Genomic DNA, 115,343 nt, shown 5'->3' on the forward strand with positions numbered 1-115,343 from the left:
GCTGCTCGTGACCGAACTGCGCACGGCCGCGCCCGACAAGCTCTGGCTGAGCGGTGCGTACCACCGGGAGATGCTCGCCGTGCACTTCACCTGGCGCAACCTGCCTGAGGAGGTCCGGGCGGTGCTGCCCGCGATCGAGGATGCGCTCGCCCCTTCGGTGCCCGCCCGCACTGGGGCAAGCTCAACCTCCTGACGGCCGAGCGCATCGCCGAGGTCGTGCCGCGGCTGGCCGACGCGCGGGACCTCTTCGAGGAGTTGGACCCGGCCGGCACCTTCTCGAACGCGCACCTGGAGCGCATCGGGGTCCGTCTGCCCCGGTAGCGGGTGCCGATGGCTCGTTTGCCAGCGCGGTGCGCTGACGTGAGCGCGGGCGATCGGGTGCCAGCGCGGTGCGCTGGCGCGAGTGCTGGGGAACCGGCGTGGGCGCGGGGCACACGCGTGGGCGCGGGTCTCCGGAGACCCGCGCCCACGCGTCAGACCCGCGGTGACGTCAGCGCACCGCGCTGGCGCAACCCGGGAGGTCAGTCCTCGACTCGGATGCCGAACTGCTCGGCGAGCATGGCCGCGAGCTCACCGACCTGGAACGGGGTCATCGTCGCGCCCCGCAGATGCTCGATGCCCGCGATGCGACGCAGCTCGAGCGTCCGGAGGTCGACGTCGGTGAGCCTCGCCCGCGTGACGTCGAGACTGTTGAGGGTGCAGTCGACGAACCGGACCCGGGTGGCCGTCGCATCGGCGAGGTCGAGTTCGTCGATCGTGCAGTCCTCGAAGAGGACGTCCTGCAGCACAGCACCTCGCAGGTTGACGAACCCGAGCTTGCACCCGGTGACCCGCACGGACTGCCAGTTCGCGTCGTAGCAGTCGGCGGAACCGACCCGTGACCCCTCCAACTCGACGTCGCGCAGCCGAATCCGAGGGGCGAGGAGGATGGGCGCGTCCCACCGCTCGAGCCGGGTGTCGAGGAAGGACGCCGCCCGGAAGTCGGTCTGGTCGGCTCGAATGCCCGCGAGCAAGGACTCGGAAATCGTGATGCCCGAGAGGTCACGGTGCGACAGGTCGAGGTCGGCGAACCGCAGGCCTTCGACGCTGTCGTGCGCGTCGAGGGCGCGCTCGTCGCCGTCGGTCAATCCGATGAGACGGACGGGGTCGAGCCGTGGTGCTGTCGTTCCAGTGCGTTTCGCCATGCCGTGTTCTCCCGATGCCCGTGCGTGATGGGGTGATCCGGCCAGCCTAGGGGCGGCCGCCGACGGGCTTCCGAGCCACCGCTCAGCTCGCTGCGAACCGACCGGGGAGGAACGGCAGGAGCGGAGCGCGGTAGACGAGCGACGTGTCGACGCCGGCGGTCAAGGTGGTCCGGGCTGCGCCGTACCGCCAGACCCGGTTGTAGAGGAAGACCTCGAAGGAGACGTCCGTCCCGCCGACCTGCCAGCTCCCCGTGCCCCACTGCGCCGGCTGGCCGCGACCGTCGAACACCACCGTCGGACGCTGGAAGGCGCCGTACCAGGGACGTCGGAGTGTCACTTCGACGCGATGCTGCGTCGGCGACGGGTCCTGGGTGGCTTCGCTGCTCATCGGCCCAGCCTAGGGCGAGCGGCGGCGTTCCCGTGGTGCCGGTGCCGGCGGGATGGGCTTCGCCGCGATGACGTCGGCCTCGGCGATCACGACCGGTCCGCGCTTGGTCTCGACCGTGCAGCCCGTTTCCGACCGCTCGACGAGCTCGCCGAGGGCGTCGGTCGCACCCGCCTCAGCGCTCTCGGGCAGTGCGAAGCGCACGACGACCCGCGAACCGAGCGGTGCCTCCCGGAGGAAGCGGACGGCCGCCGGACCGATCATGGCCGGGTCCTCGACCACGACCGCGAGTCGCAGCTCACCAGGAGCTCGGGCGGTAGTCCTTGAGGAAGACGCCGAACAGGTTCTCGCCGGCCTCGCCGCGGACGATCGGGTCGTACACCCGTGCCGCGCCGTCGACGAGGTCGAGCGGGGCGTGGAAGCCCTCCTCCGCCAGCCGCACCTTGGTCGGGTGCGGGCGCTCGTCGGTGATCCAGCCGGTGTCGACGCTCGTCATCAGGATGCCGTCGGTCTCGAACATCTCCCGCGCGCTCGTCCGGGTGAGCATGTTCAGCGCGGCCTTCGCCATGTTCGTGTGCGGGTGGCCTGGACCCTTGTACCCACGACCGAAGACACCCTCCATCGCGGAGACGTTGACCACGTAGGTGCGCGGGAAGTCGGATGCCGCCATCGAGGCGCGCAACCGGCTGATGAGGATGAACGGGGCGGTCGCGTTCGCCAGCTGGACCTCGAGCATCTCGATGGGCTCGACCTGGTCGACGTTCTGCACCCAGCTGTTGCTGTGGTCGACGTCGGGCACGAGTCCGCCGGCGTCGATCGCGGTGCCGGCGGCGAGGCGTTCGAGCGACGACGACCCGGCCGTCATGGCCGCCTCGGTGAGCGCATCGGCCTTGGCGGCCGCAGCAGCGAGGATCGGGTGGGCGGACACCGACGCCGCGAGCGACAGCGGGTGTGCGTCGTTCGTGTGGCCGAAGGTGACGAGCTCGGGCAGTGGGCCGTCGGGCAGCGGGGCGAGCTCCGCGTCGACGAGCGGCTGGTACGCGCCCTTCGTGCGGCGGACCGTCTGCGCGGCGTTGTTGATGAGGATGTCGAGCGGACCCTGCTCGGCCACGGAATCCGCGAGGGCGATGACCTGGGCCGGGTCGCGGAGGTCGATGCCGACCACGCGCAGGCGGTGCAGCCACTCGGCGCTGTCGGGGAGCGCGCTGAAGCGGCGGACGGCGTCGCGTGGGAACCGCGTTGTGATGGTGGTGTGGGCGCCGTCGCGTAGGAGCCGCAGCGCGATGTACATGCCGATCTTCGCGCGACCGCCGGTGAGGAGGGCGCGCTTGCCGGTGAGGTCGGTGCGGGCGTCGCGCTTCGCGTGGCTCATCGCCGCGCACTGCGGGCAGAGCTGGTGGTAGAAGGCGTCGACCGTCGTGTACGGCTGCTTGCAGATGTAGCAGTTGCGCGGCACCAGCAGTTCGCCGGCGGTCGGAGCCGTCGTGGTGGTGGCGAGCGGGATGCCCCGCGTCTCGTCGTCGATGCGGTCGGGGGCGCCCGTCGCGGTGGCGGCGATCACGGCGCGGTCGGCGTCGGCGATCCGGGCCCGGCGGTCGAGTCGGCGCTCCTTCTTGACCGCCTTGAACATCTTGGCGGTGGCACGGCGCACCTGGAGGTAGTCGGGGTGCTCCTCGTCCATCGTCGCCATCGTCTGGAGGACGCGCAGCGTGACCTCGAGATCGGTGGGATCGATGCCCGCGTCGTCGCCGGGAGCGTGGTTCGCAGGCTCGTCGTGGGGGAGAGAGGTCATTGCTTCATTCTACGAGCCGCCGGACGTGCCTCGGGCGGTGCTGTGGTCAGCGCGGGGCGCTGGACCGACCGCGACCCACAGGCGTGAGCGTGCCCCTCCGGAGGGGCGCGCTCACGCCTGAGACCCGCGCTCGCGTCAGCGCACCGCGCTGGCCCGAGGGAAGGGTGTCCGTCGTGCGTGAGACCATGGGGCGATGACTCCCAAGCCCGCACCACTGGTCGACGTGGCCGACCTCGTCCGGCTCGTCGGGCGGGTGGCGTTCGACCGCGGCCGGGTCTACGCGAGGGACGGTCGGGTCACCGCCGCCGACTGGGACCCCGACAAGCGTCGGCTCCACGGGATCGTCGAAGGCTCCACCGACGTCCCGTACGCCTGCATCATCGACCTCGGCGACGACACCGGCGGGTTCGCACGGATCGAAGGCAGCGCGTGCTCCTGCCCCCTCCGCGGTGACTGCAAGCACATCGTCGCCACCCTGCTGCACAGCAACGCGGCCCACCTCCGGGCCGAAGGTCGCTCGGACCGGTGGGTGGCCCCACAACGGCCGCCTTCGGGGAAGGAGGCGGCCTGGCGTTCCGACCGGCGTTGGACCGCGCCCATCAACGACCCCGCGCTCGACGAACCGGCCGAGCACCAGCCGATGTACGCCCTCGACGAGCTCGACGACCTCCCCGCCTCCTGGCGTCCGGAGGCGGAACGGCGAGCAGCACGGTGGACCCCGAGTCCGCAGGCGCCGCTGGCACCTCCTAGCTGGCGGAACCGCCTCGACTCCCTCGCCGGCGATGCCGGTCGCGCCACGGCACCGACGGCCATGGGGCTCCAGTTCGAGGTCCGTGAGAGCATCCCGCGCACCGCCGAACGCTGGCGCGGACCGACCTCCCGCACGGCCGACGGCCCGCCCGAGCCGCGGCACCCCCGCCGGATCGCCGTCCGACCCGTCGTCAAGAAGGCCGGCGGCGGGTTCGTGAAGTCGACGATCTCGTGGACCTCGTTCACGCACCAGGGCCACCGGCTGTCGCTCGATCCGGCGCACCAGCAGTGGTTCACGCAGTTCCAGGCGCTCCTGCGTGCCACCCGTCCGCCGGCCGGCGCCTACGCCGGTGCCGGCGACTCGGACTGGCTCGTCCTCGACGACTTCGGCAGCCCCGTCCTCTGGCATCTCTTCGAGGAGGCGACCCAACTCGGAATCGAACTCGTCGGCACGCGCAAGGGCACGGTCACCCTCGGCACCGCAGCCGCCATCCGGCTGGACGCCGCGCACGACGACGAGGGCGTGGTCCTCCGATCCGTCGTGACGATCGACGGCACCGACGTCGACGCGGCCACGAGCGGAGCCCTGGGCGACCACGGGCTCTACCACTACACGCTCGAACCCCAGCAGGCGATCGTGCTCGCGCCCCTCGCCGAACCGCTGACGGACGAGGCCCGCGGACTCCTCGGGCCAGGCGAGCCCGTCGTCGTCCCCGAAGCCGAGGTGGCGGAGTTCCTCGAGCACTACGTCCCACGACTCCGCCGCAGCATCTCGCTGAGTTCGACGGACGGCACCGTGGCCCTGCCCGAGATCGTGCCGCCCGTCCTCGTCCTCACAGCCTCGTTCGAGCCGAAGCAGACGCTGCGCCTCGCCTGGTTCTGGCAGTACGCGCCGGCGCAGCGCGTGCCGATCGGTGGCGGCACCCCGGCGCTCGCTGCAGGACGACCGCTCGTGTCGACGGTGCCCCACGGCGTGCCGACCGACGCCGCCACCGGAGGTCCCGCTGCGGAGGTCCTCCGCGACGAACGCGCGGAGCGGGCCATCCTCGACCGGGTCGGTGCCGCCATCGCCGCCGCAGCGGAACCGGAACGCCGGGCGCTCGCCGCCGGCTCGTTCGACGAGCTGACCACCCCGGGCGTCTGGCCGCCCAGGCCGCAGGTCCTGACGGAGTTCGACGCGGCACTCGTCACCGAGCGCACCCTGCCCGTCCTCGAATCGCTCGACGACGTCCTCGTCGAGGTGTCCGGCGACCGCCCCGAGTACCGGGAGCTCACGGGCACGCCCCACATCTCGGTCACCACGGTGGAGACGGAGCAACGCGACTGGTTCGACCTCGGGATCGTCATCCACATCGGCGAGTACAGCGTCCCCTTCGAGCCCCTCTTCAAGGCCCTCTCGAAGGGGCGCACGAAGTTGCTCATGGTCGACCACACCTACCTCTCGCTCGAGCACCCCGCCTTCGACCGCCTGCGCGAGCTGCTCACCGAGGCGGCCGCGCTCAAGGAGTGGGAGACGAAGCCGAGCATCAGCCGTTACCAGGCGAGCCTCTGGGCCGACTTCGAAGACCTCGCCGACGAGACCGAGCAGGCCGTCTCCTGGCGCGAGGCCGCAGCCGGACTCAACGCGATCGAAGCGGTCCCCGACACCCCGCTGCCGTCGGGACTCCACGCCGACCTCCGGCCCTACCAGGTCGAGGGCTTCCGCTGGCTCGCGTTCCTCTGGCAGCACGGACTCGGCGGCATCCTGGCCGACGACATGGGCCTCGGCAAGACGCTGCAGACCCTCGCCCTCGTCGCCCACGCGCGCGAGACCACCGGGACCACGGCACCACCGTTCCTCGTGGTCGCCCCGACATCGGTCGTCTCCAACTGGGTCGCCGAGGCCACGCGCTTCGTGCCCGACCTCGTCGTCCGCAGCATCGCGACCACGCAGGCGAAGGGGAGCGCGTCGATCGCGGACCTCGCGGCGGGCGCCGACATCGTGGTCACGAGCTATGCGCTGTTCCGGCTCGATGCACCGGCGTACCAGGCGGTCGAGTGGTCGGCGCTCATCCTCGACGAGGCGCAGTTCGTGAAGAACCACCGCGCCAAGCTGCACGAGTGCGCGGTCGACCTCCGGGCACCGTTCAAGCTCGCGATCACCGGCACGCCCATCGAGAACACGCTCATGGAGCTGTGGTCGCTGCTGTCGATCGTCGCGCCGGGGCTGTTCGCGTCGGCGCCGCGCTTCACCGAGCACTACGTCAAGCCGATCGGCAAGGGTCTCGACTCGAGTCGGCTGCAGACCCTGCGCCGACGCATCCGTCCGTTGCTCATGCGCCGGACGAAGGAGATGGTCGCGCCCGAACTGCCGCCGAAGCAGGAACAGGTGCTGCGCATCGAGCTCGCACCGGCCCACCGCAAGCTCTACGACCTCGTCCTCCAGCGCGAACGGCAGAAACTCCTCGGACTCGTCGACGACCTCGACCGCAACCGGTTCATCGTGTTCCGCTCGCTCACGCTCCTCCGCATGCTCAGCCTCGACGCGAGTCTCATCGACGCCGAGGAGCACGCGGGCATCCCCTCGAGCAAGCTCGACGCACTCCTCGAACAGCTCGACGACGTCGTCGCCGAGGGGCACCGGGCGCTCATCTTCAGCCAGTTCACGAGCTTCCTCGGCACCGCAGCTCGTCGGCTCGAGGAGCAGGGCATCGCGTACGAGTACCTCGACGGGTCCACCCGTCGTCGGGGTGAGGTCATCGACCGCTTCCGCACCGGTGACGCGCCCGTGTTCCTCATCAGCCTGAAGGCCGGCGGGTTCGGCCTCAACCTGACCGAGGCGGACTACGTCTTCCTGCTCGACCCGTGGTGGAACCCGGCCGCAGAGGCGCAGGCCATCGACCGGACGCACCGCATCGGCCAGACGGAGAACGTCATGGTCTACCGGCTGGTCGCCGCCGACACGATCGAGGAGAAGGTGATGGCGCTCCAAGCGAAGAAGTCGGAGCTTTTCGCCGCGGTCCTCGACGACGATGCGGTGTTCAGTCAGGCGCTCACCGCGGAGGACATCCGAGGCCTGCTCGAATAGTATCCCGGCGCCCACGACAGCCGTCGGGGTGGGGCCGGCCGAGCGACCGATAGCCTGATCGCTATGGAACTCGGGGTGTATGCGGTCGTCGGCATCGCGGTGATCGTCGCCGTCGCGGCCTTCTCCCGCAAGCTCGGTGTCGCCGCGCCGATCATCCTCGTGATCGTCGGTGTCGGGCGCTCCTACCTCCCGGGCGTCCCGGAGATCGAGGTCGAACCGGAACTCGTGCTCGACGTCGTCCTGCCGCCGATCCTCTACGCCGCCGCGATCAGCGTCCCGATCATGGACTTCCGCCGCAACCTCGCCACCATCACGAGTCTGTCGGTCGTGCTCGTCATCGTCACCGCGTTCGGTGCCGGGTTTCTCCTCTTCAGCCTGCTGCCTGACCTCAACCTGGCCGCCGCCATCGCCCTCGGCGCGATCATCAGCCCGCCCGACGCGGTCGCTGCGACCTCCATCGGACGCCGTCTCGGCCTCCCGCCCCGCCTCCTGACCGTGCTCGAGGGCGAGGGGCTCGTGAACGACGCGACTGCGCTCGTGCTCCTCCGATCGGCGAGCGCTGCGGCGGCCGGCGGCATGCTCACGCCGTGGGCGACGGTCGGCGACTTCGTCTACGCGGTCGTCCTGGCGATCATCGTCGGCTTCATCGCCGGGTACGTCACCGTCTGGCTGCGGTCGAAGCTCAACGACTCCGTCCTCGACACTGCGATCTCCATCGCCGTCCCGTTCGTGGCGTTCATGCCGACCGAGGCGCTCGGTGGGTCCGGCGTGCTGGCCGTCGTCATCGCCGGCCTGTACACGGGGCACGCGAGCTCGGCCGCGTTCTCGGCACAGGCGCGGATCAGCGACCGCATCAACTGGCGGACCATCCAGTTCCTGCTCGAGAACGCCGTGTTCCTCCTCATCGGACTCGAGATCCGCACCCTCATCGGCGCCGTCGACGCCGAGATCCTGTCCGTCGAGGAGTCCATCGGGATCGGTCTGGTCGCGACGGCCGCGCTCATCGCGCTGCGGTTCCTGTGGGTGGGGCCGCTGGTGCTCGGGCTCCGTGCACGAGAACGCTGGGCTGAGCGGCAGACCCTGCAACGGTGGCTGTCGATGGGGTACTCGGAACGGTTCCCGAGACAGAACCGCCGATGGCATCGACGGCGGCGGCGGGAGCGCGCCTACGAGCGGCAGCGCGCCGACCTCGAGCAGTTGCGGTTGGAGCAGATCGACTGGCGAGGCGGCGTCATCCTCAGCTGGTCGGGCATGCGCGGCGTCGTGACGCTCGCAGCCGCACAGTCACTGCCGCAGAGCACCCCGTACCGCGAACAGCTCGTCCTCATCGCCTTCACGGTCGCCGTCGTGACGCTCGTCGTCCAGGGCGGCACGCTGCCGTGGCTCATCCGGCTGCTCAAGGTGCAGGGGATCGACGAGTCCGAGGACCGTCGACAGCTCGCGACCTTGCTCGACGAGATCAGCTACGCGGGCATCAGCGTGCTGGAGGACCCGGCCTCGGCGGTCGGCATCGAGGAGGAGATCGACCCCGATCTGCTCGAACGCGTCAGACAGTCGACGTTCCTGCGGGCGGAAGCCGCCTGGGAACGCTCGCGCGAGTCGGTCTCGCCGAGTGAGACGCACGCCGAGACACCGCACCGGCTCTACCGCCAGCTGCGCCTCGCCGTCGTGCAGGCCGAGCGCGAGCGGCTCCTCGACGCCCGGGCGCGCGGTGCGTACCCGTCGCGCATCCTCGCCGAGGCGCAGACGATGCTCGACATCGAGGAGACGCGCCTGCGGCCGCCTCGCGCCGACCACTAGCCCGACCCCCCACCCCGGTTCCCTAACTCAGGACTCCCGTGGTGTGTCGCCGCCCGTCCGCGAGCGTAGAGCGCGACACGCCGAGGCGTTCCTGAGTTAGGGAATGAAGCAGGATGTGGGTGGGGTCAGGAACTCCCGCCGGGGTTGGTGATGTTCGCGACGCGCTCCGCCTCGCGCTCGGCCGCAGCGTCGCGTTCGGTCTCCGAACCGGGGTTCGTGATGTCGGCCTCGCCGCTCGCCGCGGGGTCGTCGGCGGCGACGTGCGGGCCGGGGTTCGTCGTAGACGCCACGCGCTCGGCTGCCGCGTCGTCGACGGCCTCGTCGTGCGGGCCCGGGTTGTTGATGTCGGCGTTCTGGTCACTCATGGGGTGCTCCTTCCGAGATCCGCCTGGGCGGTCTCCGTCTCGCGCATCGTCGCGCTGATCCGCTCTCACGGTAGGTCCGTGGGCGGGTGGCTGCAAGGGGTGGCGCCGGCCGATCAGTCGCGGGCGGCGAAGGCGTTGACCCCGGTGAGTTCGGCGGAGAGCGCCCAGAGTCGGGCCGCCTCCTCCGGATCGGTCGCGTGGTCGGCGACACCGGAGGCCGGGGAGACCGCGGTCTCGGCCGGGCCGGCGATGTCGCAGTCCTCGCAGAACACCCCGCCGAGGCCGTCGAGCGACGGCGAGGTCGCGGCCCACACCTCGGTGGCGGCACCCTGCTCGGGCGACTTGAACCCCGAGACGAGGAGGTTGCCGTCGGCGTCGACCCAGCCGAGGGCCATCATCTCCTCGCGCGGCAGGTGCCGCTGGAGCGGCGTGAGGATGCCACCGGGGTGGACGGAGAACGCGCGGACGCCCTCCTCGGCGCCGAGCGTGTCGAGCTGGAGCGCGAAGAGCGCGTTGGCGGTCTTCGCCTGCCCGTAGGCCTCCCACTTGTCGTAGCCGTGCTCGAACTGGACGTCGTCCCAGCGGATCCCTGAGCGCTTGTGGCCGCTGGAAGACAGCGCGACCACCCGCGACGAGCCGCCCTTGACGATGGCGGGCCAGAGGCGGTTGACGAGGGCGAAGTGGCCGAGGTGGTTCGTCGCGAACTGGAGTTCCCAGCCGGGACCGACACGCGTCTCGGGAGCCGCCATGACCCCGGCGTTCGTGATGACGAGGTCGATGCCCCGACCCGTGGCGAGGAAGCGGTCGGCGAACGCCTCGACGCTCGCGAGGTCGGCCAGGTCGAGTTCGTCGACCTCCACGCCGTCGATGCCGGCGAGCTCCTCGCGAGCGGTCTCCGGGCGTCGGGCGGGGACGATGACGTGGGCGCCCGCGCCGACCAGAGCGCGGACGGCCTCGCGGCCGATACCGGAGTACCCGCCGGTGACGATGGCGAGCTTGCCGGTGAGGTCGATGCCCTCGAGCACCTCCGCCGCGGTGCTCGAGTGGCCGAAGCCGGAACCGATGGGGTGCTGCGGGGTGCGCGTGGGATTGGTCATGCCCTCACGCTACGACTCCGGCGTGGGCGGCGGAACCGGAAGGACCTGGGAAGATGTGCAGCCGTCGTCAGCCCGTGGCCGCCGCCGCCCGCACCACCCGGTGTCAGCGGGTGGACAGCACGCGCACGGAGGGGAGCGGGTGGCCGTGCAGCAGCGCACGGAGCTCCTGCAGGCGACGGCGCACGCCCCACATCGTGACCTTCTTGAGCGACTCGGAGACGATGCCGCCGCTCATCTTCGACTCGCCAGACACCCGCTCGGTGAAGACGATGGGCGTCTCGACGACCCGGAGCCCGCGCTGCAGCGCCCGCCAGAGGAGGTCGACCTGGAAGCAGTACCCCTGCGACGCGACGTCGGCGAGGTCGATGCGACGTAGTGCCTCGCTGCGGAACGCGCGGAACCCGCCGGTCGCGTCGGCGACACCGATCCCGAGGGCGAGTCGCGTGTAGAGGTTGCCGCCGCGACTCAGCGCGAGCCGGTGCGCGGGCCAGTTCTCGACGATGCCACCCGGGACCCAGCGCGAGCCGAGCGCGAGGTCGTGGTCGTCGAGGAGTCCGATCAGGCGGGGCAGGTCCTCGGGGTGGTGGGAGCCGTCCGCGTCCATCTCGACGATGACCTCGTAGCCGCGCGCGAGCGCCCAGGCGAAGCCCGCGAGGTACGCCCCGCCGAGCCCGTCCTTCACGGCCCGGTGGAACACGTGCACCTGCGGGTGCTGCGCTGCGAGCTGCTCGGCGAGGAACCCGGTGCCGTCGGGGGACGAGTCGTCGACGACGAGGATGTCGACCCCGGGGACGGCGAGTGTGCGGTTCACGATCGGTTGCAGGTTGTCGAGTTCGTTGTAGGTGGGGATGACGACGAGTGAGCGGTTCACGTCGGTTCCTTTCGGGTCGTTGGGAGTGGTTCGGAGCGGGGCGGCCCCTCGACGGGAGCGAGGGGTGGGGGCGGCGAGGAGCGGCGCTACGGGGTCGTGCCGACCAGCGACGCGAAGACCACGTAGTTGTTCGCGTAGGTGTTCGCGGCGTCGTCGAACGGTCCGTTGCAGGTGATGAGCCGGAGCTGCGCGTCGGGCGTCGGCCCGTAGACCTCCTCGGTGGGGAAGGTCTTCTTCTCGACGTCGATGGCGCGGTCCACGGCGTAGGTGGCGGTCGAGCCGTCGGACATCGTGACCGTGACCTGGTCGCCCGCCACGAGCTGTTTGAGGTGGACGAACACCGCCTCACGGAGGGTCGTGTCGAGGTGACCGGCGATGACCGCGGGCCCCACCTGGCCGGGCAGGACGCCGGCGCGGTACCACCCGGCGTCCTCCCACTCGACGGGCGGCAGGAGGACACCGGACGCATCGCGTTCGAGCGGTTCGACCGCCGCGTCGACACCGATCGACGGGATCTGCACCCGGCTCACGCTCAGCGCGCTGACATCGGCGGCCGGCGCCTGGGCGACCGGGTCCTGCTTCGCGCCGGCGGCGCCACGGTCAGTCGCCTCCGATGAGGTGATGGGCCCGTCGGCGGCGTTCGGCGAGGTCGGCGTCTGCCCGGCGTGCGTCGTGGCGCAGCCCGAGAGGGCGAGCGCCGTGAGGAGTGCTCCGGCCGCGGCGAGCGTGCCGATCGTCCGGCGGTGTGCGCGGATCATGAGGTGGCTCCTTCGGTGAGCGGCGGGCACCCGTCCAGCTCACCGGTCGTGAGCATCATGGGCGCGAGGGCTGCCCAGGCGGCGCCGAAATAGCTCGGCACCTCCTGCGCGAGTTCGTCGGCGGCTCGGAGATCGTCCGCCGACTCCGGCAGGTTGCCCACCGCGGCACGCGCGGCCGCTCGGGCTTGGAGGGCGAGCGGGTGCACGTCCGAGGTCAGCGGAGATCCGCCGAGGTCGGTCTCCGCCCGCAGCTCCTTCGACCGCGCGAGGGTCGAGGCGAGGCGGGCGGCGGTCGCCCGGTCGGCGGTGTCGCAGGACTCGGCGTAGCGGATCGGGAGTCGGGCCGCGTCGTAGCCGTAGCGGACGCTCTGCCCGGTCCCTGCCGCGCCAGGCATGGCGTCGACGGAGCCGTCGGCGTGCACCTGGGCCCAGTCCGGCGGAAGCGGGCTCTCGTCGAGCAGGGTGGTCGTGACCGCTGCGGAACCCGCCTGCAGCTCGGCCCACCGCGGGTCACCCGTCGCCGCACCCAGCACCGAGAAGGCGACGGGGGAGGCATAGGACGGGTTGTACGCGTAGGGCTCGGTCGCTGCGGCCCAGACGCCGGGCAGCAGGATCCTCCCCGCGGCGGTCTCGGCGGTCATGCGGTCCGCGATCACGCCGGCGAGCGTGACGCCGGCCTCGGTGAACCGCGGCTCGTCGAAGCGGGTGCCGGCGATGACGAGCGCGCGGGCGGCGTCGAGGTCCGCATCGCTGGCGGGTTCGTCGTCGACGACCTCGCCGTCGCTCCACTGCCAGGCGAGCAGCCCGTCGGGGCGCTGCAGGTGTTGCTCGGTCCAGTCCCAGATCTCGGTGAAGGACTGCTCGTCCCCGACACCGGCCGCGACGAGCAGTCCGTAGGCCTGCCCTTCGCTGACCGTGTCGTCACCCTGGTCCCGGCGCACGACGCGGCCGTCGTCGACCCAGTCGGCGAGGAACGCGTCTGCGGCCTCGGTGGTCGTCCGGTCCGTGACCGTCGAGGTCGGGCCAGGCTGTCCGTCGGCGTCGGCGGAGCCGGGTGACGCCGCGGTCGGGCCGTGGAGGAGGTTCGCCGGGAACCCGGTCGCCAGCGAGGCGATCACGGCGGTCGCGGTGACCGCGGCGACCGCGGTCGCGGCGATGCCGATCGTCTTCTTGGCGCTCATGGTCAGCTCGCCGCCGTCCCGAGGTCGCGCACGAGCCGGGCGAGCTTCGCGTCGAGGTCGTCGAGGACGGACCCGAGCGTCGACGACTCCTTGGCGAGTCCACCGCCACCGGTCTCCACCGGACCCTCGGGAGCGTCGCCGGCCGCTGAGCTGTCGAGGACGGGCATGAGGGTGACGCCACCTGCGGCGTTGTCGAGCACGAAGAGTGTGCTCACCGTGCCGGGCGCGAGGTTCACCGAGGCCTCGGCCGCCTGCTTGCCGCCGGTCAGCTTGAGATCCCACGGGCCGGCTGGGACGCTCGCGTAATCGGTCGCCGTTCCGGTGGTGGCGCCCTTCGCGATCGGCATGCCGGTCGAGGTGCTGACGTCGACGCTCTTGACGTCGGTCGATGCCTGGATCAGTCGGATGCGCGCCGCACCCTCGGTCGGACCGGTGAGGTCGTCCTCGAACACCTTCGTCTGCAGGTCCTTGTTGGGACCGTAGGCCGCGACGGTGGCCGCTTCCCCTGCCGTGATGGTCACGTTGGTGCTGATGACCGGCTTCGTGCTGTCGGGCGACCCGGCGGGCACCATCGACACCACATAGGTGCCGGCGGCCAGGTCTGTGTAGGGGGAGACCTGGCCGTAGGCGACGTCGTCGAGTTCGAACACGGTCGCGCCGCCGGAGAGCGCCGACAGCTTCACGTCGACGGTCTTGGTGTCGGCCGAGAGGTGGCCGACGCGGATCCAGCCGGAGCCTGCGGCATCGGTGGTGGCCGCGCTCGCGGCGGTGGTGCCGAAGCCGATGAGTGCTGCCGTCGCGACGGCAGCGAGGCCGCTGAAGGCGAGTCGCCTCGTGGTGGTGGTTCGCATGGTGGAACTCCTGTTCTTCGGGTGGTTCGGGGGGTCGGATGGTTCGGGCGTCCGGCCCGAGCCGGTGCTCGGGAAGCCGGTCAGCGGACGACGTCGGGTTCGACGACGGAGTAGGTGACGCGGACGCCGGCCGCGGTCTCATCGACCCGATCAGCGGCGTAGTCGCCCTGGATCGAGCGGATGGAGTCGGCCAGACGGCCGTCGCCCGCCTCGGTGCCGGTGCGGAGCACCATGGTCCGGCGCACGTCCCCCGTCTCGCCGTCGAGCACCGGGGTGCTCTCGAGCCGGACCGGCGTCGTGGCGAGCACCTGTCCGAGGGCGAGCAGGGCGCGGGAGTCGAGCTGGCCGTCGCTGAGGGTCTGCGCGGCCTCCGCCGAGACGCTGAGCGAGGGGTTCAGCAGGAGCTGCGCGCCGAGCGCCGCCCGAGCCGCCGTGCGTCCGGCAGCCTGCTCGGCTGCCGCGTCGAGACCGTCGGCGTCGATGCGGCGGACCTCGACGGCCTGCGTCCCGGAGCCGAAGGTCGCGACGAGCTCGGAGTTGTCGATCGCACCCTTCACCTCGGGGAAGGTGGTCGGGAAGGTCCGCATCGAGTCGGTCGTGACGATGTAGTCGGCGTCGCGCCAGCCGTTGGGCGACTGGGCCTGGACGGCGGAGTCGGTGTCCATCTTGTAGTACCAGATGACGTTGTCGCGATCGAAGCCGCTCTCGACGAGGTCGACCCACATCGCGTCGTCGACGATCACGCGGGACTCCTTCGGCACATTGGTCTGGACCCACTGCTGGGCCTGCCGGACCGGCTTGTCGAGGTCGGCGAGGAGGAAGCCGCGGAGCTGGGTCGCCGTGTTCGGGACGGCGACGACGGCTGCTGTGAGCACGGCGGCGATCCAGACGGCTCCGGCCGCACGTCCGCCGAGGAGACGACGGCGCGGTGCACCGGCCTCGACGGTCGAGCGGCGACGGAACCGGCGGATGGCCGCGCCGGTCACACCCATGATGAGGATCGTCATGAACGGCAGCAGCATGATGACGTACGGCACCGGCAGGTAGCCGCCCGGACGCAGCATGAACAGGCCGAGGAAGACGGTCATCGCGGCGATGACCCGCAGCCGCGAGATGAAGAGTCCGGCGACGGCGGCCACCGCGCCGGTGACGAGGAGTGCCGCGTCCAACTGCCACCACATGCCGAGGGTCTTCGCCGACAGGCTCTCCGGGTCGAACAGCGATCCGCTCGCGACGCGGGATCCGAGCTGGAAGAAGACGCCGCCGAGGAGGCTCACCCGGTCAGGGCCGGGGATGAGCTCGCCCTTGATGGCGGCGAAGAGCACGTACGTGAAGCCGATGACGACGACGATCGTCGCGGCGACCGGCAGCGTGTACCGGCGGGTCTCCTTCCGAGCCGCGCGCCACATGGTCCAGGCGAGGAAGGGCAGGGCGAGCAGGAAGGTCTCTTTGCTCAGCACGGCGATGCCGAACGCGGCGGCGGAACCCGCGAAGCCGACGAGCTGGTGCTTGCGGCTCGTCGCGAGGATGAAGGCACCGAGGAGCCAGGGCACCGCGACGTTGTCGAGGTAGACGGTGCGGTGGAACTGGACCGCGAGCGGCGAGATCGCGAACACGAGTGCGGCGACGGCGGCCATGGCCCGGCTGAGGTGCAGGCGGCGGGCGAGGACCCACACGAGCACGACGGCGATGAGCGTCGCGACCAGCATGGCCTCACGTGCCGCGACCACGGCGATGTCGTAGCGGTCGAACGCACCGGTCAGCCCCGTGTAGGCCGCGATCTGCAGCCACCCGAGCGGCGGGTGGTCGTACCAGTAGGTGTAGTGGGCGAGTTCGCCGAGCTTCAGCACGCTCCACGCCTGGGCGGTGTAGGTGCCCTCGTCGTCGATGCGCTGCGGGGATCCGCCCAGGTTCATGGCCTGCACGACGGCGGCGATGGCGAGCACGGGCAGGAGGAAGGCCAGGGTGCGACCGTGGCGCGACAGCCAGCGTCGCACGACGCCGGGGCCTCTTTGCGTCGGTGGCCCTGAGGCGAGCCAGCCGAGGCGGTCGCTCTCCAGGTGGAGCTCTGGTCGGCCGGCGGCCGCCGGTCGTTCGAGGATGCCGGTCATCGGGTTGCTCCGTTCTGGAGGACGAGCTCGGGTGCGCGGTCGGGCAGGTCGACGGAGACGGGAGCGGCCTCGGTGGCCTCGGCGACCTCCTCGCTGCGGTGGGCGCCGGTGTGCTCCGTCTTCTCCCAGGAGTGGTCGCCCTTCCACTCGCGGAAGACGGAGCGGACGGCGGCCAGGCCGAGGAAGATCTGGTACGGGAAGGTGCCGAGGATCAGCCGGGCGTAGTCGCGGAGGCGGACCTTCTGGCCGTAGAGGCGGCCGAACTCACCGAGCCCGGAGGCCTCCACCGCGAGGGTGACGATCGTCGGTGCGAGCGGGATGAAGGTGAGGAGCGCGATCGGTGCGGGCACCTTCGCGAACAGCACCAGCAGGACCGAGACGGGGATGAGGAGACCGGTCGCCGCCTGGAGGAACGGCATCGACAGCAGGTAGCGGGCGAACATGCGCTGACGGAACGTCGGCAGCTTGCGCCACTCGCCCTTCTTCAGCACCTGCAGGAAGCCCTGGTTCCAGCGCGTGCGCTGCTTGTAGAGCGACTGCAGGGTGCCTGGCGTCTCCTCGCGGGTGACGACCTCCGGGCTGTACGCGACGACGACCGTCGCGCCGGCGCTCGAGAGTCGGACGCCGAGCTCGCAGTCCTCGGCGAGGCAGCCGTCGTCCCAGCCCTCCGACCAGTCGAGCCAGGTCTTCTTCACGAACACCGTGTTGCCGCCGAGCGGGATGAAGCGGGAGTTCGCGTGGAAGTGCAGGCGCGACCGGAACCAGAAGTAGTACTCGAGCACGTTCCGGAGCGACCACCAGCTCGACTGGAAGTTCATGAGCTGCACGCCGCCCTGGACGACGTCGGCGCCGCTCTCGGTAAAGCGGGAGTCCACGAGCGTGAGCAGGCGCGGATGCACCTCGTCCTCGGCGTCGAACACGCCCACGACGTCGCCACGGGCGATCTGCAGCGCCCGGTTGAGGGCCTTCGGCTTGTTCTTCGGGACGCTGTCGTCGACGACGACCTTGATGAGGTCGGGGTGCCGTGCGGCGGCCTCGCGGACGACGCGTTCGGTCCCCGGGTCGTCGTGGCCCACGATCGCGATGATCTCGAAGTCGGGGTGGTCCTGTTCGGCGAGGCGGTCGAGGGTCTGGCCCATGACCTCCTCCTCGTGCCGACCCGGGACGAGCAGGGTGAAGGAGTGCTTGGCGGGCAGCGGGACCGCGGCGAACCCGGTGTTCTTCAGGTGGCCGGTCGACCGCCAGGCGTGGAGCATCCAGTAGAGGGTGGTGACGGCGATGATCGTCAGTGCGGCGGCGAACAGCAGCATGGTGCCGTAGCCGAGCCACTCACCGATGCTCCAGGAGCCGGGGTCGGCCGCCGACGCCGGGTCCACCAGGGTGCCGCGGTTCGGCAGCGGTTCCGTGGGTGCCGCGGGCTGCGGGGTCAGCAGGGGGCTGGGCTCGTCCGCGGCGGCGAACGGGCGGGATGGGATGAGCGCGAGCGCTCCGAGCAGCGGTGCGAGTGCGGGTGCCATCAGGACAGGCCTCCAGAGGTCGGCAGTGCGTGGGTCGGTGCGGATCGACGAGGGTCGTGGTGCGCGGTGCGGCGGCGGGTGCCGGTGCGGCCGGGCTCGAGACGGGCGCTTCCTGCGTCGTCGTGCTCCGACGGCGAGCGGCCGCCGATTCGGCGGGCCGGAACACGACGAACCGATAGGCGAGGAAGCGGAACACCATGCCGAGGACGAGTCCGACGCCGTTGCCCGCGATGTTGTCGGCGAGGGGCGTGGTGTAGCCGAGGACGTAGTGCGAGACGAAGAGACACCCCGCGGCGATCCCGAGGCCGAGGACGTTCATGAGGGCGAAGAGGGCGCCCTCCTTCCACACCGCGCGGCGGTGCTCGGTCCGGAACGTCAGCGCCCGGTTGCCGAGCCACGCGACGATCGTGGCGACGGCCACGGAGATCACCTTCGCGCCGATCGGCTTGTCGTCGAGCACGGTGAACCGGAGGAGGTTGTACACGCCGACGTCCACGACGAACGCGGTGCCACCGACCAGGCCGAAGGTGACCAGCTGGGAGACGAGCTTGGGGAGACGCAACGGCTGGCGTGCACGGCGGGGACGCGTTCCCGGAGCGACGGATCGTTCGAGGACGGACGGCTGGCTCGGGTGCACGACGGAAGATTCGGGCTTCACGGTCATGCACGCCGTTCGGGGGCGGCGCCGACCGCGGTTTGGTCGGCGGCGACACCGCCCAGGGCTTTGCCAGGTTCACGAAACAGGGCCGAAATCCCTTGATTTTCCGCGGAAGTTGACGTATTCGCGAGGCTGTGGGGGACAACACCGCGGCCCCCTCAACTGGGCCGCCGCCCGCTCGTCAACCGGCACGACGGCGATCCCTCGGTCGCCTACGATGGGGGCAACGCCCGGTGTGCTCGGGCGTCGTGATGCCCTGATTCGAGGGTGCGCGAGACGACCGGCACAGAGGGAGACATCTGGTGGGAAAGCTGATCTACGGGAGTTCATCGCGTGAACTCGAACTCGACGACCGGATGCTCGCGCACGTGAAGTCGATCGCGGTCATGAAGCTGCGGCGCAACGAGTCCTTCACGATCTCCTGGCCGCGCTCGCTCGAGACCGGTGGCGGACGCGTGACGATCTGGGTGCACCCGTCGATCTCGTTGCAGTTCGAGTTCGACCAGGAGCAGCGTCCGGAGCTCAACCGCAGCTGGCTCGAGTCGATGATGCAGGACGCCAACAAGACCGGCGACCTCGCCATCGGCCGTGAGGTCCCCGACATCGACCAGCGGGCGCGCCCGACCAACGTCAGCGAGCCCCGCCCCGGAAGTCCTCCGCGTGAGCGACCGGGTGATCGTCCTCACCGGCGCCAGCGACGGCATCGGTGCCGCGGCCGCGAAGGCGTTGACGGACGCGGGCGAGCAGGTCGTGGTGGTCGGGCGGTCACCGGAGAAGACGGCGGCCGTCGCGCAGCGGATCGGGGCTGCCTCGTTCATCTCCGACTTCGCCGAACTGGCGCAGGTGCGGCTCCTCGCCGAACAGCTCCTTGAGCAGTACCCGCGGATCGACGTCCTCGCCAACAACGCCGGCGGCATCTTCGGCGCCGACCGCCGGGTCACGGCCGACGGCCACGAGCAGACGTTCCAGATCAACTACCTGGCACCCGCGCTCCTCACCCACCTCCTGCTCGACCGCCTCGTCGAGTCCGAGGCGACGGTCATCAACACCTCGAGCGTCGCCAACCGCCTGTTCGGGAAGCTCGACCTCGACGACCTCGACGCCGAACGCTCCTATTCGCCCACGCGCGCCTACGGCAACGCGAAGCTGGCGCAGATCCTCTTCACGAAGGAACTCGACCGCCGGTACGGCCCGCGCGGCCTGTCCGCGGCGGCGTTCCACCCGGGCGTCATCTCGACGAACTTCTCCAGCTCGCCCGACGGCGCGATGCGGTTCCTCTATGCGAACCCGCTCGGGCGTCGCCTGCTGAACACCCCCGAGGAGGGCGCCGACACACTTTTCTGGCTGGCCGAGAGTCAGCCTGGCCTCGACTGGACCTCGGGCGGCTACTTCGTGAAGCGGAAACCGGCACGCACGAACAAGCTCGCCGCCGACGTCGCCCTCGCCCGCGGGCTCTGGGAACGGACCGAGGAGCTGCTCGCCGAGCACCGCTGAGCCGTCCCGCCGGTCCGTCTCAGCGGCTCTCACGCCACCCGGCCTGGGGGACGGGAGCCTAGGCTGGTGGGATGCGATGGAACGAATGGACGACGGCGCTCGTGGTCGCCGGAGTCCTCGCGCTCGCCGCGCTGCTGATGCTCCTGGTCCTCGGACCTGAGGCCCCGGTCGTGTGGGGGCTCGTCTCCGGGGTGCTGCTCGCCCTCGTCGTCGGTGCCATGGCGTTCGTCAAGCGCGAGCGCTGACCCCGTCCACTCGCTGCCCTTCGACAGGCTCAGGGACCGGACAGGGGTGGCCCGTCTGCGCCCTTCGTCAGGGACAGCCCGCTCACTGAGCCCCCTCCCGGTCACTGAGCTTGTCGAAGTGCCCACGACGAACCGCCCGGTCCGATCCTGTCCAGGCCTGGGCGAGTCTGTCTCTGGTGCGCGAGGATGGACCAATGACGACGAAGCGCATCCTGTTCATCGGCGGCAGCGGCATCATCTCCTCGGCGTCGGTCGCCAGAGCGGTGTCGCTCGGCCATGACGTCACCGTCCTGAACCGCGGCCTGTCCCACGTCCGCCCCCTTCCCGAGGAGGTCGAACTCCTTCGCGCGGACGTGCGCGACACCGACGCGGTGACCGAGACGCTCGGCTCGCGCGAGTTCGACGTCGTGGCGCAGTTCACCGCGTTCACGCCGCCGCAGGTGCAGGCGGACATCGACCGCTTCGCCGGTCGGATCGGCCAGTACGTGTTCATCAGTTCCGCATCCGCGTACCAGAAGCCGCCGCAGCGCCTGCCCGTGGTCGAGTCGACGCCGCTCCGGAACCCGTTCTCCCAGTACGCGCGCGACAAGATCTCCTGCGAGGACGTCCTCGTCCACGCCTACCGTGAGCAGGGGTTCCCGGCGACGATCGTGCGCCCGTCGCACACCTACGACCGGACGCTCATCCCCACGATGGGGCGGCGCACCGACCTCGACCGCATGCGCACGGGCAAGCCGGTGGTCGTGCACGGCGACGGGACGACCCTCTGGACCATCACCCACACCGAGGACTTCGCGGTCGGGTTCGTCGGCCTGCTGGGTCGTCGCGACGTGCTCGGGGAGGCCTTCCACATCACGGGCGACCACGCACCGAGCTGGAACGACATCACCCGGTGGATCGCGGAGGCGGCCGGCGTGGAGGCCGACATCGTGCACGTGCCGTCCGACGTCATCGCGGAGATCCACCCGCCCCTCGGGCCGACGCTCCTCGGCGACAAGGCGTTCCCGATGGTCTTCGACAACACCCGCATCCGCAGTCTCGTCCCGGAGTTCCGGCCCGCCATCCCGTTCTGGGACGGCGCGGCGGAGATGGTCGCGTTCCACGACGCGAACCCGCACTGGCAGCCGGCCGAGCCGGAGCTCGACGCGGCCTTCGACCGGATGGTCGCCGCCGTCGGTCGCTGAGCTCAGGGACCGACGGCGGCGGTCACGCCCTTCGACACTTCGACAGGCTCAGTGCGGCGCAGCTCAGGAACCGGCGGGGGTGGCCTCCGCGGCCCGGAGGTCCTTCCGGAGGATCTTCCCCGACGCCGACTTCGGGATGGCGTCGACGAACGCCACGCGCCGGATCTTCTTGTGCGGGGCGACCCGCTCCGTGACCCACGCCATGAGCGCCTCGGCGGTGACGTCCTGGCCCGGTTGTAGGACCACGAACGCCTTCGGCACCTCCTGGCCCTCATCGTCGAGCACCCCGATGACGGCCGCGTCGGCGATCGCCTGGTGGCCGAGCAGCAGCGCCTCGAGCTCCGCCGGGGCCACCTGGTAGCCGTGGTACTTGATGAGCTCCTTCAACCGCTCGATGATCCGCACGGTGCCGTCACCGCGTACGGTCGCGATGTCGCCGGTGTGGAGGAAGCCGTCGGCCTCGAGGGTCTCGCGGGTGGCCTCCTCGTTGCCGAGGTACCCGAGCATGACGTTCGGGCCGGCGCAGAGCAGCTCGCCCGCCGCGCTCTCCTCGTCCGAGCCCTCGGCCGGGTAGTCCACTTCGGCGCCGGTCTCCGGATCGACGATCCGGCACTGCATGTTCGGGAGCGTCGTGCCGACGCTGTCGAGGGACGCCCCCTCGGCCTGGAACGCGATCGCGTGGCTGACCGGGCTGAGCTCGGTCATGCCGTAGCCCTGTCGCATCCGACAGCCGAGACGCTCCTCGACCGCCCGCCCGAGCGTCGCGTCCAACGGCGCGGCACCGGAGAAGATCGTGTGGACGCTCGAGAGGTCGAACTCGTCGACGAGCGGGTGCTTCGCCAGCGCCACCGCGATCGGTGGGGCGATGAACACGTAGCTGCAGCGGAGGTCCTGGATGATCCGGAGGAACTCAGCCAGGTCGAACCGCGGCATGGTCACCAGCGAGGCGCGCCGCGACAGGGCGAGGTTGAGCAGCACCGTCATGCCGTAGATGTGGAAGAACGGCAGAACCGCGAGGATCCGGTCGTCGGCGACCATGCCGAGCTGGGGGATGGACTGCTGCACGTTCGCGACGAGGTTCCGGTGCGAGAGCATCACGCCCTTCGGCCGGCCCGTCGTGCCGGAGGAGTAGGGCAGCACCGCCACATGCGTGCCCGGGTCGAACGAGACGTCCGGCGCGGGGAGGCGGCGCATGAGGAGGTCGCTCAGCGACGCGTGCCCCTCCGCGCCGTCGAGGACGACGACGCGGTCGGAGGGGATGCCGCAGGCGCTCGCCGCCGCCCAGGCCTGGGGGAGCAGCGGGGAGACGGTGAACAGCATCGTCGCACCGGCGTCGCGCAGCTGCGCCTCGATCTCCTCGGCGTTGTACAGGCCGTTCACCGTCGTCGCCGTCGCACCCGCGCGCAGGATGCCGTGGAACACGGTGGCGAAGGCGGGGACGTTCGGCGCGTGGAGGGCCACGACGTCGCCGACCCCGATGCCGGCCGCCGCGAGGGCGCCGGCCAGGGCGTTGATCTGGCCGATGAGCTGTCGATAGCTCGTCTCGGCGCCGGTCGTGCCGTCGCGGAGGGCGATGCGGTCGAGGTCGCTCGGGGCGATGCCGCCGAACAGGGTGTCGTAGACGCTCAGGTCGGGGATCTCGACGTCGGGATGCGGGCTGGTGAACACGAGTGATCTCCTTCGAACACCGGTGATGGTGGAGTGAGTCTATCCACGCCGGGTGCTCGTTAGGCTGAACCCGTGAACGCGTCCCGCCCCATCCTCGGTCTCCTGCTCGACGTCGACGGCCCCATCGCCAGTCCGATCACTCGGACGATCAACCTCCCGAGCATCGCGCAGGACCTCGCGACGCTTGCGAACGCCGGGGTCCCGATCGCCTTCAACACCGGGCGGAGCGACGCGTTCCTCCGCGAGGTGGTCGTCCCACCGCTCCTGGCCGCCGGGCTCGCGGACGACGTCCGGCTCTACGGCATCTGCGAGAAGGGCGCCGTGTGGTTCGGGTTCTCGGCGGCGGGCGTCGATGAGCTGAGCCTCGATCAGGACGTCGCGATGCCGGAGGGCTACGGCGACGTCATCGAGCGCCTTGTCGACGAACGGTACGCCGAGACGGTCTTCTTCGACCACACCAAGCGCGCGATGGTCTCGGTCGAGCAGCACGTCGAGGTGCCGGCAGCGGACTACGCGGTCGTGCGGAAGCACTTCGACGACGACGCCCGAGCCGAGCTCGCCCGGCGCGGGTTCGGGGTCGAGCACGCGCCCGGTCGCTACCCGGACGACGCCGGCCTCGTGCAGTACCGCATCGATCCCACGATCATCTCCACCGACATCGAGTCGGTCCGGCTCGGCAAGGACCTCGGCGCCGAGCGCGCGCTCGAACTCCTCGAGGCCGACGGCGGTGCGCTCCCGCTCGCCTGGCGCACCGTCGGCGACTCGCGGAGCGACTACGCGATGGCCGACTGGTTGTTCGAGCACGGGTTCGAGGTCGCGCATGTGGACGTCCGCCCTGCCGACGGCGTGCCCGAGAAGCCCTACCCGGTGCTGACCCACCCGACGCTCATCCACGATGAAGCGGGCGCGGCCTTCCTGGCCCGCTGGGTCGCCATGGTGCAGGGGACCGCGACCGACGACACCGACGTGAGCTGACGATGGCCGGCGAGGAGGGGCGTCCGACGGGCCGCCGTCGACCCGGTCCGACGACGGAGCGCGGGCTCGACCGCGTCGTGAACTTCAGCGACGCCGTCGTCGCCATCGCGATCACGCTGATCATCCTCCCGCTCGTCGACCTCGCGCAGGAGGACGACGGCGGTCCCGTGGCCGTGTTCCTCGGCGACAACTGGACCGGGCTTGCCGCAGCGGCCCTGAGCTTCGTCGTCATCGCCAACTTCTGGCGCGACCACCACCGCCTGTTCGAGCGCACCGCCAAGTACTCGACGCGGCTCGTGACCTTGAACTTCCTCTGGCTCGCCGGGATCGTGTTCCTGCCGCTGCCGACGGTGCTCCTCTTCGACGGGACGGGTGACGACCGCGGCGCCCCCACGCTCTACATCGCGACGATGCTCGTGTCGATGGTCGCGGTGCGACTCCAGCAGGTGGTCGTCGAGCGGGACGGGCTGCTCAGCGACGAAGCGGCCGCCGCGCCGCGCCAGCCGTGGGTGCTCGTGTGGTTCCCGATCGGCCTGATGCTGCTCGCCGGTGTGCTGGCCGCGACGGTGCCGGGGCTCGGCGCCCAGGCGCTGTACCTCCTGCTGCTGTCGCTCCCGATCGGGTGGATCGGAGGCCGGCGGCACCGGGTCGCCCCTTCGACAAGCTCAGGGACCGGGGAGCCTTCCGGTCCCTGAGCTTGTCGAAGGGTGGGGTGAGTCGGGTGGGGCTGCACTTCGACAAGCTCAGTGACCGATGATGATGGCTCTCGGAGACCGGTGGTGGTGGTGGTGGTGGCTCTCGGGGACCGGTGACCTTCTGGTTCGTGAGCGTGTTTCGGTCCCTGAGCTTGTCGAAGGGTGGGGTGAGTCCGGTGGGGCTGCACTTCGACAGGCTCAGTGACCGGTGGTGGTGGCTTTCGGGGACCGGTGGCTTTCTGGTTCGTGAGCGTGTTTCGGTCCCTGAGCTTGTCGAAGGGTGGGGTGAGTCCGGTGGTGCTGCACTTCGACAGGCTCAGTGACCGGTGGTGGTGGCTCTCAGTGACCGGTGGTGGTGGCTCAGTGACCGGTGGTGATGGTGGCTCCGGGACCGGAAGCTTGCCTGCGGGTCAGGTCTGGCAGTGGGGACACCAGTAGGTGTCGCGGAGCGCGGTGGGGTCGGCGCCGAGCTTGCCCCGCTGGATCCGGGTGCCGCAGCGCAGGCAGCGTTGACCGTCGCGTGAGTACACCCAGGTCTTCCGTCCGGGCCTCGTGTCGCCCGTCGTGACCCGGTTGCGGCGGTCGCGGTTGGCGTTGATGAGCCGGTAGCCGAGCCGCACGGCACCCGGCAGGTCGACCTCGGCGGTGGGCCTCGTCGGGAGGACGCCGCGGATGAAGCATAGCTCGTTGACATACTCGTTGCCGAGTCCGGCGAGGTTGCGCTGGTCGAGCAGCGCGACGTGGATCTCGCGGCCGTCGGCCTCAAGGTTGTGGATGGCACGCTCCTCGTCCCAGTCCGGGCCGAGGAGGTCGGGACCGAGCCAGCCGAAGCGCTCCTCGTCCTCGCGGGACGGGAACACCTCGACGAGGCCGAGTTCGAACCCGACCGTCACCCAGTGCTGCGTCGACACGATCGCGCGGGCCTTCCACGCCGGCCGACGCCAGTGCTCGCCCGGCTGGTAGACGTGCCACAGCCCCTCCATCTTGAGGTGCGTGTGGAGGGTGTGGTCGCCGATGTGGTGCAGGAGGTGCTTGCCGCGGGGGATGACGTCGTGGACGACGTCGCCCCGGAGGTCGACGGTCGCGAAGGCGGGCACGCGGAGGTCGAAGCCGGTGACGACCTCGCCGGCGAGCGCCTGCCGCAACCGGTGCGCGGCTTGGAAGACCGTGTCACCCTCTGGCATGAACCGCTCCGTCCGTTCCGGCTACGGTGCCACCGGCAGGGTGTCCGGCGCAACCCGTGGCGGAACGGCCGCGCGCCGGTTCACCCACGCCGCAGCCGCAATCCACGGGGCGTCTCGACGAATCCGGCGTCGCGCAGGGCGTATCCCGTCGGGGTGCCGAGCACGAACGCGCCGTTGACCTGCTCGATGCCGAGCTTCTCGATGCGACCGGCCCGCACCGTGGACGCCAGGGAACGCGCCCCGGCACGGAGCTGGTCGTCGTCCTCCGAGAACACGAGCGCCGTCTTGCCACCGCGTTCCAGGTAGTAGACCGGTGCTCCGTCGACGAGGACGACGAGCGCACCCGCCTTCCGCCCCGGCCGGTGCTTCACCCCGGTGACCTCCTGGCCCGGCCACCCGAGGGCGGCGCCGTAGGGGTTCGCCGGGTCGGTCGCGGCGAGGGTGACGGCGTCGAGTGGTGGTTCGTCGTCGGTCCGGATGAACCCGCGCAGGCGGTCGACGGTGCCGGAGGACGCGAACTGCGCCCCGCCGAGACGCTCCACGAAGTACCCGCGACGGCAGCGACCGTTCTCCTCGAACTGCTTCAGCACGCGGTAGGCGAGCGCGAAGCCGCCCGTCACGCCCTCCGCGACGACGGAGCCGCGCGTCACGACGCCGTAGCGTTCGAGCAGGGTCTCGCCCGTGGCGACGGCACGGATGGTGGCGTCCTGCTCGGCCAGCGGCAGGATCGACCATCGGCCGCCGAGGGTCTGGCTCGCCCGCGTCGACATCGAGGGGCGCTGCAGGTTGCGTCCGCGGTACAGCTTCGAGCGCGGGGTCTGCCGTTGCACCCGGTGCGCCGAGTTCCCCGAGCCGGAACCCACCAGCGTGCGGAGCGGTGAGAAGGTGTCGTTGGTGACGAGCCCGGCCCACACGAGCTCCCAGAGGGCGTCGACGAGGAGCTTGTCGTCCGTCGACCCGACCGACTCGGCGAGCTGCCGGAAGAAGTACGCGCCGCCGCCGCCGAGCGTCGCGAGCAGTTCGGTCTGCAGGGCGTCGGGGGTATGTGGCGTCGGAGCGAGGGGCAGCGTGAGGGGTGCCGTGTCGGCGAGGTGGAGCGCGACCCAGCCGTCGTTGCCGGGGATCGAACCGCTGCCCGACCACACGACCTCGCCCGTCGCGGTGAGTTCGTCGAGCATCGCGGGACTGTACTCGGCGACGCGCGAGGGCAGGATCAGCGACTCCCAGGCCGAGGCGGGGATGGGCGCGCCCGCGAGCTGGTCGATGACCGTCGCGACGCCGTCGACACCGCGGAGCGTCCCGCCGAGGTGCTGCCACACCGGCAGGAACCGGGCGAACGCCTGCTGCTCGACCGGCTCGACCTCGTGCCGCAGCGCGGCGAGCGACCGGATGCGGAGCTTGCGGAGGACGCCGGCGTCGCACCACTCCGTCGCATCGGTGGGGCTGCGGTCGGTGTCGTCGCCCTCGCCCACCTGCTGCCGGCCGGCGGGGAGGAACTCGCCCTTGACCACGCGGCCGGCGTCGGCCAGCCGGGCGAGCGTGTGCTGGACCACCGCGGTCCCGAGACCGAAGCGCCTGGCCGTCTGCCCGGTCGTGAACGGCCCGTGCGTGCGCGCGTGGCGTGCGAGGAGGTCGCCCAATGGGTCGGCGACCGGCTCGGTGAACGCGACCGGCACGCCGATGGGCAGCGGGGTGCCGAGGGCGTCGCGGAGTCGACCGGCGTCCTCGATCGCGGCGAAGCGCTCCTCCCCGGCGATCGGGACGCGGATGACGCGCTTCGAGCGTTCGAGTTCGGCGACGGCCGCCGCTGAGCGAGCCGGATCGGGGGACCAGCCTTGCGGGTCGTCGCCGCGACTCGCCTCGCCGTCGGTGGAGACGGTGACACCGTCGAAGGTCGTCCGGGCCGCGATCTCGTCGATGGTCAGCGGGCCGAGCATCCGCAGTGCGTCGGCGACGCCTTCGACCCCCTTGAGTCGACGCTCGGGGTCGAGACGCTGCAGCTCGAGCGCGGTCTGCTCGATGACGCCCGGGTCGAGGAGTTCGCGAAGTTCGACACGGCCGAGGAGCTCGCCGAGCATGGTGCTGTCGACCGCGAGCGCGGCGGCCCGGCGCTCGGCCAACGGGCTGTCGCCCTCGTACATGAACGCGCCGACGTAGCCGAACAGGAGCGAACGGGCGTAGGGCGACGGCTGATCCGTCGTGGTCTCGACGATGCGGATCGCGCGCGACTGCAGCTCGCGGGCGAGGTGGTCGAGGGCCGGGAGGTCGTAGACGTCCTGCAGACACTCGCGGAGCGTCTCGAGGATGATCGGGAACGTCGGGTACTGCTTCGCGACCTCGAGGAGCTGCGCCGAGCGCTGGCGCTGCTGCCAGAGCGGCGAGCGTTTCTGCGGCGAGTAGTTCGGGAGCAGCAGGGCACGGGCGGCGCACTCGCGGAACCGTGAGGCGAACAGCGCCGAGCCGCCGACCTCCTGCGTGACGAGGGCGTCGAGCTCCTCCGGCTCGAAGACGAAGAGTTCGGCTCCCGGTGGCTCGCTCTCGGTGTCGGGCAGGCGGACGATGATGCCGTCGTCGCTCGCGACCGCCGAGCCGTCGACCCCGAGGCGCTCTTGCACCCGGGCGCCGACCGCCAGTGCCCAGGGGGCGTGCACACGGAGTCCATAGGGGGAGTGGAGGATGACCCGCCAGTCGCCGAGTTCGTCGCGCGAGCGTTCGACGACGAGGGTCGTGTCGTTGGGGACGACGCCCGTCGCCTCGCGCTGCTCGCGGACGTAGGCGACGAGGTTGCTGATGGCACGCTCGTCGAGGCCGGCTGCTTCGAGACGCGGGGTGGAGCCGGTGCCGGTGGTGTCGAGCTCGCGCACGAAGGCGCCGATGGCGCGACCGAGCTCGGCCGGGCGACCGATGCCGTCGCCTTTCCAGAACGGCAGTCGCCCCGGCTGGCCGAACGCCGGGGTCACGAGCACGCGGTCGTGGGTGATCTCCTGGATGCGCCAGCTCGTGGCGCCGAGGGCGAAGACGTCGCCGACGCGGGACTCGTAGACCATCTCCTCGTCGAGCTCACCGACGCGCGCGCCGGCGCCCGACTCGCCGACCATGAACACGCCGAAGAGCCCGCGGTCGGGGATGGTGCCGCCGCTCGTGACGGCGAGGCGCTGCGCTCCCGGCCGACCGGTCAAGACCCCGGCGTCGCGATCCCAGACGATCCGCGGGCGTAGCTCCGCGAAGGCGTCCGAGGGGTAGCGTCCGGCCAGGAGGTCGAGCGTCGCCTCGAAGGCCGAGCGGGGCAGGGAGGCGAACGGGGCACTGCGCTTGACCGTCTCGAACCAGTCCTCCACACCGAGTTCGTCGAGCGCGACCGCCGCGACCGTCTGCTGCGCGAGGATGTCGAGCGGGTTCGAGGGGACCTCGATCGCCTCGATGAGCCCGGCCTCCATCCGCTCGGTCGCGACCATGGTGCTGATGAGGTCGGCGCGGTGCTTCGGGAACAGGACGCCTCGGGAGACCTCGCCCACCTGGTGGCCGGCGCGGCCGACCCGCTGCAGGCCACTCGCGACGCTCGGCGGGGACTCCACCTGGATGACGAGGTCGACCTCGCCCATGTCGATGCCGAGCTCGAGGCTCGAGGTCGCGACCACGCAGCGCAGGCGGCCGGACTTGAGGTCCTCCTCGATGCCCGCGCGCTGCTCCTTGGAGACGGACCCGTGGTGGGCGCGTGCGAGGAGGGGGATGTCGTCGTCGCTCTCCTCGGTTGCCGGCCGGGCGGCTGCGGCCGCGACGCTCGTCGAGCCTCGGGTCTGGCCGCTCTGGGCCATGAGCTGCGCCGGTGGACGCCCGGCTCCCGGCGTCGTGAGGGTGGCGTCGCTGAGTCGGGCCTCGTTGATCTCGTTGAGCCGGGCCGTGAGCCGCTCCGCCAGCCGACGGGAGTTGGCGAACACGATGGTGGAGCGGTGCGCGAGCACGCGGTCGACGATCGCCTCCTCGACGTGCGGCCAGATGCTGCCGACGCGGTCTTCGCCGCCGCCGTCGCTGTTCGGGGTGTACCCCGTGAACCCGCCACCGCTGCCGTCGTCGTCGGCCTCGCCGGGCGTCCGCATGCCGGCGTCGGGGTCGGTCATATCGTCGACCGGGACGACCACGTGCAGGTCGAAGGTCTTCGCGGCCGGCGGAGCCACGATCTCGACCGGTGCGCGGCCTCCGAGGAACCGCGCGACCTCCTCGGCGGGGCGCACCGTGGCGGAGAGCCCGATGCGCTGCACCGGCTTCTCGAGCATGGCGTCGAGCCGCTCGAGCGACACCGCGAGGTGCGCGCCGCGCTTCGTCGAGGCGACGGCGTGGATCTCGTCGATGATGACGGTGTCGACCGTGCGGAGGGTCTCCCGTGCCGCGCTCGTGAGCATGAGGAAGAGCGACTCGGGGGTGGTGATGAGGATGTCCGGTGGCTCTTTGGCCATCGCCCGGCGGTCGGCGGACGGGGTGTCGCCCGAGCGGACGCCGACACTGATGGTGGGTGGCTCGGTGCCGAGGCGGCGCGCCGCCTGGGCGATGCCGACGAGCGGGGTGCGGAGGTTGCGCTCGACGTCGACGCCGAGGGCCTTCAGCGGCGAGATGTAGAGGACGCGGGTGCCGCGGGAGCGCTCGCGCTGGGCGGCGGCGGCCTCCGCTTCGTCGGCCTCGAGCCCGGTGAGCGGGACGCCGGTGCGCGGCCGCACGGCGTGCTCGGCGATAGCCTCGGAGAGCAGCCGGTCGATCGACCAGAGGAACGCGGACAGGGTCTTGCCCGAACCGGTCGGCGCGACGACGAGGGCGTTGGCGCCGCGGGAGATCGCATCCCAGGCACCCGCCTGCGCCGGCGTGGGCGCGACGAACGCCCCCTCGAACCAGTCGCGCGTCGCGGGGGAGAAGCGCTCGAGCACCTCGGTCATGGGTTCCATCATCCTGCACCCCACCGACACCGCGACCGGCGTCGCGCGCGGCCGCGTGGCCCCGTATGATCCCGCCGCGGGTCGGGCGCGGTGTCCGGTAGAACCGCCGCCCACCTGGATCGCCGCTCGGCTCCATACGGTATGAAGGAGCTATGAGCGTTCGTACCCCTGATCCCAACCCGGAACCCGATCTCCCCGGCAATTCCAATCCGGGCTGGCTGTCGGACGTCGAACTCGAGGAGATCCGCCGCCGGCTCCCGCTGCTGTACGTGGAAGCCGTGCCGGTCCGCGTCGACGGCTTCGGTGTCGTCACCGAGGTGGGCGTCCTGCTCCGGGCCACCGCGCTCGGCGAGATGACGCGCACGCTCGTCTCCGGTCGCGTCATGTACGGCGAGACGATCCGCGACGCGCTCTTCCGTCACCTGGAGAAGGACCTCGGTCCGATGGCGTTCCCGCTGCTCCCCGCGTCGCCCGTGCCGTTCCAGGTGGCCGAGTACTTCCCGTTGCCCGGATTGTCGCCGTATTCCGACGACCGCCAGCACGCCGTCGCGCTGGCGTACGTCGTCCCGGTGACCGGCACCTGCGAACCCCGCCAGGACGCGCTCGAACTCACGTGGATGACGCCCGAGGCGGCGTCCTCCGACGCGATCGCCGCCGAGATGGAGGGAGGCCGCGGCACGCTCCTCCGAGCGGCCCTCGCCTCCGTCGGCCGCCTGCGCTAGCCCTTCGACAGGCTCAGGGACCGGGGAGCGGCTCAGGGACCGGGGGGCAGGGTCAGGGACCGGCCATTCGACCAGCTCAAGGACCGGCGTGCGTCAGCGGGTGTAGCGGACCTCGTCGATCATCTCGCCGAGGAACGGCTCGGTCTTGGCCCCGCCGTCGAGGACGAACCCGTTGCGCTGGTAGAAGCGGTGCGCACGCGGGTTGTCCGCGGCGACCCACAGGAACGACGGCTGGCCGTCGGGGATGGCGGCGTCGAACAGCTGCTGACCGATCCCGGTGCCGTGCCACGCGTCGAGCAGGTAGATGAAGTAGAGCTCGCGCTCGCGGGGTGCGTCCTCCTCGCGGGCCGGACCTGAACCGGAGAACCCGACGATCTCGCCGTCGACGAGGGCCGCGAAGTGCGTGTACTCGGGGCCCTGTGCCGCCCAGTGGGTCCAGAGCTCGGCCATGCGACGCGGCGACAGCTTCGCGAGCGTCGCAGCGCTGATGAGGTGGTCGTAGGTCTCGTGCCAGGACGTGGCGTGGACGCGTCCCAGCGACTCGGCATCGACGTCGCGGACGGGGCGGACGACTGCGTTGACGTTCATGGTGGAACCGTATCCCGAGCGCCCCCGTGTCGCGAAATCGAGCGGCTCCGCGAACGGCGAAGCGCCGCCCACCCTGCGGTGGACGGCGCTTCGTTCGAGCGGTTCGCTGCTAGTTGCCGCTGGACGCGCGACGGTTGGTCCGGGGACGCGAGGACTCGGCGGGAGCGCCCGAGTTCGCGGCGTAGCCGGTGCTGTAGTGCGTACGGCTGCCACCGGTTGCGGCACCGGCACCCGCACGGGCGCCGCCCGAGCGACCGGCGCCGGAGCGCTGTCCGCCCTGACCGCCGTTGCCGCCTGCGGGACGACCGCCACGACGACCGCCGCCGCCCTGGCCGCCCTCGCGAGGAGCGCTGTCGCGGCTTGCGCCGGCACGGGCGCCGTCGCGGTCGCGGTGACCGTTGCCGAGGCCGTTGCCGTCGCGGGCTGCGCGCTTACGCTGCGCGTTGGCACCCTGCGAGCGACCACCGCCGCCACCACCCTGCTGCTGCACGGCCGCACGCGGCGCGGGCTTCACGTAGGCGGCGACGTCGCCGATGAGCTCGAGGACCGCCGGGGAGGTCGCGGTGACCGCCTGCGGGGTGACGTTGATCTCGGCCTTGCGGAGGAGCTTCTTGAGGTCCTCCATCTGGCCGGGGATCGCGAGGGTGACGACGTCACCGGCGCTGCCCGCACGAGCCGTGCGGCCCGAGCGGTGCAGGTACGCCTTGTGCTCGGTCGGCGGGTCGACGTGGATGACGAGCTCGACGTCGTCGACGTGCACGCCACGGGCGGCGACGTCGGTGGCGACGAGGACCTTGGCGGTCCCGGCGCTGAAGGCCGCGAGGTTGCGGTCGCGGGCCACCTGCGAGAGGTTGCCGTGCAGGTCGACCGCGGGGATGCCGGAGTCGGTGAGCTGCTTCGCGAGCTTCTTGGCGTGGTGCTTCGTGCGCATGAAGAGGATGCGACGGCCGCTGCCGGAGGCGAGGGCCTGGATGAGGTCCTTCTTCGACTCGACCGAGGGGGTCGTGAAGACGTGGTGGGTCATCGCGGCGACGGGCGAGTTCGCCTCGTCGACGGAGTGGAGCACCTCGTTCTGCAGGAACTTGCGGACGAGCTTGTCCACGCCGTTGTCGAGCGTCGCAGAGAACAGCAGACGCTGCCCGCCGCGAGGCGTCTTGTCGAGGATGCGCGTGACGACCGGCAGGAAGCCGAGGTCGGCCATGTGGTCGGCTTCGTCGAGGACGGTGATCTCCACGGCGTCGAGGTTCACGAAGCCCTGCTTCATGAGGTCCTCGAGGCGGCCGGGGCAGGCGATGACGATGTCGACGCCGGCGCGGAGCGCCTCTTCCTGACGCTTCTGCGAAACGCCGCCGAAGATCGTGGTGGTCTTCAGCGAGTAGGCGTCGGCCAGCGGCTGCATGACCGCGGCGATCTGCGTGGCGAGCTCGCGCGTCGGTGCGAGGACGAGTCCGAGCGGGCGACCCGGGCGGCGCTTGCCACCGGCGAGCGCGCCGCCGAGACGGGCGACCATCGGGATGCTGAAGGCCAGGGTCTTGCCGGAGCCGGTCTTGCCGCGGCCGAGGACGTCGCGTCCGCCGAGGGTGTCGGGGAGCGTGTCGATCTGGATGGGGAACGCGCTCGTCTTGCCGTCCTTCGCGAGGGAGGCGACGAGCGGTGCCGGGACGCCGAGGGCGTCGAAGGTGATGGTTGCTTCGGTCATGGGTGTGTGTCTCTTTCAGGCACGGCCACGAGCTTCGATGACGGCTGCCGGCGCACTCATGTGCGGTAGCGGGCACTGCCGGGATGACCACGCACGTGATGACTCACGTGGATGGTACGGCGTGCTTCCGTCGGCGTCGTCGCTGGTGGGAGGTGGCGAAGGCGCAGGTCGCGCATCCGTTCGCCGTATGAAGTGTCATCGACCCTGGCATGCACCGCTGGGTGCCGTGCAGGGGAGAGAGGGAGCGTTCTACGACGCAAGCGAGTACCGCACCGGAGGGTGCGATCGCACGCAAGTTCCTCCAGCGTAGCGCATCCGGCGAGGAGTCTGCTGGGAGTGGCGCGTTACGGCTGTGTTTCCATCTCCTGGAATCGGTCGTCGGCGCTTGACAGTCCGCTGGAACAGGTGAGTAATGTGTCACCCACCACAAACCCGGACCCGTGTACTGTGTCACACGGTACAGAAAGGCCTGTCGCCCATGAGCTTCGACGAAGACGCCCGAGCAGCGAGCACCGCGGTGCACGCGGGAGGCCGGTACGCCGCCGTCGCACCGATCGCAGGAGTCCGCATCCCACTGGGCGCCCGTCAGGTCCGTCTCGGAGACGGAGAACTCGGCCGGTGGCAGGAACGCAATCGTCGAGCGACGGTTCCGCACTCCATCGAGCAGCTCCGCCTCGCCGGCAACCTCGACAACCTCGCCCGGATCGCCGACCCGGGGGACGGCACGTCACGCTTCCGCGGGCGCTACCCGTTCCTCGACACGGACGTCTTCAAGACCCTCGAAGGCCTCGCCTACCTGCTCGCCGAGGAGACGGTGGCGGGCGACGTCCGCGACTTCTACGAGGAGGCCGTCGGTGTCATCGAAGCCGCGCAGCGCGAGGACGGGTACCTCAACTCGTACTTCCAGGCTCCGGAGATCGAGAAGGAACCCTGGGAGGACCTCGCCTGGGGTCACGAGCTGTACAACCTCGGTCACCTCATCCAGGCGGCGATCGCCGCGAAGCGTCGTCTCGGCGACGACCGTCTGCTGATCGTCGCCCGGGCGTTCGCCGACCTCGCCGTCGAACGGTTCGGACCGGACGGCGACCCGCAGGTGTGCGGGCACCCTGAGGTCGAGATGGCCCTGGTGGAGCTCTTCCGCGAGACCGGCGTGCGGTCCTACCTCGAGCTCGCGAGCGCGTTCATCGACCGACGCGGCCACGGCACGGTCGAGCTCCGGGTCTTCCCCGCCGAGTACTTCCAGGACTCGGCCCCACTGCGCGACCTCGACTCCGTGACCGGACACGCCGTCCGCATGGCGTACCTGGCTGCCGGAGCGACCGACGTCGCCCTCGAACGAGGCGACCAGGAACTGCTCGCGTCGCTGCAGCGGCTCTGGGACGACATGGTGGAGACGAAGCTCTACCTCACGGGCGGCCTCGGGAGTCGACACTCCGACGAGGCGATCGGCGACCGCTACGAGTTGCCGTCCGAACGCTCCTATAGCGAGACGTGCGCCGCGATCGCCGTGATGCAGTGGGGCTGGCGCCTGTACCTCGCGACCGGGTCGGCGGCCGTCCTCGACACCGTCGAGACCGTCCTCTACAACGCGTACGCCGCCGGCCTCTCCGCGGACGGCATGGCCTTCTTCTACGACAACCCGCTGCAGCGTCGCCCCGACCACCTGCAGCGATCGGGGGCGGAGGCGGACGGCGAACTTCTCAGGCGGAGCTGGTTCGGCTGTCCGTGCTGCCCGCCGAACATCGTGCGCTGGACCGCAGAGCTGCAGGATCACCTCGCGACGTCGACCCCCGCCGGTGTCGAAATCGTCCACCTCACCGCGGCGTCGATCACGACCGAGCGGCTCTCCCTCACCGTCGACACCGCGTATCCGTGGGACGGAGCGGTCACCGTGACGGTGGACACCGCCGCCGACGACGAGGTCGAGCTCGCGATCCGCATCCCCGCGTGGGTCGTGGGCGGCTCCATCCGCGTGGGCGGATCGACCACGCCGCTCGAACCCGTCGACGGGTGGATCCGTGTCCGGCGCTGGTGGCGTGCGGGCGACACCGTGGAGCTCGACCTCCCGATGCCCGTCCGGGCGCACGGCGCGCACCCCTCCGTGGACGCCCTCCGCGGCTCGATCGCCTTCGTCCGCGGACCGATCGTCTCCTGCGCCGAGCAGCAGGACACGATGGCGGACCTCGACCTCCTGCGGTTCTCCGGAGCCGACGCGGATCGCGCGGTCGTCGAGCACCGTCGGATCCTGGAGCGGGAGGGGATCGACGCCGTCGCGCTCCTCGTCCCGGCGACCGTCGACGCCCCCGCTCCGGCCGTGCTCTACCCGGTCCTCTCCGGTGCGCCCGACGCCGAGCCGGCCGCGGCACCGCTCGCCGACACCGAGACGGCAGCCTCGCTGACACAGACCACCGCGACCCTCATCCCCTACGCCCTCTGGGGCAACCGCGAACCGGGCGCCATGCGCGTCTGGTTCCGCACCCGCTGACCTCCTCCCGTCCCTCGACCCCGCTCCACCCTCTCCACCCGCGGGCGACCCGCCCGATCGACACGAAAGCAGAGCGTCATGAAGCAACGATTCTCCATCCCCGCCCTCGCGGCGGCGGCCGTCCTCCTCCTCGCGGGGTGTACCTCCGCGGGTTCGGGCTCGGGAGGTGACGGACCGTCCAGCACACCGGTGAAGGGCGGCACCGTCGACGTCCTCCTGAACGCGGACTTCTCGCACCTCGACCCGGTTCAGGGCTTCGACGGCGGCGTGAACAACTTCTACCGCCTCATCTACCGCACGTTGACGACGCAGTCCACGGGCGAGGGCGCCAAGGGCACCGAGATGGTGCCCGACCTCGCGACCGACCTCGGCACGGTGAGCGACGACGGCCTCCAGTGGACGTTCACGCTCAAGGACGACCTGAAGTTCGAGGACGGCACGCCGATCACGAGCAAGGACGTGAAGTTCGGCGTCGAGCGCTCCTTCGACCCGGCCATCGCCGTCGGATCGCCCTACGCCCGACTCACCATCGCCGGCACGGACTCGTACGAGGGCCCGTACATCACGGGTGACCTGCCGTCCATCCAGACGCCGGACGACCAGACCATCGTCTTCACGCTCAAGGAGCCGTTCGCCGACTTCGCGAGCGTCGTCGGGCAGAACAGCTTCACGCCCTTCCCCGCCGACACCGAGCGGGTGACGACGACGAGCCTCGACAAGATGCCGATCGCCTCCGGCCCCTACAAGGTCGACAGCTACGAGCGCGGTTCGCAGCTGAAGCTCGTCCGCAACGACTCGTGGGACCCGAAGACGGACGACGTCCGCAAGGCCTACCCGGACGGCTTCGACTTCACCTTCGGCCTCGACGCCTCGACCATCGACGAGCGCATGATCGCCGGCCAGGGTGACGACGCGAACGCGATCGCCGGGTCCGTCCAGGCGGCCTCCATCTCCCGGATCCAGACGCCGGCACTCAAGGCACGGACCATCGCCGGTCTCCAGGGCTGCACCACGTACATGGGCCTGAACACGACCAAGCCGAACATGGACAACCCGCTGGTCCGCCAGGCCATCGCCTACGCCATCGACCGCGAGTCGGTGAAGGACGCGTCGGGCGGATCGCAGCTCGCGGACATCGCGACCACCATGCTGCCGCCCACCGTCGCCGGTCACACCGAGTTCGACCTCTACCCGAGCAAGGACAACGCAGGCGACCCGGAGAAGGCCAAGGAACTCCTCGCCGAGGCGGGCCTGCCCGACGGCTTCTCCTTCACGCTCGACATCCGCAGCCAGCCCAAGATGCAGGCGCAGGCCGAGGCGGTGCAGCAGGCGCTCGCGAAGGCCGGCATCACGGTGAACTTCAACCTCATCGACACCTCGACCTACTACGAGGTCATTGGCACGACGTCGCAGCAGAACGACGCAGCCATCACCGGTTGGTGCCCGGACTGGGCCTCGGGCTCGACCTTCCTGCCGCCGCTCTTCGACGGCTCGCAGATCTTCCCGAAGGGCAACTCGAACATCGCGCAGCTGAACGACCCCGCCGTCAACGAGCGCATCGCCGAGATCCGCGCGATGACCGACACCGACGAGGCCAACGCCGCTTGGGGCGCGCTCGACGAGCAGATCCAGAAGCTCGTGCCGACGGTGCCGCTGCTGTTCGAGAAGACGGTCATGGTCGTCGGAGCCAACGTCGCCGGTGCGTACTCGCACGCCGGGTACTCCGGTGGCATCGACTACGTGTCCGTCGGCCTGTCCTCGGCCGGCAAGTAGTCGGAAAGCCGGTAGCCGCAGATGTCGTCGTCCGTTCCCAGTGAGCTGACCACCGTCGCCGAGGAGGTGGGTGCGCCGGTCGGTGCGCCCACCCCCGCGCGGCGGGTGATCGCCACCCTCCGTTCCAGCCCACCGGTGCTGCTCAGCGTCGCGTTCATCGTGCTCGTCGTGCTGCTCGCGATCCTCGCCCCGCTGATCACCGCGATCAGCGGCTGGGGTCCGTACACCTTCGACAAGTCGGCGGTGGACTCCGACCTCGGCGGCGTGCCGATCGGCAACCTCGGCGGGATCTCCGCCGAGCACTGGTTCGGGGTCGAACCCGGGAACGGACGCGACATCTTCGCGCGCATCGCCTTCGGTGCGCAGGTGTCGCTGTCGATCGCCGTCTCGGCGACCATCGTCACCACCGTGCTCGGCGTCGTGCTCGGCATGCTCGCCGGCTTCTGCGGCGGGTGGGTCGACCAGGTCGTCTCGCGCGTCATGGACTTCCTCATGGCGTTCCCGTCGCTCATCTTCATGATCGCGCTCCTGTCGGCCCTCCCCGCCGGCAACCGACCGGTCCTGCTCGTCGTCGTGCTGAGCCTCTTCGGCTGGCCGTACACCGCCCGGGTGGTGCGCGGTCAGGCGATGTCGCTGCGGACGAGCGAGTTCGTCGAATCGGCGCGTGCTTCGGGCGCCGGGGGCATCCGCATCGTCTTCCGCGAGATCCTGCCGAACCTCCGCGGCACCATCATCGTCCTGGCCACCCTCGCCGTTCCCGGTTACATCGGCACGGAGGCGGGCCTCTCCTTCCTCGGCGTCGGCGTCACCCCGCCCACGCCGAGCTGGGGCCAGATGATCGCGACCGCGGTCGGCTGGTACGCGGTCGACCCGATGTACTTCCTGATCCCCGGCACCTTCCTGTTCCTCACGGTGCTGTCCTTCACCGTGCTCGGCGACCGCCTGCGCAAGGCCCTCGACTCGGGAGACGCCGCCTCATGACCCTCTACCTCCTGCGCCGGATCGCGTCGGCGATCGGCATCCTGCTGCTCATCAGCCTCTTCACCTACGTCATCTTCTTCCTGCTGTCGCCCGATCCGGCGGTGCAGATCTGCGGCAAGACCTGCACCCCCGACCGCATCGACCAGATCCGGGCGCAGCTCGGGCTCGACCAGCCGTTCTGGCAGCAGTACCTCGAGTTCATCCGGGGGATCGTCATGGGCCGGAGCTACGGGGAGGGCGCCTCGGCGGTCTCCTGCGCGGCGCCGTGCCTCGGCTTCAGCTTCCAGACCAACGAGTCCGTCATGGACATGATCACCGCGCGCTTCCCCGTGACCGCGACGGTCGCGATCGGTGCGGCGGTCCTCTGGCTGCTCGTCGGCGTCAGCGGTGGCCTGCTCAGCGCCGTCAAGCAGGGGACCGGCTGGGACCGTGGGGCGATGATGGTCGCGCTCGCCGGCATCAGCCTGCCGAACTACTTCCTCGCGCTCCTCCTGCAGTACGTCCTCGTGGTGCAACTGCAGATCCTGCCGTTCCCGCAGGCCGTGCCGTTCGCCGAGGACCCGGTCCGGTGGTTCCAGAACTACCTCATGCCGTGGATCGTGCTCGCCCTCGGCTACGCGTCGATGTACGCGAGGCTCGTCCGGGCGAACGTCATCGACACCCTCGGTGAGAACTTCATGCGGACCGCCCGGGCGAAGGGCCTGCCCGCGCCCCTCATCCTGCGCCGCCACGCGCTGCGGCCCGCGCTCACGCCCGTCGTCACACTCTTCGGCATGGACTTCGCGGGCCTCCTCGGAGGCGCCCTCATCACCGAGACGGTGTTCGGACTGAACGGCGTCGGCAAGCTCGCCGCCGACTCGATCGCGAAGAACGACCAGCCCGTCATCATGGGCGTCACCCTCCTGGCCGCGTTCTTCGTGGTCATCGGCAACGTCGTGGTCGACGTCGTGTACACGTTCCTCGACCCGAGAGTGAGAGTGAAGAGCGCATGAGCCCCACCGTCACCAGGACCATCTCCCTGCCCGTCCCCGGGGCGGCGCTGCTCGAGGTCGACGACCTCACGGTCACCTTCCCGACCACCTCCGGCGACGTCGACGTGGTGCGCAAGGCGTCGTTCGCGGTCCAGCACGGCCAGACCCTCGGCATCGTGGGCGAGTCCGGCTCCGGCAAGTCCATGACCTCGCTCGCGATCATGGGACTGCTCCCGAACGGCGGGCGCACGACCGGCAGCGTCCGACTGAGCGGACACGAGCTCGTCGGTCGGAGCGACCGCGAGATGCGTCGCGTGCGCGGCGACCGGATCGCGATGGTCTTCCAGGACCCGCTCTCCTCGCTCAACCCGTACTACACCGTCGGGCTGCAGATCGAGGAGGCGTACCGCGCCCATCGCGGCGGTTCCCGGAAGGCCGCCAGGGCCGTCACGATCGAGGCCCTCGAACGGGTCCGCATCGCCGACGCCTCCCGACGCGTCGACCACTACCCGCACCAGTTCTCGGGCGGCATGCGGCAGCGCATCATGATCGCCATGGCGCTCTGCCTGGAACCCGACCTGCTCATCGCGGACGAACCGACGACGGCGCTCGACGTCACCGTCCAGGCGCAGATCCTCGACCTGCTCTCCGAACTGCAACGGGAGACCGGTGCCGGCATGATCTTCATCACCCACGACCTCGCCGTCGTCAGTCAGGTCGCCGACGACGTGCTCGTCATGCGCGGCGGCGACTCCGTCGAGATGGGCACGGCCGAGCAGATCTTCTCCCGGCCACAGGCGGCCTACACCCGCGCGCTGCTCGACGCCCTCCCGCGGATCGACGACCCGTTCACCGAGCGCCCGACGGCACCCGCCACGACCGAGGAGGGACGGGCATGAACGACGCACCAGTGCTCCTGCAGGCCACCGGGCTCACGAAGGACTTCACCACCAAGGGTGACGGGGCGTTCCGCGCCCGCACCACCCAGTTCCGCGCCGTCGACGACGTCGGGTTCACCGTCCGCTCGGGCGAGACGCTCGGCATCGTCGGGGAGTCGGGCAGCGGCAAGTCGACGACCGCACGGATGATCGCGAAGCTCATCGAACCGACCGCCGGCACGATCACCTTCGACGGTGAGGACGTCACCACGGCGCGTGGGCCGGCGCTCGCCGCGTTCCGGACGAAGGTGCAGGTCGTCTTCCAGGACCCGTTCTCCTCCCTCAACCCGAGGCACACCGTCGAGCGCATCGTGTCGGCGCCGCTCGACTACCAGGGCATCACCCCGAAGCAGGGCAAGCGCGCCCTCGTGCGCGACCTCCTCGACCGCGTCGGCCTGAACCCCGACCACCTCCAGCGCTACCCGCGGCAGTTCTCCGGCGGCCAGGCCCAGCGCATCGGGATCGCCCGGGCGCTCGCCGTCTCCCCGAAGCTCGTGATCTGCGACGAGGCGGTGTCGGCGCTCGACGTGTCGGTGCAGGCACGCATCATCGACCTGCTGCGCGACCTGCAGGCCGAGCGTGGCCTGAGCTACCTGTTCATCGCGCACGACCTCGCCGTCGTGCGGCAGATCGCCCACGACGTCGCCGTCATGCACCGGGGCAAGGTGGTCGAGCAGGGTGACCGCGAAGCGATCTTCGACCACCCGCAGGACGAGTACACGAAGACCCTGCTCGCCGCCGTGCCCACGATCGACCCGAGCTGGGAGGCCGCGCGTGCCACCATGCTCGAACAGAAGCGGACGCACGGATCGTCCGCCGGAAGGACAGAGGCATGACCCACCGCACCACCACCTCCCTGCTGCCCGGGATCCACGTCACCGACCACACCGTCGACGTCCCGCTCGACTGGCGGCGGCCCGACGACGGCCGCACGATCAGCCTGTTCGCCCGCGAACTCGTCGACCCCCTGCGTCGCGACGAGCAGCTCCCGGTCCTCGTGTTCCTCCAGGGCGGACCGGGCGGCAAAGGCCCGCGTCCGGTGTCCAGGGACGGCTGGATCGCCGAGGCCCTCCGCACCTTCCGGCTCGTGCTGCTCGACCAGCGCGGCACCGGCCGGAGCACCAGGATCGACGGGCGGTCCATCGCGGCCGTCGGTGACCCTGCAGCACAGGCCGAGTACCTGGAACGCTTCCGGGCCGACTCGATCGTCGACGACGCCGAGTACCTGCGCCGCACCGTCTTCGGGGGCCGTCGCTGGTCGACGCTCGGTCAGAGCTACGGTGGCTTCCTCACCCTGACCTACCTCTCCCGAGCCCCGGAGGGACTGGCCGCCTGTTACGTCACCGGCGGTCTGGCCGGCATCCACCCGTCGGCGGCGGAGGTGTACCGCCGCACCTATCCACGTACCGAGCGCAAGAACCGGGCGTTCGCCGAGCGGTACCCGCAGGACGTCGACACCGTCGCGCGGATCGCCGACCGACTCGCCGCCGAGGAGGTGCTCCTGCCGGACGGCGACCGACTCACCGTGCGGCGCTTCCAGAACCTCGGGATCGACTTCGGGATGAAGCCCGGCTACGAGCGCCTCCACTGGCTGCTCGACGAGGCGTTCGACAGCGGCGACCGCCTGAGCGACACCTTCCTGGCGCAGGTCTGGGGGAGGACGTCCTACGTCGACAACCCCTCTTCATCGCCCTGCAGGAGAGCATCTACGGCGCGGCCGGCGCGGGGGCGACCGCGTGGGCGGCGCAGGCCGAGCGCGATGCACGCCCGGCGTTCGCCGAGACGGCCAGGCCGCTGCTGTTCACGGGCGAGATGGTCTACCCCTGGATGTTCGAGGAGATCCGCTCGCTCCGGCCCTTCCAGGGTGCGGTGGAGCGACTGGCGGCCAAGACCGACTGGGACCCGCTGTACGACCCCGCTGTCCTGGAGGCGAGCACGGTGCCGCTCGCCGCGGCCGTGTACTTCGACGACATGTACGTGGACGCGCAGCTGCAGTTGGAGACGGTCGACGCCGTCGGCGGGGCGACCGCGTGGGTCACGAACGAGTACGAGCACGACGGGATCCAGGACGCCGCCGTGGTGCGCCGCCTGTTCTCGATGGTGGACGAGCGCGGCGGCCGTCGCGCGGATGAGGAGCAGGCATGACCGACACGCAGCAGCAGGCACCCGAGCAGACGGCGGGCCACGCGCCGGCCACCACTGAGGCACCAGCCACGTCCATGCCGCGCCCGGCGAACCCGGACCCGAAGCTGCCCCGCCTGGCCGAGGTGCCGGCGTTCCGCGAGTTCCTCGGCACCGGCTGGGGCACCCCCGACCGCACGCCGCCGGTCGAGCCCGGGATCGCCGCGGCCGCAGCCGAGCACCGTCGTCGGCTGAGCGAGGCCTTCGTCGGGCGGACGCTCGTCGTCGCCGCCGGTCGCGCGCCCGTCCGGGCCAACGACTCGAACTACGACTTCCGCCCCGACAGTGACTTCTTCTGGCTCACCGGCTGCTCCGCCGAGGACGCGGTCCTCGTGCTGCGTCCGATCGGTGCCGGTCACGACGCGACGTTGTACATCCCGGCACCGGCACACCCGGGCGAGACCGGCTTCTTCGCCGACGCCAACCACGGCGAACTCTGGGTCGGTTCGGCGCCGGGGCCGGCCGACTGGTCGGCGGTCCTCGACCTCCGCGTCGAGGTGCTCGCCGCGCTGCCCGACGCGCTCCGAGGCGTCGACCGACCGCTTCTCGCGGGGACCCTGACCTCGCGGCACCGCGCGCTCGAGCCGCTGACGGTCGCGCCGGAACTCGGACGCGTGCTCTCGGAACTGCGCATGATCAAGGACGACTGGGAGATCGCGGAGCTGCGACGAGCGGTCGACGCGACCGTCGGTGGGTTCTCCGCCGTGATCCGTGAGCTGCCGACGGCCGTCGCCGGGGGCGGTGAGCGCTGGCTGCAGGGGACCTTCGACCGGCACGCCCGCACCACGGGGAACGGCCCCGGCTACTCGACCATCGTCGGGAGCGGCGCGCACGCACCCACGCTCCACTGGGTGCGCTGCGACGGCCCGGTCCGCCCTGAGGACGCGATCCTGCTCGACATGGGCGTGGAGACGCGTGCGTTCTACACGGCCGACGTCACCCGCACCTTCCCCGTCTCGGGCACCTTCAGCCCGGAGCAGCGTCTCGTCCACGACCTCGTCGAGGCGTCCCACCGCGCCGGGATGGCCGCCGTCCGTCCGGGCCGCGACTTCACCGACTTCCACCACGCGGCCATGGAGGTCATCGCGCAGGGACTCCACGACTGGGGCCTCCTGCCGGTGTCCGTCGACGAGGCTCTGAGCCCGGTCGGGCAACAGCACCGGCGGTACCTCGTGTGCGGCATCGGTCACCACCTCGGCCTCGACGTGCATGACTGCGCCAAGTCCTCCTACGAGGCCTACCAGGGCGGCTCGATGGCGCCCGGCATGGTGCTCACGGTCGAGCCGGGGCTGTACTTCCACGCCTTCGACGAGACGGTTCCACCGGAACTGCGCGGCATCGGCGTCCGGCTCGAGGACGACCTGCTCGTGACGGCCGACGGCGCCGAGGTGCTGTCGGATGCGCTGCCCATCGACGCGTCGGGCATCGAAGCGTGGATGCGCGCCCAGTAACCTGAGCGGACCGTGGTGGGAGACGAAGGATGGGAGTCGCGATGAGCATGTCGGCGATCCGACCGGCCGAGGAACGGCTGAGCCTGCGGGCGCAGGTGGAGCGGGCGGTGTCCGCGGCGATCATCTCGGGCGAGCTCGCGCCGGGGACGATGATCTCGGTACCGACGCTGGCGGTGCAGTTCAACGTCTCGGCGACCCCGGTCCGCGAAGCGATGCTCGATCTCGAGAAGCGCGACTTCGTGGAGGCGGTCCGGAACAAGGGGTTCCGCGTCACGGTCGTCAGCGAGGCCTCGCTCCGCAACACGGCGCAGATCCGCCAGCTCCTCGAGCCGCCCGCGATGGCGGACCTGGCGGAGGTCTTCGATCACGGGTCGCTGCCCGAGCTCCGGCAGCAGGCTGACGACATCGTGGCCGGTGCCCGGGACGGCGACCTGACCCGGTACCTCGAAGCCGACCAGGCGTTCCACCTCGCGCTCACCGCGAAACTCGGCAACCCGCTGCTCGTCGAGCTCGTCGCGGACCTCCGTGGACGTACCCGGCTCGTGGGACTGGCCGCCATGCTCGATTCGCAGCAGCTCGACCGCTCGGCCGTGGAGCACCACGAGCTCCTCGACGCCCTCGAGCGGGGTGACGGGGTCGCCGCTCGCGAGCTCATGCACCGACACATCGGGCACACCACCGGCTGGTGGGCCGGCAAGCCCGAATCCGACGCCGAGTAGCCCCTGGCGTGCGTGCGCGGGCCTTGACCAGGATCCGCGATCATGCATGCTTGCCTGTTCAGTGAATGTGTGACACATTACTGAAAGCCCTTCCCCGCACCGACCGAGAGGACCGCCCGTGACCCGCATCGTCATCGTCGGCGCCGGCATCGTCGGTGCGGCCTGCGCGCGCATCCTCGCCCGCCGCGGCGCCGAGGTCGTCGTGCTCGACCGTTCGGCGGCCGCCGGCGGCACGAGCGGCTCGGGGAGGGGAACCTCCTCGTCTCCGACAAGGGGCCCGGCCCCGAACTCGACCTCGCCCGGTACGCCTCACGCCTCTGGCCCGTCGTCACCGCCGAACTCGCGGCCGAACTGGGACCGACCTTCCCGAGCATCGAGTTCGAGCGCAAGGGCGGCATCGTGGTCGCCACCACCGAAGCCGGCGCGCAGCCCCTGCTCGACTTCGCCGCCGCCCAGCGCGCCGCCGGTGTCGACGCCAGACCCCTCACCGAGGACGAGCTGGTCGCGGCGGAGCCGTCGATCACCCGCTCGTCCACGGCGGCCGTCCACTATCCCGAAGACGCACAGGTCCAGCCCGTCATCGCCACGGAGGCCCTGCTCGCCTCGGCCCGGCGTGCGGGCGCTGTCGTGCGCACCGGCGTCACCGTGACGGGCGGCGTCCGGAGTGCGACCGGTCGCCTCACGGGTGTCCGGACCTCCGTGGGCGACGTCTCGGGCGACGCGGTCCTCGTCTGCGCCGGACCGTGGTCGGCCGAACTCGGCGACCTGCTCGGGGCACCCGTTCCGGTCCGTCCCCGACGCGGCATGGTCCTCGTCACCACCCGCATGCCGCACCGCGTGCACCACAAGGTCTACGACGGCGACTACTTCGGAGCGACGCAGTCGAGCGACGCCTCGCTCCAGACCTCGAGCGTCGTCGAGTCGACCGCCGCGGGCACCGTGCTCATCGGATCGAGCCGGCAGCAGATCGGGTTCGACGCACGCCTCGACGTCGACGTGCTCCGCGAGGTCGCGGCGAAGTCGCTGCGCCTCTTCCCGTTCCTCCGTGACGCCTCGGTCATGCGCAGCTACGGCGGCTTCCGGCCGTACATGCCCGACCACCTGCCGGTCATCGGCCCCGACCACCGTGTCGACGGCCTGTGGCACGCGACGGGCCACGAGGGCGCCGGCATCGGACTGGCCCTCGCGACGGCCGAGCTCATCGCCGCCCGCCTGCTCGGTGGATCCACCGACCTCGACGCCGCCCCGTTCCAACTCGACCGCCCGGGCCTCGCCCCGCACCTGCGCGTCGACCGGCCGGCGGAGGTGGCCTGATGGTCTCGAGACGACTGCCCGCGTCGAGCGACCGGATCGTGCCAGGCACGGAGGACGCGCTGCGCGTCGACCTCGACGGGACGCCCGTCGACGGGCTCCGTGGCCAGACGATCGCCGGTGTCCTGTTGGGTTCCGGCGTCCTCGCCTGGCGCCGCACGAGCGGGTCCGGGAACCCACGCGGCGTCTTCTGCGGCATCGGGGTCTGCTTCGACTGCATCGTCACGGTGAACGGCCAGCGGGACGTCCGTGCCTGCCAACGTCGCGCCGCGGACGGCGACCGCATCGAGACGCAGCACGACGCCCTTCCGGAGCCCACGACGGAGAACGACCCGTTCGGGGACCAGGCATGAGCGCCCGGCAGCGCGAGGTCGTCGTCGTCGGTGCAGGTCCCGCCGGCCTCCAGGCCGCACTCGCCGCCCGGGCCCTCGGCGCCGGCGTCACGCTGCTCGACGCCTCGGACGAGCTCGGCGGTCAGTACTGGCGGCATCTGCCGGCCAGTCGGCCGTCTGCGGCCGAGGCCTCGCTGCACCACGGGTTCGAGCGCTTCGTCGCCATGCGCGCGGCGCTCGACGCCGACGACGGCTGCACGGTGATCACCGAGGCGCAGGTGTGGGCGATCGACGTCGACCGCGCCGCCGCCGACCGAGGGGCCGACGACACCTCCGGGGCGACCGGCTTGCGCCTGCACGTCCTCGTCGGACCGCCGGACGGCACCGACCGCACGCCCATCACCCTCCGACCGGACGCGCTCGTCCTCGCGACCGGCGCGCACGACCGCACCCTGCCGTTCCCCGGCTGGGACCTCCCCGGCGTGTTCTCTGCCGGTGCCGCCCAGGCCCTCGCGAAGGGCGAGCGGGTCGCCGTCGGTCGGCGGGTCGTCGTCGCCGGCGCCGGACCGTTCCTGCTGCCGGTGGCCGCGTCCTTGACCGCGACCGGATCACGCGTCCTCGGGGTCTACGAGGCCACGACCGTCGGCGGGCTCGCCAGGGGCTGGCTCCCCAAGCCCTGGCAGCTGCTCGGCGTGACCGGGAAGGCCGGCGAGCTGCTCGGTTACGTCGGCGGCCACCTGCGCCACCGGATCCCGTACCGCGTCGGTCACGCCGTGGTCGCCGCGCACGGCACCGACCGGGTCGAGCGGGTGACCATCGCCGCCGTCGACGCCGACTGGTCGCCGATCCCCAGGACCGAGCGCACGATCGAAGCGGACGCCGTCTGCGTCAGCCACGGGTTCACCCCGCGGCTCGAACTGCCCGTCGCGGTCGGCTGCGCGCTCACCGAAGCCCGGTTCGTCCAGGTCGACGCCGAGCAGCGCACGAGCGTCTCGACCGTCTTCGCGGCGGGGGAGATCACCGGGATCGGGGGCGTCGACGCCGCGCTCGCCGAGGGCGCGATCGCGGGACACGCCGCGGCCGGCGGACTTCCCGGCGCCTCCGGGATCCGTGCCGCCGTGAGCCGACGCGACACGTTCCTCGCCTTCGCCGACCGGCTCGAACGCGCCCACGGCATCCGCGCCGGCTGGAGCGACTGCTCGACGACGACACCACCATCTGTCGCTGCGAGGAGGTCGACTACGGCTCCCTGCGCACGACGGCGACCGCCACCTGCGCGACCGGCCTGCGCTCGCTCAAACTCAGCACGCGTGCCGGGCTCGGGATCTGCCAGGGCCGCATGTGCGGTCGCACCGTCGAGGAGCTCCTCCACCGCGTCTCCTCCGAATCCGGCGGCAGCGGCCTCATCGACGGCGTCTCGAGTGACCGCCGGCCCATCGCCTCCCCGCTGCGCATCGGCGAACTCGCCGCGCAGGCACCGGGACACCCTCCCCACGAACCGCCGTCGACCCCGACGGCCGAACACCCAGGATGACCGACCGGTCTCCGCACCACTCCCTCGGAAAGGAACCACCCATGGCCAAGCAGTTCGACCTCGGCGGCGTCATCGTCGCGACCACCCTCGCGTTCAAGGAGGACGCCTCGGCGCCCGCCGGCCTCGCCGTCGACTACGACCGCTTCGCCGAGCACTGCAACTGGCTCATCGAGAACGGTTGCCGCGGCGTCGGCCCGAACGGCTCGCTCGGTGAGTACTCGTCGCTGACGGACGCCGAGCGTCGCAAGGTCATCCAGGTCGCGGTCGACACCGTCGGCGACCGCGGCCTCGTCGTCGCCGGAGTGCACGGCGTCGGCTGGCACCAGGCCCAGCAGTGGGCCGAGTACGCGAAGGAGGACGGCGCTGACGGGGTCCTGCTCCTGCCGCCCACCATCTACCGGGCGAACGACGACGAGGTCATCGAGCACTACAGTCGCGTGGACGAGGTCGGCCTGCCGATCATGGCCTACAACAACCCCATCGACACCAAGGTCGACCTCACGCCCGACCTGCTCGTCGAACTCGCCAAGCTCGAGCACGTCGTCGCGGTGAAGGAGTTCTCGGCCGACATCCGTCGGGTGCTCGAGATCCAGGACAAGACCGACCTCGACGTCATCGCGGGGGCGGACGACCTCCTCTTCGAGTCCCTCGTCGCCGGCGCGGTCGGCTGGTTCGCCGGCTACCCGAACGCCTTCCCGCGCGAGGCCGTCGAGCTCTACACGCTCGTCACCTCGGGTCGCGTCGACGAGGCCCGCACCCTCTACCGCGAGCTCGTGCCCGTCTTCGGGTGGGACTCGAAGACGGAGTTCGTGCAGGCCATCAAGCTGTCGATCGACATCGCCGGCGAGAGCTACGGTGGTCCGACGCGTCCGCCGCGCGGTCCGCTCAACGCGCTCCAGACGGAGCAGGTCACGACGCAGACGCGTCGCGCGCTCGACTACCTCGCCGCGCGCTGAGCCTGACGGCCGACGCGACACCCCGACCACGACCACCAGTCCTGAGAGGCACACCATGAAGTCCTCCCGCATGATCAGTGCGGTCGACTCGCACACCGAGGGCATGCCGACCCGCGTCGTCACCGGCGGGGTCGGCGTGATCCCTGGCGCGACCATGAACGAGAAGCGCCTGCACTTCATGGAGCACCTCGACGACCTGCGGCTCTTCCTCATGAACGAGCCTCGCGGTCACGCGGCGATGAGCGGGGCGATCCTGCAGCCGTCCACGCGTGCGGACTGCGACTGGGGCGTCGTGTACATCGAGGTGTCCGGCTGCCTGCCGATGTGCGGGCACGGCACCATCGGGGTCGCGACGGTGCTCGTGGAGACCGGCATGGTGGAGGTGGTCGAGCCGGTCACGACGATCCGGCTCGACACCCCCGCCGGACTCGTGATCGCGCGCGTCGACGTCAGCGATGGGCACGCCGACCGCGTGACGATCGAGAACGTCCCGAGCTACGTCGACCGCCTCGACGCCACGATCGAGGTGCCGGGGCTCGGCACCGTGCCGTACAGCCTCGCGTTCGGCGGCAACTTCTACGCGATGGTCGACCTCGACGACGTCGGCCTGCCCTTCGACCGCGACCGTCAGCAGGACATCCTCGACGCGGGGCTGCGCATCATGGCGGCGATCAACGAGCAGGCGCCGCCCGTGCACCCCGAGATCGCCGGGCTCGACCACTGCCACCACGTCGAGTTCATCGCGCCGGGATCCGACGCCGTGCTGTCCCGGCACGCGATGGCCATCTTCCCGGGGTGGTTCGACCGCTCGCCCTGTGGCACGGGCACCTCGGCGCGCATGGCCGAGCTCTGGGCCCGCGGTGAGCTGCCGCTCGACCAGGACTTCGTCAACGAGTCCTTCATCGGCAGCCGGTTCACCGGCCGGCTGATCGCCGAGACGACGGTCGCGGGCCGGCCGGCCGTCATCCCGACCATCTCCGGTCGGGCCTGGGTCACCGGTATCGGCTCCTACCTGCTCGACCCCGCCGATCCGTTCCCGACCGGCTTCCAGTTCTGAACCACACCACGATCCCGGAGGATCACATGACGACCACGCCAGCCCCCGACGCCACCATCGCTGAGACCACCCCCGAGCAGCTCGATGAGGTCCTCCGTCGGGCTGCCGTTGCGGCACCCGCGTGGGCCGCGACGCCGGCGGACGCCCGTGCGCGAGCGCTCGTCGCCGTCGCCGACGCCCTGCAGGCCCACGCGGACGAGCTCGTCCCCGTCGGCATGCAGGAGACGGGTCTCGCCGAGGCCCGGCTCCGCGGCGAGCTCCTCCGCACCGCCGTGCAGCTGCGGCTCTTCGCGGAGACGATCGTCGACGGCTCCTACCTCGACGTCCGGATCGACGAGGCCGACCCGGACTTCGCGCTCGGAGCGCGCCCGGAACTCCGCCGCGTCCTCGTGCCGCTCGGCCCGGTCGTGAACTTCGCGGCGAGCAACTTCCCGTTCGCCTTCTCCGTCGCCGGTGGTGACACCGCGTCGATCCTCGCGGCCGGATGCCCGGTGATCCTCAAGGTGCACGACGGTCACCCACGGCTCTCGCTCGCGACGGCGGCCGTCGTCGAGGCCGCGCTCCGGGCATCCGGGGCTCCTGACGGTGTCTTCCAGACGATCATCGGCCAGGAGGCCGGCGTCGTCGCGCTGCAGGACGAGCGCGTCCGGGCCGGCTCCTTCACGGGCTCCCTCCGGGCCGGTCGGATCCTCGCCGACCTCGCGGCGGCACGCCCCGTCCCGATCCCGTTCTTCGGCGAGCTCGGCAGCGTCAACCCCGTGTTCGTGACGCAGACCGCCCTCGACGAGTCCGCAACGGCCATCGCGACGGGATTCGTCACGAGTGTCGCGGGCTCGGCGGGTCAGCTGTGCACGAAGCCCGGCTTCGTCTACCTGCCGGACGGCGCGGGGCTCGACGAGTCGATCCGCGAGGCTGCTGCCGCGGTTCCCGAGCACCGACTCCTGAACGCCCGCATCACGGCCGGGTACGAGGCGAGGCGAGACACCATCCTCGGCACCGACGGCGTGCGGCTCATCGCCGAGGGTTCGCTGCGGGTCGACGAGGACGGCGACGGCTGGGCGACCCCCACGATCGTCGCGGTCTCACTGGACGCGCTGCGGGCCGGTCGGGACGCCCTGCTCGACGAGGCGTTCGGTCCGTTGTCGATCCTCGTCGAGGTCCCGGCCGACACGGCGTTCGCACCGCTCGTGCCGGAGTTCTGCGAGGGCAACCTGACGGCCACCCTGCACGCCGGTGCCGACGAGACGAGCGACGACCTCGTGGAGCTCGTCCAGCAGCTCTCGGCGCACGCCGGCCGGGTGCTGTTCGGCGGTTGGCCCACCGGCGTCGCGGTCACGCCCGCCATGCAGCACGGCGGACCGTGGCCGGCGACGACGAACGACTCGAGCACCTCGGTGGGGACGGCCGCGATCACCCGTTTCCTGCGGCCGGTCGCGTTCCAGAACATGCCGGACCGGTTCCTGCCGGAGGTGCTGCGATCGTCGGCCACGGGTGTCCCGCGCACGGTCGCGCCCGCGGGCGAGTCGACGCACTGGGGCGAGGCGGCTCAGCGCTGAGGCACGGCTGGCCGGGCCTCCGGACGGCGAGGCGTCAGATGGCGCCCTCGACCGTCGCGCCGACCTCGTCGTCCTCCTCGTCGCCGGGGAGTGGCGGGTCGTAGGCCCAGCTCGGCGCGAGCGCCTTGATGCGGGCACCGCGCCACTGCCACGTCGCCCACAGCGGGTACCAGTAGAGCGGGGCGATCGCGCCGGTGATCACGAGTCGGTCGCGGTACAGGGTCTTCGTCGGGTCGTGCTTGTCGCGGGCGACGGCCATCTGGTGGTCCCACCCGGCGAGCTTGCTGAGCGGCCCGCTGACCGGGTCGCCCTGGTCGTGGAGGATGCGGGTGCCGTCGCGGCGCTCGATGAACTCGAGGTCGATGATCTGGTCGCCGACCGGGATCGCGCCGGCGGCCTTCACGCGGACGCGGTGCGCTCCCGGCTCCCAGATGGTGGGGAACCCGTCGGCGTCGAGCGCCTCGAGTCCCATGACGGGGCTGTAGAGCTCCCGCAGGACGGCCGGGGAGCGGAGTGCCCGCCAGGCGACGTCGACATCACAGTCCAGGACGAGTTTCAGCATCACGCGCATGCCTCAGTGTCGCATGTGCGGCTCGGCGGCTGCAGGGGGTGCGCCGGTAGGGAAGACTGTGCCTATGGCGATCCGGTACTGGCTGGGCGTGATCCAGCGGGATCACGTCGTCCTCGGCGTCCGGCAGGGCTTCGTGCAGATCAACCACGGGCAGCGCGGCGGTCTTGACCAGATGCGCGAGTCCGACGGCTTCGTGTACTACTCGCCGCGGGTCAGCACCCCGGACGGCGAGCCGCTCAAGGCGTTCACCGCGATCGGGCGGGTCTCCGACGACACCGTCTACCAGGCGGCCGTGCCGCGACCGGACGGCGCCGATTGGCGACCATGGCGGCGGAGTGTCGACTGGTACCCGGACGCGGTCGAGGCGCCCATCCGTCCGATGCTCGCGCTCCTCGACTTCACGAGCTTCACCCGGAACTGGGGTGTCCAGCTCCGCCGGGGGTTCCTTGAGCTCAGTCGCCACGACTTCGAGCTCATCAGGAACGAGATGCGCCCGCCCCACCCCGACGACCGTCGTTTCCCCACCGCCTCCCGCTGACCCCCTGCCCGTGCGCCAGCGCGGTGCGCTGACGTCACCGCGGGTCTCGCGCGTGAGCGCGCCCCTCCAGAGGCCCGCGCTCACGTCCGATGACCCGCGCTCGCGTCAGCGCACCGCGCTGGCGACCACCCCCACGGAGGTCTTCGGACGCAACACTCGTGGGGTGGGTGGGTGCGCCTGGATACGATGAACGGGTGAGTACCGCAGCCGCCACACCGCCGCCCGTCCACCCGCCGTTCGCCCAGACCAAGTACCAGGTCAGGTTCGACTGGGGCGTGGCAGGAGCCGGGCGGGTCGAGGCGGCGGACGTCGCGGTCGTCGTGGACGTGCTCCACGCGACGACCTCCGTCGAGCGGCGCGTGAGCGGCGGGGAGACCGTCGCCGTCACCGAACTGGACGACCGCGGGGAGACGGCGCAGATCGCCACGCTCCTCGCCGACACGGGTGCGACCGTCGTCGCCGGGTGCCTGCGCAACCGGTCGGCGGTCGCGGACTGGATCATCGCGAAGCAGGCCGAACTCGGTCGGCGCACGAGCATCGTCGTCATCGCGGTCGGCGAACTCGACGACACGGCCGAGACCCGGTTCGCCGTCGAGGACCTCTTCGGGGCCGGTGCCGTGATCGAGGCGCTGGGGCTCCGCGGTATCGACTTCACCTCTCCGGAGGCCGCCGCCGCTGCCGCCGCGTACGAGGGTCTGCGGAATGGCGTCGGGCACCTGCTGTCCGCGTCCGCCACCGCCCAGCAGCTCGCGCAGGCAGGTGCCACGCAGCACGTCCAGGCGGCACGCGAGGTCGACGTGTCAAGCGTCGTCCCGGTCCTGGACGGAGCCGTGTTCCGGGCGTAGTCTCGGCGCATGCGCGCACTCCTCGGAACCACCGTCCTCGCCGAAGCCCCCGAATCGGAGCTCATCAAGATCGAGGGCAACTGGTACTTCCCGCCGTCGAGCCTCAACCGCGAACGCTTCGTCGAGACCGACACCCAGTACCACTGCCCGTGGAAGGGCGACGCCCAGTACTGGGGCGTCACCGACGGCGGCGAGGTCAAGCCCGATGTGGCCTGGTCGTACCCGACCCCGTATCCGACCGCGTTCGACCGCGTCGGCAAGGACTTCTCCGGCTACGTCGCCTTCGGGAACGAGGTCGAGGTCGTCGACTGATGGCCGACTGGGGCGACCGCCCGCAGCCGCCTGAGCGCGGTGGGGAGCGCGAGACGATCGAGGGGTTCCTCGATCTGCAGCGCGCGAGCATCGTCTGGAAGGCACGCGGACTCACCGACGAGCTCGCGGCCAAACGCCTGCTGCCGAGCATCACGACGGTCTCGGGCGTCATCCGACACCTCGCCGATGTCGAGCGCAGCTGGTTCCGCGAGGACATGGACGGGCAGTCGGATGTCCCGGCACGGTGGACCGACGACGACCCCGACGGCGAATGGCGCGTCACGGCCGACGACAGCCTGGCCGAGATCATCGCCGACTACGAGGCGGCCTGCGCGGAGTCCCGCGAGGTGGCGTCGCGGTATCGGCTCGACGATGTCTGCCTCGGCAACGACCAGCGGTTCACGCTGCGGTGGATCGAGCTCCACATGATCGAGGAGACGGCCCGGCATCTCGGGCACATCGACGTCCTCCGCGAACAGCTCGACGGCCGCACGGGCGAGTAGCGCCGCGGCCGTCGAGCGTGCGGAGCGTCAGGCTCCCACGAGTGCTGCGCGGTCGCGCCCCCGCGAGACGCGGACGACCACGGTGACGACGGCGACCACGACCGCGACGATCAGCGCCGTGACCCCGGCTTCGGTCGAGAGCAGTTCGCCGGTGAATCGGCCCACGGCCACCCACGCGAGCCCCCAGCAGAGCGACAGCATGGGGGCGATCCGTCCACGGCCGACGACCGCGAGCAGGATCCCGACGGCTCCGGCGACCGCGAGGACGATGATCGCCCAGACACCGGCGGCCGGGCCGTCCGCGCTCCCGATCCCGGATCCGACGAGCGCAGCGGTGATGTTCGCCGCCGTCGCGACGCACACCCACCCGAGGTAGAGGCCCATCGTGCCGTCGGTGATGATCGCGTCGGTCACGCCGGACGGCCTGGTCCGGAGCACGATCACGAAGATGCGGGCCAGGACACCCAGGAGAGCGATGATCACGAACACGCTGAGGATCAGGAAGCCCGCCTGCACCACGAGGATCCACGCCGCGTTCAGCAGGAGGCTCGCCACGACCCAGTAGCCGAGACGACGGTGGCGTTCACGGGTCGTCTGCGAGGGCACGAACTGCCAGACCGCGTAGGCGACGAGCCCGAGGTAGATGACGCTCCAGATGGAGAACGCGGGCCCGTCCGGTGCGATCGGCGTCGACGAGGCGCTCAACGCGCCGTTCGCCGCGTTCTGGACCTGCGTACCCCCGGCGGCTCCCGACCCGATGTAGGAGCCGATGATCGCGAGGACCGTGCTGACGGCGACGGCGATCTGCCGGACGCGGTCCGCGGTGGTGGGTGAATCGGTGCCGGTCATGACGCATGCCTCCAGAATTGTGCAGCTAGCTGATCAATTCAGCGTACGTCATCGTGGAGCACCTCGCGGGGGCTTGCGCCGGTGCCGTCGAACAGCCTGCTCAGAGGAGCTTGCGCAGCGTCCGCAGGTTGCGCGTGGTGACGTGCGGCTTGAACCGGGCCTTCGAGGACTCCTTCGCGAAGGCGGTGTCGGTGCTCGACCCCTTCGGGACCTCCCAGTAGAGGACGCCGTCGCCGGATGCGACGCGGTCGGGCTGCTCCACGGCCTCCGTCGAGAACGCGAGCAGGGCGTCGAGTGAGGCCTGCTCGGAGGAGAACATGACGTACGGCTGGACGTGCTCGGCCTCCGGCCAGGGGTAGGCCTCGATGACGTCGGCGAGTGCGTGCTGATGCGTGAGCACGATCCATGCCTCGTATCCGAAGGCCTCCGCGAGCGACCGTTCGATGCGCCGCTTCAGTGCACCGCGCGCGTGGTCCTCGGCGTCTCCAGGCTGGTGCTCGGGGTCGTCGAACACGACGTTGCCGCTCGCCAGGACGGTGCGGACTCCCGTGAACCCGGCCGATCGGAACACCTCGGCGAGGTCGGCGGAGGGGATCGTGACGCCGCCGACGTTGACCCCGCGCAGGAGCGCGATCCAGCTGTCGGCGGGAACCGCGCCGCCGGTCATGACCCGATGCCTGGCTCGGGAGGAGTGGAGCCGTCGAACGCGGCGGCCCGACGCCGCATGGCCGGCGTGACCTCCCGGTGCACCCAGCTGAGGAGGAAGCGCTCGTCCCAGGAACGCGAGCACTTGCCGCAGGAGGTCGCCCGGCTCGGGCGCCGGTGCCGGTAGAGGACATGGCCCGAGGGGCAGGTGCCGACCCACGGGGCGAGTTCGTCAGCCGTCTGGCCCTCGTGGAGCCGCGAGCCCTCGTAGCCGATCTCCTCGGCGACCTTGCGCCACTTGGGTCCGTGCCCGGCGCGCGCTCCTGCGAGGGCGTGCGCGACCTCGTGGAGGAGGATCTGGTGGATCTCGTCGTCGTCGTAGCGTGCCGCGAGATAGCGCGAGACGGTGATCCGCTTCGTCGTGAAGTTGCACAGGCCGGCGCGTCGCTTGGCGTTGTCGAAACCGAAGGTCCAGACCGTCGGGTCGAGGTGCAGCACGATGAGCGCCTGTGCCCACGCCGTGACCCGACTGAGTTCTGCCATGCCTGGATGGTACTCCCGGCGACCGACACCGGACCGCAGGCGCGGGATGACCCACAGGTGTGGCGGTGGACCCTCAGCGGGCCGCGAGCGGGGCGAGGGGGAGTTCGACGATCCGGTCGTCCTCGGACCCGGGCGAACCGCGGCCGTCGGTGTTGTTCGTGAGGATCCAGGCGGTCCCCGGCGGGCCGGCCACGACGTCGCGGATCCGTCCGAGCTCGCCGACGAGGTAGGGCACCGCGTCGATCACGCCCACGAGCGCGCTGCTCCCCGCCGGGACGTGCACGCCGTCGGTGATGCCGTACAGGCGCTCGCCGCGGAGCGAGGCCATGAAGATCGTGTCGTCGATGATCGCGAGACCGCTCGGGCTCGCGTCCTCCGTGGCCCACTGCGCGACCGGGTCGATCATGCCCTGGACTCCGGCGACGCCCTCGGCGACCGGCCAGCCGTAGTCGCCACCGGGGGTGATCCGGTTGAGCTCGTCCCAGGTGTTCTGCCCGAACTCGCTCGCCCACAGGCCGCCGTCGCGATCCCACGCGATGCCCTGCGGGTTGCGATGGCCGAGGGAGTAGACGGGCGATCCCGGGAAGGGGTTGTCGCCCGGTACCGCGCCGTCGTGTGTGAGCCGCAGGATCTTCCCGCCGAGGCTGTCCACGTCCTGAGCCAGGCTGCGGTCACCGGCGTCACCCGCGGTGGCGTAGAGCATGCCGTCCGGTCCGAACGCGATGCGTCCGCCGTTGTGGTTCCCGGCCCGGGGGATGCCGACGAGGATCTCCTCGACGCCGCCGAGCGCGTACGAGCCGGCCGCTCCCGTGAGCGGGAACCGCACGATGCGGTTGTCGGACGACGTCGTCAGGTAGGCGTAGAGCCAGGTGTGATCGTCGCCGGACTGCTCCGGGGTGAGGACGGCGAGCCCGAGCAGCCCGCCCTCGCCTCCCGCGGCCACCCCGGGGACCACGCCGACCTGCCGCACCGCGCCGCCGCTGACGACCTCGAGGACGTCGCCCGCGTCGCGCTGGCTCACCAGCGTGCTGCCCGAGGCGAGTCGGACCATCGACCAGGGCGCGTCGAGGCCGCCGACGACCGTGGTGGCCTCACCGGTCGGGGCGACCGGTCCGGTGGGAACCGCGGATGTGGGCGTCGACGCGGACGCGCTCGGCGCGGGGGAGGGCGAGAGGGAGGCCGTACCCGGTGATCGTGGCTCCCCGTCAATGCAGGCCACGAGCGCCAGGGCGGTGGCGGCGAGCAGGGTGGTGAGCGAGGCGGGCGCGCGCAGGCCCCGTCGTCGCGGCGTCTGCGTGGTGGCCATGGTCAGCCCTTCGTCTGGAAGATGCCCTGGGCGGGGTTCGGGGAGGGGACGGCGGTCGTGTCCGTGACGACCTGTGCCCCCGCGATGAAGGCGCGCAGCTCGGCGCCCGCCACCGCCTTGGCTGGGTGGGGTCCGGCCGCGAGGAGCCTCGGCAGGAAGTCGAGTGGGAGGGCGGTGTTCGATCCGACCAGGACGACGTTGCCGAAGCGGCGGCCTTTGAGGATCTGCGTCTCCGCGAGGGCGGCGACGTGCGACACGGAGTCGGCGAGCGTCGCGGCCTGTCCGCGGGCGAACGCGAGTCCGCGGCCGTCGGCGACGTTCACGACGATGACGCCGGTCGGCGACAGCAGCTCGACCGCCGAGGCGTAGAACTCCGTGCTGGTGACATGGGCCGGCGTGTTGGCGCCGCTGAAGATGTCGACGACGACGAGGTCGACGGTGCCGCGGAGGCCTGGCGGCAGCTTCGCGACGATCTCGCGGGCGTCGCCGTAGCGGACGCGGATCTGGGCGCGCTTCGACCAGGGGAGGTGCTCGCGCACGAGATCGATGAGTTCGCGCTCGAGCTCGACGACCTGTTGCCGCGAGCCCGGCCGCGTCGCCTCCACGTAGCGGGGGAGGGTGAGCGCGCCGGCGCCGAGGTGCACCGCCGTGATCGGCTGACCGGGGTCGGCGATCTCGTCGATGATGTGACCGATCCGCTGGATGTACTCGAAGAAGAGCTCCTCGGGCTGATCGAGGTTGACGTGCGACTGCGGCGTGCCGTCGACCACCAACTGATAGGTGCCCGGCACGAAGCGGTCGGCCTCGATCCTGGCCAGGTATCCGCTGACGCCGAGTCGTACCTGTGCCTCGTCCATACCCCCACCCTAGACTTTCCCGCAGTGGCGGGAGGCGGAGCGGAAGGGGTGCGGCCGTGGCGCAGGTGGACCTCAACAGCGACCTCGGCGAGGTCTGGCGCGGTGTGCCGACCGCCGACGACGACGCCATGTTCGCCCTGATCACGAGCGCGAACATCGCGTGCGGCTTCCACGCCGGGGACGACGCGTCCATGCGCGACGCCGTCCGCCGCTCGACGGCCCACGGGGTGTCGCTCGGCGCCCACCCGTCCTACCGGGACGAGGCGGGCTTCGGTCGACGCGACCAGGACGTACCGGCCGAGGTGCTCGAGGCCGAGGTCTTGGAGCAGCTCCGCGCCCTGCAGCGCGCGGTCGACGAGGTCGGCGAAGCCGACGGGACCGGCGTGGCGCTCGCCTACGTGAAGCCGCACGGTGCCCTCTACAACCGGATCGCGCTCGACCGGGTGCAGGCGAGCGCGGTCGTCCGGGCGGTGGTCACGGCCTCCGAGGAGCTCGGGCGACCACTTCCCGTGCTCGGTCTGCCCGGCTCCGTGATCGAACGCGAGACCCTCGCCGCCGGGCTCCGCTTCGTCGCTGAGGCCTTCGTCGACCGCGGCTACCGCCCCGACGGTTCGCTCGTCCCGCGTGACGCCCCCGGGGCGTTGGTCACCGATGAGACGGAGGCCGTCCGCCGGGCCGTCTCCCTCGTCCTCGATCGACGCATCAGCAGCGTCGACGATGACGACGTCGAACTCGACGCGGTCTCGCTCTGCGTGCACGGCGACACCCCCGGGGCCGTGTCGCTCGCCACGGCGGTCAGAGCCGCCCTGTTGGACGTCGGCGTCGAACTGGTCGCGCCGTGGTGACCCCGGACACCTCCACCGGACCCGTGCTCCGGGCGATGGGGGAGGAGGCCGTACTCCTCGAACTCGCATCGCTCGAGGACGTCCTGCTCGTGCACCGGGCGCTCGCCGCCTCACGCCCGGCAGGGCTGGTCGACCTCGTCCCCGCCGCCCGGACGGTGCTCGCCGTGACTGATGCGCGGGGCCCGGCGCTCGCCGCGGTGGGGGCCTGGCTGCTCGCGACCGCGGAACGGGCGCTCGCACCCGGCGCGGGAGGCTCGACGGGCGCTGTCGCAGAGGAGGTGGGGCGGCCGGACACCCTCATCCACGTCCGCTACGACGGCCAGGAGCTCGCCGAGACCGCGGCGCTGCTCGGCATGGACGCCGACGGTCTCATCGCCTGGCACACCGGTCGCCTGTGGACCGTCGCCTTCAGCGGCTTCGCGCCGGGGTTCGCCTACCTCGTGCCGGAGCGGGAGGACGAGGCGATCGGCCCGCCGATCGAGATCCCGCGCCTGAGCGTGCCGCGGACGACCGTCCCCGCCGGTTCGGTGGCGCTCGCCGGGACGTTCAGCGGCGTCTACCCGCGAGCCTCCCCGGGCGGGTGGCGCATCATCGGGACGACCGACGCCGTGCTGTGGGACGACGTAGCGGATCCACCAGCCCTCCTCGTCCCCGGCGGTCGGGTCCGCTTCGTGCAGGTCCCCGCATGATGGGCGGGACGCTGCTCGTCGAGGCGGCTGGACCGGCGACCACCGTCCAGGACCTGGGTCGACCGGGCGCCGCGGCCCTCGGGGTCAGCCCGTCGGGCGCGCTCGACCGCGGCGCCCTGCGCCTCGCCAACCGTCTCGTCGGCAACCCGGAGGGCCGTGCGGCGCTCGAGGTCGTCCTGGGCCCGTTCGTGGCCGTCCCCGACGTCGACCTCTGGATCGCCGTGACGGGCGCGTGGGGTGCGATCACCGTCGACGGCCGAGCGGTCGACGGACACCACGCCGTCCGCGTGGCGGCCGGTTCCCGGCTCGAGCTCGGCGCGGCGACCCACGGGCTCCGGTACGTCCTCGCCGTCCGCGGCGGCTTCGACGGACCGCAGCTCCTCGGCTCCCGGTCGACCGACACCCTGGCCGGCCTCGGTCCGGCACCGGTCGTCGGGGGCGATCGACTCGTCGTCCTCCCCACCCCGCGCCGCCGCATCCCTCCGCTCGACATCGCCCCGTGGACGCGGCCGGGCGCCGGGGAACGGCTCGTACGGGTCTCGCCGGGACCCCGCCGGGACTGGTTCGACGCCGCCTCCTTGCAGCGTCTCGTCGAGCAGTCGTGGAGCGTGACGGCCGACGCCGATCGCATCGGGATGCGCCTCGACGGGACGCCGCTCGAGCGACTCGATCACGGTCGTGAACTGCCGAGTGAGGGCATGGTCGCCGGGGCGGTCCAGGTGCCGCCGAGCGGTCTGCCGACGATCCTGTCGGCCGACCACCCCGTCACCGGCGGGTATCCGGTCATCGCGGTCGTGCGTGCCGCGGACCGCGACCTCCTGGCGCAACTCCGGCCCGGTCAGCGCCTGCGGTTCAGCACGGGGTGACGGGAACACCGGGGGCGACGCGGCGGTTATACCGGAAAGTCGAAAACTCGTCAAGGAAAGAGTAGACACGCCGGATATTCCGGCATATAGTTGTTCTTTGCGCTCCCAGAATCTCTATGCCTTCATATTGCGGTCGGCTGGTGTGCGGGTCCAACCCGCCACATGTTCTCTTTCTGGTGAGTAACTCCACTGACGACCAGTAACTCGGCCCCCAACAGGCCTCCGGAGGTTATCCCCTTGGCTGCTGCGCGCAACGCAACCACCAACTCACCCAAGAACGGCCGCGGAGCATCCCGCCTCTCGTTCGCGAAGATCACCGACACGCTCACGGTTCCAGACCTCCTGGCTCTGCAGACCGAGAGCTTCGACTGGCTGGTCGGCAACGACGTGTGGAAGGCACGCGTCGAAGAAGCCACCCAGGCCGGCCGACAGGACCTGCCCACGAAGAGCGGCCTCGACGAGATCTTCGAGGAGATCTCGCCCATCGAGGACCTCGGCGAGACGATGCAGCTCTCCTTCGCCAACCCGTACCTCGAGCCCGAGAAGTACTCCATCGACGAGTGCAAGGAACGCGGCAAGACGTACGCGGCTCCGCTCTACGTCGAGGCCGAGTTCATGAACCACCTCACCGGTGAGATCAAGACCCAGACGGTCTTCATGGGCGACTTCCCGCTCATGACCGAGCGCGGTACCTTCATCATCAACGGCACCGAGCGTGTCGTCGTCTCGCAGCTCGTCCGCAGCCCGGGCGTGTACTTCGAGTCGGCTCAGGAGAAGACCTCCGACAAGGACATCTTCTCCGCTCGCGTCATCCCGAGCCGCGGTGCCTGGCTCGAGTTCGAGATCGACAAGCGCGACCAGGTCGGCGTCCGCATCGACCGCAAGCGCAAGCAGTCCGTCACCGTGTTCCTCAAGGCGCTCGGCATGACGAGCGAGGAGATCCTCGAGGAGTTCAAGGGCTACGAGTCCATCGAGCTCACCCTCGAGAAGGACACGATCCTCACCAAGGAGGACGCGCTCCGCGACATCTACCGCAAGCTCCGTCCGGGCGAGCAGGTCGCAGCCGAGGCCGCGCGTGCACTCCTCGACAACTTCTACTTCAACTCGAAGCGCTACGACCTCGCGAAGGTCGGCCGGTACAAGATCAACAACAAGCTCGGTCTCGACAAGCCGCTCAGTGACTCCGTCCTGACGACCGACGACATCGTCGCCACGATCAAGTACCTCGTCGCCCTCCACCGCGGCACGGCCACCCTCCCGGGTGTCCGCAACGGCAAGCCCGTCGACCTCCGTCTCGACACGGACGACATCGACAACTTCGGCAACCGTCGCATCCGCGCCGTCGGCGAGCTCATCCAGAACCAGGTCCGCACCGGTCTGTCCCGCATGGAGCGCGTCGTCCGCGAGCGCATGACCACGCAGGACATCGAGGCCATCACGCCGCAGACCCTGATCAACGTGCGCCCCGTCGTCGCCGCGATCAAGGAGTTCTTCGGGACCTCGCAGCTGTCGCAGTTCATGGACCAGAACAACCCGCTCGCGGGTCTGACCCACAAGCGTCGCCTCTCGGCGCTCGGCCCCGGTGGTCTGTCGCGTGAGCGTGCAGGCGTCGAGGTGCGAGACGTCCACCCGTCGCACTACGGCCGCATGTGCCCGATCGAGACCCCGGAAGGCCCGAACATCGGCCTCATCGGTTCGCTCGCATCGTTCGCGCGGATCAACTCGTTCGGTTTCATCGAGACCCCGTACCGTCGCGTCGTCGACGGCCGGGTCACCGAGGACATCGACTACCTGACCGCGATGGAAGAGGACAACTACATCGTCGCGCAGGCCAACGCTCCGCTGAAGAGCGACGGCCACTTCCAGGAGGACCGCGTCCTCGCCCGGAAGAAGGGCGGCGAGGTCGACCTCATCCCGTCCGAGGAGATCGGCTACATGGACGTCTCCCCGCGCCAGATGGTGTCGGTCGCGACCTCCCTCATCCCGTTCCTCGAGCACGACGACGCGAACCGCGCACTCATGGGTGCCAACATGCAGCGTCAGGCCGTCCCGCTCCTCATGTCGGACTCGCCGCTCGTCGGTACCGGTATGGAGGGCTACGCAGCCATCGACGCGGGTGACGTCGTCACCGCCGACAAGGCCGGCGTCGTCCAGGAGGTGTCGGCCGAGTCCGTCACCATCCAGCTCGACGAGGGTGGCACGCAGACCTACTACCTGCGCAAGTTCGACCGCTCCAACCAGGGCACGAGCTACAACAACCGCGTCATCGTCTCCGAGGGTGCACGCATCGAGGCCGGCGAGGTCATCGCCGACGGCCCCGCCACGGAGAACGGCGAGCTCGCGCTCGGCAAGAACCTCCTCGTCGCCTTCATGACGTGGGAGGGTCACAACTTCGAGGACGCGATCATCCTCAGCCAGAACCTGGTGAAGGACGACGTCCTCTCCTCGATCCACATCGAGGAGTACGAGGTCGACGCCCGCGACACCAAGCTCGGCAAGGAGGAGATCACCCGTGATCTTCCGAACGTCAGCCCGGAGCTGCTCAAGGACCTCGACGAGCGCGGCATCATCCGCATCGGTGCCGAGGTCCGCCCCGGCGACATCCTCGTCGGCAAGGTCACGCCGAAGGGTGAGACCGAGCTCTCCGCCGAGGAGCGCCTGCTCCGCGCCATCTTCAATGAGAAGAGCCGCGAAGTCCGCGACACCTCGCTGAAGGTTCCCCACGGTGAAGCCGGCACGATCATCGCCGTCAAGGTGTTCGACGCACAGGACGGCGACGACGAGCTCGGCTCGGGCGTCAACCAGCGTGTGGTCGTCTACATCGCCCAGAAGCGCAAGATCACCGAGGGCGACAAGCTCGCCGGCCGTCACGGCAACAAGGGTGTCATCGCGAAGATCCTGCCCGTCGAGGACATGCCGTTCCTCGAAGACGGCACGCCGGTCGACGTCATCCTCAACCCGCTCGGTATCCCCGGTCGAATGAACTTCGGTCAGGTCCTCGAGATCCACCTGGGGTGGATCGCGAAGCAGGGCTGGAACGTCGAGGGCAAGCCCAGCTGGGCCAAGAAGCTCCCGGCTGCCGCGCACTCGGCCGAGCCGAACACCAAGGTCGCGACCCCGGTGTTCGACGGCGCCTCCGAGGAGGAGATCGCCGGTCTGCTCGACTCGACCAACGTCACCCGCGACGGCGACCGCCTCATCGGTTCCTCCGGAAAGGCCCGTCTGTTCGACGGCCGCTCCGGCGAGCCGTTCCCGGCACCGGTCTCGGTCGGCTACATGTACATCCTCAAGCTGCACCACCTCGTGGACGACAAGATCCACGCGCGTTCGACGGGTCCGTACTCGATGATCACGCAGCAGCCGCTCGGTGGTAAGGCTCAGTTCGGTGGACAGCGCTTCGGTGAGATGGAGGTCTGGGCCCTCGAGGCCTATGGAGCCGCGTACGCGCTCCAGGAGCTCCTGACCATCAAGTCCGACGACATCCTCGGCCGCGTCAAGGTGTACGAGGCCATCGTCAAGGGCGAGAACATCCAGGAGCCGGGTATCCCCGAGAGCTTCAAGGTGCTCATCAAGGAGATGCAGTCGCTGTGCTTGAACGTCGAGGTCCTCTCGGCCGACGGCACCGCGGTGAGCCTGCGCGACACCGACGACGACGCGTTCCGCGCCGCCGAGGAGCTCGGGATCAACATTTCCTCCAGGTTCGAGTCGTCGTCCATCGACGAGATCTAAGCCTGACCACTGTAGAGACTGACGAAACCTTTCATAGGAGATACATTGCTCGACGTCACAACTTTTGACGAGCTTCGCATTGGTCTGGCCACCGCAGACGACATCCGTGCCTGGTCGCACGGAGAGGTCAAGAAGCCCGAGACCATCAACTACCGCACCCTCAAGCCCGAGAAGGACGGTCTGTTCGGTGAGCAGATCTTCGGTCCTTCCCGCGACTGGGAGTGCGCCTGCGGCAAGTACAAGCGGGTCCGCTTCAAGGGCATCGTGTGCGAGCGCTGCGGTGTCGAGGTCACGAAGTCGTCGGTGCGCCGTGAGCGCATGGGCCACATCGAACTCGCCGCCCCGGTCACGCACATCTGGTACTTCAAAGGTGTCCCCTCGCGCCTCGGCTACCTGCTGGACATGGCGCCTAAGGACCTCGAGAAGGTCATCTACTTCGCGGCCTACATGGTCATCGATGTGGACGAGGACGCACGTCACCAGGACATGCCCGGCCTTGAGAACGAGCTCCGTCTCGAGATCAAGACGCTCGGCGACCAGCGCGACTCGCGCATCGCAGACCGCCTGAAGAAGCTCGAGGACGACCTCGTCGCCCTCGAGGAGGAAGGCGCCAAGAGCGAGCAGAAGCGTCGCACCAAGGACGCCGCCGAGAAGGAGATGAGCCAGACCCGCAAGTCCTACGACGAGCAGATCGCTCACCTCGAGCGCGTCTGGGAGGACTTCCGCAACCTCAAGGTCGGCGACCTCAAGCCCGAGGACTCCGTGTTCCACGAGCTGCAGGACCGCTTCGGCCTGTACTTCGAGGCCTACATGGGTGCCGAGGCGGTCAAGAAGCGCCTGCTGTCCTTCGACCTCGCAGCCGAGTCCGAGCTGCTCCACCACCAGATCGCGGAGGGCAAGGGTCAGAAGAAGATCCGCGCCATCAAGCGTCTGCGCGTGGTCAACTCGTTCCTCATCACCGGCAACTCGCCGGCCGCGATGGTGCTCGACGTGGTCCCGGTCATCCCGCCGGAGCTCCGCCCGATGGTGCAGCTCGACGGTGGCCGCTTCGCGACCTCCGACCTCAACGACCTCTACCGTCGTGTGATCAACCGCAACAACCGTCTGCGTCGTCTGCTCGACCTCGGGGCTCCCGAGATCATCGTCAACAACGAGAAGCGGATGCTGCAGGAGGCCGTCGACGCACTGTTCGACAACGGTCGTCGTGGTCGCCCCGTCACCGGTACCGGCAACCGTGCCCTGAAGTCCCTCAGCGACATGCTGAAGGGAAGCAGGGTCGATTCCGCCAGAACCTGCTCGGCAAGCGCGTCGACTACTCGGGCCGTTCGGTCATCATCGTCGGCCCGCAGCTGAAGCTGCACCAGTGTGGTCTGCCCAAGCAGATGGCGCTGGAGCTCTTCAAGCCGTTCGTCATCAAGCGCCTGATCGACCTGAGCCACGCTCAGAACATCAAGGCCGCGAAGCGCATGGTCGAGCGCAGCCGTCCCGAGGTCTGGGACGTGCTGGAGGAGATCATCCGCGAGCGTCCCGTGCTGCTGAACCGTGCGCCAACGCTGCACCGTCTCGGCATCCAGGCGTTCGAGCCTCAGCTCGTCGAGGGCAAGGCCATCCAGCTGCACCCGCTCGTCTGCGCCGCGTTCAACGCGGACTTCGACGGCGACCAGATGGCTGTCCACCTCCCGCTCTCCGTCGAGGCCCAGGCCGAGGCGCGCATCCTGATGCTCGCGTCGAACAACATCCTGAAGCCGTCCGACGGCCGTCCGGTCACCCTGCCCACGCAGGACATGATCATCGGTCTCCACCACCTGACCACCCTCAAGGAGGGTGTCGAGGGTGAGGGCCGTGCCTTCTCGTCCGTCGCCGAGGCCATCCTCGCGAAGGACCAGGGCTCGCTCGACCTCAACGCCAAGGTGCGCATCCGTCTGACCGACGTGACGTTTGCCGAGGGCACGGGTCCCGAGGGCTACGAGGGCTCGGGTGTCGCACTCGTCGAGACGACCCTCGGTCGCGCACTCTTCAACGAGGCGCTGCCGGCGGACTACCCCTACGTGGAAGACGTGGCGGACAAGGGCAAGCTGTCCTCGATCGTCAACGACCTCGCGGAGCGGTACCCGAAGACGGTCGTCGCCGCCACGCTCGACAACATCAAGGACGCCGGTTTCCACTGGGCGACGCGTTCCGGTGTGACCGTTGCGCTCAGCGACGTCCTGACCCCGCCGAACAAGCGCGAGATCGTGCAGGGCTACGAGAAGCAGGCCGCCAAGGTCCAGAGCCAGTTCGACAAGGGTCTGACCACGGATGCCGAGCGTCGTCAGGAGCTCATCAAGATCTGGACGGAGGCCACCGAGAAGGTCGCCGAGGCCATGCGCGCGAACTTCCCGGCGGACAACACCATCAACCGCATGGTGTCGTCGGGTGCTCGTGGTAACTGGCTGCAGATCCGCAACATCGCGGGTATGCGAGGCCTGGTGAACAACCCGAAGGGTGAGATCATCCCTCGCCCGATCATCTCCTCCTACCGTGAGGGCCTGTCGGTCGCGGAGTACTTCATCGCGACCCACGGTGCTCGTAAGGGTCTGGCCGACACGGCGCTCCGTACCGCCGACTCGGGATACCTCACGCGTCGTCTCGTCGACGTCTCGCAGGATGTCATCATCCGCGAAGACGACTGCGGCACGACCAAGGGTCTCGAGCTCGCGATCGCGAACGCCGACAGCTCCGGTGAGCTCGTGCGCGACCCGAACGTGGAGAACTCCGTGTTCGCCCGTTCGCTGGCCGCTGCCGCGGTCAACCCGAAGGGTGAGGTCGTCGCCGAGGCCGGCGAGGACGTCGGTGACGTGCTCATCGACAAGCTCGTCTCCGCGGGTGTCGAGAACATCAAGGTGCGCTCGGTCCTGACCTGCGAGTCGACCGTCGGTGTGTGTGCAGCCTGCTACGGCCGCTCGCTCGCCACGGGCAAGCTCGTCGACATCGGCGAGGCCGTCGGCATCATCGCGGCCCAGTCGATCGGTGAGCCCGGTACCCAGCTGACGATGCGTACCTTCCACACGGGTGGTTCGGCATCGGCGGACGACATCACGCAGGGTCTGCCCCGCGTGCAGGAGCTGTTCGAGGCTCGTACCCCCAAGGGTGCGACCCCGATCGCCGAGGCCGCCGGTCGCATCACGATCGACGAGAACGACAAGGCTCGCAAGGTCATCCTGACGCCCGACAACGGCGACGAGCCGGTCGTCTACCCGGTGCTGAAGCGTGCGGTCCTCCTCGTCGAGGACGGACAGCACGTCGAGCTCGGTCAGAAGATCCACGTCGGTGCGGTCGACCCCAAGGAGGTCCTGCGCGTGCAGGGTGTCCGCGAGGTCCAGAAGCACCTCGTCGGTGGCGTCCAGGGCGTGTACCGCTCGCAGGGTGTCCCGATCCACGACAAGCACATCGAGGTCATCGTGCGCCAGATGCTGCGGAAGGTGACCGTCGTCGACCACGGCGACACCGACCTGCTGCCTGGTGAGCTCGTCGACCGCCTGCGCTACGCCGAGCTCAACCGCTCGGCCGTGTCGGAGGGTCGTCGCACCGCATCGGCTCGCCAGGAGGTCATGGGTATCACCAAGGCGTCCCTCGCGACCGAGTCGTGGCTGTCGGCCGCTTCCTTCCAGGAGACCACGCGTGTCCTCACGCAGGCCGCCATGGAAGGCAAGAGCGACCCGCTGGTCGGCCTCAAGGAGAACGTCATCATCGGTAAGCTCATCCCGGCCGGTACCGGCCTGGCGCGCTACCGCAACGTGACGGTCGAGGCAACCGAGGAGGCGAAGGCGGAGCGTTACCCGAACCGCATCTTCGGTGAGGACGGCGCGTTCAACGAGTCCGACCTGAGCTTCGTCGACTTCGACAGCTTCAGCTCCGACGACTTCACCCCCGGTAACTACAACTAGGGCTGAACGACTCACCCGGAGGGCCCGTCCCGATCGTTTCTCGATCGGGACGGGCCCTCCGTCGTTCGTTCGCCCATTCCTGGGCGAGCGAATGCCCGTTCGCCCAGGAATGGGCGAACGAATCGGGTACCGGTGAGTTGTGTGGCGGGTCTCCGCACGACATGCTGGTCCGATGAGTGATCAGCCCGAGCAGCCCACCGGCCAGTTCCAGCCGCTGGAGCCGGACGCGACCCCGGTGCAGCCAGACGTCCGCTACGGTGCTCCAGCACCCAAGCGGAAGCGCAATCCGGTCGTCATCGGCCTGAGTGTGCTCGCCGGCGTGCTGGCGATCGCACTCGTCGTGGTCGTCGGGCTCCTGGTCGTCGGTCCAGGCGGCACCCCCGCCGCCGACTCGACCCGTACACCGAGTGCGACGGCGACCGCCGGCTCCACTCCTGCTCCGACCACGACGGACGCCGCAGAGACGCCGGCCGCTCCGGCGCGTCCGACCGAGTGCACGCAGCTCTTCCCCGACGGCTACATCGAGTCACTCACCGCTGACGGCTTCCTGGAGTTGAATCCAGCCTGGGCGCAGCCGACGTTGTCCGAGAGTTTCGGGTCGAACGACGAGGCGCTGGTGGCCTTGCTCACCCCGACGGACCGACTCACGTGCGATCTCAACAAGGCCAGCGGCGCCGGCGAGGTCTTCATCCTGACGAACGTGGCCTGGGTGGAGGCGGATGTCCAAGCGGCGGCGATCGCGCGGATGAACGAGGCCGGCTTCACCTGCTCTGAGGAGACGGGTGGAACCATGTGCTTCACCGAGCGTGACGACCCCTCGGGGAACACCACCGGTGAGCGCCACTTCCTCCGCGACGGCACCTGGGTCGCTACCCGCTGGGCGAACGTCGCCATCACGGGGTGGACGCAGACCATCGTCTCGACGCTCTTCCCCGCCTGAGGGTTACCGGCCGTTCGAATCCGGGTCGCCTCCCGCTCCGGCTGCGGTGCCGAGACCGCGGATCCGTGTGCGAAGTGTGGCGAGGTCGACTCCAGCCAGGACGGTCCAGAAGCACGCCGCTACCGCCGGGAGGAACGCCGTCCCGCGTCCGGCGGCGAGGCCGCTGATCGCGAGCGCGGCACTCGCCGCGGCGAGGCACAGTATGAGGGCGAAGCGGAGGCGCGGGCGGCTCCCGCCGAACCGGGTCCACCAGCTGCGCGCGTCCGCCCGTTCCAACCGTTCCGACAACTCCTGCAGCCGGGTCTCCAGCCGACTCGACGGAGCGGAGTGCCACGCCTCGGCGAGCAGATCGCGCGTGTTCGCCGGGTGGAGGAGACGCACGTTCGGCAGGTCCAGTACTGATGCACGCGGGGCGACGGCGAGGGCGAGCTCCACGGGCAGCCCGAGGATGTCGGCCAGCTCGTGCGCGGTCGATGACCTCGACGGGAGACGCATCAGGATGCGCAGGCGCTCGGACCGGCTCGGGTCGAGATGGAACCGGTCGGCCCACTCCTGCGGCGACGACCACTCGCCGACGAGGTGCTCGAGCTCGTCCGTGACCGTCTGCTCGGTGATCAGGAGCTGGTCCGGACGGCTCGGATCGACGAGTCGCCAGCCGGGCGTCCAGGAGAATACCAGGGGGCGCCTGCGGAAGGTCGTCCGGGCGATGAGCTGATCCTCGAAGCGGGTCAGGGTCAGCTCGGCACCGCCCCAGATCCCCGTCGAAAAGCAGGCCGCGGGATCGCCTACAGGGAACACCACCGACCGGCAGTCCTCGGCCGTGGCCGTGGCGAGCGTGATGGACCGCTGGGTCGCCTCGAAACGCAGAGCGGAGGTCTCCGCGGGAGCCGTCCAGGCGATGGCGTGCACAGCGGGTTCAGTGAACGGATCGAGCTCTTCCAAGCTGAACTCCGGCGCGATCGAACGCAGGTGGGCGGAGAATTGGCCCGGCTCGGTCTTGACGAAGGAGAGGTCTGGGCCGGCGTCGTCCGCGAGAGCGAGCACCCTCCCGGTGTCGCACACCGGTACCCGGAGCACAACGTGAGACCCCGCTGTCAGCGGTGCCGAGATGGCCGCGGGGATCCGCAGCTCCAAGCAGTGTGCGGCCAGCGCATCGACGTGCTCGGCGAAGACGGGCGGTAGGAGATAGAGCCCCCAAGCGTCGGGGAGGGCGATCCGCGCTGGCTCGGGTGGCATGTCTCGCAGCGTAGCGCGCGAACGACCTGCGGCGCGTTGACGACAGATGGCGGAGCGGTGGCTAGGCGATGCTCCAGTAGTACACGGAGGCGCCGGGGTGGAGGACGGTGATCGCCTCGTCGACGGTGCGGTAGTCGGTGTCGTCGGTGTGCCCGGCGTAGTACACCTGGGTGCCGGCGTCCGTGGTCTCGACCTTGGACACGATGCCCGTGTGGTCGCGGTCGCCGCTGTTGTCCCAGTCGAACTGCACGATGTCGCCGACCTTCACCTGGTCGCGCTGGGTGTCGTCCAGGGCGGTGGCGAGCTCGGGGTGCTCCTCGACGTAGTTCATGAAGAACGTCGAGCTGACCCAGGCCTTCGAGAAGTCGAAGTCGTCGCCGGTCCCTTCTGCCCACCAGTCCTCGTCCATCGTCCACCCGCGTTCCAGGAGACTCTGGCTGGCGAAGTTCGCGCAGTCGGTGTCGACCAGAGAGCCGTATTCAGCCAGGTTGTAGTCGTTCCAATGCGTGAACACGTAGGCCATCTGAGCGTCGACGGGGCTCGTGATGTCGTAGCTGTAGCTCAACGCGTCGCCGTCGACCCGGAGTTCGTCCGCGTACACGGCGATGCCGACGTCGGCGGGGGAGAAGCCGGTGGCGGCCGGCACTGCGACGGTCACCTCGGTGCTCGTCGCCGACAGGATCCGGGCTTCCTGCTCACCGAACACGACGCGGGTCACGCCGTCCACGTCGACTCCGCTCACGGTGAGGGTGCTGCCACCCGCGACGGAACCGGTCGTGGCTGAGATCGCGGTGACCGCCGTGGCGTTGACCGTGGAGGCCGGGACCGTGGACGTCGTCTCCTCCACGGCCTGCGCGGCCGGTGCGGAGGCGGTCGTGTCGCCCTGCTGCAGCGCGATCGGGGTGATGACCGCGGCGGCGAGCAGGAGGGCGGCTCCCGCAGCGGTCCCGGCGACCACGCGTCGCCCGCGCAGGGGGAGGGCGCGGTAGCCGGAGGAGAGCCGCCTGAACGGGGAACGGGCGTCGGCGTGACGGTCGTGGGGAAGTTGCTCTGGCATGGGGCCTTTCCGGGGGATGCGCCGTGGGGGATCGGCGTCGCGGGATCGGCAGTGATCCGACAGATGTCTGTTAGGACTCCCACCCAACCGCGCGGAGCTGAGGAGACCGTTTCCTCCGGATATGAATCAGACCTGAATCGGGTCGACGGGAGTGCGCGAGTCCCGGCGAGGTTGCCGGGCATCCGTGCCCCGGCTTGCTACCGTGGCGAGCGGAGTGCCGTGAGGGCGCTCCTGAACTGGCTTCCGCCGAAGGAGTACGCGATGAGCACCCAGAACCCCGAGCCCGGATCGCCGACCGACCCGAGCACTCCGGCGGCTGCCCAGACCGCGTCTGGCTCCGCGCGTCCCACGACCGCGTCCGAGCAGCCTGTGGCCGAGCGACCCGTGGCCGAGCGGGACATCCTCTCCGAGGACACCGTGCAGCAGGACACCATCAGCACGGCGGACGGCGTCGGGGCGGACCCGGTCGTCGACGACCGTCGGGTCGCCGACCGCGCCGACACGGCCTCGGACGCCGGTGTGCGCGAGACGCGTCCGTACCAACCGCACACGCCGCAGCGCGCGTACTCGAACATCGACTTCGACGACGACGACACCTCCGGTACCCCGACGTCGACGTCGACCTCCCGACAGGCCGACACCGGTGCCCACCCGTACCCCGCCGCGGCCTACGAGCCGGTCGCCCGCTCCGGCGCGACCGAGACCGCCACCGCCGCGGAGACCGAGCAGCAGCAGGCCTTCCCGCTGTACGTCCAGGCGCCGTCGGAGCCGGAGGTCCGCGGCAACCGTGGCTTCGGCATCCTCATCGGTCTCCTCGGCACCATCATCTTCGCCGGCCTCTACGCGGCCGCCGTCGCGGGCCTCCAGCTGGTGCTGGAAGGCGACGGTACGTTCGTCGAGAACCTTATCCAGATCGCCACCAGCTGGCCGTTCCTCATGGCCGCCGCAGGCTTCTTCCTGGCCTGGGTCGTGACCGCGACCATCGTGAACCGTTCCGGCTGGGTGCACTGGGTGCTCGGCGGCTTCATCATCGGCCTGGTCGTCTTCCTCGCGTGGGTCGGCGGGTTCCTGATCCAGGAGCGCGCTTGGACGCTCAGCATCGACGAGATCCTCGCCGAGGTCACCGGCGTCGCCTTCACCTTCGGGCCGGTCCTCGCCTTCGTCGTCGCCCGCGAGATCCCCGTCTGGCTCGGTGGCTGGATCGCCGCCCGCGGCCGCAAGGTGCGCGAGGCGAACCTCGAGGCCCGTGCCGAGTACGAGCGCGTCCTCGAAGCCGGACCGACGACCGCCCGCTGAGCATGACCGGTGACGCGGACGGAGCACGCGGTCCCTGGTGGATCGCCCCGTTCGCGGCGGTCACCTACGTGGCGCTCGTCGTCTGCGCGTTCGGGTTCATCAGCCTGCTGGCGGACCTCGACGTCGTGACCGACCGGGATGCCGGCCCGCTGACCGGTCCGCTCATGGTCGTGGTCGCCACGATCGTGGTCCTCTGGGCGATCATCCGTGAGACGCGCCGCACACCGCTGCGCGTCTCGGTCGGCTCCGCGGTCCTCGCGGGGCTCCTCGCCTGGCTCGCGTACGGCGTGAGCGGCGGCGTGTTCGACGCGATCGCGAGCCGGGACGGAGCGGACGCCGCCGCCTTCGCCGTGACGACACTGACCGGGCCGTTCTCGGTCACCGTCGGGGTGCTGGCGCTCGTCATCGTGCTCGCAGCCGCCGCCGTCGCCACGTCGTCCACGGGGCGGCGCCCGACGCCGCGCTGGCCGTGGGAGCACGACGGACGGTGAGCCGCCCTGACGTCCACCCGGACGCTCGCCGAGGTGCACCGCTCCTCCCTCCCCACGAGGGCGACGGCGTAGGCGATAATCGATCCGTTACCGTCGTCGGCCGACGACGCTTGGGGAGGAACCACCGATGAGATCACCCGACCTGACCGACACCGGTCTGGATCTCGACCTCGCGGGGACCGCTGACGACGTCGTCGCGCTCGTCCAACGTGCGGTCGCCGCCTCCGGTGAGGACGCGCAGCAGACGAGGCATTACGTCGCGATCGACGGTGGGACCAGCGCGGACATCCGCCTGCGGGTCGTCTCGGTCGACGACCCGGCTCCGCTGCTCGCGTTCGCGATCACGACCGCCCCGTCCGCACGGGGAACGGCCGCGGCGACGTTCATCATGCAGCACGGCGTCCAGAAGCGTCGACGTCAACGCTCGTTGCTCGGGCAGGAGCCGTTCCTGGCCTTCCTGCGCGCGGTCGCCGAGCTGGCGACCGAGTCCGACCCCGACGCGTCCGCCACCCTGCGGGTGCACGGCACCCGGACCGTCCTCGCTCCTCGTCCGGCAGCGGCGCCGGGCAGCGCAGAAGCGTCTCCTGCAGGTGCACCCGCATACGCCCCAGTCACGGACGGTTCGGTCGTTCCGGGCTGGGCTCCAGCGACGCCCGGTGCACCGGCGCCGACACCGTCCTCTGATGTCTCGACCCCGACGTCCGCCGAACCGGCTCCGGTCTTCGAGGCTCCGGCTGCCCAGGTGCCGGCTCCTGAGCGTGCCGTTCCCGAGACTCCAGCCCCCGCGGCTCCGGCTCCCGCAGCTCCGGCTCCCGAACCGACGTGGGCTCCCGCGGGCTCCGCACCCGACGTGACGCCGGTCGTCGTCGAGCCCCCCGCCGCCGCCCCGCAGTTCCGGGAGCCGCCGGTCGCGCCCGCTCAGACGCGCGCTCCGGCCGCATCGACGTCCTCCGTCCCACCCGAGCTGCAGATCACCGTTCCACCAGGGTTGATCGCCGGCGCGCCGGCATCCCCGGTTGCGCCGGAGCCGAATGCACCGGCGCCGGCCCGGCCGGTGGCGGAGGCCCTGATCCCGACGCCGGAAGCGGACCTCGGCGCCACCGTCGTCTCGGCGTCGCTGCGGGCCGGGGACTTCGCGCTGGAGCTCCCCGACGGCGAGCGCATCCCGCTCCGCGGGCCGATCCTGCTCGGACGCAACCCTGCGGCGCGGCCGGAACAGCCTGACGCCGAGCTGCGCTCGCTCGTCGACCCGCGCATGTCCGTCTCGAAGACGCACACGGTCGTCGTACCCGGACGACGGTCGCTCCGCGTGACCGACCTGCACTCCACGAACGGCACGACGATCACGGACGCGTCCGGCGCCGTCACCGTCTGCCAGCCAGGCGAGGCCTACGTCGTGGAAGCCGGATCGACCATCGGGATCGGCGAGTTCCCGATCCGCGTCGTCGTCGGCTGAGAACGCCGTCGGGCATGGGGAGTGCTCCCCATCGTCGCGCCCCGTGCTCTCGGATACGCTGGTGGCCGGCGGGGCGAAACCCGCTGTCGGTGACTCTCAGACGGTCGCCGGTTCCGTGACGACCCAAGGGGAACTATGGCCGGGGATCAGCTCAGAGTCGACGTCGACACCATTCGGACGATCGCGTCCGGACTGGAGACGAGCGGTTACGCCCTCCCGACCGAGGTGGCCGTCGACATGAGTGGAAGCTCCAGCTCGACCGTCTCAGGCGCCGCCGAGAGTTTCGCCATGTGGGCGACCGTGCAGACGATGCTCGCGTCGGGTCAGATCACGAACGCCGCGCAGATCGCCAGGGACGCCGCGGCCACGTGGCAGGAGACCGAGGCACTGATGGCAGAAGGAGCCAACTGATGGGGAACTGGACGAGGGAGGATCCGGGACTCTTCGATGCCGGATCGCTCGGAACGGCCGCGACCGGCCTGCAGACCGTGGAGACGGCCCTCGGCGAGGCTCGGACGGCCGCGACCAACGCGCAAGCGGGTGTGACGCCCGACGTCTGGGGCGGGGATGCTTCGACCACGTGGATCGCTTCGCTCGACACCCCGGCCGCGACGATCGATGCGGTCACCACCGCCCTGAGCGCAGCTCGGACGGCCATCGGCGCGTATTCCGAGACCGTATCCGGAATCGCCACGCGTGCGACGTCGGTGAAGCAGACCATGTTCGAGTCGAACCAGGTCATCAACCGCCAATACGCGGACCCCGCAGGTGGCCCGACTCCGGAGCAGGCGCAGCACCGCCAGCTGCAGGAGCAGGCGGCGATGGGCGACCTCACGCTGGCCCGCAACGCGCTCGAGGGGTTGGCCGATGAGCGCACCCTGGCTGACAGCACTCTGGTGCTCGCATTGACCCCACCGAACGCGACCGCCTGGGAGGCACAGCGTCAGGCACTCGCCGCCATCGGTATCACCGACTCCGGCTCGCTGACGCCGACCGCAGTGGCACAGGCGATGGCCGAGCTCGGGAACCAGATCGCCTCCGGCGACTATTCCGAGGCGGACGTCTCGAACCTGCAGACGCTCTACGACCTGTACGGCAAGAACCCGCAGGTGATGGCGCAGATGAACCTCGCCATGGGCGGCGAGAACGTCGTCAGCCTCATCGACGAGCTGGGCCGCGGCGCGTTCGACGGCAGCATCCCGGCCGCAGCGGCTCTCGCGTTGGCGCAGAGCGTGCGTGGCGGCCTGTCGGTCGGCTCGGAACGATGGTCTCCGCTGACGGGGCAGAGTTTCGCCGAGGAGATGATGGCGAACGCCAGCACGGGCGTCGGCGGCGACCCCGCGGCGATCGGCTTCCTGTTCGGCGACCCGACGAACGCCCCGATCGGTGTCACCACCACGCTCGCGCTCGCCGACATGATCGATCAGGAGGAGCGCGGGAACTACCACATCTGGCAGGACGGCTCCCCGATGCCCGGCGGCACGACGCTGGCCTTGCTCGAGGAGGAGCAGACGGGTCTCTCAGGGCTTCGCGTCGTCGACCTGGCCGGTCGTGTCCTCGACACGCTGGGTCAGTACCCGGACGAGGCGCTCGAGTGGCTGACGAGCACTGAGGCGGACGGCGTCACGGGTGAAGGGACGCTCGGCGAGAACCGGGTCGACTACTGGTACGGCGAGCGCGACTGGTCGACATATGACCAGTTCGAGGGCCCGGCCGGCCTCTGGGCAGGCGCCCAGAACGCCACCGGCGGGCCGGCGGACGGGAGCGGCGCATACTCTCCGGAAGTCTGGGGGCGTGCCGCGACGTTGACCCATGACGTGATGAACGCGCTGGCCGGCAACGACCAGTTCATCACCGAGAACGTGAGCGAGATCGCGTCGGTCAAGATGGTCGCGGCCCTGACACCGCAGATCCCCGGCTTCGTGGAGGATCCGCTGAACGCCGAGGGCGACGACGGCGGCTCGACGCTGGTGTCGCAAGTGTTCGGCGCGGGGGATCCGAGAGAATACGCCCGCGTCTCGAAGTCGGTCCTCGCCGAGATCTTCGGCGCGGTCGGTGACCACGCCGCCGGTGCGGAGGCGCTGCGGGACGTGGTGTCGAACTACCAGGTCGCGCTCACAGAGGCCGCTTCGGCGGAGAACGCGTCCGTGCCCGGCCTCACGCAGCGTGTCGTCGTCCTCCAAGGCTTGCTCGACGGCGCGGCGGACGGCGCTGCGCTCGGCGAGGCGACCCGCCAGGACGAGGCCATCGAGGCGGCACTCGGGATGCTCTCCGACGCCATCGGTCTCATCCCCGTGCCCGGACTCGGCGGTGCTGCGGACATCGCCCAGGGTTACGTGCTCGGACAGTTGATCGGTGCCGCCGAGGCACACGACGTCGCCGCGTTCGCCGACAATCACGCGACCCTGGCCGAGGAACTCGGTGGGGAGGCGGCCGACAACCGGATGGCGGTCCGCATCATGGTCTCTCAGATCGTGTGGGAATCGCAGCGCCCGGAAGGTGTGCCCGACCCGACCGGGCTCGACGCGGAGGCGCTCGAGGACTGGTTCACCACGAACGAGACGAAGCTCGACGCAGCGCTCGACTCGCAGGACGGCGGATTCACCGCGGACACCTTCGCCAGCCGCTACCGCGACGCCTATCGCGGCGCCGGCGGAGCGGAGGACCCGGAGTGACGATCCGGATGCGGTTGATCGCTGTCGGCGGACTCACCGCCGCCCTCATCGCCCTGACCGGGTGCACGCCGACGGCGCCATCCACCTCCGGACAACCGTTCCCGGATGTCGTCTGGGCTGACGGAGAGCCTTCGGGCGAGTTCGAACAGGATGCGTGGGTGCAGGCGGCCCGGTCGGCGCTGACCGCGCTCGCAGTGGCACAGAACCGCAACGACTTCGAACTGCCGGAGCTGGTCGAGTCGACGACGTACCAGGTGCGCTCGGCGGCCTGGCGAGGAGCGCGCGATCGTGTCGAGTCCGGCGAGCGGACCGACGTGCATCCCGGACCGCAGCCGCTGGAACCGCAGAGCGTCGAGGTGTCGGCGGACGGTCGACGTGCGAGCGTCCAGGCATGCGTCGCGCTCGACTGGTCGTCGCCCCAGGGCACTCCTCCGGAATCCTTCGACACGGCCGGAGCGGAGTACCGCCTCGAGCGCACCGAGGACGGCCGGACCGTCCTCGACGCCATCGTCGGCTTGCCGAACCTCGACTGCGCGACTGCTGATCCCGCCGTCGGGCTGTTCGATCCGGCCCCGAAGGAGTCTTCGGTGACGGATGTCGATCAGATCGTCCGACCACAGACCGACTGACCTGGTCGGACGTCGGACACGGCGCACGCCGGATCCTGGCTCGCTCCGTCGTCGCTAGGCTGATCGAGGTCGCGTCGAGCGGCCCGCACTTCCAAGGGGATCCTGCATGCGCATCAAGCTGACGTTGACCAGGCCGTCCGGGTCGTCCGCCGACATCGTCGTGACGACGGACGCGGCGGCGAGCATCGCCGAGGTCGCGTCGACCATTGCACGCGTCGACCCGCAGGGGCCCGACTCCGCGAACGCCGACTTCACGCTGCACGCCCGCCTGCCGGGCTCGACCGAGACCCTCCCGCTCCCGCCGGAGGCTCCCATCGGTGAGGCCTGGGTCGGTTCGGGTGCCGTCATCGAGCTCGCCGACGCGGGGGTCTACTACTCCGCGGCGCGCACCGGCCAGGCGCCCGCCGTCGCCGTCGTGCGGGTCCTCTCCGGCGACGACGCGGGCCGTGAGTTCACCCTGCCGGCCGGCAGCTGGACCCTCGGTCGCGAGGCGAGCTGCGACATCGTCCTCGACGATCCGCTCGTCTCGAAGCGGCACGCACGCCTCGAGGTCGGCGGCGAGATCGAACTCGTCGACCTCGGCGCGGCCAACGGCATCGTCGTCGACGGCGGCATCGTGCCACGACTCAAGGTCGTCGAGCCGGAGCGCGTGCTCATCGGCGACACCGAGGTCGAGATCGGTTTCGCCGGGACCGTCGGTCGCGCGGGCGTCGTCCCGAAGGCCGGACCGGTGTACTTCAACCGGTCGCCGCGGGTCGAACAGCGCTACGCGGGGGAGACCTTCCCCGCCCCCGAGCCGCCGACCGAGCGCGAGAACCAGCCGTTCCCGCTCCTCGGCATGCTCACGCCGATGCTCCTCGGCGGCGCGATGTACTTCTTCACGCGGAACCCGCTGTCGCTCATCTTCATCGCGATGACGCCGCTCATGCTCATCGGCAACTACTTTACGGGTCGCGGGCGCAACAAGCGGAAGCTCAAGCAGCAGATCAAGATCTTCGACGAGCGCCTCGAGTCCCTCGGCAAGCAGCTCGCGGCTGAGCGGGAGATCGAGCACGACGTCCGCATGCGCGAGGCACCGTCCACCTCGGAGGCGCTCAAGCACGCGCTCACGCGTGGGCCACTGCTGTGGACCAGGCGCCCGGAGCACTGGTCCTTCCTGAACCTCCGGCTCGGCGTCGGCACCATGCCCTCGCGCAACGAGGTCTCGGCGAAGGCACGCGACAGCTTCCTGCCGGAGTTCCAGGAGCGACTCGAGAAGCTCAAAGACCAGTACGCGACGGTTGCCGACGTGCCGATCATCGACAACCTCTACGACGCCGGCGCGCTCGGTATCGCCGGTTCACCGCAGACCGCCGGGGAGCGGTGAACGGCATCCTCGTCCAGCTCACCGCCCTCCACTCGCCGGCCGAGGTCGTCGTCTCGGCGATCGTCTCGCCCGCGTGGTCGAACGCCCTCTCCTGGGTCAAGTGGCTCCCGCACGCGTCGTCGCCCAACAGCCCGCTCGACGTCGGTCACCTCGCCGACAGCGTGTCGAGCGGCAACCTCCTGCTGGCCGCGATCGAGGAACTCGTCCAGACCCGCCTGCAGGCGGCCCGGGCCGGCGACGCCCGACGCGGCGCCATCTCCGAGAAGCAAGCGGCGCAGGAGCGTGGCGCGGAGATCGGGACGAAGAGCTCGAACGACACCGGCACGAAGTCCCCGATCCCCGCCATCGTCCTGCTCATCTCCGACGACGTCGGCGTCGACCGCGCACGCCTCGTCCAGCTCGCCGAGATCGCGGCGGACGCGGGGTCTTCCCGATCTGGATCGCCGACGACGTCGTCTCGCTCCCCGCCGCCTGCCGCACGTTCCTGCAGGTCCCGGAGGCCGGGGCCGGCGTGGACGCACCGGCGACGGTCGGCATGGTCCGCCTCGGCTACTCCGTCGATGACGCGCGCCCGGAGTTCGTCGACCCGGTGACAGCCCTCGACTACGCGCGCCGCATGGCGTCCGTGATCGACGCCGGTGCCCTCGTCGAGGACTCGAGCGACCTCCCGCGGTCGGTGTCGATGGTGACGCTGCTCGGGCCGGAGCTCACGACCTCGAGCGACGCCGTTGTCGACCGCTGGCGGCAGAACTCCTCGATCCACGACCGCACGCCCGGGCTGCCGCCGAAGCCCCGCCGGGCCGGCCAGCTGCGCGCGACCGTCGGATCGGGCGGTGTCGACGCCATGCACCTCGACCTCCGCGCACAGGGCCCCCACGCCCTCGTCGGCGGGACGACGGGTGCCGGTAAGAGCGAGTTCCTGCAGGCCTGGGTGCTCGGGATGGCGGCCGAGTACAGCCCCGACCGCGTCTCGTTCCTCTTCGTCGACTACAAGGGCGGCTCCGCCTTCGCGGACTGCGTGACGCTCCCGCACTGCGTCGGACTCGTCACCGACCTCAGCCCGCACCTCGTCCGGCGGGCGCTCACGAGCCTCCGCGCCGAGCTGCACTTCCGCGAGCACCTGCTCAACCGGAAGAAGGCCAAGGACCTCCTTGAGCTCGAGAAGCGCGGCGACCCGGACTCACCACCCGCCCTCGTCCTCGTCATCGACGAGTTCGCGGCCCTCGTCGGCGAGGTCCCGGAGTTCGTCGACGGTGTCGTCGACATCGCCCAGCGCGGTCGCTCGCTCGGGATCCACCTCATCATGGCGACCCAGCGGCCCGCCGGTGTCATCAAGGACAACCTGCGCGCGAACACCAACCTCCGCGTCGCGCTGCGCATGGCCGACGAGTCCGACAGCCAGGACGTGGTCGGCGTCAAGGACGCGGCGCACTTCGACCCGGGTGTCCCCGGCCGCGGCATCGCGAAGACCGGCCCCGGCCGCCTGAGCATCTTCCAGTCCGGCTACGCGGGCGGGTGGACGAGCGACGAGCCCAAGCGCTCCGACATCGAGGTCCGGGAGCTGCGGTTCGGCGGCGAGACGCGCTGGGAGGAGCCCCGCGCGGCCGACGCCGAGGAGGAACGCGACCTCGGCCCCACCGACCAGCAGCGGCTCGTCGCGAGCATCATCGCCGCAGCCGACCGGGCATCCATCCCGGCGCCGCGACGGCCCTGGCTCGACGAGCTCGCGCCCGTCTACGACCTCAGCAAGCTCCGCCAGCGGTCCGACGCCGAACTGCTCATCGGTGTCGCCGACCTCCCGGACTCGCAGGAGCAGCGCCCGGTCTACTTCCGGCCGGACGTCGACGGCCACATCGCCGTGTTCGGCACCGGCGGATCGGGCAAGAGCACCGTCCTGCGCACCCTCGCCACGGCGGCGGGCATCACGCCGCGTGGCGGTCCGGTCGAGGTGTACGGCCTCGACTTCGGCGCGGGCAGCCTCCGCATGCTGGAGGCCTTGCCGCACGTCGGCTCGATCATCCCCGGCGACGACCAGGAGCGCGTCATCCGACTGCTCCGCCGGATCAAGGAGATCATCGACGAGCGCAGCGTCCGGTACGCCGAGGCGAACGCGTCCTCCATCACCGACTACCGCCGCGTCTCGGGTCGCAACGACGAGCGCCGCATCCTGTTGCTCGTCGACGGCTTCCAGTCCTTCCGGCAGGAGTACGAGACGACGCTCGGCCTGTCCTCCTGGTACACGCTGTTCCAGCAGCTCATCACCGACGGCCGGCAGCTCGGCGTGAACATCGCGTTCTCGGCCGACCGCCCGGGCTCCGTCCCGACGAACATCAGCTCCGGTGTGCAGCGACGCGTGGTGCTGCGCCTCGCGGACGAGACCGGCTACCAGCTCCTCGGCGTGCCGAAGGACATCCTCGGCCCGGAGTCGCCCGCCGGCCGGGCGATCGTCGACGGTCTCGAGGTCCAGGTCGCGATCCTCGGTGGGTCGCCGGTGCTCTCGGACCAGTCGGTGGCCACCGTCCGGCTCGCAGAGGCGATGTCGCGCGCCGGAGCCACGATCACGGCCCCGCCGATCGGCGCGCTGCCGAAGGAGATCGAGGCGCGCGAGCTGCCCGATCGGGTCGGCGACCGCCCCGTGCTCGGCATCGGCGACGCCGACCTCGCACCGATCGGGTTCGACCCCTCCGGCGCGTTCCTCGTCGGCGGCCCTCCCGGCAGCGGTCGGACGAACGCCGTCGCCTCCCTCGTCGGCGCCATGCGTCGCTTCGATCCTGCGACGCGCTTCGTCTACTTCGGCTCCAAGCGCTCGGAGCTGCTGCGAGAGCTGCGCTTCGACGAGTCGGCCGTCACCCCCGAGACGATCGCCGAGCAGGCGAAGGCGCTGTCCGCGGCGATCGCGGGGGAGACGGTCACCGGCCGGACGGTCGTCGTCATCGAGACGCTGTCGGACTACCTCAACGGCATCGCCGACCCGCCGCTCGTGGAGCTCATCAAGGCCATCAAGCGTAGCGACCACCTCGTGATCGCCGAGAACGAGGTGTCGGGTTGGTCGTCGTCCTGGCCGCTCATGGGCGAGATCAAGAGCGCCAGGCGGGGCATCCTGTTGCAGCCGGAGCAGATGGAGGGCGACCTCGTCCTCCGGACGACCTTCCCGAGGCTCGCGCGCAAGGACTTCCCGCAGGGGCGCGGGATCTACGCGAACCGCGGTGCACTGTCGCGCGTGCAGCTGCCGATCGCGCCCGAGTTCCCCGTCGCCTGAGCGGCGTCGTCCCCGGATGGGGACTGCATGGGGAGTGCTCCCCATGTGCTCCCGCGAGGCGTTGTGGTTACATGATGAAGGCACCGACGGTGCCGGTGACCACAACGAAGGAGCAAGACTCATGGCCAACATCAACGTCAACTACAGCGAGATCAAGCAGGCCGCCGTCAACCTGACGACGGGTAAGGGCGAGGTCGAGACCACGCTCAACCGCCTCCAGACCCTCATCAACAACCTCGTGTCCTCCGGGTTCCAGACCGACACCGCGTCCGGCACCTTCAACGAGACCTACACGGCCTTCACGCAGAGCGCGACGGTCACGATCCAGCACCTCGACAAGCTGTCGGGCTACCTCAACAACGCCGTGACCACGCTCGAGCAGACCGACGCAGCGCTCGCTGCCGGCGCCGGCCAGTAGTCACCACCGTCGGCTTCGCTCTGCGCGCCCTCCCGACCAGGTGTCGGTGAGGGCGCGCGGGTTTTCCGGCGAAGGCGACCCACGGCGACAGCGACGCAGCACCACGCGACGAGGAGCGAGCAGTGTACGGCGACACCCAACAGATCCGCCTCCGCGCGACGGAGCTGCGAACCCTCGCGACCGAGGTCCGTAGCCGTGCCGGAGACCTCCGCTCGGCCGCCGAGCTCGCGTGGACCTCCACCGCGGCGGAGACCTTCATCGAGCAGCTCGGCACCCGGGCGGTCTCGCTCGAGAACTCGGCGACGCAGCTCGACGACGCGGCCGACAAGCTCGACGCGCACGCGACCGCCGTCGAGCACGTGAAGCAGCTCATCGAGGACGCAGCCCGTTGGGTGGGCGACCGCTGGAACGACGCCGTGAACCTCGTCTCCGGCGCGGTCGAGACCGTGAAGGACGGCGCCGCGAAGGTCTTCGAGTTCTTCGGCCAGGAGGTCCCGGACTTCCTCGTGCACCAGGCCAAGGACATCGTCGCCTCCACGCCATCGCTGCCGACACCCGGTGACCGCAGCTGGCTGGACCTTGCCGACCTCTACCGCAGCCGAGGATGGACCCCCTGATGCCCATGACCCGTACCCGCCCGGCTCCGGCGGCGGCAGCCTTCCTGCTGACCGCGGACGAACTCCACGTCCTGGAGCACCGCACCCCGCACATCGTGCTGCCGCCCGCCTTCCACACCGAATGGGGTTCGGACGTGTCGCCCGCCGAAGTCCGTGAGCGCGAGCAGCGAGCCGTCGCGCGGCTCCGGGAGCGGCGACTCCTCGCCCGCGGCGACGACAGCCTCCCGGACGACCTCACCGCTGACGTCGATCCCGATTTCGCCGCCTTCCTGTCGATGCCGCAGTTCGCGACGGCGGCCGTCGACGCCTCCTGCTGGACCCTCGACCGGACGGCGATCCAGTCCGTCTCCGTGATCGGCGCGCACGCCCTGGCGCTGCTGCGGACGCAGCGGGTCGACCACTCGGACGCGTCCGTCGCCGAGCACGGCACGGCCGCGCGCGACGAGGACGCCGTCGAGATCCGCGCCTTCGACACCGCCGGGCTGGCCCAGCAACTCCTGCGACCCCTCTCCGCGCTCCACGACGTCCCCGACGCGCGGGGCCGTTCGACCGACGTGGTCGTCCTCCCGCTCGCGGACGCCGAGGCGCTCGTCCTCGCGCTCCGCCAGGACCGACCCGACGTCGTCGGCGCGGTCGTCGAACAGCTCCACAGCCCGCAGGCCGCAGTGCTCCTCGGCGGTGTCGCGCAGCGGATCGACGGCGGCTTCCGGCTCGACGCGCTCTCCCGGAGCGGGGAGCCCATGAGACGGTGGACGGACACGTGGCTCCGTGGTGCCGAGGGCTGGGTCGCCGTGTCGGTCGACACTCCGGATGTCGAAGCGGCGGGTATGGACCCGTCCACCGTCGCCGAGGGGACCCGGGTCTCGCTCCGGGCCGTCCGTCGCGCGGACATCGTCGCCGAGGTGTTGGCGATCGCCGCGACCATCCAGGGAGCACGGGCATGAGCGGCATCACGGTCTCCGGCGGAGCCGGCGGCGTCGGCGCGAGGCTCGACGACATGCGACTGCAGGCGCAGCAGCTCGCCACGTTGTCGACCGAGCTGATCGGGCGTTCGGGCACGGCCGCTGCGAAGGCGGTCGACGGCGACCTGCTCGAGTCCATGATCCTGTCGCCGGTGACGGGGGCGGCCGCGGAAGGCGCCATCGTCCTCGCCTCCGGTTCCCTCCTCCTCGTGGCGACCGAGACCGGCGTCTCCGCCGTCTTCCTCGAGGGCGCCGTGGTCGCCTACGAGACCGCCGATCAGCTGATCGCCGCGGCGACCGTCGCCCTCCACAACGGGGTCGCCTTCGTCATCGGCGTCCTCGCGGTGCCGGTCGGCCTCGTCGCAGCGGCGGGCGTGGCGGTGGTGGGCGGGGCGTGGATGCTCACCGTGGCAGGCGTCAACATCGTAGTCGAGGGTGTCGACTCGCTCGTCGAGGGCGCCCAGCAGACGCTGGACCAGATCGGCGACAACCCCTGGCTGCTGCTCTCGCCGGCCGGCGTCGCGGGACTGTTCACCGCCAACTCGATCTCCGCCTACTCGCCGCAAGAGGTCGTCGACCGGACGGCGGCGACCTACGCCGACGCGCTGTCGCGGCTGCAGGAGCTCGCCCCGGTCGCGGCCCAGGCCGCCAACGAATGGTTGGGCGACAACGCGTGGATCGAGGACATCCTCACGGACGGTGCCCCAGGTCTGCTGGCCGGCCTCACCTTCCTCCCCGGGTTGTTGCCCGGCTTCAACGGACTCATGTCGGTCGTCACCGGCCAGGGCTGGCCGCCGCTCACCTATGAGCAGGCGATCGACGCCATCGCCACCGGTGGCGGCCGGTTCGGCCTCTTCGACGACGGGCAGGGCGGCCTCGCCATGGATCCCGACGACCCTCACAGCCGCTCGCCATGCCTCGGGACCGAACCGTCACCGACCTCGGTGACCTCCTCCAGGGTTCGGCGGACATCGACAAGGGTGAGGAGGAGCTCAGCAATATCCGCGTGATCCAGTCGGCCGGACCGCCGCCGAGCTGGATCGTGCAGATCCCGAGCACGCAGGTCTGGGATCCGCACGGTGGCGCGATCTCGAACGACCTCACCTCGGACATCGCTGCCATGCAGGGTGAACAGACGGCGCTCGGCCAGGCGGTGAAGGACGCGATGGCCGCCGCCGGCATCTCGCCGACGGACCCGGTGATGCTCGAGGGCTTCAGCCTCGGCGGGATCACGGCCGGGTCGCTGGCCTCGGACCCGGACTTCGGCTACAACGTGACGCACCTCGTCACGGCGGGTTCGCCGATCGCACGCTTCGACATCCCCGACGACGTGCAGGTCCTCTCGATGGAGTTCAACGAGGATCCGGTCGCCCGGCTCGATGGACAGGGGAACCCGGACTCGGCCAACTGGACGACGGTCCAGGGTGACGCCCCGCGACTGGGCGGCGTCAACCCGGAACAGCAGGATCCGGGGATCGCGAGTGCCCACAACGCGCAGCGGTACGAGATGATGGCGGACGAGACGTCGTCGTCGGGAGACCCGAGCGTCGACGCCTACCTGGACTCGGCGAGCGGCTTCTTCAGCGGTGATCAACAGGTGACCGACTACAGTCCGACGCGGAGATGATCGACCACGGCCCGACACCGGGTCGCCCGTCCACAGCCCGTTCCCGATCGTGAGGCCTTCCATGCGCATCAGCACCATCGTCCGATCCGGCGCCGTGTCGGTCGTCCTGTTGGGGCTCCTCACCGCCTGCGGGACCGCAGCGCCGACGGCGCAACGCACCCCGGCCCGCACCCCGGACCGGACACTTGCCGCCGTCGAGGAAGCGATCGCCGAGATCCCGGGGCCGGCTTCCGGGCCGCCCGCGCCTGGGACGGCACGACGGCGTACGTCACCGCGACGCTCTCGGCGACCGACGCCTTCACCGGCGACCCCGGTGCCCTCGTGGACTACTCCCTCGCGCAGCTCGCTTCCCAGGACGAGGTCGATCGCGGACGCTTCGTGCGATTCGCCTTCGACACGCCCGGACAGACCGTCGAGTCGACGATCGCCATCCTCGCGACGCTGGACATCGCCTCCGAGCAGTACGCCGGTGGCGATTCCGTGGAGCTCTCGAGCGCTGACCTCGACGCGAGGTACGGAAGCTGGCCGGGCGAGGTACCGACCCTTCCCGCCGCGTTGGGCGGTGCGGGATGACGACGATCGAGACCGCGCGGTCCACGCACACCCTGCGCAGCGAGGGCCGGACCGACACCGGGCTGGTCCGACGCCTGAACGAGGACGCGTTCTACGCCGGCGCGCCCGCCTTCGTGGTCGCGGACGGCATGGGCGGGCACGAACGCGGCGAGGTCGCGAGCCGTGAGGTCGCGGCGGCGCTCGAACGCGGCATACCGATCGGCATGCCGACGACGACCGAGGCGGTCGTGACCACGATCGTCACCGCCAACGCGGTCATCCGCAGCATCCCCACACCGAACGGGGTCATCGGCACGACCGTCGCGGGCCTCGCGCTCGTGGCGCTGTCGCCGCAGACCGACCTCCACTGGATGGTGTTCAACGTGGGGGACTCACGGGTCTACACCTGGGCCGACGGCGCACTCCGTCGGATCACCGTCGACCACTCGGCCGTCCAGGAACTCGTCGACGCCGGTTCCATCACGGAGGAGGAGGCGCGCGAACACCCCGACCGCAACATTGTGACGAAGGCGATCGGCGTCGAGGCCGGCATCGACCCGGACGTCTGGCTCCTCCCCGTCGCCGGGCGGCAGCGGTTCCTCCTCTGCTCCGACGGGCTCACCGGCGAGCTGTCCGACGAGCGGATCGCCGAGGTCCTGTCCCAGGGCTTCGAGGGAGCCGCAGACCGCCTCGTGGAGCTCGCACTGGCCGCCGGCGGACGGGACAACGTGACCGCGCTCGTCGTCGACGTCGTGTCGACCTCGCTGATGTCCAGCGGCCCCGGCTACGATGACGCGGGTGGTCTCGGGTATCTTGAAGAGACGATGCCGCGAGGCTAGAGGAGTGGCCGTGTACTCGTACGAAATGGAACCGGCCGAGGTCCGCCGTTGGCTCGCTGTGGCGGGGCCCGGCAGACTGGTGCTGGTCGACGCCCAGGGCGACGACACCGCCGCTGCCGCATTCGCCGCGGACCTCCCGGGCGACGCCTCGCTGTCGCTGATCGTCGACCGCCTCGCGGCCGGCGGTCTCTCGAACACGCCCGCGTTCGCCGCGGCCGTCTGGGACGAATCGGGCGCGACGGTCATCGTGCGCGGGCTCGCGGCGGCCGTCGTGACGAGCGCCGCCGGGACCGAGACGGTCCTGGGCGCCCGCGCGACCACCTGGGTCGAGGAACACCACGCCGACGCGGTGAGCGTCACGCTCCGGAGCGACCAGCCGAACCCGTCCGGCGTGCGCCTCCCGCTCGGGTCGGGAGCCGTCTGGACGACCTCCATCACGGCGACCCTCGACGAGGAGGCCACGGCTTCGCTCGCCACTCCGACCAGTGACGAGCGCTGGCCGACCGAGTCGTCCACGAGCGCACCGACCGCGGCGGAGCAGCTCGCGGCCCCGCCCGTCCCGGCCCCCGCCGAGCCCGCGGCATCCGCGGCGACCTCGGACGACGCGGGTGACGAGACGGACGGCGATGAGGCGACCCCGGTGGCGCACGTCGAGCCCGTTCAGCCGCTCCACATCGTGCCGTCCGTCTCCGACACCCAGTTCTTCCACGACGAGGACGACCCGGACGAGACTTCGACGACCCCGGAGGAGCCCGTCGACGAGGGCTACGACTTCCTGTTCGGCCAGACCGTGCTCCGTCCGGTCGGTGCAGCGGCGGTCGACGAGGCCGGCGACGCCGAACGTGCGGCGGCCGAGGCGTCGGCGCACCAGCAAGCGGCTGCCACCGCCGTCGCCGCGCCGGAACCCGCAGCAGCCGGACCATCGGACCTCGGCGACCACGACGGCCACACGATCCTGGCCGAGGATCTCGCCGCGCTGCGTGCGCGTCGCGCGGCCGAGACCCCGCCCGCACGGTCGTCCACTCCGTCGGCCACGCCGCTCACCTACCTCGAGCTCCCCGGCGGCACTCGCCAGTCGCTCGCCTCGCCCGTCGTCCTCGGCCGGGCGCCGAGCGTCTCGCAGGTCCCGGCGTCCGTCGTCCCGACGCTCGTCACGCTCACGGGAGACGACATCTCGCGGAGTCACGTGCGCGTCGCGGTCGAGGGCGGCACGGTCGTCGTCACCGACCTCCACTCGCGGAACGGCACGCAGGTCGTCCTGCCCGGTCAGGCACCGCAGTCCTTGCGACCAGGGGAGCCGACGCCGGTGATCGTCGGGACCGTCATCGACCTCGGCGGCGGCGTCGCGCTGCGCGTCCGAGAGGGCTGACGTGCGCCGTTCACCCTCGCAACCGCCGGCCATCCCCGGGCTGCGGTTCGAACGACAGCTCGGAGCCGGTGGGTTCTCCGACGTCTTCCTGTACGAGCAGCAGCTGCCGAGGCGTCAAGTCGCCGTCAAGGTGCTCCTCGCCGAGCACCTCAGCGAGCAGACCCGCGAGGCCTTCGTCGCCGAGGCGAACCTCATGGCGCAGCTCTCCGCGCACCCCTACATCGTCACGATCTACACGGCGGACGTCGCTCCGGACGGACGACCGTACCTCGCGATGGAGTACTGCGCGGGGCCGAGTCTCGCCGAGCAGGCGAAGCTGCGGCGGTTCGCCGTCGCCGATGCACTGCGCACCGGCGTCCGCCTGGCCAGTGCGGTGGCGACCGCCCACGCGGCCGGCATCCTCCACCGCGACATCAAACCGGCCAACGTGCTCACCAACGCGTACGGCTGGCCGGCGCTGACCGACTTCGGCATCTCGCAGGCCGTCGAACTCGAGGTTCCGACGACCGCCGGCCCCGGGCGCCCTGGCGACGTCGGTTCCACCGGTGCCTCGGGCACGCAGACGGTCGGTCTCTCCATCCCTGGTCGCCGCCTGAGATGTTCGAGGACGAGCCGCATCCGGATGTCCGGTCCGACGTGTTCTCCCTGGCCGCGACGGTCTACACGCTGCTCGCCGGACGGACGCCGTTCGAGATCCCCGGGCAGTCGAACGGCGCGGCCGACCTCATCAGCCGGATCGAGCGCGGGACCGTCACCCCGCTCGGGCGCGACGACGCGCCTGCGTCCCTCGTCGCGACGCTGCAGAAGGGTCTCGCGAAGGATCGCGCCAACCGCTTCGAGAGCGCCGTCGACTTCGCGCGTGCGCTGCAGCGGGTCGAGATGGAGCTGGCCTACGCGCCGACGCCCATCGACATCCCGAACCTCGTGCAGCCGCAGTCGCAGACCCCCCGACCGGACACGTCCAGCAGTGCGTCGGACGAGACTCGCGTCCGGCAGGTCCCGACGGTCGAGGCCCAGCCCCGACCCGGCGTGCCGAGCGTGCAGCCGTCGATCGGCGACGAGACGGTCGTGCGCTCGGCCGGGCCGCTCGTCCAACCGATCCAGCCATCGGCCCCGATCACCGTCGGAGCGGCCTCGGTGCCCTCCGAGACGATCCGCCGCGACCGCCTCGAGACCGCGGCTGCGGTTCCCACGGAGGACCCCGATGCCGATGCGGCCGGACGAGCCAGACGCCGCCGACTGACCCGCCTCCTCGTCGCGGGTGGCGTCGCGGTGCTCGCGGTCGGCGGGATCGCGGCCGGGATCATCTGGCAGGGAGCGGCCGCCGACCCGAAGCCGACGGCCGCCGCGACCGGGGCGCCGATCCAACTGAGCGACGTCCCCTCGCCGAAGGCGTTCGGCGTGAACATCAGCGAGGACGGCAGCGTCGTGACGTTCATCTGGGACAACCCGGACCCGCAGGACGGCGACACGTACATCTACCAGGTGACGAGCAGCGGCAAGAACTCGCCGAAGGTACCGACCTCGACGTACGCGGTCGATCTGAAGCCGAGCGCTCCGGGTGCGCAACTGTGCATCGAGGTGGTGATCGTCCGAGGCGGCGTCACCTCACCCGATCCACTCGAGATGTGCTCGCAGCAGTAGCGGGACCGAGACGATGACCGACCACAGGGGGACCAGACGATGACCATGGACGAGGCGACGGACACGGCGACGACGAAGACGGCGGTGCGCGTCGAGTTCTGCGGCGAGGAGTACGCCGTGGACGCACGCAAGCCGTTCCTGATCGGGCGCGAGGGCGACCTCGTCGTCGACGAGAACCCCTTCCTGCACCGCACCTTCCTCAGCGTGACCTTCGATGCCGGGCTCTGGTGGCTCACGAACATCGGGAACACCCTCTCGGCGACGGTGACGGACACGACCGGCAACGTGCAGGCGTGGCTGGCGCCCGGCGCGCGGCTCCCGATCGTGTTCCCCGAGCTGCAGGTGCTGTTCAGTGCCGGGACGACGACCTACGACTTCACGATCACCTCGGACCTCGAGTACTTCAGTCCGTCGCAGCTCTCGACGACCACCGCCGGGACCACGACGGTCGGGCCGATCCACCTGACGAGCAGTCAGCGCCTCCTCATCGTCGCCCTGGCCGAGGACGTCCTGCGCCAGGCATCGCCCGGTCGCGGCGAGATTCCGGCGTCCGCCGCCGCCGCCGCCCGCCTCGGCTGGAGCCAGACCACCTTCAACCGCAAGCTCGACAACGTCTGCGACAAGCTCGACAAGTTCGGCGTCCAGGGGCTGCGCGGCGGGCCGGGGAAGCTCGCGACCGGCCGTCGTGCGCGGCTGGTCGAGTACGCGGTCTCGACCCGACTCGTGGACGCCAGCGACCTCCCGCTCCTCGACCACGCCGATCAGGCGGACGTCGGCGGGGACAACCCGCTCGCGGTTGACCCCGCAACCGTTTTCCATTGCCGACTTGTTTGTTAGAGTGACTCCGCGTTTGCAGCGTGGCGCATCGACCGATGCTTGACCGAACATCACCTGGGGGACCGTGAGCAACTGGAGCGCCTGGCTGCGCAAGCGCAAGACGGCGGCGTCCATCACGGCCCTGTCGGTCCTCGTCGCCGTACCGGTGACCGCCGCGCTCATCCACCAGGGTTTCCCCGTCACGGAGGTCGACCTCGAGTCCCGCGACGTCTGGGTCACCAACGGCGAGTCGCTCCTCGCGGGGCGTCTCAACGATCAGATCTCCGAACTCGACGGAGCGGTGTCGACGGCGTCGAACAACGCCGACGTGCTGCAGGACGGCGACGACGTCTTCCTCCAGGACAAGGCGCTCTCCTCGCTCGAGCGCATCGATCCGGCCTTCACGAGCCTCATCCAGCGTGTCTCGCTGCCGACCGGCGCGACGGTGCACTACGGCGGCGACCGACTCTCGGTCGTCGCGGGGGAGACCGGCAAGCTCTGGTCCGTCGACGCCGCGGGCGAGCTCCGCTTCGACCCCACGGAGACGAAGCCGATCGTGTCCATCGGCAAGGCCGGTCAAGCGGTCGTCACCTCGACGGGCACCATCCTCGCGGTCGCACCCGCGAAGGGGCGCCTCTACCGCATCCTGCCCGACGGCACGAAGACCGAGTCGAAGCTCCCGAAGCTCGACGACTACCAGTTGAGTGCTGCCGGTGAGCAGGCGGTCATCCTCGACCTGAAGTCCGGCGAACTCGTGAAGCAGGACGGCTCCGTCGTCGAGCTGCCGGGCAAGCCGCTGAAGATCCAGGAGCCGTCGGCATCGGACGACGCCGCCGTCATCGCGACCGGTGACTCGCTCGTCCGCGTCCCACTCGGCGGCGGCGACCCGGAGGTGCTCGACGCGGACGTCACCACAGCTGCGACGAGTGCGGCCGAGGTCACGGCACCGGTCAACCTCGACGGCTGCATGCACGGAGCCTGGGCCTCCTCGAGTCGGTACGCAGCCGAGTGCGCCGACAAGAAGCCGGTCATCGAGGACATCAACCCGGAGACCATCGGCCAGCAGCTCGTCTTCCGGGTGAACCGCTCGGTCATCGCCCTGAACAACGTCCAGACCGGCAACTCCTGGCTCGTCCAGGCGAACATGCGCCTCGTCGACAACTGGGACGAGGTAACACCCCCGCAGGAGGAGGACGGCGAGGACGGCGACGAGAAGGCGTCCGAGCAGTCCTTCGAGGACACGCTCGCCGAGCGCACCGAGGAGAACCGTCCGCCGATCGCCCGCGACGACGCGTTCGGCGTCCGTCCGGGTCGCGCGACGGTCCTGCCGCTGCTCGACAACGATTCCGATGCGGACGGCGACGTCCTGACGATCCAGAACACCAGCGACGTCGCGGCGGAGACCGGCAAGCTGGAGTACATCGACGGCGGGCGTGCGCTCCAGTTCACCCCGGCCGAGGGGTTCGTGGCCGGGACGACGTCGTTCCGCTACTCCGTCAACGACGGCCGCCCAGGCGGCGTGGCCGAAGCGAACGTGAGCATCGCCATCAAGCCGCCCGAGGTCAATGAGCCGCCGACGTCCCATCGCGAGGCCGCCGTGTCGGTCGAGGCCGGGCAGACGGTCACCTACAACGTGCTCGCCGACTGGCGTGATCCCGACGGCGACGACATCTTCCTCCAGTCGGCGTCGCCGGCGTCCAGCGACCTCGTCCGGTTCACCCCGGACGGGTTCGTGACGTTCACGCACGCCTCGCCCGAGATGGGCCCGCGCGACGTCAAGTTCGTCGTGTCCGACGGGGTCAACTCGGCGGAGGGCACCCTCAAGGTCGACGTGCAGCCCGCCGGAGCCTTGAGCCCGATCGGGACACCCGACTTCGTCTCGACCTTCGTCGGCGAGTCCGCGCTCGTCCAACCGCTGGCGAACGACCAGTCCCCGAGTGGGGCCCCGCTCGGCCTCATCGGTGTCGAGGCCCTGCAGGGCGGACTCGTGTCCTCGCCGAGCCTCGAGAAGCAGTCGGTCACCGTCTCCTCGAACGAGCCCGGCACCTACTACCTGAAGTACACACTCGGCGCCGGTATCGCCTCGAGCATCGGGCTCATCCGCGTCGACGTCCTCGAGAAGCCCACCGACGTGCGGCCGCCGGTCGCCGTGAAGGACGAAGGCTATCTGCGTCCGAACGAGACGATCACGATCCCGGTCCTCGCGAACGACGAGTCGCCGGGTGGGCAGGTGCTCGCCGTGCAGTCCGTCTCCGTTCCCGACGAGTCCACCTCGTTGTCCGTCGAGGTCCTCGACAGCGCGGTCATCCGCGTGTCCTCCTCCGCGCCGATCGAACAGCAGCTGCAGTTCACCTACGTCGTGTCCGACGGCACCTCGTCGGCGACGGCGGCCGTGACCGTCGTCCCGGTGCCACCGCTGCCGAAGCATCAGGCACCGGTCGCGACCGATGACGCGGTCGTCGTCCGGGCGGGCGACATCGCCAACGTCGCGGTGCTCGAGAACGACTACCACCCGGACGCGGCGGTCATGCTCGTCGACCGCGAGCTCGTCGAGGATCCGACCGCCGGCCTCGCGTTCGTCGATGACGACGAGGTCCGCTTCCAGGCGCCGAGCGAACCGGGCACCTACACGACGACGTACCGCGTGTACGACACGTTCGGTGAGGCCGACACGGCGACGGTCACGTTCAACGTGGTCGGCGAGGACAAGAAGAACAACCAGCCGCCCGTGCCGCAGCTGCTCACCTCGCGCGTATTCGCGGGTGCGACGGTCCGCGTGGACGTCCCGCTCGACGGCCTGGACCCGAACGGTGACTCCGTCGTCGTCGACGACATCGCCTCGGCACCGTTGCTCGGTCGGGTCATCGAGCAGGGGAGTACGTGGTTCGTCTACGAGGCGGCTCCGGACTCCTCCGGGACCGACACCTTCCAGTACCGGGTGAAGGACACCTACGGCGCGGTCGCCGTCGGCACGATCAAGATCGGCGTCATCGGCCGTCCGGAGGTCGACGGCCAGCCGAACGCGGTCGACGACTACATCGAGGTCCTCCCGGGCAAGGTCGCCTCCGTGCCGGTGCTCTCCAACGACTCCGATCCGAACGGCTACAAGCTCAAGCTCGAACCGAAGCTGCTCTCGGTCGACGACGGCCTCACCGCCGAGGTCAGCAAGAGCCGTGTCGTCATCGAAGTGCCGGAGGAGGAGGCGTTCTTCACGGTCCGGTACCAGATCACCAACGGCAAGGGTGGCATCGACAGCGCCTACATCCAGGTCAAGGTCACGAAGGACGCGAAGCCGCAGTTCCCCGAAGCGGATGATCACGTCCTCGAGGACGCCGACATCGTCGGCAAGAAGACCATCGACATCGACGTGCTCGACGGCGCGCAGAACCCCGGTGGGCTGATCGACGACCTGAAGCCGAGCGTCGAAGGTGTGAACGCCGCCTCCGGCGAGGTCCGCGACGGTGGCACCATCCGGGTGACCCTCACCGACCGACGCCAGGCGATCGCCTACCGCCTGACGGACCCGGTCACGCAGCTGAGCGGCGCCGCGTTCATCATCGTGCCGGCTGCGACCGACGGCGAGCCGCCGCGGATGAAGAGTCCGTTGCCGGAGCAGATCGTCAAGGTCAACGAGACGCGCACCTGGAAGCTCTCGGACATCACCGAGGCGCCGTCCGGGAAGCCCGTCACGATCGCCTCCGAGGGCAGCGTCGTCAACTTCCGGAGCAACGGCACCTCGAGCTACGTCGACGACGCCACGATCACCTTCACCCCGGCGAAGGACTACCGCGGACCCGCCTCGGTGAGTTTCGAGGCCACGGACGGCCGCGAGAGCAAGCTGCTCACGCTGCCGATCACGGTGGGCGACCCGGACCTCGAGGACGTCCCGCCGACGTTCACGCCGGTGACGATCCCCGTCGAGGCGGGTGAACCGGCGATCGTCGTCGACCTCCGCGCCTCGAGCGACCACCCGAACCCGAAGATCCTCGCTGCTCTGTCCTACCAGGGGCTGACCGGGACCACAGCCGGCGTCCAGGGCAGTCTGTCCGGGTCGCAGCTCACGGTGTCCGCTCCGCAGGGCACGCAGCCCGGGACCTCGGCGACCTTGAACTTCACGGTGACCTACAAGGAGTACTCGATCCCCGGATCGGTGCAGGTGCAGGTTGTGTCCTCGACCCGTCCCCTCCCACGGGCGATCGACGACCGTGTCGAGGAGGGCCGTAAGAACAAGGCCGAGTCGATCAACGTCCTCGCGAACGACTACAACCCGTTCCCCGACACCCCGCTCAAGGTCCTCGACGCCACGGTGGAGAGTGCTCCGGCGGGTGGGGCGACGGCCACCGTCTCCGGAGGCTCGGTCACGGTCACGCCCGGGTCGTCCAAGAGCGGTACCGTCAGCGTCATCTACACGATTCAGGATGCGACCAACGACCCGAACCGACGGGTGCAGGGTCGCATCACCGTCATTGTGAAGGACGTCCCCGATCCGCCGACGATCGCGGTCAAGAGCGCGAAGAGCGGCAAGATCGTCGTGGTGGTCGGCGGTTCGCCGGCGAGCAACGGCTCGCCCATCGAATCGCACTGGGTGAAGTGGTCCGGCGGCGGCGACCGGCAGTGCGCTCCCGGCAACGACTGCTCCTTCGACGTCGCCAACGGTCAGAGCTACACGTTCAGCGCCTACGCGCGGAACGCCGTGGGTCCGAGTGCGGAATCAGGCTCGGAGACGGCGACAGCGTTCGGTGTCCCGAGTGAGCCGCGCAGCCTGTCGATCAGCGGGTCTGGCGACGCTCCCACGACGCTCACCATGCAGTGGTCCGCCCCGGCCGACGACGGTGGTCGCGTCGACAGCTACAGCTGGCGTGTCATGAAGGGTTCGGGAGTCGCCTACTCCGGCAAGACCGCTGGCACCAAGATCATCCAGGGGCAGGTCCCGGCCGGCACCTACCAGCTGTACGTCTCCGCTACCGGGCCCGGTGGCACCGGACCGGAGAGCGGACCGGTGGAGGTCACCGTGAAGGACCCGCCGCCGAAGAACCCGAGCGGCTCGATCAGCCGCGGAGACGGGCCTGTCACCTGCCCGAGCGACGGACGTCCCGGCTGCTACCGCGTCGTCATCAACTGGAACGACTTCGAACCCGGCGCGTACAACATCCATCTTTATGAGAACGGCTCTGTCGTCAGCAGACTCGACGGCCAGAACATCGGCGCGAGTGGAAGCGCGCAGTTCACTCGGCTGTACGGCAAGACCAACTTCTCCCTGTACGTCAAGTTCACCCGTCTGTCAGACGGCAAGACCTGGGACGTCGCACAGACCAACGGCACCGACTGGTGACCTCCGTTCCGAATCCCACCCGATGAGAAAGCACCCCACACACCCATGACTGTCACGCAGGAACAGGCCACCTGGTTCGCCGACGCGTTCGGCAAGCTCGTCGGCAACGTCGAGCAGGCCATCCTCGGCAAGGAGCACGTCATCAAGCTCGTCGTCACGGCCATGCTCTCGGAGGGCCACGTGCTCCTCGAGGACTACCCGGGCACCGGCAAGACCGTGCTCGCCAAGGCCCTCGCGAACACGCTCGACGGCACGAGCTCGCGGATCCAGTTCACGCCCGACCTCCTGCCGTCCGACGTCACCGGTGTGACGATCTACGACCAGGGCAAGGGGATCTTCGAGTTCCACAAGGGACCGATCTTCGCCTCGATCGTGCTCGCGGACGAGATCAACCGTGCCTCGCCGAAGACGCAGTCGGCGCTCCTCGAGGTCATGGAGGAGGGCATCGTCACCATCGACGGCACGAGCTACGAGGCCGGCCAGCCCTTCATGGTCATCGCGACGCAGAATCCGATCGAACAGGCCGGCACGTACAAGCTGCCCGAGGCCCAGCTCGACCGGTTCCTCATCAAGACGACGCTCGGCTACCCCGACCGCCAGACCTCCGTGAACCTGCTGCTCGACGCCTCCAACCGGGCACGCGCGACGAAGGTGCAACCGATCATCGCCTCCAGCGCGGTCATCACCATGGCGCAGCTCGCCACCGAGGTGCACGTCGACGGCAGCATCCTCGAGTACGTCGCCGACGTCGTCGCGGCGACACGGGACGACCAGGACGTTGCGCTCGGCGTGAGCATGCGTGGTGCCCTCGCCCTCGTGCGCGCCGTCAAGACCTGGGCGATCTCGCAGGGACGCACCTATGTCACCCCCGACGACGTCAACGACCTCGCGCAGGCCGTCCTCGCGCACCGCATCATCATCGACCCCGAGTCCGACTTCGCCGGCGTGACCGCGCAGGATGTCGTCGCCCGGGTCCTCGTCAGCATCGCTCCGCCGGCGTACCGCGCAGCATGAGCGAGACCCTCGAGCAGCGCGCCGCCGCCGCGTCGGACGGATCCGATCCGGTCCGCACGGCGTCGGTCGGCGCGCCTGCCGAGGCGGGCCCAGAGGGTCGCGATGCGCATGTCGACGGTGCGCCGGCCCCCGCTCGACGGCCGAACCCGTTCCGCAGCGCGCTCGGGGCGTCAGTGCCGTCGTCGTGCCCTGGGCCAGGGTCGCTTGGACCGCGGCGCAACCCGTGCTCGCTGTGGTCAGCGGTCTCGGCTGGGTCGTGCTCGCGATCGGCGTCATCGCCACCGTCGCCGGCTTCATCCTGGGGTGGGCGGAACTCGTCTTCCTCGGCTTCGTGCCGTTGGCCGCGTTGCTGGCCTCCGTCGCGTACCTCTTCGGGCGGTCGACCTTCCGCATCTCCATCCACTTGAACCCCAGCCGGGTCACCGTCGGGGAGCGCGCGATCGGGCAGGTCCTCATCGCCAACCCCGGCAACCGCGCCACGACGCCCACGCGCCTCGAGGTCCCCGTGGGCTACGGCCTCGCGGAGTTCGCCATCCCGGCGATCCCGAAGGACGGCGAGCACGAGGAGCTGTTCGCCGTCCCGACAAACCGGCGAGCCGTCATCCCGGCCGGGCCCGCCGTGTCGGTCCGCGGCGACCAGCTCGGGCTGTTGCGCCGCGAGGTGCGCTGGACGGAACCGGTCGAGCTCTTCGTGCACCCTGAGACGACGCGCCTCCATCCGACGGCCGCCGGTCTCATCCGCGACCTCGAGGGTCTCGTCACGAAGACCATCACGAACAACGACATCTCCTTCCACGCGCTCCGCGGGTACGTCCCCGGCGACGACCGCCGCTACATCCACTGGAAGTCCTCCGCGAAGACGGGCCAGCTCATGGTGCGGCAGTTCGAGGAGACGCGGCGGTCGCAGCTCACCATGGTGATGACGACCGACTCCCGCTACTACGCCGCCGACGAGGACGAGTTCGAGTTGGCCGTGTCGCTCACCGCGTCGATCGCGACCCAGGTGATCCTCGACCAGGTGCCGATCAGCGTCGTGACCGACCGGCTCGCGTTGCGGACCCACACCGTGACCTCCTTCCTCGACGACAGCTGCAGGCTGCAGCTCGCCGAGGGCACCTTCGACACCCCACGCACCTTCGCCCGGGAGACCACGAAGCGCCTGCCGGCACCGAGCGTCGTCATCATCGTCGCCGGTTCGCGACTCGAGGCACAGGAGTACCGGGGGATCCAACGCCTCTTCGGCCCCGACGTCAACGTGTTCGGCATCCGCGTCGAACGCGGTGCACGCGCCGGCATCAAGGACGTCGCCGGGATGAACGTCATGACGGTCGGGGCCCTGAGCGACCTCGCCAAGGTCATGTCGAGGGCCCTGTGAGCGGGGTCGACGAGCGCACGACGGTGCGCCCCGGACGCGTTCCCGCCGGCTCGGCCGCGGACGTCGACGTCCAGGGCATCGTCCCGACCTTCGTCGCGCCGTGGCCGTTGCCCGGCCGTTCCTGGATCGACCTCGCGGTCGTCTTCGTCCTCGCGGCCCTCGGCCTGCTCGGCTTCGGTGCGGCGCTCAGCGGCACCGGGTTCCTCCTCGCCGGTCTCGGTGGCCTCGCGCTCGGCATGGCGGTGGGCGTCGCCTCCCACGCCCTCCGGCTGAACGCCCTCCTGACCGGCCTCTCGACCGTCCTCGTCTTCTACGTCTTCGGCAGCGCCCTGGCGATGCCGTCGGTCGCGACGTTCGCGGTCCTCCCGAATCTGCGGACCCTCGGTGGGATCAGCATCGGCGCCGTGTTCGGGTGGAAGGACTTCGTCACCCTGCAGACCCCGCTGAGCGCGCCCGCGTACATCATGACCCTGCCCTACGTCGCGGGGATGCTCGTCGGGGTCGTCTCCGCCGTGCTCGCCGTCCGCTGGTTACCGCGGCGTCCGCAGGTCGCCGTGCGCTGTGCCATCCTGCTCGTCGGCCCGACCGTGCTGTACGCGCTCGGCGTCCTCCTCGGCACGCAGACGCCGTTCCTGGCGGCCGTCCGCGGGATCGCGTTCGCGCTCATCGCCCTCCTCTGGCTCGGGTGGCGGCCGGGTGCCGGTCGTGGCGAGAACGCTGCGGCGTCGACCACCGCCGTCCTCCGTCGCAAGAAGATCATCGGCACGGCCGTCCTCGCCGCCGTCGCGGTCGTCGCGGGCGGCGGCGCGGCCGTGGTCGCCTCACCGCCCACGGACTCCCGGTTCGTTCTCCGCGAGGTCGTCACCCCGCCGTTCGACCCACTGGAGTACCCGAGCCCGCTCGCCGGGTTCCGCGAGTACACGAAGGACCTCGCCGAGACGAAGCTCTTCACCGCCACCGGCCTCAAGCCGGGGGATCGGATCCGCCTGGCGGCCATGGACAGCTACGACGGACGCCTGTGGACCGTCTCCGGGCCCTCCACGGCGACCGACGGCTCCGGTGCCTTCGAACTCGTCGGCGACCACCTTCCCGGACCGCAGCTCATGACCCCGGGCAGCGAACGACAGGTGTCGATCGACATCACCGGCTACGACGACATCTGGGTCCCCAGCGTCGGGTACCCGAGCGCGCTCACCCTCGACGGCAAGGCGGCGGAGCGATCCGAGGACATCCGCTACAACGCCGAGAGTGGCGCGGCCGTCATCACCTCGGGCATCGGCACGGGCGACGACTACGAGGAGCGGACCACGACGCAGGCGGTCCCGAGCGACACAGCCCTCGCGACGACGCCGACCGCAGCGGTCGAGCTGCCACCCGTCACGAACATCCCCGACATCGTCGTCGCGAAGGCGTCGGAGTTCGTCGGCACCGAGACGACGCCGATGGGGCAGCTGCGCGCGATCGAGCAGAAGCTCCGCACCACCGGGTTCCTCAGCCACGGGCTCGCCTCGGACAGCTCGCCGTCGCGCGCCGGCCACGGTGCCGACCGGATGTCCGAGTTGTTCACCCGCACGCCGATGGTCGGCGACGAGGAGCAGTACGCGTCGGCGTTCGCCCTCATGGCCCGCTCGCTCGGCTACCCCGCGCGGGTCGTCATGGGCTTCGCGCCCGAGGTGACCGAGGGCCAGCGTTCGGTGCAGGTCGTCGGGGACGACGTCACGGCATGGGTCGAGGTTCCGTTCGAGGGCTACGGCTGGGTGGCGTTCTCACCGACCCCCGATGAGACCGAGATCCCGCAGGACCAGGACCCGAAGCCGAAGACCGAGCCGCAGCCGCAGGTGCGTCAGCCGCCGCGCAGCGACAACCTCGACGACAGCCTCCTCACCGAGGCGTCGATCGACGACGGCGACGACAAGGACAAGAACGACGGACTCGTGATCCCGGAGTGGGTGTGGTGGCTCGCGCTGATCGTGGGTGTCCCGGTGTCGCTGTACGGCATCCCGCTCCTCGCCATCACCGGCGCGAAGCGTCGACGGACGAAGCGTCGCCGCGCGGGCACTGGTGATCGCAGCGCCGCCGGTGCGTGGGACGAGCTGATCGACCGCTACGCCGAGCTCGGGTACACGGTGCCCCCGGCCGCCACGCGGTCGACCACGGCGTCCATGCTCGGTGCCCAGGAACCGGAGGGCGCGACCACGCTCATCGCGCTCGCGGGGACGACCGACGATGTCGTCTTCTCCGGTCGTGACGTGGACGACACGACGGCCGACGAGCTGTGGCAGCGGTCGGAGGCCGAGGCCTCCCGGGCACAGGGAGCGCTCGGTTGGTTCGCCCGCCAGCGGAGCCGGTTCCGCTACCGCGCGAAGCGCAGTCTCGTGAGTCGGCTGCAGCCGTCCGGTTCGCTCGCCCGTCGAGCAACACGCGACCAGCGCGCCGCCGGGCGCCGCTGAGGCCGATAGGACCGCCGAGGCGCTACCCTCGGTGAGTATGGAGCGCTCGCTCGAGACCAGCGTGAGCCAGGCCGTCGACGCCTGGCTCCGGTGGCTGCCGCGCTGGCACCCCGCCGCCCATCGCGGACGCACCCGGATCTGCCGCCGGTGCATCGGGTCGCCGATCCTGCGGGCGGCCGGCCTCGTCGACGACGTCCCGCACCAGGTGCAGCACGGCCTGGCCACCCGGATGAAGGCCCTCGTCGACCACGCGGTGGCGGAGTACACCGAGCGGAACCTCCCCGTCCTCCGCGCCGAACTGCGCGCGGCGGACCTGCGCGAGGCGCAGCGCGCCTACCGCCCGGGGGAGGGGCTCGACCCGGAGTTCGACGGGCTGCAGCTCGACCCCGACCCGGACCCCGAGCAGCCCTACCTCTTCACCCTCGCGGAGCTCGGCGAATCCCAGGCGAGGACCGTCCCGCCACCCCCGCCGTTGTCGGACGACGCGAAGGAGGCGCTGCGCACCGAGATCGCCCTCGCCGACCAGTGCGCGAACGAGACCGGGCGCCGCATCTGTGAACTCCTCGTCGGGCACCGCCTCGCCATCCACGACGCCGTGGAGCGGTACGTCGAACCGCAGGTCACCGCGCTCCTCGACGACCTCGCGCTGGAGCTGGATTCCCCCACCTCGCCCTGGTAGCCGTCGGGGTTCACCCGGACGCAGGAGGGGAGATCTCCCCATCGTGCTGTCCGACACCCGTCACTATACTTTCGAGCACTTGTCATCAGCACGATCCATGCTCATTGGGGGCGCAACACCATGACCGATCCCGGAGATCAGAACCCGCAGCAGCCCCAGTGGCAGCGACCGCCCGCTCAGCCCGACCCGCAGCAGGGGTGGCAGGGCAACGGCCCGCAGCAGTCGGGCTCAGGCCAGCAGCAGACGGGCCAGTACGGACAGCAGTCGCCGTACGGGCAGTCGCCGACGCAGCCGTCAGGGCAGTACGGGCAGCAGTCCGGCCAGTACGGTGAGCAGTCGTCCGGCCAGCAGAACCAGCAGACGGGCCAGTACGACCAGCAGACCGGTCAGTACAGCCAGCAGACCGGCCAGTACGGCCAGACGGCGCAGTACGGCCAGCAGCCGACCGAGCAGTTCGGTCAGCAGGGCACCGGTCAGTACGGACAGCAGCCCACGGGGCAGTACGGCCAGCAGCCCACCGAGCAGTACGGCCAGGCGCCCTACGCGCAGGGCGCCGGCGGGTACGGCGGCGGCCAGCAGCCGCCCAAGAAGAAGCTCTCGAAGAAGGGGCTCACCGGCATCATCGCCGGTGGGAGCGCCCTCCTCCTCATCATCGTCGGTGGCGTTGTCGGGGTCAGCGTCGGGAACGCCCTCCACGCCCCGGAGGTGACGGTCAAGAGCTACCTCGACGCCCTCAAGTCGGGCGACGCCGAACAGGCGCTCAAGCTCTCCGGTACCGAGGTGTCGGCGGCCGACGTGCTGCTGACCGACGACGCGTACAAGGCGGCGTCCGGCAAGGTCTCCGGCTACACGATCGGGAAGACGACGACCAGCGGGAACACCGCGACCGTCGAGGCCCGTCTCACCCAGGGTGGCGAGAGCGTCGACCAGGAGTTCACGCTCACCAAGGTCGGCAAGGACGCCGTGCTCTTCGACAAGTGGAAGCTCGAGGCACCCGAACTGAGCACGGTCCAGGTCGACGTGGTCGCCCCTGAGGACGCGGTCGCGACGGTCGGCGGCGTCGACCTCACCGATGTCGAACCGATCGCGGAGGGTTCGTACCAGCTGCGCGCCCTCCCGGGTACCTACGACGTCGCCCTCAGCGAGAGCGACTGGTACACCGCCGAGGCGACGACCACGACGGCCGTGGGCTTCGGTCAGGCCGCGGAACCCGCGACGCTCTCCGTCGCCCTCACCGACGCCGGGACGACCGCCGTCGAGGAGGCCGTCAACGCGTACATCGACGGCTGCGGTGCGGCGACGGAGCTCGCCCCGGAGGGGTGCCCCTTCGAGATCCGCAACGACACCGGCTTCACCCCCTCCGGCGTGACCTGGAAGTTCGACACGCGCCCGACCTTCACGGTCGGCGACTTCGCGGGCGGCGGCTGGACCGTCGACTCCGAGACCGTCGGACGCATGTCCATGACCTGCACGCTGACCGACCCGGCCACCGGCCAGACCGGCCCGGGCTACAGCATCAACCCCGTCGACTTCGTCGTCGGTGGCACGATCGAGGGCTTCACCGACGAGGGCGCGACCTTCGTCCCGTCCCCGTAGACGCCGAGCTGAACGGCCCCTGGGAGCGATGCTCCCAGGGGCCGTCATCGTTTGACCACAGCCTGTCCGCGGGCTAGTCTTGGTTGGGTGTGCGCGCTGTCGTGCGCTCTCGTGCTGTCCACGTTCTCCGGAGCCTGGCTCGGGGGAGTGGACAGCAGTCTTGCACCATCGGGTTGATCCCCGCCGGGCTGGTCCCGGTTGCAGATCGCCCCCACGGCATACCCACCACGAAAGCGACGCGCACTCGCGCGGCGCCGGTGGGTCCATACGACCTCGTGATCCGGGAGACCGGTCCACGAATGCTGCAGTACCACTGTCACCGTGCAGTCATCATCAAGGAGCAAGTAGTGCCAACCATTCAGCAGTTGGTTCGGAAGGGCCGCAGCCCCAAGGTCGTCAAGACCAAGGCGCCCGCCCTGAAGAGCAACCCCCAGCAGGCCGGCGTGTGCACCCGCGTGTACACCACCACCCCGAAGAAGCCGAACTCGGCGATGCGCAAGGTCGCCCGCGTGAAGCTGCGCAACGGCACCGAGGTCACCGCGTACATCCCCGGTGAGGGCCACAACCTCCAGGAGCACTCGCTGGTCCTGGTCCGTGGTGGTCGTGTGAAGGACCTCCCGGGTGTCCGTTACAAGATCGTCCGTGGCGCCCTCGACACGCAGGCCGTCAAGAACCGCAAGCAGGCTCGCAGCCGCTACGGCGCGAAGATGGAGAAGAAGTAATGCCTCGCAAGGGTCCAGCTCCGAAGCGTCCCGTCGTCGCCGATCCCGTCTACGGCGCCCCCATCGTCAGCCAGCTCGTCAACAAGATCCTGCTGGACGGCAAGAAGGGCCTCGCTGAGCGCATCGTCTACGACGCACTCGAAGGCGTCACCGCCAAGAACCAGGGCGACGCCGTCGTCACGCTCAAGAAGGCGCTCGACAACGTCCGCCCGACCCTCGAGGTGCGTTCGCGCCGCGTCGGTGGTTCCACCTACCAGGTGCCGGTCGAGGTCAAGCCTCACCGCGCCAACACCCTCGCCCTGCGCTGGCTTGTGAGCTACGCGAAGGGCCGCCGCGAGAAGACGATGACCGAGCGTCTCCAGAACGAGATCCTCGACGCATCGAACGGTCTCGGTGCAGCCGTCAAGCGTCGTGAAGACACGCACAAGATGGCCGAGTCGAACAAGGCGTTCGCGCACTACCGCTGGTAGTCGCCCGCCCGATGCGAGGGCGGGCGATCCGCCCGCCCTCGCACACCTGAGTGAATCAGCTCACCCCTACCTATCCCCGGAGGACCCCGTGGCACAAGACGTGCTCACCGACCTGAACAAGGTCCGCAACATCGGCATCATGGCCCACATCGATGCCGGCAAGACCACCACCACCGAGCGCATCCTGTTCTACACGGGCGTCAACCACAAGATCGGCGAGACCCACGACGGTGCGTCGACGATGGACTGGATGGCGCAGGAGCAGGAGCGCGGCATCACCATCACGTCCGCCGCGACGACCTGCTTCTGGAACAAGAACCAGATCAACATCATCGACACCCCCGGCCACGTCGACTTCACGGTCGAGGTCGAGCGTTCGCTCCGCGTCCTCGACGGCGCGGTCGCGGTGTTCGACGGCAAGGAGGGCGTCGAGCCCCAGTCCGAGACCGTCTGGCGTCAGGCCGACAAGTACGACGTCCCGCGCATCTGCTTCGTCAACAAGATGGACAAGCTCGGCGCCGACTTCTACTTCACCGTCGACACGATCATCAGCCGCCTCGGCGCGAAGCCGCTGGTCATCCAGCTGCCGATCGGTGCCGAGTCCAACTTCGAGGGCGTCGTCGACCTCGTCGAGATGCGTGCGCTCACCTGGCGCGGAGACGCCAAGGGTGACGTCGAGATGGGCGCCAAGTACGCCATCGAGGAGATCCCGGAAGACCTCAAGGAGAAGGCGGCCGAGTACCGCACCGCGCTCCTCGAGGCCGTCGCCGAGACCGACGACGCACTCATGGAGAAGTACTTCGGTGGCGAAGAGCTGACCGTCGCGGAGATCAAGGCCGCGATCCGTCACCTCACCATCACGAGCACCATGTACCCGGTCCTCTGTGGCTCCGCGTTCAAGAACCGCGGCGTCCAGCCGATGCTCGACGCCGTCATCGACTACCTCCCCTCCCCGCTCGACGTCCCGGCCATCGAGGCCCACGACGCGCGCGACGAGGAGAAGGTCGTGGAGCGTCACCCCGACTCGACCGAGCCCTTCACCGCGCTCGCGTTCAAGGTCGCGGTGCACCCGTTCTTCGGTCGCCTGACGTACGTCCGCGTCTACTCGGGTCGTCTCGACTCCGGTGCGCAGATCATCAACTCGACCAAGGGCAAGAAGGAGCGCATCGGGAAGATCTTCCAGATGCACGCCAACAAGGAGAACCCGGTCGACTTCGTCACCGCCGGTCACATCTACGCGGTCATCGGCCTGAAGGACACCACCACCGGTGACACCCTGTCCGACCCGCAGAACCAGGTCGTCCTCGAGTCGATGAGCTTCCCGGAGCCCGTCATCGAGGTCGCGATCGAGCCGAAGACCAAGGCCGACCAGGAGAAGCTGGGCACCGCGATCCAGAAGCTGGCCGAAGAGGACCCGACGTTCCGCACCGAGCAGAACACCGAGACCGGCCAGACGGTCATCAAGGGCATGGGCGAGCTCCATCTCGACATCCTCGTCGACCGCATGAAGCGCGAGTTCAACGTCGAGGCCAACGTCGGCAAGCCGCAGGTCGCGTACCGCGAGACCATCAAGCGCAAGGTCGAGAAGTACGGCTACACGCACAAGAAGCAGACCGGTGGTTCGGGTCAGTTCGCGAAGATCCAGTTCGATCTGGAGCCGATGGACGTCACTCCGGAGACGACCTACGAGTTCGTGAACGCCGTGACCGGTGGTCGCATCCCGCGCGAGTACATCCCGTCGATCGACGCCGGTTTCCAGGACGCCCTGCAGGTCGGTGGCCTCGCCGGCTACCCGGTCGTGGGTGTCAAGGCGATCATCACCGATGGTGCGGCGCACGACGTCGACTCCTCGGAGATGGCGTTCAAGATCGCCGGCTCGATGGGTCTCAAGGAGGCCTACTCGCGTGCCAACCCCGTCCTCCTCGAGCCGCTCATGGCGGTCGAGGTGCGTACTCCTGAGGAGTACATGGGCGACGTCATCGGAGACCTCAACTCGCGCCGTGGACAGATCCAGTCCATGGACGACGCCACCGGCGTCAAGGTCATCCGTGCCAACGTGCCGCTCTCCGAGATGTTCGGCTACATCGGCGACCTGCGGTCGAAGACCTCTGGTCGTGCCGTGTACTCGATGACGTTCGAGAGCTACGCGGAGGTCCCGAAGGCTGTCGCCGACGAGATCATCCAGAAGAACAAGGGCGAGTAGTCACTCACTCTCTCTTCACCGCGGTCCGGCCGGGTGTGCGAACACCCGGGCGGATCGCGTAACATGAATACACATCCCTGCAGTGCGTCGGGCATCGAATGGTGCCCGGCGTCCCGCACAACGTCCTGAGGAGGACTCACAGTGGCAAAGGCCAAGTTCGAGCGGACCAAGCCGCACGTCAACATCGGTACGATCGGTCACGTCGACCACGGCAAGACCACGCTCACCGCGGCGATCTCGAAGGTCCTGGCGGACAAGTTCCCGTCCGCGACCAACGTGCAGCGCGACTTCGCGTCGATCGACTCCGCGCCGGAAGAGCGTCAGCGTGGTATCACGATCAACATCTCGCACGTCGAGTACGAGACCCCGAAGCGCCACTACGCGCACGTCGACGCCCCCGGTCACGCCGACTACATCAAGAACATGATCACCGGTGCTGCGCAGATGGACGGCGCGATCCTGGTCGTCGCCGCCACTGACGGCCCGATGGCTCAGACGCGTGAGCACGTGCTGCTCGCCAAGCAGGTCGGCGTCCCCTACCTGCTCGTCGCGCTGAACAAGTCCGACATGGTCGACGACGAGGAGATCCTGGAGCTCGTCGAGCTCGAGGTCTCCGAGCTCCTCGCCTCGCAGGGCTTCGCTGAGGACGCACCGGTCGTCCGCGTCTCGGGCCTCAAGGCGCTCGAGGGCGACGAGAAGTGGGTGCAGAGCATCCTCGACCTCATGGACGCCGTGGACGCCAACGTCCCCGACCCCGTGCGCGACAAGGACAAGCCCTTCCTCATGCCGATCGAGGACGTCTTCACGATCACCGGTCGTGGAACCGTCGTCACGGGCCGCGCCGAGCGTGGCACGCTCGCGATCAACTCCGAGGTCGAGATCGTCGGCATCCGCCCGACGCAGAAGACGATCGTCACGGGTATCGAGATGTTCCACAAGCAGCTCGACGAGGCATGGGCCGGCGAGAACTGTGGTCTCCTGCTCCGTGGCACGAAGCGTGAAGACGTCGAGCGCGGCCAGGTCGTCGTGAAGCCGGGTTCGGTCACGCCGCACACGAACTTCGAGGGCACCGCGTACATCCTGTCCAAGGATGAGGGTGGGCGTCACAACCCGTTCTACGCGAACTACCGTCCGCAGTTCTACTTCCGCACCACCGACGTCACCGGCGTCATCACGCTGCCCGAGGGCACCGAGATGGTCATGCCCGGCGACACCACCGACATGACCGTTGAGCTGATCCAGCCCATCGCCATGGAGGTCGGCCTCGGCTACGCCATCCGCGAGGGTGGCCGCACCGTCGGCGCCGGCACCGTCACCAAGGTGCTCGCGTAAGCATCCACTGACGCGAACCCCTGATCGACCTCAGGGTCGACACGGTTCCACACGAAGGGCCCGGAGCATTTCGCTCCGGGCCCTTCGTCGTGCGCGCCGTCGACCGGTCGGCAACCAGGTGACTCATATGTAAGATATCGAGCGACCCATTCTGCATCGAGCCGCCCGAGGTGACCGTGTCCCGTTCGTCCAACCGTCCGCGTCGCCTGTTACGCCCACGTGTCCTGATCCCGAGCATCGTCGCCCTGTCCGTCTTGCTCGGCATCGCTGGAGCCACCGTGTCGGCGGCAATGGAGGCCATGTCCATCCGGGAGCAGCTGGCGTCGGTCCTGCCGGAGCTCGAGACGATCCGGGCGGGCGTCGATGGTGACGGCACCGACGCGATCGATCCTGCCGCCGTGGAGCGCGCAGGAGATGCGGTCGAGCGGGCCCTGGCGTCGACGCAGCGGCCTGACTGGTGGCTCGCCGAACGCGTGCCGGTCTCCGGGGCGAACTTCGAGGCGGTGCGCACGGCCGTCGAGGCGGCGCACGTGGTCGTCGACGAGGTCGTCGAGCCGGTCCTCGCCCTGTCCCTCGACGGCTTGGCTCTCGACGGGCGATTGGACACGGAGCGGGTGGGGAGACTCGCCCGGACCTCGGCGCGTGCGCTCGAGCGACTCGAGGAGCAAGTGGCGCGCCTCGACCGGCTCGACCGTTCGGTGCTCCTGCCGCAGGTGGCGTCGGCGCTGGGCGGACTCGACGGACCGCTGCGCGAGGCCGCATCGCTCGCAGCGCGGCTCGCACCGGTGCTTCGGGCGCTGCCCGGGTTCCTGGGGGAGGAAGGGCCGCGAGACGTGGTCGTCCTGTTCCAGAACTCGGCGGAGAGCCGAGCCCTCGGCGGCATCGCAGGTGCTTCGGTGCTCGTGCACGTCGAGGAGGGCGTGCTCAGCGTGACCAGGACCCTCGGCGGCGCGGACTTCGTGTCGCACGCCGATCCGGTGGTGCCCCTGCCGGCCGATGCCGACGCGCTCTACCGGACCGAGGGATACGCTGCCGCAGGCACCTCGATCCACGAGGTGACGGCGCGGCCGGACTTCCCGTACGGTGCGGAGGTGGCCTCGCGGTTGTGGCAGGAGAGCCAGGGCGTCACGCCCGACCTGGTGCTGGCCGTGGACCCGGTCGCCTTGTCCCACCTGCTGCGAGCGACCGGCCCCGTGGTGTTGGCGGACGGCACGGAGGTGTCGAGCGAGACGGTCGTCGACGCGCTCCTGAACGGCGTGTACCGAGACCACCCCGGTCTCAGCGACGAGGCGAACCGGGCGCAGGACGCGACCTTCACCGCGGTCGTGCACGCGCTCACGTCGCAGCTGCAGGCGGGGTCCATGGAGGTGCCCCGGGCGATCGACGGCTGGGTCCAGGCGGTCGACGAGCGGCGTCTGCTCGCCTGGAGTCCCGACCGCGTCGAGCAGCGGGCGTTGGTGCTCGCCGGGGTCGGCGGCGCCCTGCCCGAGCATTCGTCCCGTTCGGTGCCGTTCGGGCTGTACCTCTCGGACGCGGTCGGGTCCAAACTCGAGTACTACCTCCGACAGCAGGTCCGTGTCCGTGCGGGGTCGTGCGACGTCGACGGGACCCGCACGGTGATGGTCACGTCCGAGCTCTCCAACACGATCGACACGGAGCCGGAGGTCGACACGGAGGCGTTCGACTACATCGCGGGGTTCCACGAGCGTGAGGGGCTCCCGCGTGGGTGGATGCGCTTGCGGGTCATGGCCTACGCGCCCGACGGCGCCGACATCCGCTCGGTTCGCGTTGACGGCGCGGAGGTCCCGTACACGGCCGGATCGGACGACGGACGACCCGTGGCCTACGTGGTGGTGACGATCGCGCCGGGCTCGACGGTGACGCTCGACGTCGATGCGGACGTGTCCGGTGCGACGGTCGACGCGGTGCGGTTCCTGGGCACCCCGGGGGTGCGTCCGGTCGAGGTCGACAACGTCGTCGAGCCCTGCTGAGCAGCGGTGCCTCGGTGCTCTCGATGCCCGAGCCTGGGCGGATCCTGACCATCGGCCGCCCGCGACACGCCCGGGTTGCACGCATGGTGGATCCGTGGCAAACTAGTCCAGTTCAGTACTTCGGACGAGCGTGCCTGTGCGCGCTCCGGCGGATCACTGCCAGGTAGTGCATAGGAGCTCCCAGACGCGGCAACGCGACAGGGATCGAGCCTAGGCCGCGGGTAGCAGAACACCAATCACTTCATCGCAATCCAGGTCGTAGCAGTGCTACGCCCAGCGCCGACCACGAGTCGGGGTGGAAGCCGGTGGATGACCACGAGGGTCGCAAGACACGAGTGGTCGTTGACAGCAGAACAGTGGTGCGACACCAGTAGTGCCAATGGCGCGGAGCAACCGAACGTTGCAAAGCGCACGATATGCGTCCAATACGGAGCGATCCGCACGACGCGAGACAGAGAGTGAGTCACACATGGCGGGACAGAAGATCCGCATCCGACTGAAGTCGTATGACCATGAGGTCATCGATACTTCGGCGCGCAAGATCGTCGACACGGTCACCCGTGCAGGCGCAACCGTCGTCGGCCCCGTGCCGCTTCCGACGGAGAAGAACGTGGTCTGCGTGATCCGTTCGCCGCACAAGTACAAGGACAGCCGGGAGCACTTCGAAATGCGCACCCACAAGCGTCTGATCGACATCATCGACCCGACCCCGAAGGCCGTCGACTCGCTCATGCGTCTCGACCTGCCGGCGGACGTCAACATCGAGATCAAGCTCTGAGCTCGGTAGAGACGGAAGGAAGACATGTCTAACACGAAGACCAGCAAGGGTCTGCTCGGCACCAAGCTCGGCATGACCCAGGTGTGGGACGAGAACAACAAGCTCGTTCCCGTCACCGTCATCGAGATCACGCCCAACGTGGTCACGCAGGTTCGCACCCCCGAGGTCGACGGCTACGACGCCGTGCAGATCGCGTACGGCCAGATCGATCCCCGCAAGGTCAGCAAGCCTGACGCGGGTCACTTCGACAAGGCCGGCGTGACGCCGCGTCGCCACCTCACCGAGGTCCGCACCGCCGACGCATCCGAGTACTCGCTCGGCCAGGAGCTCACCGTCGACGGTGTCTTCGAGGCCGGCCAGAAGGTCGACGTCGTCGGCACTTCGAAGGGTAAGGGTTTCGCCGGTGTCATGAAGCGTCACAACTTCAAGGGAACGGGCGCATCTCACGGTGCTCACCGCAACCACCGCAAGCCGGGCTCCATCGGCGCCTCCTCGACCCCGAGCCGTGTCTTCAAGGGCATGCGCATGGCCGGTCGTATGGGTGGCGAGCGCGTCACCGTGCTGAACCTCCGGGTTCACGCCATCGACGCCGAGAAGGGCCTGCTGCTCGTCAAGGGTGCCGTTCCCGGCGCTCGTGGCCGCATCGTATTCGTCCGCACCGCAGTGAAGGGAGCGTAGTTCCATGGCTATCGCTACTCTCGACGTGCTCGACACCAAGCTCAAGAAGGCCGGCACCGTCGACCTTCCTGCCGAGGTGTTCGACGTTCAGACCAACATCCCGCTCATCCACCAGGTGGTCGTTGCGCAGCTCGCTGCCGCCCGCCAGGGGACGCACAAGACCAAGCGCCGCGGCGAAGTGTCCGGTGCCGGCCGCAAGCCGTTCAAGCAGAAGGGTACGGGTAACGCTCGTCAGGGCTCCATCCGTGCACCTCAGATGACCGGCGGTGGCATCGTCCACGGTCCAGTGCCCCGCAACTACGCACAGCGCACCCCCAAGAAGATGATCGCCGCGGCTCTCCTCGGCGCCATCTCCGACCGCGCACGCGGCAGCCGCCTGCACGTCGTCGACTCCCTCTCGATCGGTGAGAAGCCGTCGACGAAGGCCGTGTCCGAGTACCTGACGAACGTCGCTTCCTCGAAGCACGTCCTGATCGTCCTCCAGCGCGACGACGAGGTCAGCCTCCGCAGCGTCCGCAACCTGCAGAACGTGCACGTGCTGTCGTACGACCAGCTGAACGCATACGACGTGCTCGTCTCCGACGACATCGTCTTCACCAAGGCCGCCTTCGAGGCATTCGTCGCCAGCAAGACCGGCAACACGGCCGCAACCGAGGAGGTCTCGGCATGACCGCGATCAACAAGGACCCCCGCGACGTCATCTTCGCGCCGGTCGTCTCCGAGAAGAGCTACAGCCTGATCGACGAGGGCAAGTACACCTTCCTCGTCGACCCGCGCTCGAACAAGACCGAGATCAAGCTCGCCATCGAGAAGATCTTCGGTGTCGAGGTCGCTTCGATCAACACCCTCACCCGTCAGGGCAAGACCCGTCGCACCAAGTTCGGCACCGGCAAGCGCAAGGACACCAAGCGCGCCATCGTGTCGCTCAAGTCGGGTTCCATCGACATCTTCACGGCTGTTGGCTAAGACGGCCGGGAACGAAGAGGAATAAGAAATGGCTATTCGTAAGTACAAGCCCACGACTCCTGGTCGTCGCGGTTCGTCTGTCGCGGACTTCGCGGAGATCACCCGCACCACGCCGGAGAAGTCGCTGCTTCGTCCGTTGTCGAAGACCGGTGGTCGCAACAACCAGGGCCGCATCACGACGCGTCACATCGGTGGTGGCCACAAGCGCCAGTACCGTCTGATCGACTTCCGTCGCAACGACAAGGACGGCGTCAACGCCAAGGTCGCTCACATCGAGTACGACCCCAACCGCACCGCGCGTATCGCGCTGCTCCACTTCGTGGACGGCACCAAGCGGTACATCCTCGCTCCGAACAAGCTCAGCCAGGGCGACGTGGTCGAGTCGGGTGCCGGCGCGGACATCAAGCCCGGGAACAACCTGCCGCTGAAGAACATCCCCACCGGTACGGTCATCCACGCGATCGAGCTCCGTCCCGGCGGCGGCGCGAAGATGGCCCGCTCCGCGGGTGCATCGGTGCGTCTCGTCGCGAAGGACGGCCCGTACGCGCAGCTCCGTCTGCCGTCCGGTGAGATCCGCAACGTCGACCTGCGCTGCCGCGCCACCATCGGTGAGGTCGGCAACGCCGAGCAGTCGAACATCAACTGGGGTAAGGCCGGCCGTAAGCGCTGGCTGGGCGTCCGCCCGACCGTCCGTGGTGTCGCGATGAACCCGATCGACCACCCGCACGGTGGTGGTGAGGGCAAGACCTCCGGTGGACGTCACCCGGTCAGCCCGTGGGGCCAGAAGGAAGGCCGCACGCGCCACCCCAACAAGGAAAGCGACAAGCTCATCGTTCGTCGTCGTACCGCCGGCAAGAAGCGTAAGTAGGAGTAAGAGAAGATGCCACGCAGTCTCAAGAAGGGCCCCTTCGTCGACGACCACCTGCTCCGCAAGGTCGTCACGGCGAACGAGGCCAACAACAAGAACGTGATCAAGACCTGGTCGCGTCGATCGATGATCATCCCGGCGATGCTGGGTCACACCATCGCCGTCCACGACGGTCGCAAGCACATCCCGGTGTTCGTCACCGAGACGATGGTCGGGCACAAGCTCGGCGAGTTCGCGCCCACCCGCACCTTCCGTGGACACGTGAAGGACGACAAGAAGGGCCGTCGCCGCTAACGCGGTGACGTGAAGGAGGAAGAGAAATGGTGGAGTCGATCGCCCGCGTGCGACACATCCGCGTCACCCCCCAGAAGGCCCGTCGTGTCGTCGCGCTCATCCGTGGCAAGCAGGCTCAGGAGGCCTTGGCCATCCTGAAGTTCGCACCACAGAGCGCCAGCGAGCCCATCTACAAGCTCGTTGCCTCGGCCATCGCGAACGCTCGCGTCACGGCCGACAAGGACAACGTGTTCCTTGACGAGCAGGACCTGTACATCGCGAAGGCGTACGTCGATGAGGGTGCAACCCTCAAGCGTTTCCGTCCCCGCGCA

The 115,343-nt window shown here is 70.1% G+C and carries 98 protein-coding genes and 4 pseudogenes (2 of these 102 cut by a window edge); 75 read left to right on the forward strand and 27 right to left on the reverse strand.

Annotation, left to right across the window (positions count from 1 at the left end; genetic code table 11):
• Positions 1 to 193, forward strand: partial view of an FAD-binding protein gene (locus FGL15_RS13835; RefSeq protein WP_240773547.1) — the 3' portion only. It extends 962 nt beyond the left edge of the window; 193 of the gene's 1,155 nt are visible here — the last part of the coding sequence; its start codon lies off the left edge, out of view; its stop codon occupies positions 191 to 193.
• Between the two features lie 11 nt (positions 194 to 204).
• The gene (locus tag FGL15_RS21010) at positions 205 to 321 is read left to right on the forward strand and encodes a hypothetical protein (protein WP_240773961.1); all 117 of its coding nucleotides are present in this window, start codon (positions 205 to 207) and stop codon (positions 319 to 321) included.
• 200 nt (positions 322 to 521) lie between these two features.
• On the opposite strand, the gene FGL15_RS13840 is transcribed toward FGL15_RS21010, so the two are convergent.
• The 4 genes from FGL15_RS13840 to FGL15_RS13855 form a co-directional block, all read right to left on the reverse strand.
• Entirely contained in the window at positions 522 to 1,184 is a 663-nt protein-coding gene (locus tag FGL15_RS13840) for a pentapeptide repeat-containing protein (RefSeq protein WP_138946470.1), read from the reverse strand.
• Positions 1,185 to 1,266: 82 nt separating this feature from the next.
• Positions 1,267 to 1,572 (reverse strand): hypothetical protein, encoded by a 306-nt coding sequence (locus FGL15_RS13845; protein WP_138946471.1) that lies wholly within the window; start codon positions 1,570 to 1,572, stop codon positions 1,267 to 1,269.
• Positions 1,573 to 1,581: 9 nt separating this feature from the next.
• Entirely contained in the window at positions 1,582 to 1,833 is a 252-nt protein-coding gene (locus FGL15_RS13850) for a ferrous iron transport protein A (protein WP_138946472.1), read from the reverse strand.
• 34 nt (positions 1,834 to 1,867) lie between these two features.
• The gene (locus FGL15_RS13855; protein ID WP_079705193.1) at positions 1,868 to 3,361 is read right to left on the reverse strand and encodes an SDR family NAD(P)-dependent oxidoreductase; all 1,494 of its coding nucleotides are present in this window, start codon (positions 3,359 to 3,361) and stop codon (positions 1,868 to 1,870) included.
• Between the two features lie 193 nt (positions 3,362 to 3,554).
• Between FGL15_RS13855 and FGL15_RS13860 the strand changes: the two genes are divergently transcribed.
• Positions 3,555 to 7,178, forward strand: a complete 3,624-nt coding sequence (locus tag FGL15_RS13860) for a DEAD/DEAH box helicase (RefSeq protein ID WP_138946473.1) — start codon at positions 3,555 to 3,557, stop codon at positions 7,176 to 7,178.
• 63 nt (positions 7,179 to 7,241) lie between these two features.
• A complete protein-coding gene (locus FGL15_RS13865; RefSeq protein ID WP_138946474.1) occupies positions 7,242 to 8,978 on the forward strand; it encodes a sodium:proton antiporter in 1,737 nt (578 codons plus the stop codon).
• A 125-nt stretch (positions 8,979 to 9,103) separates the two neighbouring features.
• Here the strand turns inward: FGL15_RS13865 and FGL15_RS13870 are convergent, their stop codons facing one another.
• From FGL15_RS13870 to FGL15_RS13915, 10 genes are all read right to left on the reverse strand, one after another.
• Entirely contained in the window at positions 9,104 to 9,343 is a 240-nt protein-coding gene (locus FGL15_RS13870; RefSeq protein ID WP_138946475.1) for a hypothetical protein, read from the reverse strand.
• A 113-nt stretch (positions 9,344 to 9,456) separates the two neighbouring features.
• The gene (locus tag FGL15_RS13875) at positions 9,457 to 10,440 is read right to left on the reverse strand and encodes an SDR family NAD(P)-dependent oxidoreductase (RefSeq protein ID WP_138946476.1); all 984 of its coding nucleotides are present in this window, start codon (positions 10,438 to 10,440) and stop codon (positions 9,457 to 9,459) included.
• A gap of 103 nt (positions 10,441 to 10,543) precedes the next feature.
• Entirely contained in the window at positions 10,544 to 11,311 is a 768-nt protein-coding gene (locus FGL15_RS13880; protein WP_138946477.1) for a polyprenol monophosphomannose synthase, read from the reverse strand.
• 86 nt (positions 11,312 to 11,397) lie between these two features.
• Entirely contained in the window at positions 11,398 to 12,069 is a 672-nt protein-coding gene (locus FGL15_RS13885; RefSeq protein ID WP_138946478.1) for a class F sortase, read from the reverse strand.
• Entirely contained in the window at positions 12,066 to 13,250 is a 1,185-nt protein-coding gene (locus tag FGL15_RS13890) for a glycosyl hydrolase family 8 (protein ID WP_138946479.1), read from the reverse strand. Before FGL15_RS13890 ends, FGL15_RS13885 begins: the two co-directional genes overlap by 4 nt.
• Positions 13,251 to 13,252: 2 nt before the next feature.
• On the reverse strand, positions 13,253 to 14,101 hold the full coding sequence (locus tag FGL15_RS13895) for a DUF4397 domain-containing protein (protein ID WP_138946480.1): 849 nt from the start codon (positions 14,099 to 14,101) through the stop codon (positions 13,253 to 13,255).
• A gap of 80 nt (positions 14,102 to 14,181) precedes the next feature.
• Complete coding sequence (locus FGL15_RS13900) at positions 14,182 to 16,212, reverse strand: glycosyltransferase family 39 protein (RefSeq protein WP_138946481.1); 2,031 nt, start codon at positions 16,210 to 16,212, stop codon at positions 14,182 to 14,184.
• On the reverse strand, positions 16,209 to 17,522 hold the full coding sequence (locus FGL15_RS13905) for a glycosyltransferase family 2 protein (RefSeq protein ID WP_079706229.1): 1,314 nt from the start codon (positions 17,520 to 17,522) through the stop codon (positions 16,209 to 16,211). Before FGL15_RS13905 ends, FGL15_RS13900 begins: the two co-directional genes overlap by 4 nt.
• A gap of 19 nt (positions 17,523 to 17,541) precedes the next feature.
• On the reverse strand, positions 17,542 to 18,393 hold the full coding sequence (locus FGL15_RS13910; RefSeq protein WP_138946482.1) for a GtrA family protein: 852 nt from the start codon (positions 18,391 to 18,393) through the stop codon (positions 17,542 to 17,544).
• 310 nt (positions 18,394 to 18,703) lie between these two features.
• Entirely contained in the window at positions 18,704 to 18,970 is a 267-nt protein-coding gene (locus FGL15_RS13915) for a hypothetical protein (protein WP_138946483.1), read from the reverse strand.
• Positions 18,971 to 19,047: 77 nt separating this feature from the next.
• Here FGL15_RS13915 and FGL15_RS13920 point away from each other — a divergent pair, with 77 nt between their 5' ends.
• The 3 genes from FGL15_RS13920 to FGL15_RS13925 all read left to right on the forward strand — a co-directional run bounded on the left by FGL15_RS13920 (position 19,048) and on the right by FGL15_RS13925 (position 21,310).
• On the forward strand, positions 19,048 to 19,881 hold the full coding sequence (locus FGL15_RS13920; RefSeq protein WP_138946484.1) for an SDR family NAD(P)-dependent oxidoreductase: 834 nt from the start codon (positions 19,048 to 19,050) through the stop codon (positions 19,879 to 19,881).
• Positions 19,882 to 19,952: 71 nt separating this feature from the next.
• Positions 19,953 to 20,126: a hypothetical protein gene (locus tag FGL15_RS20385; protein ID WP_161578549.1), complete on the forward strand. Its 174-nt coding sequence runs from the start codon at positions 19,953 to 19,955 to the stop codon at positions 20,124 to 20,126.
• Between the two features lie 194 nt (positions 20,127 to 20,320).
• Positions 20,321 to 21,310, forward strand: coding sequence for an SDR family oxidoreductase (locus FGL15_RS13925; protein WP_138946485.1), 990 nt, complete (start codon positions 20,321 to 20,323; stop codon positions 21,308 to 21,310).
• Positions 21,311 to 21,373: 63 nt separating this feature from the next.
• On the opposite strand, the gene FGL15_RS13930 is transcribed toward FGL15_RS13925, so the two are convergent.
• Positions 21,374 to 22,978, reverse strand: a complete 1,605-nt coding sequence (locus FGL15_RS13930; RefSeq protein ID WP_205858629.1) for an AMP-binding protein — start codon at positions 22,976 to 22,978, stop codon at positions 21,374 to 21,376.
• Positions 22,979 to 23,050: 72 nt separating this feature from the next.
• On the opposite strand from FGL15_RS13930, the gene FGL15_RS13935 reads away from it, so the two are divergent.
• Together FGL15_RS13935 and FGL15_RS13940 are read left to right on the forward strand one after the other, a co-directional pair.
• Complete coding sequence (locus tag FGL15_RS13935; protein ID WP_138946487.1) at positions 23,051 to 23,953, forward strand: hypothetical protein; 903 nt, start codon at positions 23,051 to 23,053, stop codon at positions 23,951 to 23,953.
• A 2-nt stretch (positions 23,954 to 23,955) separates the two neighbouring features.
• On the forward strand, positions 23,956 to 24,648 hold the full coding sequence (locus tag FGL15_RS13940; RefSeq protein WP_138946488.1) for a TMEM175 family protein: 693 nt from the start codon (positions 23,956 to 23,958) through the stop codon (positions 24,646 to 24,648).
• A gap of 410 nt (positions 24,649 to 25,058) precedes the next feature.
• On the opposite strand, the gene FGL15_RS13945 is transcribed toward FGL15_RS13940, so the two are convergent.
• Both FGL15_RS13945 and FGL15_RS13950 read right to left on the reverse strand, forming a co-directional pair.
• Positions 25,059 to 25,832: a DNA-formamidopyrimidine glycosylase family protein gene (locus FGL15_RS13945; RefSeq protein ID WP_138946489.1), complete on the reverse strand. Its 774-nt coding sequence runs from the start codon at positions 25,830 to 25,832 to the stop codon at positions 25,059 to 25,061.
• An 80-nt stretch (positions 25,833 to 25,912) separates the two neighbouring features.
• The gene (locus FGL15_RS13950; RefSeq protein ID WP_138946490.1) at positions 25,913 to 30,757 is read right to left on the reverse strand and encodes an ATP-dependent helicase; all 4,845 of its coding nucleotides are present in this window, start codon (positions 30,755 to 30,757) and stop codon (positions 25,913 to 25,915) included.
• 152 nt (positions 30,758 to 30,909) lie between these two features.
• Between FGL15_RS13950 and FGL15_RS13955 the strand changes: the two genes are divergently transcribed.
• Positions 30,910 to 31,479 (forward strand): NUDIX hydrolase family protein, encoded by a 570-nt coding sequence (locus tag FGL15_RS13955; RefSeq protein WP_064294286.1) that lies wholly within the window; start codon positions 30,910 to 30,912, stop codon positions 31,477 to 31,479.
• 93 nt (positions 31,480 to 31,572) lie between these two features.
• On the opposite strand, the gene FGL15_RS13960 is transcribed toward FGL15_RS13955, so the two are convergent.
• Both FGL15_RS13960 and FGL15_RS13965 read right to left on the reverse strand, forming a co-directional pair.
• Positions 31,573 to 32,067 (reverse strand): GNAT family N-acetyltransferase, encoded by a 495-nt coding sequence (locus FGL15_RS13960; protein WP_085511004.1) that lies wholly within the window; start codon positions 32,065 to 32,067, stop codon positions 31,573 to 31,575.
• A 109-nt stretch (positions 32,068 to 32,176) separates the two neighbouring features.
• Complete coding sequence (locus tag FGL15_RS13965) at positions 32,177 to 33,766, reverse strand: DEAD/DEAH box helicase (RefSeq protein WP_079705214.1); 1,590 nt, start codon at positions 33,764 to 33,766, stop codon at positions 32,177 to 32,179.
• 478 nt (positions 33,767 to 34,244) lie between these two features.
• Here FGL15_RS13965 and FGL15_RS13970 point away from each other — a divergent pair, with 478 nt between their 5' ends.
• The 17 genes and pseudogenes from FGL15_RS13970 to FGL15_RS14040 all read left to right on the forward strand — a co-directional run bounded on the left by FGL15_RS13970 (position 34,245) and on the right by FGL15_RS14040 (position 52,011).
• Positions 34,245 to 36,251, forward strand: a complete 2,007-nt coding sequence (locus tag FGL15_RS13970) for a glycoside hydrolase family 127 protein (RefSeq protein ID WP_138946491.1) — start codon at positions 34,245 to 34,247, stop codon at positions 36,249 to 36,251.
• A 78-nt stretch (positions 36,252 to 36,329) separates the two neighbouring features.
• Entirely contained in the window at positions 36,330 to 38,024 is a 1,695-nt protein-coding gene (locus FGL15_RS13975; RefSeq protein ID WP_079705216.1) for an ABC transporter substrate-binding protein, read from the forward strand.
• A gap of 45 nt (positions 38,025 to 38,069) precedes the next feature.
• Positions 38,070 to 39,005 carry an ABC transporter permease gene (locus tag FGL15_RS13980; protein ID WP_370282226.1) on the forward strand — a complete coding sequence of 312 codons (936 nt, stop codon included), beginning with the start codon at positions 38,070 to 38,072 and terminating at the stop codon, positions 39,003 to 39,005.
• A complete protein-coding gene (locus tag FGL15_RS13985) occupies positions 39,002 to 39,997 on the forward strand; it encodes an ABC transporter permease (RefSeq protein WP_079705218.1) in 996 nt (331 codons plus the stop codon). The genes FGL15_RS13980 and FGL15_RS13985 overlap by 4 nt, the downstream gene beginning before the upstream one ends.
• Positions 39,994 to 40,875 (forward strand): ABC transporter ATP-binding protein, encoded by an 882-nt coding sequence (locus tag FGL15_RS13990; RefSeq protein WP_138946493.1) that lies wholly within the window; start codon positions 39,994 to 39,996, stop codon positions 40,873 to 40,875. Before FGL15_RS13985 ends, FGL15_RS13990 begins: the two co-directional genes overlap by 4 nt.
• Complete coding sequence (locus FGL15_RS13995; protein WP_138946494.1) at positions 40,872 to 41,750, forward strand: ABC transporter ATP-binding protein; 879 nt, start codon at positions 40,872 to 40,874, stop codon at positions 41,748 to 41,750. Before FGL15_RS13990 ends, FGL15_RS13995 begins: the two co-directional genes overlap by 4 nt.
• Positions 41,747 to 43,117: an alpha/beta fold hydrolase gene (locus tag FGL15_RS14000; RefSeq protein WP_370281754.1), complete on the forward strand. Its 1,371-nt coding sequence runs from the start codon at positions 41,747 to 41,749 to the stop codon at positions 43,115 to 43,117. The genes FGL15_RS13995 and FGL15_RS14000 overlap by 4 nt, the downstream gene beginning before the upstream one ends.
• Entirely contained in the window at positions 43,056 to 44,546 is a 1,491-nt protein-coding gene (locus tag FGL15_RS14005) for an aminopeptidase P family protein (protein WP_370281756.1), read from the forward strand. The genes FGL15_RS14000 and FGL15_RS14005 overlap by 62 nt, the downstream gene beginning before the upstream one ends.
• Before the next feature lie 41 nt (positions 44,547 to 44,587).
• Positions 44,588 to 45,265 (forward strand): GntR family transcriptional regulator, encoded by a 678-nt coding sequence (locus FGL15_RS14010; RefSeq protein WP_064294279.1) that lies wholly within the window; start codon positions 44,588 to 44,590, stop codon positions 45,263 to 45,265.
• Positions 45,266 to 45,383: 118 nt separating this feature from the next.
• A pseudogene (locus FGL15_RS21275) lies at positions 45,384 to 45,461 on the forward strand (hypothetical protein); the annotation flags it as partial.
• Positions 45,428 to 46,579: an FAD-binding oxidoreductase gene (locus FGL15_RS14015; protein WP_255467884.1), complete on the forward strand. Its 1,152-nt coding sequence runs from the start codon at positions 45,428 to 45,430 to the stop codon at positions 46,577 to 46,579. The pseudogene FGL15_RS21275 and the gene FGL15_RS14015, both read left to right, overlap by 34 nt.
• Positions 46,579 to 46,929, forward strand: coding sequence for a (2Fe-2S)-binding protein (locus FGL15_RS14020; protein ID WP_138946495.1), 351 nt, complete (start codon positions 46,579 to 46,581; stop codon positions 46,927 to 46,929). The genes FGL15_RS14015 and FGL15_RS14020 overlap by 1 nt, the downstream gene beginning before the upstream one ends.
• Positions 46,926 to 47,906: pseudogene (locus tag FGL15_RS21015) on the forward strand (FAD/NAD(P)-binding oxidoreductase); the annotation flags it as partial. The gene FGL15_RS14020 and the pseudogene FGL15_RS21015, both read left to right, overlap by 4 nt.
• Positions 47,907 to 48,157: 251 nt before the next feature.
• A complete protein-coding gene (locus FGL15_RS21020; protein WP_240773963.1) occupies positions 48,158 to 48,442 on the forward strand; it encodes a hypothetical protein in 285 nt (94 codons plus the stop codon).
• A gap of 41 nt (positions 48,443 to 48,483) precedes the next feature.
• Entirely contained in the window at positions 48,484 to 49,398 is a 915-nt protein-coding gene (locus FGL15_RS14030) for a dihydrodipicolinate synthase family protein (RefSeq protein ID WP_064294275.1), read from the forward strand.
• Between the two features lie 55 nt (positions 49,399 to 49,453).
• The gene (locus tag FGL15_RS14035; RefSeq protein ID WP_079705225.1) at positions 49,454 to 50,455 is read left to right on the forward strand and encodes a proline racemase family protein; all 1,002 of its coding nucleotides are present in this window, start codon (positions 49,454 to 49,456) and stop codon (positions 50,453 to 50,455) included.
• 26 nt (positions 50,456 to 50,481) lie between these two features.
• Positions 50,482 to 52,011, forward strand: a complete 1,530-nt coding sequence (locus FGL15_RS14040) for an aldehyde dehydrogenase (NADP(+)) (protein WP_138946496.1) — start codon at positions 50,482 to 50,484, stop codon at positions 52,009 to 52,011.
• A 34-nt stretch (positions 52,012 to 52,045) separates the two neighbouring features.
• Here the strand turns inward: FGL15_RS14040 and FGL15_RS14045 are convergent, their stop codons facing one another.
• Positions 52,046 to 52,573, reverse strand: coding sequence for a hypothetical protein (locus FGL15_RS14045; protein ID WP_229940281.1), 528 nt, complete (start codon positions 52,571 to 52,573; stop codon positions 52,046 to 52,048).
• A 73-nt stretch (positions 52,574 to 52,646) separates the two neighbouring features.
• Here FGL15_RS14045 and FGL15_RS14050 point away from each other — a divergent pair, with 73 nt between their 5' ends.
• The 4 genes from FGL15_RS14050 to FGL15_RS14065 all read left to right on the forward strand — a co-directional run bounded on the left by FGL15_RS14050 (position 52,647) and on the right by FGL15_RS14065 (position 54,780).
• A complete protein-coding gene (locus FGL15_RS14050) occupies positions 52,647 to 53,120 on the forward strand; it encodes an EVE domain-containing protein (protein ID WP_085510217.1) in 474 nt (157 codons plus the stop codon).
• Positions 53,121 to 53,314: 194 nt separating this feature from the next.
• A complete protein-coding gene (locus FGL15_RS14055) occupies positions 53,315 to 53,965 on the forward strand; it encodes a 2-phosphosulfolactate phosphatase (RefSeq protein ID WP_240773548.1) in 651 nt (216 codons plus the stop codon).
• A 9-nt stretch (positions 53,966 to 53,974) separates the two neighbouring features.
• On the forward strand, positions 53,975 to 54,277 hold the full coding sequence (locus FGL15_RS14060; protein WP_085510219.1) for a DUF427 domain-containing protein: 303 nt from the start codon (positions 53,975 to 53,977) through the stop codon (positions 54,275 to 54,277).
• Positions 54,277 to 54,780, forward strand: a complete 504-nt coding sequence (locus FGL15_RS14065; protein WP_138946498.1) for a DinB family protein — start codon at positions 54,277 to 54,279, stop codon at positions 54,778 to 54,780. The genes FGL15_RS14060 and FGL15_RS14065 overlap by 1 nt, the downstream gene beginning before the upstream one ends.
• Before the next feature lie 27 nt (positions 54,781 to 54,807).
• On the opposite strand, the gene FGL15_RS14070 is transcribed toward FGL15_RS14065, so the two are convergent.
• From FGL15_RS14070 to FGL15_RS14090, 5 genes are all read right to left on the reverse strand, one after another.
• The gene (locus FGL15_RS14070) at positions 54,808 to 55,629 is read right to left on the reverse strand and encodes a TspO/MBR family protein (RefSeq protein ID WP_138946499.1); all 822 of its coding nucleotides are present in this window, start codon (positions 55,627 to 55,629) and stop codon (positions 54,808 to 54,810) included.
• A gap of 100 nt (positions 55,630 to 55,729) precedes the next feature.
• Positions 55,730 to 56,296, reverse strand: a complete 567-nt coding sequence (locus FGL15_RS14075; protein ID WP_138946500.1) for a DUF1697 domain-containing protein — start codon at positions 56,294 to 56,296, stop codon at positions 55,730 to 55,732.
• Positions 56,293 to 56,817: a SprT-like domain-containing protein gene (locus FGL15_RS14080; protein WP_064296385.1), complete on the reverse strand. Its 525-nt coding sequence runs from the start codon at positions 56,815 to 56,817 to the stop codon at positions 56,293 to 56,295. The genes FGL15_RS14075 and FGL15_RS14080 overlap by 4 nt, the downstream gene beginning before the upstream one ends.
• A gap of 73 nt (positions 56,818 to 56,890) precedes the next feature.
• On the reverse strand, positions 56,891 to 58,123 hold the full coding sequence (locus FGL15_RS14085; RefSeq protein ID WP_138946501.1) for a sorbosone dehydrogenase family protein: 1,233 nt from the start codon (positions 58,121 to 58,123) through the stop codon (positions 56,891 to 56,893).
• A gap of 2 nt (positions 58,124 to 58,125) precedes the next feature.
• Positions 58,126 to 58,980, reverse strand: coding sequence for a spermidine synthase (locus FGL15_RS14090; protein WP_071259566.1), 855 nt, complete (start codon positions 58,978 to 58,980; stop codon positions 58,126 to 58,128).
• A 56-nt stretch (positions 58,981 to 59,036) separates the two neighbouring features.
• Here FGL15_RS14090 and FGL15_RS14095 point away from each other — a divergent pair, with 56 nt between their 5' ends.
• From FGL15_RS14095 to FGL15_RS14120, 6 genes and pseudogenes are all read left to right on the forward strand, one after another.
• Positions 59,037 to 59,825, forward strand: a complete 789-nt coding sequence (locus FGL15_RS14095; RefSeq protein ID WP_138946502.1) for a LamB/YcsF family protein — start codon at positions 59,037 to 59,039, stop codon at positions 59,823 to 59,825.
• Positions 59,819 to 60,514: an allophanate hydrolase subunit 1 gene (locus FGL15_RS14100; RefSeq protein WP_240773549.1), complete on the forward strand. Its 696-nt coding sequence runs from the start codon at positions 59,819 to 59,821 to the stop codon at positions 60,512 to 60,514. Before FGL15_RS14095 ends, FGL15_RS14100 begins: the two co-directional genes overlap by 7 nt.
• Positions 60,511 to 61,380 (forward strand): biotin-dependent carboxyltransferase family protein, encoded by an 870-nt coding sequence (locus tag FGL15_RS14105; RefSeq protein WP_138946503.1) that lies wholly within the window; start codon positions 60,511 to 60,513, stop codon positions 61,378 to 61,380. Before FGL15_RS14100 ends, FGL15_RS14105 begins: the two co-directional genes overlap by 4 nt.
• Positions 61,381 to 61,617: 237 nt before the next feature.
• Positions 61,618 to 65,109 (forward strand): DNA-directed RNA polymerase subunit beta, encoded by a 3,492-nt coding sequence (gene rpoB, locus FGL15_RS14110; RefSeq protein WP_079705237.1) that lies wholly within the window; start codon positions 61,618 to 61,620, stop codon positions 65,107 to 65,109.
• Positions 65,110 to 65,154: 45 nt separating this feature from the next.
• A pseudogene (locus tag FGL15_RS14115) lies at positions 65,155 to 69,035 on the forward strand (DNA-directed RNA polymerase subunit beta').
• A gap of 172 nt (positions 69,036 to 69,207) precedes the next feature.
• Positions 69,208 to 69,975: a hypothetical protein gene (locus tag FGL15_RS14120; RefSeq protein ID WP_138946504.1), complete on the forward strand. Its 768-nt coding sequence runs from the start codon at positions 69,208 to 69,210 to the stop codon at positions 69,973 to 69,975.
• Between the two features lie 3 nt (positions 69,976 to 69,978).
• On the opposite strand, the gene FGL15_RS14125 is transcribed toward FGL15_RS14120, so the two are convergent.
• Together FGL15_RS14125 and FGL15_RS14130 are read right to left on the reverse strand one after the other, a co-directional pair.
• Positions 69,979 to 71,211, reverse strand: a complete 1,233-nt coding sequence (locus FGL15_RS14125; protein WP_138946505.1) for a hypothetical protein — start codon at positions 71,209 to 71,211, stop codon at positions 69,979 to 69,981.
• Between the two features lie 61 nt (positions 71,212 to 71,272).
• Entirely contained in the window at positions 71,273 to 72,268 is a 996-nt protein-coding gene (locus FGL15_RS14130) for an amidase domain-containing protein (RefSeq protein ID WP_138946506.1), read from the reverse strand.
• Positions 72,269 to 72,529: 261 nt separating this feature from the next.
• Here FGL15_RS14130 and FGL15_RS14135 point away from each other — a divergent pair, with 261 nt between their 5' ends.
• From FGL15_RS14135 to rplV, 38 genes and pseudogenes are all read left to right on the forward strand, one after another.
• The gene (locus FGL15_RS14135) at positions 72,530 to 73,564 is read left to right on the forward strand and encodes a hypothetical protein (protein WP_138946507.1); all 1,035 of its coding nucleotides are present in this window, start codon (positions 72,530 to 72,532) and stop codon (positions 73,562 to 73,564) included.
• A 2-nt stretch (positions 73,565 to 73,566) separates the two neighbouring features.
• Positions 73,567 to 74,055 carry a DUF6121 family protein gene (locus FGL15_RS14140; protein ID WP_138946508.1) on the forward strand — a complete coding sequence of 163 codons (489 nt, stop codon included), beginning with the start codon at positions 73,567 to 73,569 and terminating at the stop codon, positions 74,053 to 74,055.
• Positions 74,056 to 74,182: 127 nt separating this feature from the next.
• Complete coding sequence (locus FGL15_RS14145) at positions 74,183 to 75,511, forward strand: FHA domain-containing protein (protein WP_138946509.1); 1,329 nt, start codon at positions 74,183 to 74,185, stop codon at positions 75,509 to 75,511.
• 135 nt (positions 75,512 to 75,646) lie between these two features.
• Positions 75,647 to 75,922, forward strand: a complete 276-nt coding sequence (locus tag FGL15_RS14150; protein WP_138946510.1) for a hypothetical protein — start codon at positions 75,647 to 75,649, stop codon at positions 75,920 to 75,922.
• The gene (locus FGL15_RS14155; RefSeq protein ID WP_138946511.1) at positions 75,922 to 78,186 is read left to right on the forward strand and encodes a hypothetical protein; all 2,265 of its coding nucleotides are present in this window, start codon (positions 75,922 to 75,924) and stop codon (positions 78,184 to 78,186) included. The genes FGL15_RS14150 and FGL15_RS14155 overlap by 1 nt, the downstream gene beginning before the upstream one ends.
• A gap of 8 nt (positions 78,187 to 78,194) precedes the next feature.
• Complete coding sequence (locus tag FGL15_RS14160; protein ID WP_138946512.1) at positions 78,195 to 78,815, forward strand: hypothetical protein; 621 nt, start codon at positions 78,195 to 78,197, stop codon at positions 78,813 to 78,815.
• A gap of 106 nt (positions 78,816 to 78,921) precedes the next feature.
• Positions 78,922 to 80,181, forward strand: coding sequence for an FHA domain-containing protein (locus FGL15_RS21025; RefSeq protein WP_240773550.1), 1,260 nt, complete (start codon positions 78,922 to 78,924; stop codon positions 80,179 to 80,181).
• On the forward strand, positions 80,178 to 80,774 hold the full coding sequence (locus tag FGL15_RS21030; RefSeq protein ID WP_240773551.1) for a hypothetical protein: 597 nt from the start codon (positions 80,178 to 80,180) through the stop codon (positions 80,772 to 80,774). Before FGL15_RS21025 ends, FGL15_RS21030 begins: the two co-directional genes overlap by 4 nt.
• Positions 80,693 to 83,440, forward strand: a complete 2,748-nt coding sequence (locus FGL15_RS21035) for an FtsK/SpoIIIE domain-containing protein (protein WP_240773552.1) — start codon at positions 80,693 to 80,695, stop codon at positions 83,438 to 83,440. The genes FGL15_RS21030 and FGL15_RS21035 overlap by 82 nt, the downstream gene beginning before the upstream one ends.
• 121 nt (positions 83,441 to 83,561) lie before the next feature.
• Complete coding sequence (locus FGL15_RS14170; protein ID WP_056008215.1) at positions 83,562 to 83,858, forward strand: WXG100 family type VII secretion target; 297 nt, start codon at positions 83,562 to 83,564, stop codon at positions 83,856 to 83,858.
• A 122-nt stretch (positions 83,859 to 83,980) separates the two neighbouring features.
• The gene (locus FGL15_RS14175; protein WP_124768805.1) at positions 83,981 to 84,475 is read left to right on the forward strand and encodes a hypothetical protein; all 495 of its coding nucleotides are present in this window, start codon (positions 83,981 to 83,983) and stop codon (positions 84,473 to 84,475) included.
• Positions 84,475 to 85,419 (forward strand): hypothetical protein, encoded by a 945-nt coding sequence (locus tag FGL15_RS14180; RefSeq protein ID WP_138946513.1) that lies wholly within the window; start codon positions 84,475 to 84,477, stop codon positions 85,417 to 85,419. Before FGL15_RS14175 ends, FGL15_RS14180 begins: the two co-directional genes overlap by 1 nt.
• Positions 85,416 to 86,447, forward strand: a complete 1,032-nt coding sequence (locus tag FGL15_RS20390) for a hypothetical protein (protein WP_168223407.1) — start codon at positions 85,416 to 85,418, stop codon at positions 86,445 to 86,447. The genes FGL15_RS14180 and FGL15_RS20390 overlap by 4 nt, the downstream gene beginning before the upstream one ends.
• Complete coding sequence (locus tag FGL15_RS14190; RefSeq protein WP_168223408.1) at positions 86,444 to 87,064, forward strand: hypothetical protein; 621 nt, start codon at positions 86,444 to 86,446, stop codon at positions 87,062 to 87,064. Before FGL15_RS20390 ends, FGL15_RS14190 begins: the two co-directional genes overlap by 4 nt.
• A gap of 321 nt (positions 87,065 to 87,385) precedes the next feature.
• Complete coding sequence (locus FGL15_RS14195) at positions 87,386 to 87,637, forward strand: hypothetical protein (protein WP_138946515.1); 252 nt, start codon at positions 87,386 to 87,388, stop codon at positions 87,635 to 87,637.
• On the forward strand, positions 87,634 to 88,455 hold the full coding sequence (locus FGL15_RS14200; protein ID WP_138946516.1) for a PP2C family serine/threonine-protein phosphatase: 822 nt from the start codon (positions 87,634 to 87,636) through the stop codon (positions 88,453 to 88,455). Before FGL15_RS14195 ends, FGL15_RS14200 begins: the two co-directional genes overlap by 4 nt.
• A 10-nt stretch (positions 88,456 to 88,465) precedes the next feature.
• Entirely contained in the window at positions 88,466 to 89,824 is a 1,359-nt protein-coding gene (locus FGL15_RS14205) for an FHA domain-containing protein (protein ID WP_138946517.1), read from the forward strand.
• A 1-nt stretch (position 89,825) separates the two neighbouring features.
• Positions 89,826 to 90,263, forward strand: a pseudogene (locus FGL15_RS21040) (protein kinase); the annotation flags it as partial.
• A 158-nt stretch (positions 90,264 to 90,421) separates the two neighbouring features.
• Positions 90,422 to 91,468: a hypothetical protein gene (locus FGL15_RS21045; RefSeq protein ID WP_240774008.1), complete on the forward strand. Its 1,047-nt coding sequence runs from the start codon at positions 90,422 to 90,424 to the stop codon at positions 91,466 to 91,468.
• Positions 91,469 to 91,507: 39 nt separating this feature from the next.
• A complete protein-coding gene (locus tag FGL15_RS14215; RefSeq protein ID WP_240773553.1) occupies positions 91,508 to 92,305 on the forward strand; it encodes a hypothetical protein in 798 nt (265 codons plus the stop codon).
• A gap of 64 nt (positions 92,306 to 92,369) precedes the next feature.
• A complete protein-coding gene (locus tag FGL15_RS14220) occupies positions 92,370 to 97,616 on the forward strand; it encodes an Ig-like domain-containing protein (protein ID WP_138946518.1) in 5,247 nt (1,748 codons plus the stop codon).
• A 45-nt stretch (positions 97,617 to 97,661) separates the two neighbouring features.
• On the forward strand, positions 97,662 to 98,630 hold the full coding sequence (locus FGL15_RS14225; RefSeq protein WP_085510244.1) for a MoxR family ATPase: 969 nt from the start codon (positions 97,662 to 97,664) through the stop codon (positions 98,628 to 98,630).
• 223 nt (positions 98,631 to 98,853) lie between these two features.
• A complete protein-coding gene (locus tag FGL15_RS14230) occupies positions 98,854 to 100,005 on the forward strand; it encodes a DUF58 domain-containing protein (RefSeq protein WP_168223409.1) in 1,152 nt (383 codons plus the stop codon).
• Complete coding sequence (locus FGL15_RS14235) at positions 100,002 to 102,455, forward strand: transglutaminase-like domain-containing protein (protein WP_138946520.1); 2,454 nt, start codon at positions 100,002 to 100,004, stop codon at positions 102,453 to 102,455. Before FGL15_RS14230 ends, FGL15_RS14235 begins: the two co-directional genes overlap by 4 nt.
• A gap of 37 nt (positions 102,456 to 102,492) precedes the next feature.
• Positions 102,493 to 103,134, forward strand: a complete 642-nt coding sequence (locus FGL15_RS14240) for a spermidine/putrescine ABC transporter substrate-binding protein (protein WP_138946521.1) — start codon at positions 102,493 to 102,495, stop codon at positions 103,132 to 103,134.
• A 120-nt stretch (positions 103,135 to 103,254) separates the two neighbouring features.
• The gene (locus FGL15_RS14245) at positions 103,255 to 104,730 is read left to right on the forward strand and encodes a hypothetical protein (RefSeq protein ID WP_138946522.1); all 1,476 of its coding nucleotides are present in this window, start codon (positions 103,255 to 103,257) and stop codon (positions 104,728 to 104,730) included.
• A 347-nt stretch (positions 104,731 to 105,077) separates the two neighbouring features.
• Entirely contained in the window at positions 105,078 to 105,452 is a 375-nt protein-coding gene (gene rpsL / locus FGL15_RS14250; RefSeq protein WP_056008169.1) for a 30S ribosomal protein S12, read from the forward strand.
• Positions 105,452 to 105,922 carry a 30S ribosomal protein S7 gene (gene rpsG / locus FGL15_RS14255; protein WP_064296707.1) on the forward strand — a complete coding sequence of 157 codons (471 nt, stop codon included), beginning with the start codon at positions 105,452 to 105,454 and terminating at the stop codon, positions 105,920 to 105,922. The genes rpsL and rpsG overlap by 1 nt, the downstream gene beginning before the upstream one ends.
• 88 nt (positions 105,923 to 106,010) lie before the next feature.
• Positions 106,011 to 108,125: an elongation factor G gene (gene fusA / locus FGL15_RS14260; RefSeq protein ID WP_079705261.1), complete on the forward strand. Its 2,115-nt coding sequence runs from the start codon at positions 106,011 to 106,013 to the stop codon at positions 108,123 to 108,125.
• Between the two features lie 141 nt (positions 108,126 to 108,266).
• Positions 108,267 to 109,457, forward strand: coding sequence for an elongation factor Tu (tuf, locus tag FGL15_RS14265; protein ID WP_064296705.1), 1,191 nt, complete (start codon positions 108,267 to 108,269; stop codon positions 109,455 to 109,457).
• Positions 109,458 to 109,627: 170 nt separating this feature from the next.
• Entirely contained in the window at positions 109,628 to 111,448 is a 1,821-nt protein-coding gene (locus tag FGL15_RS14270) for a DUF4012 domain-containing protein (protein WP_138946523.1), read from the forward strand.
• Between the two features lie 469 nt (positions 111,449 to 111,917).
• Complete coding sequence (gene rpsJ / locus FGL15_RS14275) at positions 111,918 to 112,226, forward strand: 30S ribosomal protein S10 (RefSeq protein WP_005050520.1); 309 nt, start codon at positions 111,918 to 111,920, stop codon at positions 112,224 to 112,226.
• A 24-nt stretch (positions 112,227 to 112,250) separates the two neighbouring features.
• Complete coding sequence (rplC, locus tag FGL15_RS14280; RefSeq protein ID WP_056008154.1) at positions 112,251 to 112,904, forward strand: 50S ribosomal protein L3; 654 nt, start codon at positions 112,251 to 112,253, stop codon at positions 112,902 to 112,904.
• 4 nt (positions 112,905 to 112,908) lie between these two features.
• Positions 112,909 to 113,574, forward strand: a complete 666-nt coding sequence (rplD, locus tag FGL15_RS14285) for a 50S ribosomal protein L4 (RefSeq protein WP_079705263.1) — start codon at positions 112,909 to 112,911, stop codon at positions 113,572 to 113,574.
• Positions 113,571 to 113,870 carry a 50S ribosomal protein L23 gene (gene rplW / locus FGL15_RS14290; RefSeq protein WP_056008147.1) on the forward strand — a complete coding sequence of 100 codons (300 nt, stop codon included), beginning with the start codon at positions 113,571 to 113,573 and terminating at the stop codon, positions 113,868 to 113,870. Before rplD ends, rplW begins: the two co-directional genes overlap by 4 nt.
• A gap of 28 nt (positions 113,871 to 113,898) precedes the next feature.
• The gene (gene rplB, locus FGL15_RS14295) at positions 113,899 to 114,738 is read left to right on the forward strand and encodes a 50S ribosomal protein L2 (RefSeq protein WP_064296701.1); all 840 of its coding nucleotides are present in this window, start codon (positions 113,899 to 113,901) and stop codon (positions 114,736 to 114,738) included.
• Between the two features lie 12 nt (positions 114,739 to 114,750).
• A complete protein-coding gene (gene rpsS / locus FGL15_RS14300) occupies positions 114,751 to 115,032 on the forward strand; it encodes a 30S ribosomal protein S19 (RefSeq protein ID WP_064296700.1) in 282 nt (93 codons plus the stop codon).
• Between the two features lie 26 nt (positions 115,033 to 115,058).
• Positions 115,059 to 115,343: the 5' portion of a 50S ribosomal protein L22 gene (rplV, locus tag FGL15_RS14305; RefSeq protein ID WP_056008137.1), read on the forward strand. Its footprint extends 108 nt past the window's final position; only the first 285 of its 393 coding nucleotides appear in the window; the start codon lies at positions 115,059 to 115,061; the stop codon falls past the right edge of the window.

The organism is Plantibacter sp. M259 (assembly GCF_006065115.1).
GTDB lineage: Bacteria > Actinomycetota > Actinomycetes > Actinomycetales > Microbacteriaceae > Plantibacter > Plantibacter auratus.

Excerpts from the sequence above, each read along its gene's own strand:
- FGL15_RS13840 (WP_138946470.1), bottom strand. The coding sequence starts at position 1,184 with ATGGCGAAACGCACTGGAACGACAGCACCACGGCTCGACCCCGTCCGT.
- FGL15_RS13845 (WP_138946471.1), bottom strand. The coding sequence starts at position 1,572 with ATGAGCAGCGAAGCCACCCAGGACCCGTCGCCGACGCAGCATCGCGTC.
- FGL15_RS13850 (WP_138946472.1), bottom strand. The coding sequence starts at position 1,833 with ATGATCGGTCCGGCGGCCGTCCGCTTCCTCCGGGAGGCACCGCTCGGT.
- FGL15_RS13855 (WP_079705193.1), bottom strand. The coding sequence starts at position 3,361 with ATGACCTCTCTCCCCCACGACGAGCCTGCGAACCACGCTCCCGGCGAC.
- FGL15_RS13860 (WP_138946473.1), top strand. The coding sequence starts at position 3,555 with ATGACTCCCAAGCCCGCACCACTGGTCGACGTGGCCGACCTCGTCCGG.
- FGL15_RS13865 (WP_138946474.1), top strand. The coding sequence starts at position 7,242 with ATGGAACTCGGGGTGTATGCGGTCGTCGGCATCGCGGTGATCGTCGCC.
- FGL15_RS13870 (WP_138946475.1), bottom strand. The coding sequence starts at position 9,343 with ATGAGTGACCAGAACGCCGACATCAACAACCCGGGCCCGCACGACGAG.
- FGL15_RS13875 (WP_138946476.1), bottom strand. The coding sequence starts at position 10,440 with ATGACCAATCCCACGCGCACCCCGCAGCACCCCATCGGTTCCGGCTTC.
- FGL15_RS13885 (WP_138946478.1), bottom strand. The coding sequence starts at position 12,069 with ATGATCCGCGCACACCGCCGGACGATCGGCACGCTCGCCGCGGCCGGA.
- FGL15_RS13890 (WP_138946479.1), bottom strand. The coding sequence starts at position 13,250 with ATGAGCGCCAAGAAGACGATCGGCATCGCCGCGACCGCGGTCGCCGCG.
- FGL15_RS13895 (WP_138946480.1), bottom strand. The coding sequence starts at position 14,101 with ATGCGAACCACCACCACGAGGCGACTCGCCTTCAGCGGCCTCGCTGCC.
- FGL15_RS13900 (WP_138946481.1), bottom strand. The coding sequence starts at position 16,212 with ATGACCGGCATCCTCGAACGACCGGCGGCCGCCGGCCGACCAGAGCTC.
- FGL15_RS13905 (WP_079706229.1), bottom strand. The coding sequence starts at position 17,522 with ATGCTGCTGTTCGCCGCCGCACTGACGATCATCGCCGTCACCACCCTC.
- FGL15_RS13910 (WP_138946482.1), bottom strand. The coding sequence starts at position 18,393 with ATGACCGTGAAGCCCGAATCTTCCGTCGTGCACCCGAGCCAGCCGTCC.
- FGL15_RS13915 (WP_138946483.1), bottom strand. The coding sequence starts at position 18,970 with ATGGCGAGGTCGCCGGTCTTGTTGGCGTCCTGCATCATCGACTCGAGC.
- FGL15_RS20385 (WP_161578549.1), top strand. The coding sequence starts at position 19,953 with ATGCGATGGAACGAATGGACGACGGCGCTCGTGGTCGCCGGAGTCCTC.
- FGL15_RS13925 (WP_138946485.1), top strand. The coding sequence starts at position 20,321 with ATGACGACGAAGCGCATCCTGTTCATCGGCGGCAGCGGCATCATCTCC.
- FGL15_RS13940 (WP_138946488.1), top strand. The coding sequence starts at position 23,956 with ATGGCCGGCGAGGAGGGGCGTCCGACGGGCCGCCGTCGACCCGGTCCG.
- FGL15_RS13945 (WP_138946489.1), bottom strand. The coding sequence starts at position 25,832 with ATGCCAGAGGGTGACACGGTCTTCCAAGCCGCGCACCGGTTGCGGCAG.
- FGL15_RS13950 (WP_138946490.1), bottom strand. The coding sequence starts at position 30,757 with ATGACCGAGGTGCTCGAGCGCTTCTCCCCCGCGACGCGCGACTGGTTC.
- FGL15_RS13955 (WP_064294286.1), top strand. The coding sequence starts at position 30,910 with ATGAGCGTTCGTACCCCTGATCCCAACCCGGAACCCGATCTCCCCGGC.
- FGL15_RS13960 (WP_085511004.1), bottom strand. The coding sequence starts at position 32,067 with ATGAACGTCAACGCAGTCGTCCGCCCCGTCCGCGACGTCGATGCCGAG.
- FGL15_RS13965 (WP_079705214.1), bottom strand. The coding sequence starts at position 33,766 with ATGACCGAAGCAACCATCACCTTCGACGCCCTCGGCGTCCCGGCACCG.
- FGL15_RS13970 (WP_138946491.1), top strand. The coding sequence starts at position 34,245 with ATGAGCTTCGACGAAGACGCCCGAGCAGCGAGCACCGCGGTGCACGCG.
- FGL15_RS13975 (WP_079705216.1), top strand. The coding sequence starts at position 36,330 with ATGAAGCAACGATTCTCCATCCCCGCCCTCGCGGCGGCGGCCGTCCTC.
- FGL15_RS13985 (WP_079705218.1), top strand. The coding sequence starts at position 39,002 with ATGACCCTCTACCTCCTGCGCCGGATCGCGTCGGCGATCGGCATCCTG.
- FGL15_RS13990 (WP_138946493.1), top strand. The coding sequence starts at position 39,994 with ATGAGCCCCACCGTCACCAGGACCATCTCCCTGCCCGTCCCCGGGGCG.
- FGL15_RS13995 (WP_138946494.1), top strand. The coding sequence starts at position 40,872 with ATGAACGACGCACCAGTGCTCCTGCAGGCCACCGGGCTCACGAAGGAC.
- FGL15_RS14000 (WP_370281754.1), top strand. The coding sequence starts at position 41,747 with ATGACCCACCGCACCACCACCTCCCTGCTGCCCGGGATCCACGTCACC.
- FGL15_RS14005 (WP_370281756.1), top strand. The coding sequence starts at position 43,056 with ATGACCGACACGCAGCAGCAGGCACCCGAGCAGACGGCGGGCCACGCG.
- FGL15_RS14010 (WP_064294279.1), top strand. The coding sequence starts at position 44,588 with ATGAGCATGTCGGCGATCCGACCGGCCGAGGAACGGCTGAGCCTGCGG.
- FGL15_RS14020 (WP_138946495.1), top strand. The coding sequence starts at position 46,579 with ATGGTCTCGAGACGACTGCCCGCGTCGAGCGACCGGATCGTGCCAGGC.
- FGL15_RS14030 (WP_064294275.1), top strand. The coding sequence starts at position 48,484 with ATGGCCAAGCAGTTCGACCTCGGCGGCGTCATCGTCGCGACCACCCTC.
- FGL15_RS14035 (WP_079705225.1), top strand. The coding sequence starts at position 49,454 with ATGAAGTCCTCCCGCATGATCAGTGCGGTCGACTCGCACACCGAGGGC.
- FGL15_RS14040 (WP_138946496.1), top strand. The coding sequence starts at position 50,482 with ATGACGACCACGCCAGCCCCCGACGCCACCATCGCTGAGACCACCCCC.
- FGL15_RS14045 (WP_229940281.1), bottom strand. The coding sequence starts at position 52,573 with ATGCTGAAACTCGTCCTGGACTGTGATGTCGACGTCGCCTGGCGGGCA.
- FGL15_RS14050 (WP_085510217.1), top strand. The coding sequence starts at position 52,647 with ATGGCGATCCGGTACTGGCTGGGCGTGATCCAGCGGGATCACGTCGTC.
- FGL15_RS14060 (WP_085510219.1), top strand. The coding sequence starts at position 53,975 with ATGCGCGCACTCCTCGGAACCACCGTCCTCGCCGAAGCCCCCGAATCG.
- FGL15_RS14065 (WP_138946498.1), top strand. The coding sequence starts at position 54,277 with ATGGCCGACTGGGGCGACCGCCCGCAGCCGCCTGAGCGCGGTGGGGAG.
- FGL15_RS14070 (WP_138946499.1), bottom strand. The coding sequence starts at position 55,629 with ATGACCGGCACCGATTCACCCACCACCGCGGACCGCGTCCGGCAGATC.
- FGL15_RS14075 (WP_138946500.1), bottom strand. The coding sequence starts at position 56,296 with ATGACCGGCGGCGCGGTTCCCGCCGACAGCTGGATCGCGCTCCTGCGC.
- FGL15_RS14080 (WP_064296385.1), bottom strand. The coding sequence starts at position 56,817 with ATGGCAGAACTCAGTCGGGTCACGGCGTGGGCACAGGCGCTCATCGTG.
- FGL15_RS14085 (WP_138946501.1), bottom strand. The coding sequence starts at position 58,123 with ATGGCCACCACGCAGACGCCGCGACGACGGGGCCTGCGCGCGCCCGCC.
- FGL15_RS14090 (WP_071259566.1), bottom strand. The coding sequence starts at position 58,980 with ATGGACGAGGCACAGGTACGACTCGGCGTCAGCGGATACCTGGCCAGG.
- FGL15_RS14105 (WP_138946503.1), top strand. The coding sequence starts at position 60,511 with ATGATGGGCGGGACGCTGCTCGTCGAGGCGGCTGGACCGGCGACCACC.
- FGL15_RS14120 (WP_138946504.1), top strand. The coding sequence starts at position 69,208 with ATGAGTGATCAGCCCGAGCAGCCCACCGGCCAGTTCCAGCCGCTGGAG.
- FGL15_RS14125 (WP_138946505.1), bottom strand. The coding sequence starts at position 71,211 with ATGCCACCCGAGCCAGCGCGGATCGCCCTCCCCGACGCTTGGGGGCTC.
- FGL15_RS14130 (WP_138946506.1), bottom strand. The coding sequence starts at position 72,268 with ATGCCAGAGCAACTTCCCCACGACCGTCACGCCGACGCCCGTTCCCCG.
- FGL15_RS14135 (WP_138946507.1), top strand. The coding sequence starts at position 72,530 with ATGAGCACCCAGAACCCCGAGCCCGGATCGCCGACCGACCCGAGCACT.
- FGL15_RS14140 (WP_138946508.1), top strand. The coding sequence starts at position 73,567 with ATGACCGGTGACGCGGACGGAGCACGCGGTCCCTGGTGGATCGCCCCG.
- FGL15_RS14145 (WP_138946509.1), top strand. The coding sequence starts at position 74,183 with ATGAGATCACCCGACCTGACCGACACCGGTCTGGATCTCGACCTCGCG.
- FGL15_RS14150 (WP_138946510.1), top strand. The coding sequence starts at position 75,647 with ATGGCCGGGGATCAGCTCAGAGTCGACGTCGACACCATTCGGACGATC.
- FGL15_RS14155 (WP_138946511.1), top strand. The coding sequence starts at position 75,922 with ATGGGGAACTGGACGAGGGAGGATCCGGGACTCTTCGATGCCGGATCG.
- FGL15_RS14160 (WP_138946512.1), top strand. The coding sequence starts at position 78,195 with ATGCGGTTGATCGCTGTCGGCGGACTCACCGCCGCCCTCATCGCCCTG.
- FGL15_RS21025 (WP_240773550.1), top strand. The coding sequence starts at position 78,922 with ATGCGCATCAAGCTGACGTTGACCAGGCCGTCCGGGTCGTCCGCCGAC.
- FGL15_RS14170 (WP_056008215.1), top strand. The coding sequence starts at position 83,562 with ATGGCCAACATCAACGTCAACTACAGCGAGATCAAGCAGGCCGCCGTC.
- FGL15_RS14180 (WP_138946513.1), top strand. The coding sequence starts at position 84,475 with ATGCCCATGACCCGTACCCGCCCGGCTCCGGCGGCGGCAGCCTTCCTG.
- FGL15_RS20390 (WP_168223407.1), top strand. The coding sequence starts at position 85,416 with ATGAGCGGCATCACGGTCTCCGGCGGAGCCGGCGGCGTCGGCGCGAGG.
- FGL15_RS14200 (WP_138946516.1), top strand. The coding sequence starts at position 87,634 with ATGACGACGATCGAGACCGCGCGGTCCACGCACACCCTGCGCAGCGAG.
- FGL15_RS21045 (WP_240774008.1), top strand. The coding sequence starts at position 90,422 with ATGTTCGAGGACGAGCCGCATCCGGATGTCCGGTCCGACGTGTTCTCC.
- FGL15_RS14215 (WP_240773553.1), top strand. The coding sequence starts at position 91,508 with ATGACCATGGACGAGGCGACGGACACGGCGACGACGAAGACGGCGGTG.
- FGL15_RS14225 (WP_085510244.1), top strand. The coding sequence starts at position 97,662 with ATGACTGTCACGCAGGAACAGGCCACCTGGTTCGCCGACGCGTTCGGC.
- FGL15_RS14240 (WP_138946521.1), top strand. The coding sequence starts at position 102,493 with ATGGAGCGCTCGCTCGAGACCAGCGTGAGCCAGGCCGTCGACGCCTGG.
- FGL15_RS14245 (WP_138946522.1), top strand. The coding sequence starts at position 103,255 with ATGACCGATCCCGGAGATCAGAACCCGCAGCAGCCCCAGTGGCAGCGA.
- rpsG (WP_064296707.1), top strand. The coding sequence starts at position 105,452 with ATGCCTCGCAAGGGTCCAGCTCCGAAGCGTCCCGTCGTCGCCGATCCC.
- rpsJ (WP_005050520.1), top strand. The coding sequence starts at position 111,918 with ATGGCGGGACAGAAGATCCGCATCCGACTGAAGTCGTATGACCATGAG.
- rplC (WP_056008154.1), top strand. The coding sequence starts at position 112,251 with ATGTCTAACACGAAGACCAGCAAGGGTCTGCTCGGCACCAAGCTCGGC.
- rplD (WP_079705263.1), top strand. The coding sequence starts at position 112,909 with ATGGCTATCGCTACTCTCGACGTGCTCGACACCAAGCTCAAGAAGGCC.
- rplW (WP_056008147.1), top strand. The coding sequence starts at position 113,571 with ATGACCGCGATCAACAAGGACCCCCGCGACGTCATCTTCGCGCCGGTC.
- rplB (WP_064296701.1), top strand. The coding sequence starts at position 113,899 with ATGGCTATTCGTAAGTACAAGCCCACGACTCCTGGTCGTCGCGGTTCG.
- rpsS (WP_064296700.1), top strand. The coding sequence starts at position 114,751 with ATGCCACGCAGTCTCAAGAAGGGCCCCTTCGTCGACGACCACCTGCTC.